Origin of the sequence: Corallococcus sp. RDP092CA (genome assembly GCF_041903675.1) — a bacterium.
In the GTDB taxonomy this organism is placed as follows: domain Bacteria; phylum Myxococcota; class Myxococcia; order Myxococcales; family Myxococcaceae; genus Corallococcus.
Map to the genome: position 1 here is coordinate 170,311 of NZ_JAYESI010000006.1, position 110,891 is coordinate 281,201.

The following is a 110,891-nucleotide window of genomic DNA, read 5'->3' on the forward strand; positions in this document are numbered from 1 at the left end:
GTGCAAGGGGCACGCGGACCTCATCGACGCGGTGGGGATGCTGCGCGCGAAGGGCATCGACGCGCGGCTGTCCATCGCGGGCGAGGACGAGGCGGGCGGCACCACGTACCGCAAGGTGCTGGAGGCGAAGCTCGCGCAGGACGGGCTCACGGACGCGGTGACGCTGCTGGGCGCGGTGAGCGAGGACGTGGTGAAGGACGGCCTCCAGCGCTCGCACATCTTCGCGCTGGCGAGCCTCCAGGAGCCGCTGGGCGTGGCCATCATGGAGGCCATGGCGATGCGCGCGCCGGTGGTGGTGACGGGCGCGGGCGGCGTGAAGGAGCTGGTGGACGACGGCGTGGACGGCGTGCTGGTGCCGCCGCGGGCGCCCGCGGTGCTGGCGGAGAAGCTGGAGGAGCTGGCGCGCGACCCGGCGGAGGCGGCGCGGCTGGGCGAGGCCGGCCGCCGCAAGGTGGAGGAGCAGTTCAGCAGCGAGCGCAGCGCGGACATGCTCGCGCGGATGCTGGGCGCGCGGGCGGCGTAGCCCTCAGCGCACGGCCTTCCAGAAGAACAGGGCGGTGGCGCGCTTGTTCCGCTTGTCGCCCTGCCCGAAGTACGCGGTCGCCGAGTGCACGAAGTCGGCTCGGTAGACGATGAGGCGGTTGAAGACGTTCTCCACCTCCACGTCCTCCACCCACGCGTTGGCGGGCAGCTTCGTCACGCCGAAGGCCTGGGTGAGGTTGACGCAGCCGGGAGGGCAGGTGTTGCCGCCCAGCCCGCCGCCGGGCATGCGCAGCCGGTAGAAGGACGTGCCCACGCGCTTCACGGGCGGCTGGGGGTGCAGGTAGATGACGCCCGCGAAGTCGCACAGCGCCAGCGAGTCCACGTGGGGCTTCGCGGTGGACTCCTTCTCCCCCACGAGCTGCACGTGGTTGTGGGACAGCGCGCCCTGCGCGGGGGCCTCCTGCTTGAGGGCGCGCACGCCGGCCTGCTCGCAGATCCACCTCTCCACGGGGGCCAGCTCCTCCGGCGTGAGCGCGTGGGGGGCGCGGATGCCGGGCCAGATTTCAGGCCGCCACGGGGCGCCCATCGTCCAGTCCTCGCGGGCCAGGTTGCGCTCGTAGACCTCCAGCGCGTTGGGCAGCACGTTGTCCTTGATCCAGTAGTCCCGTCCCAGCTTCGGCTTCCGGTAGGGGAGCACGTCGCGAACGGCCGCCTCCGGGCGTCGTGGTGGAATCATGAGCGATGGCCGCCTTCCTGCCTCGCGGCGGAGTCCGGGCCCGCACGGGATGCGAGGAGGCGGATCCGGTCGTCGGGGCGTCGCCCATGTGAGCAAGAACCCGGCCCTGTTGTCACGCGCGCTCGGAGCCTCCGGCCGGGGCGTCCTGCCCCATCCGGTGGCCGCGCGAGGCGCGCTGGGGCGTTTTGCCCCACGGCCCCGGTGAAACATGTTTCAGGCCTGCCGCGCCGGAAGCGGGGGGCGTTGAGCGCTCCTTCGGGCCCGGTCAATTGAACCGGAGGCCCTTCTTCGTGCGGCCCCGTCCGGGATGACGACTGCTGATCATCCCGGCGCGCTTCTGTCGGAAACCCCCGGGCGCATGCCCCCGAGGGACATCCGAAAGACAGACACTGGATGCATTCGTGACAGCCGCGGTGGAAAACGCCAGGTGGGATAGGATTTCCAGACACTCTTAGGAATTCGTGGATAGTTTGCTCTGTCCGGTTTGAAAGCGCTTGTCATCATGGGCCGCACGGAAACGGAGCTCGGGGGGCACTTCCATGGCTGACAAAGAGATGCAGACGTTCGCGGCGCTGGTCATCCAATTCCGTTCAGGGCTGTTGAAGCACGCCCAGCGCATCCTGGGGAACGCGGCGGACGCGGAGGACCTGGTGCAGCACGCGCTGGACGAGGCGTGGAAGGAGCGGCTGCACCTCCAGGGGCCGGAGGCCTTCCGGGCCTGGACGGGGCGGGTCATCAACACGCGGGCCATCAGCCTGCTGCGCCACCACCGCGCGGAGCAGCGCAAGGCGGTGAACGCGGGCTGGGTGACGGTGCTCGCGGACGACCCGGAGGCGAGCGACAGCGGCGAGCTCTGGACCTTCATCCAGGAGAAGGACCTGCGCGAGGCGGTGGAGCGCCTGCCGCCGCAGCAGCGGGAGGTGTTCCACCTGCGCGCGCAGGGCCGCTCCTACGTGAGCATCGGCGCCCAGGTGGGCCGCTCCACGGGCACGGTGGGCTGGTGGCTCCACCAGGTGCGCGAACAGCTGCGCGAGCGGCTCCAGCCCATCGCGGAGGAGCGCCGGCTCTCCGTGGGCACGTGGCACTGACGCCCATGGATCAGCGCTGCGGCTCGACCCGGGCGTTGTTGCCCGTGCGCGCTGGTGGCAACGACGGTCCCGTGGCCTTCTCCCCTGGGAAGGGCAGGGGCGTAGCCTCCGCGCGCAGCAGCGGCAGGCCGTGCTGCTGGGCCTGGAGGAACGTCACCAGCTTCTCGCGCACCAGGCAGCGCAGGTCCCACGCCTTGCCCGAGTCAGAGCAGCTCACCAGCGCGCGCAGCTTCATGGTCCGCTCGCTCAGGTCCGTCACCTGGAGCCCCTGGGCCTTGCCGTCCCACAGCCCCTGCGACTCGTGCTCCAGGATGCGCTTGAGCTCCGCGCGCACTGCGGCCACGTCCGTGCGGAAGTCCACGTAGAGCTCCGCCGTGCCGAGGATGTCCGGCGACACCTTGCTCCAGTTCTGGAACGGCTTCTCCAGGAACTGCGTGATGGGGATGACCAGCCGGCGCAGGTCCCACACCTTCACGACGACGTAGGTGAGGGTGATCTCCTCGATCCACCCCCACTCGTTCTCGATGATGACCGTGTCGCCGATGCGCATGGGCTGCGTGATGGACAGCTGGATGCCCGCCAGCAGCGTGGACAGCGACTTCTGCGCCGCGAGGCCAATGGCCAGGCCCGCGATGCCCGCGGACGCCAGCAGGGACACGCCCACGTTGCGCACCGCCTCGAACTGGAGCAGCAGCAGCGACGCGGCCACCAGCACCACCGCCACCTCCACCACGCGCCGCAGGATGGCCAGCTGCGTGCGCAGCCCGCGCACCCGCGCCACGTCCGTGCCCTCCGGCGACTTCGCGACCTTCTCCTCCACGAACCGTGCCGCCCGGCTGAGGAAGCGCAGCGCGAACAGCGCCACCGCCACGATGATGACCGAGCGCGCCCCCAGGTCCACCGCCCCCTGCGCCGGCGGCGGCAGCTTCAAGAGCCGCGCGCCCGCCGCCGACAGCATGCCCGCCAGCACGTAGCGGATGCTCCCCTTCCCCGCCTCGAGCAGCTCGTCATCCCAGCCGGACTTCGTCAGCCCCGCGGCCCGGGCGCCCACGCGCAACGTCACCGCCTCCACCAGCCGGCCCAGGGCCCAGGCCCCCACCAGCACCAGCGCCAGCCCCAGCCACTGCCACGTCTCCAGCACCCACAGCGGGCGCGTGAAGAACACCGGCGGCAGCATCTCCAGCAGCGGCGACCCGTGCTCCGCGAACAGCGCGTCGATGGCGCCCACCGTGTCCGCGCTGAAGACCCACACCGGGCCCCCGGCCGCCTCCACCCGCTCCAGCACGATGTCCTGGGGGCCGCGCGCCGTGGCCACCTGGCCCAGCACCTCGCGGCGGGCGCGCTCCCCAGGCCCCGCCGGCTCCTTGCCGATGCGCGCGAAGTCCAGCCACAGCGTCCGGTCCAGCACCACCACCAGCCGCCGCGCCAGCTTCAGCCCCTCCTCCGCCTGCGTCGCCGGCGGCAGCCTCGACAGGTCCAGGTAGTGCGGCGCCCGCGCCGCGTCCCGGGCATGCGCCGCGTCCAGGAACCCCGCCGCGGTCGCCGCGGGCGTGCTCCGGTCCACCTCCGCCGGAGGCGGCGGCAGCCCCTCGTTCAGCGCGAAGGCCCCCACCGGCCCCAACAGCAGAAACACCCACAGCCACGGCGGCACGAAACGACGCACGGCACTCTCCCATTCGCTGTATGATTGGAGGGCAAACAATCATCTGGAGTCAGGCCTGTCCAGAGGGGATGACGCGGACCGCCAAGGGCCGGACGCGGTGCGGACGGGCGGGGAGGCGCCGGTCCAGGCGCGTCACGTCGTGAGGGCGGGCCAGGCACCTCCTTGTCTTGTCCATGTCCCTTGTCCATGTCCGCTCCGGCGCTGCGGTTCAAGGACCGCAGCGCCGCGCTGTCCGGCATCGGCCGGGCGCTGGAGCACCTGCCCGCCGCCGAGGCCCCCGAGCTTCGTATCCGGGCGGGGTAGGCTTTGAATTCTGGTTTTATTGCTTAGGCCGTGTTATTTGCTTTCCCGGTTCCCCTCGTGGGGGCGGTGAAACGGGATGCGCGGACGGAATGCGTGGAGCGTGGCCGTGGCGCTGCTGGTGGGCTGCGCCGGCACGTCCTACTTCCAGAGCGGCCGGGAGACCCTCTTCGGCCAGCGGGGCGAGCGGGTCTGGGTCAAGGGCCCGTGGCCCGCCGTGCGCCCCTCCTCGGATGTGGACGAGGTCATCGACCAGCTCTGCCCGGCGGTGATGGCGCTGGACCGGGCCCGGGAGCGGGACTACGGCCAGGAGTACTGCGGGCTCATCTACTCGCTGGGCGGCGGGGAGTACTACGCGAGCTGGCCCTCGCCGCTGGGGCGCACGACGCTGGTGGGCGCGGACCTGCACCGCAAGAGCTGCAGCGTGCCCAGCGCCGTGCGGGATGACCGGGGCCTGCCCTCCACGCTGGCGGACTTCCACAGCCACCCCTGGTTCCCCTCCGGCATGTCCCAGGAGGACCGCTGGGGTCAGTCACAACGCTGGACCCTGCGCATCCAATTTGATGCAGGATGCACCGTGACCAAGCTGATCCCCTACAAGGGCGAGCACCGCCCGGGAGAGGTCTATTTGCGGCAGGGCAAGGCGTGGAAGCTCATCGGGTACATCCATGAAGCGGACAAGGACACGGGCTTCATCACGCCCGTGGAGGACTAGATGGGGCGCCAGGGTTCGTCATCGCGGCGGGTGTTCGTGAAGCGCGGGCTCGCGGCGCTGCTGGTGTTGCCCCTCTGCGGCTGCGCCCTCTTCGCGCGGCCGATGCGCCCGCCCCGCGCCTCCGACGAGGAGGCGGCCCGCTTCCAGTTCCCGCTGGACCTGCCCGCGGAGGGGCGGGCGCGGACGCCCGCCCTGGTCGCGGCGGCGACGCAGCTGGCGATGGATGACTTCCGCCCGCTGGACCTGAAGCCGCACAAGGGCGCGACCGCGGACGAGCTGTGCCTCTACCGGCGGGACTCCTTCGACGTGTGGACGGCGCCCGGCCCGGAGGGCGTGATGTTCGTGCGCTTCGTGCCCCGGCAGGACGCGTGCAACGCCGAGGGGCCCGTGACGGACGCGAGCGCCACGTACGCCATCGACACGCGCCAGTGGCGCATCCTCGCCATCCAGCGCTAGGCCGGCGTGGCGCCCGGGGGCGGGGCCTCCTCCGGCGCCGCGCGCGTCAGGCCCAGCACCTTCTCCCGCTGCGGCCACGGCCACGCGCCGGTGACCATGGCCAGCTTGCCCGCGAGCACCGAGCACACCGCGACCTGGAACGTGCAGATGTACGAGATGATGCCCATGTCTCCGAACACCTGGTTCAGGTAGGACGCCACCACGCCCACGATGACCAGGCACGCGGTCCGGTGCTCCGCCGCGTACGCGCGATGGTACGAGCGCGCCGACAGGTACACCGTCACCACCAGGTACATCCACACGCCCGTGAACCCGAACCACCCGCCGAAGGCCAGGAGGCCCAGGAGCGAGTTGTGCGGGTGGAAGCGGTACGTGGGGAACACGAACGCGATGTTGGGCAGCGGGTAGGGCTCCAGGAACTCGTGCCCGTAGCCCGTGCCGAACACGGGGTTGGTGTTCCACGTGGCGATGAGGTTGAGGTTCTCGATGTCGCGGTAGTCCAGCTCTCCTTCGGCGTGCTGCCCCTCGATGATGGAGCGGAAGGTCTGCACCGGCTTGAACACGCCGCTGTTGGAGCTCCACCCCGCCAGCATGTAGACGACCAGGAGCGGCGCGCACGCGATGAGCCCGCGCGTGACCAGCTTCTTCAGCGGCGTCCACGGGTTGAACAGGTACGCCGCGGCCAGGCCGCCCACGAGGCTCACGTACGCGAGCCGGCGGTCGTTGAAGAACATCCCGATGAACACCAGGAGGATGATGAGGAGGCCCCGGATGGCGTGGCCGGACCTGGGCCGCTCCAGCCACCGCGCGATGCACACGGTGATGGCGAAGATGAACGTCATCGAGTCCGAGTGGCAGGTCGTGTACTCCACCTCCAGGTGCTGGGCCGGCACGATGGCGAGCGCGAAGTACGTGCTCACCGCGGACTTGGTGAGCGCCGCCGCGATGATGGTCTTCGCCACCAGGGGCCAGTCCTCCGGCCCGCGCAGGCTGTAGTGGTACATCATCCCCACCAGCGGGAGCACCGCCGCCTGGTGCCACTGCCAGAGCGAGTTCTTGATGTCCCCGCCCCGCGCGATGCCCCACACCTCCATCCACATGATGGAGAAGAACGACAGCGCCAGCACCACCACCAGCGGCCGGGGGATGGGCACCACCGGCGGGTCGATCTTCGACTTCGTGGCCCGCCGGTAGATGCCCAGCGCGATGGACCCCACGATGAGCCCGTCGATGAGCGGGAAGCGCAGGGCGCCAATGCCCACCAGCTCATGCATCTGGGTGAAGAGCAGCTTGCCCAGCGGGAAGAGCGGCGACGGCCAGAACATCGACTGGGGGCGCTCCGGCGTGTAGTCCACCGCGAGCACCAGGTAGAGCACCGTGATGCTCAGGTAGCGCAGCGGGACCTTCAGGATGACCCACACCGCGGTGACGGCCAGCACGGGCGCCAGGGTGACAATGGGGTCACCGTTACCCACGGCGGCCGCGCCCAGGGTGACGGCGCCCAGGCCCACGACCATGACGATGTACTGGAGCCAGGCGGCGGGCGAGGGTTGGAAGGCCATTCGAGCGAGGGGGGAGGCTATATCCCGGGCCCGGCTTGGGATAGATGCGGAGGGCGTATGGCTGGCACCCGACCCCGCGTCCTCTTGATTGCTGAGCTGTGCAACCCGGATTGGGTGAGCGTTCCCCTGGAGGGCTGGTCCCTGGCCCGCGCGCTCGCCGAGGTGGCGGACGTGCACCTGGTCACCCAGGTCCGCAACCGCGAGAACATCCTCAAGCAGGGGCTGGTGGAGGGGAAGGACTTCACCGCGCTGGACTCCACGCCGGTGGAGCGCCCGCTGGAGAAGGTGGGCGAGCTGCTCCGGGGCAGGGCGGGCGTCGGCTGGACCACGGCGACGGCGCTGAGCGTGCTGCCGTACTACTACTTCGAGGAGCTGCTCTGGCGGCGCTTCGGGGACCGCATCCGCGCGAGGGAGTTCGACGTGGTGCACCGCTACACGCCCATCAGCCCCACGACGCCCAGCACGCTGGCGGCGCGGTGCGCGGACGCGGGCGTGCCCTTCGTCATGGGCCCCATGAACGGCGGCCTGCCGTGGCCCAAGGGCTTCGGGGACGCGCGCCTGCGCGAGCGCGAGTGGCTGAGCTACGTGCGGGACGTCTACAAGCTGATGCCCTTCTACCAGTCGACGCGGAAGCACGCGGCGGCGCTGATGATGGGCTCGCGGGCGACGCGGGCGCAGCTGGCGCGGGAGTATCAGGACAAGGTGGTCTACATCCCGGAGAACGCCATCGACGTGCGGCGCTTCGGGGCCGCGAAGGCGGCGCCGCCGAAGCCGGGCGAGCCGCTGCGGGTGGCGTTCGTGGGGCGCTTCGTGCCGTACAAGGGCATGGCGATGCTCATCGACGCGGCGGCGCCGCTGGTGCGCGAGGGCAAGGTGCAGGTGGAGCTCATCGGCGACGGCGCGGAGATGGAGAACCTGCGCGCGCAGGTGGCGCGGGGCGGCCTGGAGCGCGGCGTGACGTTCGCGGGCTGGGTGAAGCACCAGGAGCTGCAGGGCCGCCTGTCGAAGAACCACCTCTTCGGCTTCCCGAGCGTGCGCGAGTTCGGCGGCGCGGTGGTGGCGGAGGCGATGGCGCTGGGGCTGGTGCCCATCGTGATGGACTACGGCGGGCCGGGGGAGATCGTCAGCCCGTCCACGGGCTTCGCCATCCCCATGGGCACGCCGCAGGAGATCGTCGAGCGCGTGCGCGGCGTCCTGGAGAGGCTGGTCGCGGATCCGTCGGTGATTGGGCCCATGGGGGAGCGCGCGAGGACGCGCATCTTCAAGCACTTCACGTGGAAGGCGAAGGCGGAGCAGGTGCTGGAGGTGTATCGCTGGGTGTCCGGCGAGCGCGGCCAGCCGGACTTCGGCATGCCGCTGGCGGACTGAGGGCCGCGACGGGCGCCTCCCCGCGTCGGCGCGGCGTCCGCCCCGGGCGTCGCCGCGCCGTCACCGCCGCTCCGCCTCGCGCGTGGTGCGCACCCACTCGCCGCGCTTCTCCGCGCCGGGGCCGCGCACCATCAGCCACACCTTCCACACCACGTAGAGGGGCGCCCACGCCAGGTCCAGCAGCCCGCGCGCGCCCACGCCGGACACCCACCAGCCGCGCAGCACGTACAGCGCCAGCGACGTCAGGCTGAACGCCGCCAGCGCGGACGCCGCCACCGCCGTGCCGCCGGACAGCCACGCCACCCCGGCCGCCAGCGCCGCGCCCGCCAGCGTCGCCAGCACCAGCTGGCTCAGCGGCGGCACCAGCACGTCCATGGCCAGGTCCAGCAGGAGCCCGCTCTTCTGCTTCAGCGCGTCGTCGAGCAGCGGCCACCCGTGCAGCCTGCGCATCTGCGCGCGGCCCCCCTCCCAGCGCTGGCGCTGCGAGCGGCTCTGCTTCTCCGCCGTGACCATCTCGCCCAGCACCTCCGCCTCCCAGGCGTAGTGCACGCGGTGCCCCGCGCGCGCCAGGCGGATGCCGTACTCCAGGTCCTCCACCACGCTGAACGCGTCGTGCGGCACCTGCTTCAGCACCGCGTGCGTGAAGCACATGCCGTTGCCGCGCAGGCCGCAGGACACGCCCAGCCGCTCGCGCCCCATGGAGCGCACGCGGTGGAACATCCCCAGCGCGATGGTCATCAGCCGCGTGCGCCACGACGCCGTGGGGTTCATCACGCCGTAGTGCGCCTGCACGCCGTGCGCCCCGTCCTCCAGCCGCCGGGAGAAGGCGTGCAGCAGGTTCGCGGACACCACCGTGTCCGCGTCCACCACCACCACCGCGTCCGCGAAGCCGTCGCGCTGGCTGTGCTCGAAGGCGTGCGCCAGCGCGTAGCCCTTGCCGCGCTTCTCCGCGTCCCGGCGCTCCAGCACCGTGGCGCCCGCCTCCCGGGCCTTCTGGGCCGTCGCGTCGGAGCAGTTGTCCGCCACCACGAGGATGCGCCGCAGGTGCGCCGGGTAGTCCACCGCGGACAGGTTCGCCACCGTCCGGGCAATGCCCAGCTCCTCGTTGTGCGAGGGGATGATGACGTCGAACTTCCGCACCGCCGGCGCCGGCGGCGCTGGCGCCGCCTTGCGCCCCGACAGCAGCGTCAGGAGCAGCAGGTAGCCGCAGCCCCCCACCACCGGCAGCAGTCCCACGCACAGCGCCACGTCCACCCAGGTCCAGACCGTCAAGACAGTGTCACCCCCGCGCTCGCGCCGTCTCCAGGGACCGCCGAGCGCACGAACCTTCAGCGCCGTTCCAGCTCCGCCAGCACCGGCAACTTGAGCAGCCGCTCGACCTGCCACCGCTCCAGGACGCGGCGGCGCAGGATGTCCAGCGCCACCGCCGCGAACACCGCCAGCGCCACCCCGCCCACCACGCCCGCGATGGCGATGAGCTTCGGGTTCGGCTTGGACGGCTTCTCCGGGAAGAGCGCCGGCAACAGCACGCTGTAGCGGTGCTTCATGGACGCCTTGGAGATCTCCAGCTCCGTCTGCGCCTGGTCCAGCCGGCGCAGCTTCTCCTGGTGCCGCATCACCACCATGCGCATCCGGTCCGTGGCCACCGCCACCTCCGGATCATCCGGCGTGCCCAGCATCGCGCCCGCCAGCGGCCCGCCCAGGCCCGCCAGGCTCGTGCCCTCCGTGGGCGAGTCCACGTCCGTGCCGCCCATGCGCAGGTACTCCTGGATGAGCGACTGCTCCTCGGTGCGCAGCGCCGTCAGCTGCGGCGAGTCCGCCTGCATCGCGGCCACGCGCTGCTCCAGGTCGACGATGACCGGGTGCTGCGGGGAGAAGACGACGCGCTGCTCGGCCAGCTGCGCGCGCAGCTCCGTGAGGCGGCGGGCGCGGAACTCCTCCACGTCGCGGATGGCGCGGCGCTTGGTCTGCACCAGGAACTTCAGCTGCGCGAGCGCGTGGTCCGTCTGGAGCAGCGCCTGCCGCGCGCTGGCCTGCTTGGGGTCCGCCTCCTTCTTCTTGCGGCGTGCCTCCGCCTGCTTCACCGCGCGCTCCAGGTCCGCGATGGCCTGCTTGATGTTCGCGGCCTCGTTGGCCACCTGGCCCTGGAGGATGTTCACGGACTCGGCGATGGCGCTCATCTCCGACTCGTGGCGCATGTCCAGGAAGTTCTGGGACGCGGCCTCCACGATGTTGAAGGCCATCTGCGGATCGCTCCAGTCCACCCCGATGGTGACCGTGCCGCTGCCGCCCTCCGCCATCACGTTGAGGCTGGTCTCCAGCATCGCGATGAGCGCCTCCTCCTTCTCCTCGTCCGTCAAGGGCGGCGGCGCCTTCTTCAGGTACTGCTCCTTCAGGCGGCTGAGCGGCGACCGCATGTGGTCCCAGTACTCGATGAGCTTCGCGTTCTTCACCACGGACTTCAGGTTGCCGCGGCTGAGCACCATCTCCCACGCGGCGCGCGTGGGCTGATCCGCCTCCACGGGGATGGAGCGGCCCGGGTTCACCAGCGAGGAGATGATGAGGTTGCGGTACGTCAGCATCCGCGTCTCGACGTGGTACTTGCGCGGCATCAGCTTCGCCGCCGCGGACCCCAGGCCGGCCATCACCGCGACGATGCACAGGCCCAGGAACCAGTGCCGGAAGATGGCCCTGCGCACGAAGCCCAGCCCGTCGAAGAGGAAGCCCCAGTCGATGAGGTCCGCCGGCGCGTTCGTCTCCTCGCGCTCGGGGACGTACGGCGGCGGGGCCGGGCGCGGCGCGCGAGGGGCGGGCGTGGTCACGCGCTGCTCCGGGGCGCCGCGGCCTTGAGCACCTGGCGCACGCGCTTCTCCAGCTCCTCGGGCGTGAAGGGCTTGCCCAGGTAGCCGTTGGCGCCGGCCTCCTCCGCGTAGGCCTTGTCCTCCGGCAGGTTGCGCGCGCTCACCATCAGCACCGGCACGTGCGCGATGGCGGGCGTGCGGCGGATGTGCTCACAGACGTCGTAGCCGGACACGTCCGGCAACGTCAGGTCCAGGCACACGAGGTCCGGCTTGTGCTCGCCGCTCGTCAGGTACTCCATGGCGGCCTTGCCGTTGGGCTGCTCCACCACGTTCTTCACGCCCATCTGCTCGAGCATGTCACGCAGCATGACGCGGAACATCGGAGAGTCCTCCACGAGGAGGACGGTGAGCTGTTGGAGCTCCATCACGTCTGACGCCTTTCCTTCCCTCACCCGAACCCGTACCTGGGCACGAGGACGAGCACGCCATATGCGTACGCCATGTTGAAGAGGGCCACCCACAGGATGGCCTTCTTCATCCCCCGCCAGGGATGCGGATCGCGCGCCGCCGCGCCGGGCAGCGCGATGGTGGCGACCAGGACTGACAGGAGGATGAGCTTCGCCATGGCGGGAGCCTCAGAGGATACCTGTTTTCTGGACGGTGAGGCCCAGCGTCGCGGACCACACCGTGCGGGCCGCCTCCACGTCGGGCGAGCGAGTCCAGGCCGCGCGGGTGTCCACTTCCAGCGTCACCCATCGGTTGAACGTCCAACCCGCGCCCACCCCGCCCACCACCTGCCGGTCCCCCACCGCGCCGCCCACCGCGAAGGCGCCGCCCCCCGTCCCGGAGAACCGGAAGCGCGGGCTCAGCGCCCAGGTGCCGTTCAACGTCAGGTCGGCCCTCGGGTAGACGAGCCCCGTCAGCCGGTCCACGAAGGGCGTCACCCGCGCGGCGAGCCGCCCGTTGAAGTCCGCCGTCCGCGACGGCACCCGGTGGGACACCGCCAGCGTCAGGTCCGGGAGCAGCTCCAGGCGCCGCGGCGGCTCCTCCGCGGGAGCCTCCCCGACCTGGAGGGTCCCCACTCGCCGCCCACCTGACGGGGCGCCCGCCGGCATTTCGGGGGCGCCCGCGGGCGCCTCCTCCGTGGCGCGCACGGAGTACGCCACGCCCGCGCCCACGCCCGCCTCCAGCGACGTGCGCCGGTCCAGCTGGTGCGTCCAGGCGCCGGTGAACGTCGTCACGGTGGCGCGCGCGCCGGTGGAGAAGCGCGAGTCCGTGTAGCCCAGCGTGGTGGACAGGGTGTGCCGGGGCGCGGGGGAGTTCCCCAGGGAGAGCTGCGCGCGCGGGCCGTACTGGAAGGGCACCGCCTCCTTCGCTGTGTCGTCCAGGCCGCCGCTGGCGGAGAAGCCCAGGCTGCCCGAGAGCCGCCAGCCCGGGCCCAGCCACACCGTCTCCGCGGCCAGCGTCGTCAGCGAGGACAGGAAGAACACCGTGTCCACGCCCTCCGGCAGCGGCTGGATGGGGACGTCCGTGAGGGGCGGCGTGTCCCCGGGCACCGTCGGGTCGTCGCCCACGCCGCCGCCCAGGGGCAGGTTGGTGAAGAGGTTCACCTGGCCCAGCACGAACTCCTGGGTGCCGTGCAGGGTGAGGCCGCGCGAGGGACGCCAGTCCCCCAGCAGCCGCCCCACGTGCTGCACCTCCGTGCGCGGGTTCGTGGTGGCTTCCCGGAAGGAGATGCGCGGCGCGTACTCCACCTGCGCCACCGCGCTGCCGTCGTCGTACTTGAGGCCCAGCGTGGGGACGAGGTCCATGTCCGCCGCCACCGGGGAGACGGCGTCGCCCGTGGCCTGCGCGTCCATGGAGCGCGCGCGGGTGTCCAGGCGGGCCGCGGCGCCGTACGTCACGGAGGCGGAGGCCACCTCCAGCCACAGGCTCGCGAGGGCCGCGTCCAGCACGGGCTACTCCACCACCACCACGTCGCCAGGGCGCAGGCGGAAGGCGGCCGCGCGGCCCTCGCCCCGGATGATGTCCTCGTAGCGCACGCGGATGCGCGTGGGCTGCTCCGCCTGCGGGTCGTCCCGGCGCAGCACGAAGATGCGGTCGCGGTGGGCGTAGTCGGTGAAGCTGCCCGCGGCGCCCAGCGCCTGGAGCAGCGTCGCGCCCGGGTCCAGCACGTGCGCGCCCACGTTGGCCACCTCGCCCAGCATCGTCACGGACATGGGGCGCGCCTCCTCCAGCGACACCGTGACGACGGGGTGGTTGATGAAGTCCTTGAGCCGCGTCTGGATCTGCTGCGCCAGCAGGGCGGGCGTGTGGCCGGCGGCCTCCACGTCGTCCAGGAAGGTGAGGCTGATGTTGCCGTCCTCGCGCACCCTGGCGCGCGTGGTGAGCGCCTCCTGGCCAAACACCTTCACGTTGAGCACGTCGCCGGGGACGATGCGGTAGGCCTCGTCCGACGCGACGGGCTTCTCCTGGTACTCATCCACCCAGGTGTACCGGCCCAGGCCGGCGCACGCGGGGGCCAGCAGGAGCAGCCCGGCGCACGCGAGCGCGCGGGAGACGGGGCCGCGGAATCGGGACGGGCGGATGGGCATGGCGCTCGAGGCTCCTCACGCGGCGGGGGCGGCCGGCACGGCCACCTCGGCACCATTACCACCGCGCTGCTTCGCCATGCGCACCACCTGCATCAGCTCGGCGGGACGCACGGCGCGGGTGCCCAGCACGCCCGCCACGTACGTGGCGGCCGTCAGGCCCAGCCGGGGCCACGCCTGCACGCCCGCCCCGGACAGCACCCGGTCCAGCACCCCGCAGGCGACGCACACCGCGGCCGTCTTCGCCACCATGAGGAGCGAACGCCGGTCGAAGGAGTTCCTTCCCATGCGGCTGAGGAACAGCACCGTGACGATGACCTCCGTCAGGAACATGGACAGCGCCGTGGCGGTGGCGCCGCCGGACGCGCCGATGCGCCCGTACAGCCAGGGGATGAGCGCCAGGTTGAGCAGCGGGTTCACCACCGCGCCCAGGGTGGCCGCCAGCGTCACCCACCACTCCTTGTTGGACATGGTGAGCCAGATGCTGCTGACCATGGTGACGTAGGCCATCACGAAGATGGGGGACAGCACGCGCAGGGGCAGCGCCGCGGGCTCGAAGCCGGGGCCGCACATCAGGCGCACCCACAGGTCCGCGCCCAGCACCATGGCCATCATCACCGGCACGGTGAACGCCAGCACGCCCTCCAGCGAGCGGCGCGTCAGCTGCGACAGCTCCTCCGGGGAGCGGGCCGCCGCGCGCGACATCATGGGCATCAGCACCCAGCCGAAGATGGGCGAGATGAGGAACGTGAGCCCCGCGATGCTGAACGCGCCGCCGTACCAGCCCACCTCCTCCTTCGACGCGAGCTTGCCCAGGAGCGACATGTCCGTGCGCCCGTTGCACGCCAGCGCCGCCGCGGTGAGGAAGAACGGCAGGCACGCCTTCATCACCTTCTTCGTCGCCGCGAGGTCGATGCGGAACTTCAGCCCCAGGTGCTCCTTCGCCAGCTTCCAGCTGATGACGAGCTTCACCGCCTCCGACAGCACCATGGGCACGGCCAGCCACTGGAGGCCCACGCCGAACGCCGCCATCAGCGCCAGGCCGCCGCCCCACACGACCTTGGTGATGACGTTGGACACGGACAGGCCCGCGACCTTGCCCTTGGAGTGCAGCAGCGCGGCCATGGACGCGTTGATGACGATGAGCGACTGGGCCACCGCGAACCACTGCACCAGGTGCTGCACCTCCGGGGGCTCGCCGGTGTGGTGGAGCACCAGCGCCAGCGCCACCATGAGGATGAGCGTCATCCCCAGCCGCAGCAGCATCGTGGTGCCGAAGAAGTCGCTCGCGTGCTCCGGGCGGACGGGGACCTCCTTGCGGATGTACGTCTCCAGGCCCAGGTTCGTGGCCACGAAGAACGTGGCGGCGAACGCCTCCGACCAGTTGAAGTAGCCGAACGCCTCCGGCCCCAGGTAGCGCGGCATCAGCGCGCGGATGCCCAGCGCGATGGCGTACGTCACCATCAGCGAGCCGCCGAGCTGCAGGGTGCTGCGCACCGCGCCGCGCACTTCGTTCGCACGGGCGCCGTCGTCGACTTCAGCGGAAGGGGAGGTCGGACTGTTCACGGACATGGAAGACGCGGCCTTCAGGGCTGCTGCGGACCAGGGGGGGAAGGCCCACCCCATGGAAAGACGAACGGGCCCGGCGCGTCAACGCCGGGCCCGGAATGACACCCCGGTCGCTAGCTCGCTCCGCGACCGGTGATGACCACCGGCACCGTCTGGAGGAGCAGCCGCAGGTCGCCGGTGAGGCTCCAGTGGTCGATGTACTGCATGTCCAGGTACATCCACTGCTCGAAGGAGATCTGGTTGCGGCCGGACACCTGCCAGATGCAGGTGAGCCCCGGGCGCACGGACAGGCGGCGGCGCTGCCACGTCTCGTACTTCGCCACCTCGCTGGGCACCGGCGGGCGCGGGCCCACGATGCTCATCTCGCCGCGCAGCACGTTGAGGAACTGGGGCAGCTCGTCGATGGAGAACTTGCGGATGAACCGGCCGATGCCGGTGATGCGCGGGTCGTTCTTCATCTTGAAGACGGGGCCGGTCTGCTCGTTCTGCGCGGCCAGCCGCTCCTTGAGCTCCTCCGCGTTCACCACCATGGAGCGGAACTTCAGCATGTAGAACGGCTTGCCGTGCTGCCCGGTGCGCAGCTGCTTGAAGAAGATGGGGCCGCGCGAGGTGAGCTTGATGGCCACCGCCACCACCGCGAACAGCGGCAGGAGCGCCCACAGCGCCACCGCGGACACCGCGATGTCGAACAGGCGCTTCATGGCCATCTGGTGCGGCTTGGGCGCCACCGCGGCGAAGTGCAGGTAGCCGTCCGACACCGCGCGGGACTCCACCGGGCGGGCGCGGTCCAGGCGGAACGAGTGCGCCGGCAGCGCGAACGGCACGCCGAAGCGCTCCGCCAGCTTGATGGCCGCCTGCATGGACTCGCCCTGCTTGAGGGTGTTGCCCGCGATGTAGACCTCGCTGACGGGCAGCGTGCGCAGGAGGCGCTCCAACTCGTCCGCCGGCCCCAGCACCTCCGCCGGCAGGCTGTCGCCGGAGGCGTGGTCCTCCGGGAAGCGCACGTAGCCCAGGATCTTGTGGCGGCCGCGCTGGAGCAGGTCCTCGCCCGTGTAGCGGCCCATGGCGCCGGTGCCCACGATGAGCACCTCCTCCGTGGGGGCCTCCTGCGAGGCCACCTGGCGGAACACGCCCAGGCGCAGGATCAGCGCCACCGGCCAGAAGATGAAGAGCAGCGGCGCCAGCCCCACGTGGGCCGCCGTGGGCATCGCCAGCTCCAGCACCGCCTGGATGGTGACCACCGCCAGCGTGGTGACGGACACCAGCGCCACGTGGTCCAGCTTGCTGCGCTCGGCGAAGCGCGAGTCGTACAGGCACAGCGCCGTGCCCGTGATGAGCCACACCAGCACCGCCGTCACCACCATGCTGGGCAGCTCCCAGCTCATGGGGAACGTCAGCCCCCCGCGCGTCCACGCGGAGCCCAGCAGGACCCCCACCATCAGCACCACGTCCACGGTGAGGTTCAGCTTCGCCGCGAAGCCAGGGGCCAGGCGCGGCGGATCGGTGACCTCGGCAGAGGCCAGCCCGCCCGTCGCCCCGGAAGCATTCACCTCGGCGCTTGCAGTCGCACTGCTCATCGTGTCCACCCCCCTCTGCCCGCTGTTCGGGTTTCGCAGAGGTTACCGTCTAGGCTAGAAAAGTTTAATCAGGAGGAAATGCAGATTGCCAAATAGTGCGTCGCGGCGCAACCACTGCTCAGCAAGAAAGACATGACTTCATGTGAAAACTGGATGGCTTCCACGTGCCATCCCCTCGCGTGCCCGCATGCCAGGACATTGTAATCTGACCGGGACACTGGATTCTCCAGTGGACCTGGGTGCATCGGACTGGCGGGTGAATGCATGTACGATGCCGGTCTGACAGTGGGAGGCCTGCCCCGCTATCGGGACGCGTCATGGCGGAGGTCATGAGGAAATCCCGTGGGTTGGGGTTGGGGCTCCAGGCGTTCTGTCGCGGTGTAGACGTTGCACCGCCCGTTCCTTGAGAACGCGGCGAGCGTCACGCCAGCACGCAGGGCCAGGTCGATGGCCAGGGAGCTGGCGGCGGACACGCTGACGACCACGGGGATGCGGGCGCGGGCGGCCTTCTGGACGATCTCGAAGCTGGCGCGGCCGCTGACGGCGAGGATCGCGGGGGCCGTGGGGAAGGGTGGGAGGGGCAGCCGGCGCGGGGCGCGCACGGCGCCGGCCAGGACGAGGGCGCCCACGGCCTTGTCCACGGCGTTGTGGCGGCCCACGTCCTCATGTGCGGCGAGCAACTCGCCGTTCGCGTCCAGCACGGCGGCGGCGTGGACGCCGCCGGTCCGCTCGAAGGCGTGCTGGATGGCGCGCAGGCGTTCGGTGGCGCGGGCCACGGTGCGGGCGGAGAGGACGGGGCCGGGGGGGACGGGGGCGCAGGTGGCCAGCAGGTCGTCCACGCTCCGGCGGCCGCACACGCCGCAGGCGGAGGTGGTGAGGGTGCCGCGGCGGGTGGTCTCCACGCGCTCCAGGTCGAGCCGGGCGCCTGCGGCGGGGACGACCTCCAGCGCGTTGCCGTAGCCCTCCTCGCCGGGGTGGCCGCAGTGGAAGAGGCTGCCCAGGTCGTCGCCGTCCTCCAGGATGCCTTCGGCGAAGAGGAAGCCCACCGCGAGCTCGCGATCATGGCCGGGGGTCCGCATGGTGGTGGCCACGGGGTCGCCATTCACGCGGATCTCCAGGGGCTCCTCCACGGCCACGTGGTCGTCCTCGGTCGCACGGAGCGTGTCGCCGTCGAAGCGGCGCACGGCGCGGTGGGTGACGCCGCGCGGCTCCGGGAGCGGGGGCTCCGCGGGGGGGCTCGAGGCGCGGACGTCCGGCCGCGTGGCGGTCTCGCCCAGCCACCGGGTGAGGAGGTCCGCGACGGCGCGCGCGGTGGCCGGCACGCGCGGGCGCGAGGCCACTGCGGGCGGGAGCTCGGGGGCGTCCGTGACCACGGCGAGCACGTCCGGGCGGGAGGCCGCGAGCGGCGCCTCCAGGCCCTCGCGCCACACCTCCAGCTTCGGGAGGGGGCCGTCCTTCCAGCCCTCCACGAGCACCAGGTCCACGCGGTCCGCGTCGCGCGCGAGGAGGGCGGGGGACAGGGGCCGCCGGGTGGTGAGCTGCGTGCCGTCCGGCGTGGCGAAGCCGGTGAGCACGGCGCCCGCGGCGTCCAGGCGCGCGGTGTCGCTGCCCGGGCGGTGGAGCGGGTGCGCCTCCGACGAGTGCTTCACGCAGGCCACGCGCAGGCCGCGCGAGGCCAGCTCCGGCAGCAGGCGCTCCAGGAGCGTCGTCTTGCCCGCCGTGGAGTGGCCGATGAGGGCGAGCGCGGGGGGCGACGTCACGCGGCCTCCACGGGGAGGAAGTCCGGCGCGTCGAAGTGCTGCACGTCCACGGGCTCGCCCCGGGCGAAGTCGGCGCGGCCGGCGGGGAGCACGGCCCAGCCCCGGGCCGCGACGTTCTGGAGGATCTGTCCGGCGCCCTGGGGGCGCAGGCGCGCCCACGGCTCGGCGCCGGGCTCGCCCGGCTCGAGCGCCGCGACGGTGACCAGGTAGGTGAGGCCGGCCTGCTTGTGGCGGGGCTCGGAGAGGCGGGCGCGGGTGACGCGGCGCTGCTCGAGGACGCCCTGGTGCTTGAACAGGAGGGGCCGCGCGAGCTGGTCGAACGCGACGGTGGCGGCGCCGGGGTTGCCGGGCAGGACGACGACGGCGGTGGCGCCCAGGCGGGCCACGGCCACGGGCTTGCCGGGCTTGAGCGCGACGCCGTCCACGAGGAAGCGCGCGCCCAGGCGGGTGAGGACGCGCTTCACGCAGTCCCTGTCGCCCACGGACGCGCCGCCGGTGGTGATGAGCACGTCGACCTGGGGCGCCAGCGCCTCCAGCCGCGCGAGCAGCTCCGCCTCGTCGTCGCGCGAGCGGGCCAGGTGGGTGACGTCCGCGCCGGCCTCGCGGGCCAGGGCGGCCACGAGGAGGCGGTTGCTCTCGAAGACCTGGTGGGGCTGGGCGGGCTGGCCGGGAGGGACCAGCTCGTCCCCGGTGGCGACGACGGCGACGCGCGGCGCGGGGCGCACGAGCGCGGTGGCCTCGCCCAGCGACGCGAGCACGCCGAGCACGGTGGCGTCCACGCGCTGGCCGGCGGGGAACAGGGGCGCGCCGGGCCTCACCTCTTCCCCGGCGCGGCGCAGGTCGTGGCCAGGGGGGACGGTGACGAAGATGTCCACGTGGGAGCCGTCGTCGGTGGGGCGCGCGGCCTCCTGGCGGACGACGGCGTCGGCGCCGGGGGAGAGGGGCGCGCCGGTGAAGACGCGCGCGGCCTCGCCGGGCTGGAGGGGGTGGCGCGGGAGGTGGCCGGCGTAGACGGTGTCGACGATGCGCAGGCGCGCGGGCCGGTCGCGGTTGGCGCCCCGGGTCTCCTCGGCGCGCACGGCCCACCCGTCCATGGCGGAGTTGTCGCAGCCGGGCAGCGCGCGTGACGCGGCGACGCCCGCGGCGAGGAAGCGGCCATGGGCTTCCAGCAGCGGAAGGCGAGCGGGGGCCGCGGGCGCGATGGCGTCGAGCGCGGTCCGTCGCGCGGCGGGGAGGGGAATCAGCGGCATGCGAGGGGGAGGGGGTGATGGACTCTACGACGGGCCGCGTGTGCCTTGTCCACGGGGGGCGTGGGGGAGGTGGTCGCTCTCTCCCCCTGGGGCCAGGCGAAGGTCAGGCAGTGAAGCGTTTTCCGAGCGAATGAGAGGAATGTAGGGTCGGCGGACATGGACGGATCCGCGACCTTTCCCGACGTGACGCTGGCCATCCTGGCAGGGGGGCAGGGGACCCGGCTGGGGGGCGTGGCCAAGGGGCTGCTGCGCGTGGGCGGGCTCACAACCCTGGAACGGCTGCGGGCGTTCGGGTCGCATTTCGCGGACAGCTTGCTGGTGGCGAACGCTCCGGAGCCCTACGCGCGCTTCGGGCTCCGCACGGTGGTGGACGTCGTGAAGGGGAAGGGCGCCCCGGGAGGGGTCCATGCGGCCCTGGGGGCGGCCCGCACGGAGTGGGTGTTCGCGGTGGCCTGCGACATGCCGTTCGTGACGGAGGCCGCGGCGCGGGTGGTGCTGGACGCGCGGGGGGCGGACGTGGACGCGGTGTGCATCGAGCACGATGGACGGTGGGAGCCGTTGTTCGCGGCGTACCGCACGGAGCGGGTGACGCGGTGGGGGGAGGCGCTGGCGGAGGACCCGTCCCTGCGGCGGGTGCTGCTGGGGCTCCGCACGCGGCTCCTGCCCGTGGACGCGCTGCGCGCGGTGGATCCGGAGCTGCGCGCGCTGGCGAACGTGAACACGCCGGAGGACTTGGTCCGCTATGGGGTCGCGCTGCCGGGGCGGTGAGCCCCGTCACGGCTCCGGCTGCGTCACCATGAACCGCGCGTAGGGCATGTCCTTCCGGGGCGCCGCGCCCTGGCCCAGCACGGGCAGCGGGAAGCTCAGCGGCTTCCCATCCGAAGCCTCCGTGTTCCCCTCCACCTGGGCCGCGCCCAGCCCCTGCCGCTGTCCCTGGAACGTGGCCTGCGGATTCCGCGCGGACGCCTTGCCCGCCTGGATGACGGCGTAACGCGCGGCCACCGCGCCCACCGTGGTCAGCATGTCCGCCGCCACCTGCTTCCACCTCGCCCGCCCCGGCAGCACGTCCACCCCCAGCCCCGCCAGGGAGCACGCCCGCGACAGCGCCCACAGCGCGCCCGACGCGCCCGCGCGCAGGGGCCTCCCCACCTCCAGCACCTGCCGCGCCTCCAGCTCCACGGCCTCGCGCGTGAACAGCTCCGCCACCTTGCCCGCGACGCGGAAGCGGCGCAGCACGCGCTCCTCCGCGTCCGTGTGCGGGAGCAGGGACAGCAGGCTCCCGGCGCTCGCCGTCGCGGAGGCCATGAAGAACAGCGGCAGCGTGCGCCCCACCTGCTGCCACAGCGGCACCGCCGTGTTGCTCACCAGCACCGCCGTGTACCCCGCGAGCGGCAGGCCCATCACCGCGCCCACCGTGCCCGCCGCACGCCCCAGGAGGCCCAGGGCCCCGGGCCTCCGCCGCAGCAGCAGCGCCGCGGAGTTCACCGCGCCCGAGCCCGCCAGCACCCACGACCCCATGCTCATGGGCGACGTGGGCCGGAACACGCGCAGCATGTTCAGGAAGCGCGACGGCCGGCCCAGGTCGTGGATCAACAGCCCCGCGCTCACGAGGTCCCCCGCCACGGCCACCGCGTGACAGCGCCCCGCCAGCCGCTCCAGCCTCCGGCCTCCCAGGTGCTCCAGCGTCACCCCGAGCACGCTCGACGCGCCCGCCACCCCGCCCACGTAGAAGTACGCCGGGACCGTCCAGATCCACAGCGGCTCCTTCAACACCGGCAGGCCGTAGTAGCTCGGCGCCCGCGCGCTGTCCGGCCCCGACCGCGAGGGCACCGTGGGCAGCACGTCCACCCCCCGCCGCGCCGGCTCCGGATCCTTCACCTCCTGGAGGGCGCCCTCGCCCTCCAGGATGCCCGCGCGCGCGTCGATGTTCCGCCCGTCCGCCTTGCGCTGGAGCTGGTCCAGCAGCGTGTCGTCGCTCATCCGCGCCCCTCCCGCCCGCGCGCCACCGCGCCCACCGCCACCGCCAGCATGCCCACCGCGCCCATCGCGACCGAGGCCCACGACCGCGCCGCCTTCTTCGTCGGCGCCACCGGGTCGGGCGGCAGGTTGTAGACCTCCGGCCTGTCCAGGAGCAGGAAGAAGGCGTTGAGGCCCCCCGTGCCCGGCTGGCTCTCCGCGTCCTTCCCATACAGGTACGCGTCCGTCATGCCCCGCTGGTGCAGGTCGCGCACCCGCGACTCCGCCCTCGCGTGCAGCGCGTCCAGGTCGCCGTACTGGATGGACGCCGTGGGACACGCCTTCGCGCACGCGGGCGTCATGTCGTCGCCGATGCGGTCGTAGCAGAGCGTGCACTTCCACGCGCGGCCGTCGTCCTCGCGCCGGTCAATCACGCCGAACGGACACGCGGACACGCAGTAGCCGCAGCCGTTGCACACGTCCGGCTGCACGTAGACCGTGTCGAACTCCGTGCGCACGATGGCGCCCGTGGGACACGCCTCCAGGCACCCCGCGCGCTGGCAGTGCTTGCACACGTCCGACATCATCAGCCACGAGAAGTCCCCCGCGCCCGACGTCTGCCCCTGGAGGGGCACCGGCCGCTCCACGAACGCCACGTGCCGCCACGTGGACGCGCCCAGGTGCGCCGTGTGGTCGTAGGACATCCCCGTGAAGTGGAAGCCGTCGTCCGGGAGCTGGTTCCACTGCTTGCACGCGACCTCGCACGCCTTGCAGCCGATGCAGAGCGTCGTGTCGGTGAAGAACCCCTTGCGGCTGCCCATGCGCCTATCCCTTCCCCTCGGGCTCCTGCGACTCCGAGTGGTCCGTGTCCCCGGGCGGCGTCACGTCGCGCGGCACCTCCGGCACCGTCAGCGGAGGCGGCGCCGCTCCCGCCGCGGCCCGCGCTCCCGAGCGCAGCCGCCCCGCCCGCAGGTCCGCCGTGAACGCCTTCGACTCCTGGATGTCCACGTTCTGATCCGCGACGAAGGACGTCAGCTCGTTGGCGCCCTCGCCGCGCACGCGCCCCGTGACGCCCCAGTGGTACGGCAGGCCAACCTGGTGCACCTGACGCCCCTTCACCTTCAGCGGGCGGATGCGCTCCGTCACGAGCGCCCGGCACTCCAGGTCCCCTCGCGCCGTGGCCAGCGTGCACCAGTCCCCGTTCTTCAACCCCTTCTCCCGCGCCAGCTCCGGGGAGATTTCACAGAACATCTCCGGTTGCAGCTCGCTCAGCCAGGACAGCCAGCGCGACATGCCGCCCGCGGTGTGGTGCTCGGTGAGCCGGTACGTCGTGACCAGGTACGGATAGCGGGGGTCGCCCCAGGCCCGGTGATAGGGGTTGTCCTTGCGCCTCCACTCCTCGCGCGTGGGGCTGCACTGCTGCGCGTAGAGCGGGTTGGGCAGCACCGACTCCATGGGCTCGTAGTGCGTGGGCAGCGGCCCGTCCATCAACCCGCTGGGCGCGAAGAGCCACCCCTTGCCGTCCGCCTGGAGGAGGAACGGATCATTGCCCGCGAGGGTCGCGAGCCCCGTCGCGCCCTCGGGCGGCCGGTACTCCGGCGGCAGGTCCGCGATGAAGTCCGGCACGTCCTCGCCCAGCCACTGCTTCTGGCCGGCGTCCCACCACACGTAGCGCTTGCGCTCGCTCCAGGGCCTGCCGTCCACGTCCGCCGACGCGCGGTTGTAGAGGATGCGCCGGTTGGACGGCCACGCCCAGCCCCACTCGGGCGCCACCCACGTCTGCTCCTGCCCCGGCTTGCGCCGCGCGGTCTGGTTGACGCCGTCCTTGAAGCAGCCCGAGTAGATCCAACAGCCGCACGCCGTGGAGCCGTCGTCCTTCAACGCCGTGAAGCCGTCCACCGGCTCCCCGTCCGCCACCGTGTAGCCGTTGATCTCCCGCAGCACCGCCTCCGCGGAGGGCTCCGCGTGCGGCCCGTGCGTGGGGTAGTCCCACGTCAGGTCCAGCAGCGGCGCGTCCTTCGGGTCCGTGGAGCCCGCGTACAGCTCCCGCAGCTTGCGCCCCAGGTGGTAGGTGAAGTGCAGCTCGCTGCGCGCGTCCCCCGCCGGCTCCACCGCCTTGTGATGCCATTGCAGCAGGCGCTGCGTGTTGGTGAAGGTGCCGTCCTTCTCCGTGTGCGCGGCGGCCGGGAAGAAGAACACCTCCGTTGGGATGTCCTCCGGCCGCACCTGCCCGGCCTGCACCTCCGGCGCCGTGCGCCAGAACTCCGCCGTCTCGATGAGGGTGAAGTCGCGCACCACCAGCCAGTCCAGGTGGCGCAGCCCCTTGCGCTGGAGCGCCCCGTTCATGCTGCCCACGGCGGGGTTCTCCCCCATGACGAAGTAGCCCTGGAGCTTCCCGTCCGCCATGTCCGCCACCGTCTGCATGTGCGAGTGGTTGCCCGTCAGCCGGGGCAGGTGCGCGAACAGGTAGTCGTTGTCCCGCGTGGCCCTGTCCCCGAACCACGCCTTGAGCAGCGACACCGCGTACTTGGGGAACTCCGTCCACCAGCCGCTGCCGGACTTGTTGTCGCGGAGGTACTGCTCCAGCGAGTCCCCGCCGCGGGCGCGCGGCATGGGCAGGTAGCCCGGCAGCAGGTTGTAGAGCGTGGGGATGTCCGTGGAGCCCTGGATGGACGCGTGCCCGCGCAGGGCGAGGATGCCGCCACCGGGCCGGCCGATGTTGCCCAGGAGCAGCTGGAGGATGGCCGCCGTGCGGATGTACTGCACGCCCACCGAGTGCTGCGTCCAGCCCACGGCGTAGCAGAACGCGCTGGTGCGCTCCGGGTTGGAGTTGTCACAGAGCGTCCGCGCGACCTCCAGGAGCAGCGCCTCGTCCACGCCGCACACCTGGGACACCACCTTCGGCGTGTAGCGGGAGAAGTGCCGCTTCAGGAGCTGGAACACGCACCGGGGATGCTGGAGCGTCTCGTCGCGGTGCTCGTCGTGGAGGTCCACGCGGTGGTCGTGCCCGCCGCCGCCCGCGCCGGGCTCGTCCGTCAGCTCCTTGTGGCCGGCCGCCGGCACCACGCCCGCCACGCCCTGGTACTGCCAGGTGTGGGGGTCATAGCGGTTGCCCTGCGGCTGGTAGCCGCTGAAGAGCCCCTCCAGGTCCTCCGTGTCCAGGAAGCCCTCGCGGATGAGCGTGGCCGCGTTGGTGTACTGCACCACGTAGTCGCGGAAGTACCGCTCGTGCTCCAGCACGTAGTGGATGAGCCCGCCCAGGAACGCGATGTCCGAGCCCACGCGGATGGGCGCGTAGAGGTCCGCCACCGCGCTGGTGCGCGTGTAGCGCGGGTCCACGTGGATGACCTTCGCGCCCCGGGCCTTCGCCTCCATCACCCACTGGAAGCCCACCGGATGGCACTCGGCCATGTTGGACCCCTGGATGATGATGCAGTCCGAGTGCTGCAGGTCCTGCTGGAACGTCGTGGCGCCGCCGCGGCCGAACGTGATGCCCAGACCGGGCACCGTGGACGCGTGTCATATTCGAGCCTGGTTCTCCACCTGCACGACGCCCAGCGCGCTGAAGAGCTTCTTGAGGAGGTAGTTCTCCTCGTTGTCCAGCGTCGCCCCGCCCAGGTGCGCCATCCCCAGCGTCCGGTTCACCCGCTGGCCCTTCGCGTCCGTCAGCTCGAACGTCGCGTCGCGCGTGCGCTTCACGCGCTCGGCCACCTTGTCCAGGGCCTCCTCCAGCGGGAGCGGCTCCCACTCCGTGCCGCCGGGGCGGCGGTAGAGGACCTGCTGCACGCGCTGCGTCCCCGTGACCAGCTGGAAGGTGGCGGCCCCCTTGGGACACAGCCGGCCGCGCGAGATGGGGGAGTGCGGGTCGCCCTCGATGTCGAGGATGCGACCGTCGCGCACGTGCACCTCCTGCCCGCAGCCCACCGCGCAGTACGGGCAGATGGACTTCACCACCCGGTCCGCGGACTTCGTGCGCGGCGCGAGCGCGCGGCTCCGCGCCGACATCGCCGTGTCGCCCAGCGCCCGGCTGTCTCCCCGGGCGAGCTGCCGCAGCACCGGCCAGCCCTTCATCAGGTCGCGGAACTTCAAGGCTGCTCCTCTCCATGGCCCGACAGGACGCGCACGTGGAACCGCGCCCCCAAGATGGGGATGCACCCGGGAGCGGACCAGTGCCGCCAGGCCCGGATCCACGTCCACGAGCGGACGCGAGGGCGGCCGGGCAGGCACGGCGCCGCGCGCCCGGCGGATCCGCCGCGGGACGGGGTGCGCCGCTTCCCTGCGTCATCCGGGGAAGGCCAGGAAGGACCTCACACGTCGTGAAACATGTGTCGCGGCGCGCGCCGTGGGCCATCGAGGACTCGCGATGGAGCGGGACCTGTGGAATCCTCGCGCCCCGTCAGGTCCCCGCCTGGTCCACTTCCCCCCCTCATTCAAAGGACGACGCTGATGCCGGCTGGCACGCTGAATCTCCCCGAGGACATCGCCCGTGACCTGGAGGCTCGCCTGGCCATGACGACGCCGGAGGACACGAGCCGGGGGCTGTTCTTCCTGGGGGTGTTGGACGCGGTGAGGTTCCTGGGGGGCGCGGACGCGGTGAAGCGCTGTCTGGAGCAGGTGGACGAGACCGCGGACTTCATCCCCATGCAGACCTATCCGTTCCCGCGCTTCCTGAAGCTGTCCTACGTGGCGGCGGAGCAGCTGGCGCCGCTCGTGGGCGGCCATGAGGCCGCGCAGCGCCAGATTGGCACGCAGGCGATGCTGGACTTCCTCAACTCCATGTTCGCGCGCGACTTCGTGCAGCAGGCGGGCGGCGATCCGAAGCGGCTCTTGGAGCTGATGCACTCGGGCTACCGCACGGCGCTCAACTTCGGCGAGCGCACCGTGGAGTGGACGGGGCCCACGTCGGGCCGGGTCATCATGAAGCGCTCGCTGATGCCGGTTCCCTACAACGAGGGCATCCTCCAGTCCGCGCTGGAGGTGACGGGCGTGCAGGACGTGCAGGTGCGCGGCGAGGCCCAGTCGCTGGCGGAGGCCGTCTACGACGTCTCCTGGTCGTCGTGAGGCGCGCGCGGCCCCGGCCTCCCCCGTGAGGGCGGGGGGCCCCGGCGCGCGTCAGGCCAGCGCGTGGCGCACGAGGCGGTAGGTGCCCTCCGCGGTGGTGCCGTAGACGAGGTGGGCGGCCAGCGCGCTCAGGTGCGACTTCGCCGGCACCTGCCGGGGCGGCGGCGAGAGGCGCAGGAGCGGCACCGCCAGCTCGTCACCGAGCAGGAAGAGGCCCAGGCCGAAGCCCACGCCGAACAGCTTCCCGGCCAGCGGGACGCGGTCATGCAGCGCGCCGTGCACGGCGCCCCAGAGCGTGCCGTAGCCCCAGTGCACCCCGTTGCCGGCCCGCTTCTTCTGGTCCCCCTCCAGGTGCAGGCCCGCGCCTTCCGCCGCCTTTCGCGCGGCCACCTCCGTGGCGGGCTCCTGCTGGGGCTGCCGGGCGCCGTCCTGCTCCTGCGGCTCGCCCCGCCTCGCGAGGAGCGCCTGGGCCTGGTTCATGGCGAAGGTGCCCAGCGCGCCGCCCACGGCGCCCATGAGGACGTCCTGGAGGAGCGAGCGCTTCTCGGGGCGGAAGGGGCGGAGTCGGCTCCAGCGGATCATGGTCGTTCCTTTCGACGGCGGGGGGCCTTGCGCGTGAGGGCTTCAGGAGAGGGCGGGGCGGAGGACCTCCAGGTCCTGGCGCAGCTGCTCCCCCGTCTCCGCCAGCGGGTGCCGGGGGAACCGCCGCGCGCCCTGCCAGGCCAGCGTGGCGCCCGCGCCCCCCAGGCCCAGCCCCAGCAGCAGCGCGCCGCGCGCCGACGCCAGCCGCAGGCCCAGGGCCACCGCCAGCAGCAGGGAGCCGCCCAGCGCGAGCAGCGCCCCGGTGCCCAGCAGGGCGGACGCCTGGAGCGCCTGGCGCGCGTCGCGGTGCAGCTCGTCCTTGGCCAGCTCCACCTCCGCCTGCGCCAGGCGTCGGCTCTGGTCGATGGCCCTCGACACCAGCTGCTGGGGCGATTCATCCGTCACTGGGGTGTGGTCCGGCATGGCGTGCTCCCGTGTCCCTAGAGGGTGGGGCGGCCCGGGGGCGGGTGCACCCCCGGGCGGGGAGGGCCGGTGCGCGCCCTGTCACTGGCCCGGCGGGCGGCCGGGCGGCCGGGCGGGCGGGGGGCGCGAAGTGGATTCCGGGGGCTTGCCTCGTGCGAAGCCCGGCCGGAAGGCCCACCTCACGGCGAGGAGGGGTGAAAGCGCATGGCGCATCACGAGGACTTGAGGGGACAGGTGGCCATCGTCACGGGCGCATCCAGCGGCGTGGGCTGGCAGTCCGCGGTGCGGCTGGCGGAGGCCGGCGTGCGGCTGTGCGTCACCGCGCGGCGCCAGTCGGCGCTGGAGCGGCTGCGCGTGGAGGTGCTCCAGCGCGGCGGCGAGTGCCTGGTGAGCGAGGGCGACGTCACGGTGGCCGAGGACGTGGAGCGCGTGGTGCGCGAGTGCGTGGCGCACTACGGCCGCGTGGACCTCCTGGTGAACGTGGCCGCGGTGCAGTCCTACGGCTACTTCGACCAGCTCCCCTGGGAGCACATCACGCGCGTGTTCGACGTGTCGTGCTTCGGCTACTTCCGCTTCGCGCGCGCGGTGCTGCCGCACTTCCGCGAGCAGGGCCACGGCCACCTGCTCAACGTGCAGTCCATGCTGGCGGCGGGGGCCGCGCCGCTGTTGTCCGCGTACGCGTCCGCGAAGCACGCGACGCTGGGGTGGGCGCAGGCGCTGGAGCTGGAGCTGGCGGGCACGGGCATCCACGTGTCCAACGTGCTGGTGCCGTCCGTGGCCACGCCCATGTTCGACCACGCGCCCACCATGCTGGGCCGGAGGCCCGTGCCGGTGCCGCCCACCTACGACGTGGACCTGGTGGCCCGCGCGGTGGTGCGGCTGGCGAAGCGGCCGGGCCGCACGTCGGTGCCGGCGTTCCTCCAGGGGCGGTTGATGCTGTGGCTCAACGGCGTGGCGCCGTCGGTGGGCAAGGCGCTGCTCTCCCGCTTCGGCGCGCGGCTGCAGACGACGGCCGCGCCGCTGGACCGGCCCGAGGGCAACCTCTTCACCCCGGTGGTGGAGGGCGTGGGCCCCCGCGGCAGCGTGCCACCGACGCCCGCGTGGAAGCGCTTCACCGCGACGCTGGGGCTGGCGGCGCTGACGGGCGGCGTGGTGGGGGGCGCCGTGCTGGGCGCGCGCGGCCTGCTGCGCGCGGCGCGCTGAGGCGGGGCGCGATCAGGAACCGGCGCCGCCGGGGCCGCTGTGCGTCGCGAGGCGCCGCGAGCAGGAGTTTCTCCGATCGCGGCGCTGATGGTGTCGTTTCAACGAAGTGTCGGGTGGGTCCGAAAACATCCTCGCGTTGTGGCGGGCTTTGGCTAGAAGGGGCCCCGCATGCGCTCCGGGAAGGGTCGGCCGGGCGTGAACGTGAGGAGAAACCTCGATGCGTGGAAACAGCAAGTGGACGGGTCTTGCGGTTGCGGCGGGTCTCGCGGTGTCGTCGCAGGCGATGGCGGCCGAGGAGCCGAACCTGAACGCGAACCCGGGCCGGGCGTCTGACTTCGGCCAGGAAGGTCAGATGGTCATCAGCCAGGACCTCAACGGCTTCCTGGGCTACAACACCGCCTCCGAAGTGTTCCTGATCCGCGTGGAGCCGTCCGCGGACTACTTCCTCCACCAGAACCTGTCGGTGGGCGCGTCCGCGCTGGTGGCCTTCGGCTTCGGCGACAGCACCGTCGTGGGCCTGGGCGTGCTGGGCCGCGTGGGCTACCACCTGCCGCTCGCCGACCGCGTGTCGCTCTGGCCCAAGGCGGGCTTCGGCGTGCAGTTCGCCCACGTGCCGGGCGCCAGCGACGTGAACTTCGTCCTGGACTTCAACGCCCCCGTCCTCTTCCACCTCACGCCGCACTTCTTCATCGGCGCGGGCCCGCAGGTGCGCGCGCTCATCAGCCAGGACGTGGGCAGCCTGGGCTCGGAGCAGGGCTACTTCTCCGGCAACGACGTGACGCTGGGCATCACCACCACGGTCGGCGGCTACTTCTAGCCTCGGGCCTTTCCTGACACCCCGGGCCGCGTGCCCGGGTGTCGGGGAATGCAGGACCTGTGACGTAGGCGATGTCGCGTTGACGTCACGGGTTGGATGTGTTGGGTTGGAGGATGCCATGTCCGTGCTCCCGTTCGCCACCCGGTTGCCCGCGTTCGCCCCCTTGCATCCGCTGGGGAGGGGCCCGCTGGGCGAGTGGGTGTCCCTGGTGTGGCCGCTGGAGCAGGACGTGGCGGGCGCGGGCCCGCTGGTGGTGAAGACGTTCCTCCTGGCGTCGGGGCTGGCGCCGGAGACGCGGCGTCCGCTGGAGGAGGCGCTGGCGCTGGCGCTGCCGCTGCGGCACCCGGGCATCGCGCGGCTCCATGGCTTCCAGGTGGACGCGCGCGACACGCTGACGGTGGTGTCGGACTACATCCCGGGCTGCTCGCTGGCCACGGCGCGCCGGCGCGTGCTGGGGCGGGGCGGGCGGCCGTCGGAGGCGTTCGTGTGTCACGTGGGCGTGGAGGTGGCGGGGGCGCTGCGGGCCGCGCATGGCGCGCGCGTGGTGCACGGGGACCTGCATGCGCACCGCATCCGCGTGGGGCCTCGGGGCGAGGTGACGCTGACGGACTTCGGGCTCCGGTCCGCGCGTCCGCTGCTGCGCCGGTTCACGTCGCCGTCGCGGCCGGACGTGGTGGAGCTGCCGGTCCGGGAGGACGGGGTGGGCTCGCCGGTGGAGGCGCGGGAGGACTCGCGCGCGCTGGGGCGGGTGCTGTTGGAGCTGGCCTCCGGGAGCGTCGTGGTGCCGGGGGACGCGGCCGGGGTGGACGCGGCGCTCGGGGGCGTGTCGCCCGCGCTGCGGGAGGTGCTGCGCCAGGCGCTGCTGGGTGAGCGCGAGGCGGACTCCGCCGCGTGGCTCCAGGCGGCGCTGCGCGACTGCATGGCGCGCGGGGCGGCGTGCCATGGGCGGGAGGCGGTGGTGCGGGAGCTGGCGGCGTTGCCGGGCGCCGGGCCGCTGTCGCCCGTGGACGTGTACGTGGGGGCGGCCTCGGTGATGACGGCCTCCGCGTCCGCGCGCGGGCGCACGCTGCCGTCCTGAGCCTCGCGCCGGGGCCCACCGCCGCGCATCGAGGTGCTCCGTGAGCCACCGGGCATCATGCTCGCGCGCTGCTCCAGTGGAGGGCCCGCGTGTGGACTGGCCAACGTCGCGCGTCTGGTGCGTGTGAAACGCGACGGGGCGTGAACGGGAGGCTGGTGGCCGCGTGAGGCCGCGCCCACAGTCCCGCCCGCCTCCGCCAGTGCAGCCGCGGAGGCCTCCACGCTGGATGGGGGGAGGGGCATGGCTCCGTTGTTCCGCCCGGGAACCGACTCGGTGCTGCGGGTGATCATCGCCCTGGCCCTGGGTCTGCCCGCGGCGTCGCTGGCGGGCCTGTTGCTCCTCGCGCGCAACCCGCTGGGGCGGGGCTCGTTCTCGCCCCGCGAGCAGCCACTCCCGTTCGACCACCGCCACCACGTCGGCGACGAGGGCATCCCGTGCGGCTACTGCCATGAGGGCGCGTGGCGCTCGCCAGCCGCGGGCGTGCCGCCCACGCAGCGCTGCCTGGGGTGCCACGCGCAGGTGTGGAACGAGAGCGCCCGGCTGGAGCCGGTGCGCGCCAGCGGCTTCGACGACACGGCGATTCCGTGGAACCGGGTGCACGCGCTGCCGGACTACGTCTGGTTCAGCCATCAGGTCCACGTGAACAAGGGCGTGGGCTGCGTCACCTGCCACGGGCGCGTGGACACCATGCCGGCGGTGCAGCAGGTGGCGCCGCTCACCATGGGCTGGTGCCTGGGCTGTCACCGCGACCCGACGCCGTGGCTGCGCCCGCTGTCCGAGGTCGCGAACCTCACGTGGCGTCCCCCCGGAGCGCCGCGGGAGACGGGCCGCGCGGTGCAGGCCGCGCTCGACGTGAACCCGAGGACGGATTGCAACACATGCCACTTCTGACCGACCCCTCACGGCCGGAGGCCCCTGACTCGCCCGCGGCGGACGGGACGGAGCCCGTGCGCGCGTGGCGGAGCCTGGAGGAGTGGCAGGCGGGAGGGCCCGGTCCCGAGGCCGTGTCGCGTGAGCACCCGCCGGGCGCGCGGGTCCCACCCGAGGGCGTGGCGCGGCGCACCTTCCTGCAACTGGCGGCCGCGTCGCTGGCGGCGGCGGGCTTCAGCGGGTGCTTCCGGCAGCCGCCGGAGAAGATCCTCCCGTACTCGACGCCGCCCGAGGGCCTGACGCCGGGGGTGCCGCTGCACTTCGCCACGGGGCTGGAGTGGAGCGGGCGCACGGTGGGCCTGGTGGTGGCGAGCCACGAGGGGCGGCCCACGAAGGTGGAGGGCAATCCGTTGCACCCGGCGAGCCTGGGCGCGGCGGGCCTCTTCGAGCAGGCGGCGCTGCTGGGGCTCTACGACCCGGCGAGGGCGAAGACCGCGCGGCTGCGAGGCGCGGAGGCCGCGTGGAGCACCGTGAGGGACGCGCTGCGCGAGCAGGCCGAGCGCCAGGACGGCGGCGCGGGGCTGCGCTTCCTGGTGGAGCCCACGGGCAGCCCGCTGGTGCAGGCGCTGTACGCGCGCATCCAGGAGCGCTTCCCGGCCGCGCGGATCATCCCCTGGGGCGTGGCCCTGGCGGACGGGCGCCGCGAGGGCACGCGGCGGGCCTACGGCCGCGCGCTGGACGTGGTGCACGACGTGGGGCGCGAGGTGGTGGTGGCGGTGGACGACGACTTCCTCGCGCCCCCACACCCTGGAAGCCTGCGCGCGGCGCGGGACTTCGTGAGCGCGCGCAAGCCGGAGGCGATGAACCGGCTGTGGGTCGCGGAGAGCACGCTGACCCTCACCGGCGGCTTCGCCGACGAGCGGCTCCGGATGCGGCCGTCGCAGGGCGCCGCGCTGCTGCTCGCGCTGGCGGCGGAGGTGGGCCGGGGGCTGCGCGGGATTGCCCCCGTGAACCCCTCGCGCGGGGTCACGCCGGCGCTGGCCTCGGGGCTCGCGGGGCTGAGCGCTCCGCCCGCCGCGCTGACGGACGCGCAGCGCGCCTGGGTGCGCGGCGCCGCGCGGGACCTGCTCCTGCACCGGGGACGGGGCCGGGTCACGGTGGGCGCGCGCCAGCCGCCGCCGGTGCATGCGCTGGCGCTCGCGCTGGACGAGGCGCTGGGCAACACGCCCCGGCTGCTCGAACCCGTGGCGCTCCCCGAGGCGGACCCGGAGGCGCCCAGCGCGCTCCTGGCGGAGCTGCTCGATGGACAGGTGGACACGCTGATCATCACGGCGTGGAACCCGGTCTGGACGTCGATGGTGGACGCGGACCTCGCGCGCCACCTGGAGCGCGTCCCCTTCCGCCTGTACCACGGCCTCCACGAGGACGAGACGGCGGCCCGCTGCCCCACCTTCGTCCCCGCGACGCACGCCTTCGAGTCCTGGCGCGATGGCCGCGCGCCGGACGGCACCGCGTCGATCTCACAGCCGCTCATCGCGCCCCTGTTCCCCGGCGCCGTGTCGGAGGTGGAGCTCCTGTCCGTCTTCGCGGGCCTGGACTCACGGAGCCCCTACGAGCTGCTCAAGTCCCTGTGGCGCGAGCGCTCGGGCGCGCCGGCGGACTTCGAGGCGCGCTGGGAGACGTGGCTCGCGGACGGCGTCATTCCGGAGACCCGGGCGGCGCCCGCCCAGGCCGTGCTGAACGAGGCCGGGGTGCTGCGCGACGCGCGGGAGGTCGCGGGGCGGGAGTCCCTCCGAAGCCTCGGGGATGCGCCGGACCGCCGGGCCGCCGCCCGCGCGAGCCACCCGCTGGAGACCCCCGCGGGCCTGGAGCTGGCCCTGGTGCTGGACTCGCGGCTGTACGACGGCCGCTTCGCGGGCAACGCCTGGCTCCAGGAGCTGCCCGACCCGGTGACGAAGCTCACCTGGGACAACGCGGCGCTGCTCTCCCCCGCCACCGCGCGGGCGCTGAAGCTGGAGAAGGGCGACGTGGCCCGCCTGGAGTCGCTGGGCCAGGCGGTGGAGGTGCCCGTGCTGGTGCTGCCCGGCCAGCCGGACGACACGGTGACGCTGGCGCTGGGCCACGGCCGCGAGCGCGTGGGCCCGGTGGGCCAGGGCGTGGGCGTCAACGCGTACACGCTGCGGTCCAGGTCCATGCCGTGGGGCGGGACCCTCACGCGCCTCACCCGCACGGGCCGCCACCACGCGCTGGCGCTCACGCAGGAGCACTGGAGCATGGAGGGGCGCGACCTGGCGCTCCAGTTCACGCAGGCGGCCTTCCGCGCGAAGCCCCAGGCGCTCGGGTTCCTCCAGGAGCACCAGGAGCGGCTCTATCCACCCGACGCGCTGCCGAGGAGCGACCGCCACCAGTGGGCCATGGCCATCGACCTGCATCGGTGCACGGGGTGCAGCGCGTGCATGGTGGCGTGCCAGGCGGAGAACAACGTGCCGGTGGTGGGGCGCGACGGCGTGCGCAAGAGCCGGGAGATGCACTGGCTGCGCATCGACCGCTACTTCCTCGGTGACCCGGACGACCCGGGCTTCATCTCCCAGCCCGTGGCGTGCGTGCACTGCGAGGCCGCGCCCTGCGAGTACGTGTGCCCGGTGAACGCCACCGTCCACTCGGACGAGGGCCTCAACCAGATGGTCTACAACCGCTGCATCGGCACGCGGTACTGCTCCAACAACTGCCCCTACAAGGTCCGCCGCTTCAACTACCTGGAGTACCAGCGGCGAGACCCCCTCGCGAGGCTGCGCCAGAACCCGGACGTGACGGTGCGCTCGCGCGGGGTGATGGAGAAGTGCACGTACTGCGTGCAGCGCATCGAGCGGGCCCGCGCCGTCGCGCGCGCGGCGCACCGGGACGTGCGCGACGGCGAGGTCCGCACCGCCTGCCAGCAGGCCTGTCCCACGGAGGCCATCACCTTCGGGGACCTGCTCGCCCCGGAGTCGCGCGTGCGCCGCGAGCACGAGGACCCGCGGCACTACAGGCTGCTCAACACGCTGGGCACCCAGCCGCGCACGGTGCACCTGGTGCGCCTGAAGAACCCGGCGCCGAGGGGAGGCGCATGAGCACGGCCGACCCGCAGGTGCCCGCGCCCGGGGACCCGCTCACCGAGCACCCGCTCCTGGAGGGGCGCCACTCCGACCGCGCCTACAGCGAGTCGCTGCTCGCCTTCGTGCACCGCCCCGCGGGCCGGACCTGGCGGATGCTGCTGGCGCTGGGGCTGGCCGGGACCGCGCTGCTGGGGGTGGCGATCGGCGTCACGCTCGCGGTGGGCGTGGGGACGTGGGGCAACAACATCCCGGTGGCGTGGGCGTTCGGCATCACGAACTTCGTGTGGTGGATCGGCATCGGCCACGCGGGGACGTTGATCAGCGCCATCCTGCTGCTGTTCCAGGAGAAGTGGCGCGGGTCCATCAACCGCTTCGCGGAGGCCATGACGCTCTTCGCGGTGACGTGCGCGGGGCTCTTCCCGCTGCTGCACCTGGGGCGGCCGTGGAAGTTCTACTGGCTGGTGCCGTATCCGAGCAGCCTGCGGGCGTGGCCGCAGTTCCGCTCGCCGCTGACGTGGGACATCGCGGCGGTGGGCACGTACCTCACGGTGTCGCTGCTGTTCTGGTTCGTGGGGCTGCTCCCGGACCTGGCCACGGCGCGCGACACGGCGCGGACGCCCCGCGCGCGCTTCTGGTACGGGCTGGCGAGCCTGGGGTGGCGGGGCTCGGCGAGGCACTGGCGGCAGTGGCGCACGGGCTACCTGCTGCTGGCGGGGCTGGCCACGCCGCTGGTGGTGAGCGTGCACACCATCGTGTCCTTCGACTTCGCGGTGTCGCAGCTGCCGGGCTGGCACACGACCCTCTTCCCGCCGTACTTCGTCGCGGGCGCGGTGTTCAGCGGCTTCGCGCTGGTGCTCACGCTGCTGATTCCGGCGCGCAAGGCATTGGGCCTCGAGCACGTGGTGACGCCGCTGCACCTGGACAACATGGCGAAGGTGCTGCTGGCCACGGGGTGGATGGTGACCTACGGCTACCTCCAGGAGCACTTCTTCGCCTGGTTCAGCGGGAACCCCTTCGAGCTGCACGCCACGGAGGCGGAGCTCCTCGGGCCGTACGCGCCGCTCTTCTGGATGCAGGTCTTCTGCAACGTGTTGGTGCCGCAGCTGTTCTGGTCCTCCCGGCTGCGCACGAACGTGGGGGTGCTGTGGGTGGCGGCGCTGCTCATCAACGTGGGGATGTGGACGGAGCGCTTCCTCATCGTGGTGGCGTCGCTGAGCATGGACTTCCTGCCGTCGTCCTGGGCTGCGTACCGGCCCACGTGGGTGGACTGGAGCCTGCTGGGCGGCTCGGTGGCGTTCTTCGGCACGGCGTTCCTGCTGTTCCTGAAGTACGTGCCGGCCGTGTCCGTGAGCGAGATGAAGGAGCTCCAGCGCGAGGTGGACGCGTCGCTCCGCTTCCGGCGCGAAGAGGGCACGCGGCCAGGCGGTGCGCCATGAGCCGCCGCTGGGTGCTGGGAGAGTTCGCGTCCAGCGACGCGCTGGTGGCCGCGCTGAGGGACCTGCGGGCGAGGGGCTTCGAGCAGCTGGACGCGCACACGCCGTTCCCGGTGGAGGAGACGTTCGAGGCGCTGGGGCTGAAGCGCTCGCGGCTGCCGCTGCTGACCCTGGGGGCGGGCCTGGGCGGGGCGGTGTTCGCGTACCTGACGCAGTGGTTCACGAACGCGGTGGACTCTCCGCTGGACGTGGGGGGCCGGCCGCTGCACAGCGCGCCCACGAACCTGCCCATCACGTTCGAGCTGGGCGTGCTGAGCGCGGCGCTGACGGTGTTCGGCGCGCTGATGGTGCTGTTCGGCTTCCCGCACGTGACGCACCCGGTGTTCGACGTGGAGTCCTTCCGCAGCGCGTCCGTGGACGGCTTCTGGGCGAGCGTGGCGGTGGACGGCGAGGACGCGCCGAAGGTGGAGGCGGCGCTGCGCGAGCTGGGGGCGCGGCAGGTGTCGGTGGTGGAGGAGGGCGCGCGATGAGGCGCTGGGCGCTCCTGGTGCTGCTGGGCGGGGTGGCCGCGTGCGACGACACGGACCCCATGGCGTCGCAGCCGCGGGCCGGGGCCTTCGCGCCGAGCGGGTTCTTCGATGATGGCCGCGCCATGCGGCCCCTGGTGCCGGGGACGGTGGCGCAGGAGTGGCACAGGCCGGAGGACCCGGCGTTGAAGCAGGGCCTCACGGCGGAGGGGCGCTGGCTTCCGGCCGTGCCGATGCCGCTCACCCGGGCGCTGCTGGAGGAGGGGCGCGCGACCTATGAGACCTGGTGCGCGGTGTGCCACGGGCTGACGGGCGACGGGGACGCCATCGTGGCCCGGAAGATGCCGCAGCGCCGGCCGCCCGGGCTGTTCGTGCCGCACGACCACGCGGAGCAGGTGGTCTACGGCGTCGCGGAGGGCGAAGCCCCGTACACGGGAGCGCAGGCCGTGACCGCGCGGGTGGGGCCGGAGGCGTTCCCGCTGCCCCGGAGGGTGGATGAGGAAGGCGCCGTCAGGGACACGGCCGACGGGGGGCGGCCCGGAGCGCCGGGGCGCGGGGTGACGGTCAGCGACGCGGACGCGGCCCTGGCGCGGCGGCACGCGCTCGTGGGGCCGCGAGGCATCGCGATGGAGGGGCGGCTCAACGAGCGCTCCACGACGGGAGACCTGCCGCACCCGCCGGGCTTCTACTTCGCGGTCATCTCCCACGGCTTCGGCGTGATGCCCGCGTACGGCCCGCAGCTCACGCCGCGTGAACGCTGGGCCGTGGTCGCGTACCTGCGCGCCCTGGGCCGCAGCCAGCGCGCGCCGCTCACCGCCGCGCCGCCCGCCGTCCAGGCGCGGCTGCGCCAGGAGGTCCTCCCGCGATGACGCCTCCCGTGCTCCCACGCTTCGAGGGTGGACGGCGCGCGCGGGTCATCAGCGCGGCGCTCGGCGTCGCGGGCCTCGCGGCCACCGCCGTCGGCGCCTTCCTCGACGTGCGCCAGGCCCTGGCGGGGTACCTCTTCGGGTTCATCTACTGGCTGGGGCTGAGCCTGGGGGCGCTGCTGCTGCTCGCCGCCTTCCACGCGTCGAAGGCGCGCTGGCCCGTGGTGCTGCGCCGCGCGCTGGAGGTCACGGCCGCCGTCGCGCCGCTGTTCCTCCTGCTCTTCGTGCCCCTCGCGCTGGGGATGCGGCACCTGTTCCCGTGGGTCGAGCCCTCCGCGGACCTGGGCGCGCACACGCGGCAGGTGCTCGACCACCGGCGGCTCTACAACAACGTGCCCTTCTTCCTGGTGCGCGCGGCGCTGTACTTCCTCACCTGGGGCGTCGTGGGGGCCCTCCTGTACCGCTGGTCCGTGCGGCAGGACGGCACGGGCGACGTGCGCTGGACGCTGTGGCAGCGGCGGCTGGGCGGGGGCTCGCTGCCCGCGCTGGGCCTCACGTTCTCCTTCATGACGCTGGACTGGATGATGTCGCTGGAGGCGACGTGGCAGTCCACCGTCTACGCCGTCTACGTCTTCGCTGGCGCCTTCGTGGGCGGGCTCGCCCTGATGATCGTCGCGGGCGCGGCCACGCGCGGCACCCGGCACTTCGGCAGCCTGCTGTCCCCCGGCCACTACCACCGGCTGGGCACGCTGCTGTTCGCCTTCGTCTGCTTCTGGGCCTACATCGCCTATTCGCAGCTCATGCTCATCTGGGTCGCCGGCCTGCCCGAGGAGGTGAGCTGGTACCGCGTCCGCCTGGAGGACGGCTGGGGCGCGCTGTCGCTCGTGCTGCTGCTGGGCCACTTCGTCATCCCCTTCGGGCTCCTCTTGTCGCGCGCGCTCAAGGCGCGCCCCCGGGGGCTGGCGGCCGTGGCGCTGTGGATGCTCCTGATGCATGCCGTGGACGTGGCGTGGCTGCTGTTCCCCTCGCTCTTCCCGGAGTCCGTCGTCATCCCGTGGACGGCGCTCACCGCGTGGGTGGGCGTGGGCGGGCTGTCCGTGGCGGTGGCCCTCTGGCTCTCGCGCGGCGCCTATCCCGTGCCCGTGGCGGATCCCTACCTCGTCCACTCGCTCCAGGTGCGCCCGCCATGAGCGAGCCCCGCCCACCGCCCCCGGAGCTGGAGCGGCTGCCCACCGCGTGGCTGGTGCGCGTCGGCGCCGTGGCGCTGGCGCTGCTCGCGGCGGCCAGCGTCGCGGCGTGGGCGCTGTGGGTCCGCTGGCGCCCTGGCACCGAGCGCCCCCTCCCCGTGCCCGCGAGCACCGCGCAGGTCGGCATGCTGGAGCAGCCCCCCTTCTCGCTGGACCGGCGCGCGGACGCGCTGAAGGCCCGGCAGCGCGAGCGGCTGGAGGGCTACGGCTGGGTGGACGTGGACGCGGGCGTCATCCACCAGCCCATCGACGCGGCCATGCGGCAGCTGCTCTCCGGGTCCGAGGGGGGCGCGCGATGAACGAGCTGCTGCGCCGCCTGTTCTTCCTCCCGGAGCAGGGCTCCACCTTCGCCGTGAAGGTGGACCACCTGCACTTCGTCCTGCTCCTCACCACGCTCGCGGTGGCGGTGGGCATTGGCGCCGTCGGCCTCTCCTTCCTCGTGCGCTACCACCGGCGCACGGCGTCGGACCCCACGCCGCGCGTGGTGGCGGCCCCGTGGATGGAGGGGCTGTTCATCGGCGTGCCGCTGTCGCTGTTCCTGCTCTGGTTCGTCCTGGGCTTCAAGCAGTTCGTCTGGGTGATGAGCCCGCCCCAGGACTCGCTGGACGTGTACGTCACCGGCAAGCAGTGGATGTGGAAGTTCACCTATCCCGGCGGCCCCAGCGCCATCGACACGCTGGTGGTGCCCGCGGGCCGGCCCGTGCGGCTGCTGCTCACCTCGCGCGACGTCATCCACTCCTTCTACGTGCCGGACTTCCGCATGAAGCGCGACGCGGTGCCCGGCCGCTACACCGACCTCTGGTTCGAGGCGCCGAGGCCCGGCCGCCATCAGGTGCTGTGCGCGGAGTACTGCGGGCTGGACCACTCGGTGATGCGCGGCGAGGTGCTGGTGCTGCCGCCCGCGGACTTCGAGGCGTGGCGGGACGCGCAGCGCCGCAACCTCCCCGTGGCCGCGCTGCCCGGCGCCCGCACCCCGGAGCCCATGGCCGTCCGGGGAGAGCGCGTCGCCGCCGCGCAGGGCTGCCTGCAATGCCACACGGTGACGGGCGCGCCGCACATCGGCCCCACGTGGCTGGGGTTGTATGGCCGGAGGGAGCCGCTGGAGGGCGGCGGCGCCGTGCTCGCGGACGAGGCGTACCTCACCGAGTCCATGATGGATCCGCTGGCGAAGGTGGTGGCCGGCTACGCGCCCGTGATGCCGGGCTACCACGGCCGGCTGAGCGCGGAGGACACCGGCGCGCTCGTGGAGTTCATCAAGTCCCTGCGTCCCATGCGCCCGGGTGTCACCGCGGCCGAGGAGCCCGTCTATGTCCCCACCGGCCGCTGAGTCCTACCTGACGGACGGGCGCACCCTGTGGTCGTGGCTCACGACGCATGACCACAAGCGCATCGGGGTGATGTTCCTCGGGCTGACGCTCTTCTTCTTCTTCGTGGGCGGCCTGTTCGCGCTGGCGCTGCGCATCGAGCTGCTCACGCCCGGCCGCACCCTCATGGGGCACCTGGCGTACAACCGGATGTTCACGCTCCACGGCGTCACCATGGTGTGGCTGTTCATGATCCCGGCCATCCCGTCCGCCTTCGGCAACTTCCTGGTGCCGCTGATGATTGGCGCCAGGGACGTGGCCTTCCCCCGGCTCAACCTGGCGTCCGTGTACCTCTACGTGCTGGGCGCCAGCGTCGCGCTGTGGGGCATGTTCGAGGGCGGCGCGGACACGGGCTGGACCTTCTACACGCCCTACAGCACCACCACGGGCACGGCGGTGCTGCCGGTGCTGGTGGGCGTGTTCATCATCGGGTTCTCCACCATCCTCACCGGGCTCAACTTCATCGCCACGGTGCACACGCTGCGCGCGCCGGGCCTCACGTGGATGAAGGTGCCGCTGTTCGTCTGGGCCGTCTACGGCACGTCCATCATCCAGGTGCTGGCCACGCCGGTGCTGGGCATGGTGCTGCTGCTGGTGGCGCTGGAGCGGGTGGTGGGCGTGGGCATCTTCGACCCCGCGCGCGGGGGCGATCCGATCCTCTTCCAGCACCTGTTCTGGTTCTACAGCCACCCGGCCGTCTACATCATGGTGCTGCCGTCCATGGGCGTCATCAGCGAGGCGGTGTCCGCCTTCAGCCGCAAGAACGCCTTCAGCTACCGGATGATCGTGTACTCCACGCTGGGCATCGCGTTCGTGGGGTTCTTCACCTGGGGCCACCACATGTTCGCGTCCGGCCAGTCCACCTTCGGCTCCGGCGCGTTCGGCGCCATGTCGATGCTGGTGGCCATCTTCACGGCCATCAAGATCTTCTCCTGGCTGGGCACGCTCTACAGGGGCTCCATCGCCATGGAGTCGCCGCTCCTCTACACGCTGGGGTTCATGTTCTTCCTCTTCTTCGGGGGGATGATTGGCGTGGCGTACGCGACCACGTCGCTGAACCTGCACTGGCACGACACGTACTCGGTGGTGGCGCACTTCCACTTCATCATGGTGGGGGCGACGGTGATGGCGTTCCTGGCGGCGCTGCACTACTGGTTCCCGAAGATGTTCGGGAGGCGCTTCCCCGCGAAGCTGGCCAACGGCGCGGCGGTGCTGATCATCTTCGGCTTCATCGCCACGTTCGTGCCGCAGTTCCTCCTGGGGAACCTGGGGATGCCCCGGCGGTACGCGGACTACCCGCCGCACTTCCAGCCGCTGCACGTGGCGTCCACGGCGGGCGCGTCCCTGCTGGCGTTCGGGTTCGTGGTCATCGCGGGGTACCTGGCGTGGAGCCTCCGCTACGGCGCGGTCGCGGGAGACAACCCCTGGGGCAGCGAGGGCTTCGAGTGGCGGAGCGCGTCTCCGCCGCCCACGCACAACTTCACCACGACGCCCGAGTACCCCCGGGGACCGCACGAGTACGCGCGGGAGGAGGTGCCGCATGCCGCCTGAGGCCGTGACGGAGCACTGGGGTTCCGAGGACGCGCGCAAGCAGGCGTCGCACCTGGGCATGTGGGTCTTCATCGCGACGGAGGTGCTGCTGTTCGCGGGGCTGTTCACGGCCTATGGCGTGTATCGCTCGGTGTACCCGGAGGCGTTCCGCGCCGCGCAGCTCGAGATGGAGGTGGGGCTGGGCACGCTGAACACGTTCGTGCTGGTGACGAGCAGCATCGTGGTGGCGCTCGCGGTGCACGCGGTGCGGGAGGACCGGCCGGGGCTGGGCGGGGCGCTGCTGCTGGCGGCGGCGCTGCTGGGCGTGGTGTTCCTGGGGGTGAAGGGCGTGGAGTACGCGCACCACGTGGCGGACGGCGGGCTGCCCGGGGAGGCGTACCGGTTCACGGAGGTGCCGCGCGTGGGCGCGGGCCTCTTCTTCACGCTGTACTACCTGCTGACGGGCTTCCACGCGCTGCACGTGACGGTGGGCGTGAGCGTGCTGACGGTGCTGGGCGTGCGGTCCGCGGCGGGGGCGTTCGGCGCGACGTACGCCACGCCGGTGGAGCTGGGCGGGATGTACTGGCACCTGGTGGATGTCATCTGGCTGTTCGTCTATCCCATCCTGTACCTGTCATGAGGAGCGGGCCCGTGGCCGAGGACGCGGTGGAGAAGCCGGGGCGCCAGCTGGGGGTGGGCGGCGTGCTGGTCGTGGGCGGGGTGCTGCTCGCGCTGACGGCGCTGACGTACGGGCTGCACACGCTGCCTCACGGCGCGTGGTCGCTGCCGGTGGCGCTGCTCATCGCGGGGGCGAAGGGGCTCTTGATCGCCCTGTTCTACATGCACCTGCGCGAGCAGCGGACGAGCAACGGGCTGGTGCTGGTGACGTCGGTGGTGTTCGTGGCGGTGCTGCTGACGGTGTGCGTGCTGGAGACGCGCACGCGCTTCCGGCCCGCCATTCCGCCGGGGCCCTTCCCGGTGGAGGCCCTGCCGGGGGCGCTGGAGGACCCGAGGAGCGCGAGGCCGCCAGAGCCCGCGGGCCCCCGGGAGCCGTGAGCGCGTCAGGGCGGCGCGGCCCTCGCGCGCTGGAGCTGACGGCGCAGCCGGTCCGCGCGGGTGAAGACGGCGCGCGCGGCGGGCACCGTGCCGAGCGCGGCGCCGAACGCGAGGTGCAGGAGGAACAGCAGCGCGGAGGGGGCCTCGCGCGAGAGCGGCGGCGACGCGAAGGGAATCATCAGCCAGGTCATCACCGCCCACAGGCCCAGGCCGTAGAGCACGCCCAGGCAGAGCGCCGCGACGGCGGTCCCCCGGCGCGGCAGCAGCAGCGCGAAGCCCGTGGCCAGGCCGCCCGCCAGGGTGAAGTGGACGAGCAGGCCCAGCAGCACCGGCACGACTCCGTGGGCCGCGCCCCCGCGGAAGAACAGCCCCGCCACGAGGAGCGCCGGCTTCCAGGGCTCGCCGCGCAGCGCGCCCGAGAACGCGAAGGCGAGCACCGCCATCGCGAAGGCGCCCAGCGTTCCCGCGAGCGCGCCGGGGAGGACGACATCGCGCACGGGGTTCCACGGCGCCACCGCGAGGTCCACGGCCCGGATCCGCTGCTGCTTGCGCATGTCCATCCTCCCGTTCGCGACCCGGAGGAGCCCTGAGCTTCAGCGCCCCGGGGCCGCTCCGGCCTCAACCTGGGGACGCATGTCCGCGCGCGGGAGGCGCGGCCCCCGCCGCGAAGGTGGGCGGTGCCCACGGAGCGTCCGCTGGACGTCCCGGAGGGCGGGCATGCGAGAGGCCGCGCGCGCCGGTGGCGTTGCCGGTGTGGCGTTGATGGCGGCGGGGCTGGCCGCCTGGAGGGTGTGGCGGGCATCGCACAGAGGGGCATGGGTCCGGGCGGAGCCATGGACGGCCCCTGGGGGGAGGCCGCTAGGCTCCTGGCTGTGATTGCTTCCGTCCGCTTCGAGCACTTCCGGTGCCTGCATCGCGTGCAGCTCGCCTTGGAGCCAATGACCGTCCTGGTGGGGCCGTCCGCATCGGGGAAGACCTCGGTGCTGGAGGGGCTCCAGCACCAGCTGGCCTATGAGCCGTCGGACTTCTGGCGGCGGGACGAGTCGCGCCCGCTGTCCATCGAGTGGACCTACGCGCACGGCGACCGCACGTGCGTGGAGTATCCGTTCAGCGTGATGGACACGCTGCCCGGCCAGGGCCACTCCACGCAGCAGCTGTCGTTGAGCCTGGAGGCGCTGCGCGGGGGCGGCTCGTCCGCGAAGGCGACGTGGCTGGAGCGCAAGGGCGGCAACCTCGCGAGCGTCTTCGCGGCGCTGCCCATGGCCACGCGCGAGGTGATTTCGCGGGAGCTGGCGAAGCGCGTGCCGTCGCTGTCGGAGGTGGACGTGGCGCGAGACCTGGAGGACCGCTCCTTCCGGCTGCGCTTCCGCGACCGCTGGAGCCCGGACGTGTGGTTCGGCCCCGACTACGTGTCGGACGGGGTGCTGTGGCTGCTCGCGTTCCTGGTGCTGCCCTACCAGCGCCCGCTGCCGGAGCTGCTCACGCTGGACGAGCCGGAGCGCGCCCTGCACCCGGGGCTGGTGCGAGAGGTGCTGGAGCTGCTGCGCGCCATGACGCGCGGCGAGTCCACGGGGGGCCAGCCGGTGCAGGTGGTGCTGGCCACGCACTCGCCGGACCTGCTGGAGCACGTGCGCCCGGAGGAGGTGCGCCTGCTGTCGCGAGACCCCGCGGACGGCTCCGCGCGCGTGCAGCCCGTGCCCGCCACCGCGCTCCACTGGCGGCGCGAGTGCCGGGAGCTGCTGGACTCGCTGTAGCCCCGGGCCCTGGCGCGGGCCGGGCTGTGTCCACCAGCGCACGGCCCCTGCTCCTCGAGTGACCGCGGGGTGACGCTCCGCGCGCGGGGCTGACGGTTGTGTGCCTGCGTCGGCGGGCCACTCCTAACGTGGGCCTCTCCGCCCATGCCCCTCCTCCTGCCCCTCCTCCTGGCCCTGGCGTGCGCGCCGCTCGCCTATGTCGCGGGCCGGTGGCGTCCGGGCGCCGCGGCCTGGATGGGCGCGCTGGGGGCGCTCGCCGCGCTGGGGGCGCTGGTCCATGAATGGACGACGCAGGCGCCCACGCGCCTCGTGCTCCCCTGGGCCCCCGCCTGGGGCCTGTCCCTGGAGCTCACCCGCGACGGCCTGTCCGGCCTCTATGCCGCGCTGGCGCTCGGCATCGGCGCGCTCGTGGTCCTGTACTCGCGCGCGTACATGCCGCACCACCTGGCCGAGGAGCGCCGGCCCCCGGGCGACGAGGTCCGCTTCCAGGGGCTCCTCCTCGCGTTCATGGCCGCCATGGTGCTGCTGGTCACCGTGGATGACCTGCTGCTGCTCTTCGTGGCGCTGGACCTCACCACCATCATCTCCTACCTGCTCATCGGCTTCGACCGAGAGGACCCCGAGTCGCGCGCCGCCGCGCTCCTGTCGCTGGTGCTCACCGGCGCCACCTCCATCGTCTTCTTCGCCGGCGCCCTCACGCTGGGCCTCCAGTACGACACCTTCTCCCTGCCGCTCGTCATCGAGCGCGCCGCGCACCACCCCGCGTCCACCGGCGCGCTCGTGTGCCTGGCCGTGGGCGCGCTGGGCAAGAGCGCGCAGGTGCCGTTCCACTTCTGGCTCCCGCGCGCCATGGCCGCGCCCACGCCCGTGTCCTCGTACCTGCACTCGGCAGCCATGGTGGCCGCGGGCGTCTTCCTCCTCCAGCGCCTCTACCCCCTGTTCGCCCCGGCCACGGCCGTGCGCGACGGCCTGCTCGCCATCGGCTTCCTGTCCCTGGGCATGGGCAGCCTCATGGCCCTGGTGGCGGATCCGTTCAAGCGCGTGCTCGCGTACTCCACCATCGCGCAGTACGGCTACGCGCTGGTGCTGGTGGCGCTGGGCTCCGAGGGCGCGCCGCTCTACGTCGCCGCCCACGCCCCCTGCAAGGCCGCCCTGTTCCTCACCGCGGGCGCCGTCACCCAGGTCACCGGGAAGAAGAAGCTGTCGGAGGTCGGGGGCCTGCGCCACTCGCTCCCCGTGCTCGCGGGCGCCAGCGCCGTCGCGGCGGCGGGGCTCGCCGCGGTGCCCTTCACCGAGGGCTTCTTCAAGGACGAGGTCTTCTTCCACGCGCTCGTCCAGCGGGGCCCCGCGTTCATGGCGGCCGGGCTCGTGGGCGCGGGCATGACGCTCGCGTACACGCTGCGCCTGTGGTGGGGCCTCTTCGGCGGCCCGCGCCGCGCCGCGCCCGCCGCGCCCGCGCTGCTCGTGGCGCCCGTCGTCGTGCTCGCCGCGGGCATCCTCCTGGGCGGCGTGGTGCCGGGGCTCCTGGTGCCGCCCGCGCGCGCCGCCGCCGCCGCGATGCTCGGCAGGCCCTCCACGCTGGAGCTGGCGTACCACCTCGACGCGCGCGCGGAGAACCTGCTCGCCGCGGGGGCCTGGGCCCTGGGCGCGCTGCTCTTCGCCACGCGCCGCGCGTGGACGCCCGCGCTCTCCCGCGCGCTGGAGGTCGCGTCCCACGCGGGCGCCGAGCGCGGCTACCGCCTGCTCCTGTACCAGCTGGACCGCCTGTCCACGTGGCTGCACGAGCGGGAGGTGCGCGACCTGCGCGACCGCGTGGCGTCCGTGCTGGTGCCTACGGGGCTGCTGGGCCTGGCGGTGCTGGGCGTGACGCCGCTGCGCGACCGCTTCCACGTGGGCACGGTGGGCGGGGCGGACGTGACGCTGGTGATGGCGCTCGCCTTCGCGTCCGCCGCCGCGCTGGCCACGCTGCGCGCGAAGGGACACCTGGTGCTGGTGCTGCTCATCTCCTGCGTGGGCTTCAGCCTGGCCATGGTGTTCGCCTTCGCCGCCGCCCCCGACGTGGCCCTCACCTCCGTGCTGGTGGAGACCACCTTCACGCTGCTCTTCGCGGGCCTCCTGGCCCTGCTCCCCAGCGCCCGCCTCCAGCGCGCCCAGGACGAGGCGCAGAACCCGCGCGGCCGCGACCGGCTGGCGGCGGCGGTCGCGGGCGCGAGCGCCTTCCTCCTGAGCTGGAGCGCCCTGTCCCACCTCCAGGCCGAGCGCGTGGGGGCGCGCACGGTGCAGCTGGCGGACGCCGCGCACTCCCCCAACGTCGTCGCCGCGGTGCTCACGGACTTCCGCGGCCTGGACACCGTGGGGGAGATGAGCGTGGTGGTGGCGGCGCTGCTGGGCGTCACCAGCCTCCTGAGCCTGAAGGGGAGGCGCTGACGCGATGATCTCCTTCGTCCCACCCCTGTCGCGCCTGCTGCTGTGGCCGTCGCTGATCATCGCGCTGTCGCTCTGGCTGAAGGGCGGCGCGGCGGCGGGCGGCGGCTTCCCGGCCGGGGCGCTCGCGGGGCTCGCGGTGCTGTTGCAGTACGTGACGGCGGGCCGCGACCAGGCCCGGCGCTACGCGGCGGTGCGGTACGCGGCGCCGCTGGCGGGCGTGGGGCTGCTGCTCGTGGTGGGCACCGCGTTCCTGCCCGTGCTCGCGGGCTACGCGCCCATGAGCCTCTTCCCCCGCCCGGAGCAGCCGGAGGTGGGCGTGGGGGGCCTCCACCTGCACACCGCGCTCATCTTCGAGGGAGGGCTGATGCTCATCGTCTTCGGGCTGGTGGTCACCGTCATCGACCGCTTCACCCTGCGCACCGGCGCGGAGGAGGGGGCCGGGCCATGACCCTCATCGCGTCCCTGGTGGTGGGCCTGCTGTTCGCCTGCGGCGTGCGCATGGTGCTGGAGCGCGAGCTGGTGCGCGTGGCGTGCGGCACGGTGCTCATCACCAACTCCAGCATCCTGCTCATCGTCGCGGGCTCCTTCCCGGAGCGGGGCGAGGCGCTGGACGTGCGGCCCGGCTGGCCGGTGACGGACCCGGTGCTCCAGTCGCTGGCGCTCACGGCCATCGTCATCGGCTTCGCGGTGTCCGCGCTGCTGCTCACGCTGGTGCACCGCACGCAGCGGGCGCACGGCTCGCTGCGCACGGACCGGCTGGTGGAGGCGGAGCTCCAGCGCGTGCACGCCGTGGAGCAGGAGGAGGGCCGCTGATGCCGCTCTGGGGACCGCTGCTCCTGCCGTGGGTGCTGGGCGCGGTGCTGGCGTTCCTGGACGGGCGCCGCGCGTGGGTGGCGTGGCTGGCCATCGCGGGGCTCGCGGGCACCCTGGGCTGCACGGTGTGGCTGCTGCCCCAGGCCTGGAGCGCCCAGGCCCCCCAGTTCGTCACGGGGGACTGGCCGGTGGGCGTGGGCATCCGCCTGCGCGCGGATCAGCTCTCCATCGTGTTCGCGCTGGTGTCCACGGCGGTGCTGCTGGGCACGCTCGTGTACGAGCACGTGGCCGGCGGCATCACGTCGCGCAGCTTCCCCGCGCTGGTGGTCTTCATGGGCGCGGGGCTCACGGGGGTGTTCTTCACCTCGGACGCGTTCAACTTCTACGTCTTCTTCGAGCTGGCGATGACGGCCGCGTTCGGGCTGGCGTCCTACGGCGAGCAGCCCCGGAACCTGCGCGCCGCGTTCACCTTCGTGGTGGTGAACCTGATGGGGTCCACGCTGTTCCTCACGGCGGTGGTGATGCTGTACCTGACCACCGGCACCCTGGACATGCTGTCCATCATCGCGTGGGGCCAGGCGGGGCCGCCGTTCGCGCTGCTCGTGCCGGGGACGCTGCTCCTGTGCGCGTTCGGGGTGAAGCTGGGCTTCTTCCCGTTCCACTTCTGGGCGCCGGCGGTCTACCGCGACGCGGGCCCCACGGTGGCGGCGCTGCTCGCCGGGGCGCTGGCGAACATCGGCAGCTATGGGCTGCTGCGCTTCGGCGCGGACGTGCTGCCGCAGGTGCTGGCGCAGTCCCGGCCGCTGCTGGAGATATTGGGCGCGGCGAGCATCCTCTACGGCTCCGTGCTGGCGCTCTCCCGGCGGGACACGCGCGAGGTGCTGGCCTACGCGTCCATCACGCAGGCGGGGCTCATCATCACCGCGCTCGGCCTGGGGGGCCACGAGGGCCTGTGCGCGGCGGTGGCGCTGGCGCTGGCGGGCTCCGTGGACAAGACGGCGCTGTTCCTGGCGCAGGACCGGGGCGGCGAGCGGGCCCGCCGGGCCTACTCGGTGGCGGCCTTCAGCACGGCGGGCGTGCCGCCCACCGCGGGCTTCTGGTCCAAGGCGTGGCTGCTGCGCGCGGCGCTGGAGCAGGGGCACGTGGCGCTCGCGGGGCTGGTGGTCCTGGCGAGCGCCCTGTCGCTCCTGGCCCTCTTCCGCGCCTACCAGCGCGAGCGGTGGCTCAGGGAGGGCGCGGCCCTGCACCGGGGCACGGGCGCGGTGGTGTACGCGCTGTCCCTGGCGCTCATCGCCGTGGGCCTCTGGCCGGAGCCGCTGCTGCGCGCGGGGCTCGACGCCGTCCAGGGCCTGGGGACGGTGCCATGAGCCTCCGCCTCCTCGCGCACACGCTGTCCTTGGCGCTGCTGTACGCGCTGATGGTGGGCAGCTTCCACCCGGTGGACCTCGCGCTGGGCGCCGCGCTGGCCCTGGGCGTGATGCGCCTGTTCCCCGCGGTGGGCCTGCCCCGGGGCCCGAGCGCGCGCGAGCACTGGCGGCGCGCGCTGCACCTGCCGCGCTTCGGCTGGGCCCTGGCCGTGCTGGTGACGCGGAGCTGCTTCCACGTCCTCACGGTCATCTTCGGCCCCGCGGACCGCGCGAGCCACGCGGGCGTGGTGGACGTCCCCATGGGCGAGCGCACCGCGCGCGGCGTGCAGGTGTCCTCGTGGGCGATGTCCCTGTCCCCGGGCACGGTGCTGCTGGAGCTGGACTGGGAGCGGCGCGTGATGCGCATGCACGCGCTGGACGCCTCGGAGCCCGCCAGGCTCGTCCAGCAGCAGGACGACTTCTATCGGCGCTACCAGCGCGCGGTGTTCCCGTAGGGAGGCGGCCGGCGATGCACGAGACCTTCTTCACCCTGGCCATCGTGTGGATGGTGGGCCTCCTGGGCACGCTGGTGCTGCTGGCCTCGCGCCAGCGCTCCGCCGCGGACGTGCTCATGTCCGTGGACACGCTCGGCCTGGTCATCTGCGCGGTGCTGGCGCTGTACGGCGCCACGCGCGGCGAGGCCGGCTACCTGGACGCGGCCCTGGTGCTGGCCCTGCTCTCCTACGTGCAGACCGTGGCCGGCGCCCGCTACCTGCACCACGGCCGCGCCTTCCACGACGAGGAGGACGCCCGGCGATGACGGCCGCCCTCCTCCAGTGGGTGGCCGACGGCCTGGTGGCGCTGGGCCTGCTCTTCATCACCGCCGCCATCATCGGTATGTACCGCCTGCCGTCGGTGCTCACGCGCGTGCACGCGGCGGGCGCGGTGCCCTTCGGCGGGGCGCTGGTCATCATCGGCGCCACGCTGGCGACGGCGGACGGCTGGCTGCTCGCCCGGGGGCTGCTCGTCGCCGCGTTCCTGATGCTCACCATCCCCAGCTCCGCCCACGCCATCGCGTGGCTGGCGGAGAAGCGGCCGGAGCTCGCCCACGACAAGGCCCGGCGCGGCCGGCCTGGAGCGGAGGCTCGGGCGCCGGAGCCTCCCGGCCCCCGCTAGCCGCCCGCACGCGGGCCCGCTCACGGACGGGCGGAACGGGCACCCGGCCGCCTCCGGACTCCCGGGACCCTGGCGGTCACCAGCTTGATGCGCGAGGGACCTCCACCCCCCTGCCCGGGAGCCTCGCGCATGAGCGCCACTGTCAGCGACTATCTCATCTACCGCCTCATCCAGTGGGGGGTGCGCCGCATCTACGGCTACCCGGGCGACGGCATCAACGGCGTGATGGGCGCGCTGGGGCGCACCTCGGAGATGAGGTTCGTGCAGGTCCGCCACGAGGAGATGGCCGCCTTCGCCGCCTGCGCGCACGCGAAGTTCACCGGCGACGTGGGCGTGTGCATGGCCACCTCCGGCCCGGGCGCCGTCCACCTGCTCAACGGCCTCTACGACGCGAAGCTGGACCACCAGCCCGTGGTGGCCATCGTGGGCCAGCAGGCGCGCACGGCCCTGGGCGGCCACTACCAGCAGGAGGTGGACCTCACCACCCTCTTCAAGGACGTGGCCAGCGAGTACGTCACCATGGTGACCGCGCCCTCCGCCATCCGGCACGCGCTGGACCGCGCCGTGCGCATCGCCCGGTGCGAGCGCACCGTGACGTGTCTGGTGTTGCCCAATGACTTGCAGGAGCAGCCCTACGAACCGCCCCCGCGCAAGCACGGCACCGTGCACTCCAGCGTGGGCTACGCCTCCCCGCGCGTGCTCCCCCAGGACGCGGACCTGCGCCGCGCCGCGGACGTCCTCAACGCCGGCAAGCGGGTGGCGATGCTGGTGGGCGCGGGCGCCCTCAACGCGGCGGATGAGGTGCTGGAGGTCGCGGACCGGCTGGGCGCGGGCGTGGCCAAGGCGCTGCTGGGCAAGGCGGTGCTGCCGGACGCGCTGCCCTTCGTGACGGGCTCCATCGGCCTGCTGGGCACGAAGCCGAGCTGGGACCTGATGCAGGAGTGCGACACGCTGCTGATGGTGGGGACCCGCTTCCCCTACGCGGAGTTCCTCCCGCCCGAGGGCCAGGCGCGCGGCGTCCAGATCGACCTGGACGGCCGGATGCTCTCCATCCGCTACCCCATGGAGGTGGGGCTCGTCGGCGACGCGAGGGAGACGCTGCGCGCGCTGCTCCCCCAGCTCGAGCGCAAGGAGGACCGCGGCTGGCGCGAGGGGGTGGAGAGGGGCGTGGCGCGCTGGTGGAAGGTGCTGGAGGCGCGCGCCATGGACGACGCGAACCCCCTCAACCCGCAGCGCGTGTTCTGGGAGCTGTCTCCGAAGCTGCCGGAGGGGGTCATCCTCACGGCGGACTCGGGCAGCTCCACCAGCTGGTTCGCGCGCGACCTGAAGGTGCGCAAGGGGATGATGGCCTCGCTGTCCGGCAACCTGGCCACCATGGGCTGCGGCATGCCCTACGCGCTGGGCGCGAAGTTCGCGTTCCCGCACCGGCCGGTGCTCGCGGTGGTGGGCGACGGCGCCATGCAGATGAATGGCAACGCGGAGCTCATCACCGTGGCGAAGTACTGGAGGGAGTGGAAGGACCCGCGCCTCATCGTCCTGGTGCTCAACAACCGCGACCTGAACCAGGTGACGTGGGAGCAGCGCGTGATGGAGGGCGACCCGAAGTACGCCGCGTCCCAGGACCTGCCGGACTTCCCCTACGCGAAGTACGCCGAGTCCCTGGGCCTCAGGGGCCTCCGCGTGGACCGGCCGGACCGGCTCGCCGCCGCGTGGGATGACGCGCTGGCCTCCGACCGGCCCGTGGTCTTCGAGGCCTATACGGATCCGGACGTGCCGCCCCTGCCGCCGCACATCACCGTGGAGCAGGCGAAGATGTTCGCCTCCGCCGTCGTGAAGGGCGACGTGGACGCGGGCGGCTTCCTCAAGCAGTCCATGAAGGAGATGGTGGAGACCCTGCTCCCCCACAAGGGCAACAGGTCCTGACGCGGGGCCCTCACGCGTCCTGGCGCAGGGCCTCGGCGGGGGAGACGCGCGTGGCGGCGCGCGCGGGCAGCCCGCTCGCCGCCAGCGCCGTGAGGAGCAGCAGCGCGGGGGCTCCCACGAAGATGACCGGGTCCAGGGGCGTGACGCCAAAGAGCATCGCGGAGAGCGCCCGGGCCAGCAGCCCGGCGCAGGCCAGGCCCACGGCGAGCCCCAGCCCCGTGAGCCGCAGCCCCTGCGCCATGACCAGCCGGAGCAGCCCCCGCGGCGTCGCGCCCAGCGCGCTCCGGATGCCCAGCTCGCGCGTCCGCTGCGTCACCCAGAAGGCCAGCAGCCCATACAACCCCACCGAGGCCAGGACCGCGCCCAGCAGCGCGAACGCCGTCAGCAGCCCGCCAATCACGCGCACCCGCTCGGAGCTGGCCTCCACCACGCGGTCCAGCGGGCGGACGTCGAGCAGCCGCAGGTTCGGATCCGCCGCGCGGACCTCCTCGCGCAGCAGCGCCAGCAGCCGGGGCGCGGGCAGCGAGGACCTCACCGCCAGGTGCAGGCTCTTGCGCAGGTCCTGCCCCAGCGGGACGTAGAGGTCTCCCGTCGGGGCCACGGAGACGCGCTCCATGGGCACGTCCCCGACGACGCCGATGACCTCCCGGGGCGCGGCGTCCCTGTCCAGCTGGAGCCGGGCGCCCACGGGGTCCCGGCCCGGCAGCTGCCGGCGCGCGAAGGCCTCGCTGACCACCACCACGGGGGGACGGCCCGCCGTGTCCCCGTCCCCCATGAGGCGGCCCCGCTTCAGGGGGATGCCCATCGCCCGGAAGGCGCCCGCGCTGGCGGGCACGTACCCGGCCCGGGGCGGGGTCCCGGAGGGCGGCGGCGCCCCCGCGACCTGGAAGCCCACGTTCTCGCGCCAGACCTCGCCGGTGAGGGGAAGGGCCCCCGTGAGGCCCGCCGCGTCCACGCCGGCCAGCGCCTCCAGCCGCGCGGTGAGCGCCCGGGCCACGAGCGCGGCCTGGGCCTCGTCCGGGAACTTCTCCACCGGGAAGAACACCTCCGCCACCGTGACCCGCCGGGGCTCGAAGCCCAGCGGCACGGCCTGGAGCTTCCACAGCGTGCGGAGCATGAGGCCCGACCCCACCAGCGGCACCAGCGCCAGGGCGAGCTGCGCGACGACCAGCGCCGAGCGCGTCCAGCCCAACGACGTCGCGCCTCGCCCCGCGCGCGTCATCGGCGCGAGCGCGGCCCGCGCCTCCCCGCGCGACGCGTGGAGCGCCGGCAGCAGCCCCACCAGCACCGCCGTCACCAGGGACACGCTCGCCGTGAGGCCGAGCATGAAGGGCTCGAGCCCCGGCCCTGACTCCAGCGAGGCCGGGACGAAGGTCTGGAGCAGCCCCTGCCCCCAGAGCGCGAGCAGCAGCCCGCCCACGCCGCCGAACAGGGCCCGGACCCCGCTCTCCACGAACACCTGCCGGACCAGCTGCCACCGGGTCGCGCCCAGCGCGATGCGCACCGCCAGCTCATGCATCCGCGCGCTGCCCCGCGCGAGCAGCAGGTTCGTGAGGTTCGCGCACCCCAGCAGCAACAGCAGCACCGCGACGCCCGTCACGACCTGGAGCTGGGAGCGGGACTGCTCGACGAGGTACGCATGGAGGGGCTCCACCAGCACGCCCACCCGGGGCTCGCCCGGGACGGCGCCGGCCTCCAGCGTGCGCGGGAGCAGCTCCGCGCGGGCCTGCTCCACGGACACGCCCGGGCGCAGCCGTCCCACGACGCGCAGCACGTTTCCCCTGTCCCGGGAGGCCTCCAGCGCGAGGGGCTTCCACGCCTCCACCTCCGGCTCGAAGTGGAAGGACTCCGGCAGCACGCCCACGATGACGTGGGGCACGTCGTCCAGCAGGAGGTGCTGGCCCAGCGCGGCGGGGTCCGCGCCGTACAGGCGCCGCCACAGCGCGTGCGTCAGCACGACCGCGTGGTCGCGGCCGGGGACCTCCTCCTCCGGCTCCCAGAACCTCCCCAGCGCGGGCCGGACCCCCAGCATGGACATCAGCCCGGCGGAGCCCCGGCCCACGCTCAGCCGGCCCTCCAGCCCCGCTCCGCCCAGGAGCTGCTTCTCCACGCGGACGCCTTCGATGTCGGAGAAGCTCCGGGTCCCCTCCCGCCACGCGCGCCACACCGGAGCGCTCACCCGGGTGCGGTCCTTGTGGGGGCCCGCCCCCGCCCCCGGCGTCGTCGCCTGGAAGAGGCGCACCAGCTGCTCCGCCTCCGGGTACGGCAGGGGCTGCCAGAGCACCGGATACACGACGCTGAAGACCGCCGTGGTCGCGCCGATGGTGAGCGCGAGCGTCGCCACGACGACCGCGGTGAAGAGCTTCTCCCGGGCCATCGAGCGCAACGCGCGCCGGACTTCGAGCAAGGGCATGGACCTGTCAGGGGTGGGGGATGAGCACGCGCGTGAAGCAACGAGGATGCCACGCACGGCCTTCCCCTGCCGGGCGGCTCACGTCACCCCGGCGCCTGACCGGAGGTGGGAACGGCCGTCCCACTTCTGGGAACCGCCTGCCTCGTGAGCCAGCGCATCGTCGCCTCGGTGACCACGCCGAACAGGGCCGTCTGCGCGAACAGCCAGGCGTGCTCCGCGCGCGTCCAGGTGCTCTCCGCGGCCGTCGCCTGGAAGAGGGGGAACGCCATCCGCTCGAACCCCAGCACGCCCCCTCCCAGCAGCGCCCCGCTGGCGACGAGGGGCCACCCCGGCAGGCGCCTCCGCGCCAGGCCCCAGCCCATCCCCAGCAGGGGGCCATAGCCCGCGCGCAGCGCGAAGGCCCAGTCCGCCGCCTCGCGCCGGGACAGCTTCCGTCCGAGCAGCCGGCTCAGCACGTGCCGCGCGATGTTTCGCGCGGAGTAGGGCGGCGGGTGGCCCAGCGAGGCATTGCGCACGGCGACCAGCACGCCCAGGGCGCCGGTGCCCACGGCCCCGGCGACATACGCCGCGGCGTATGGATTCCTCATGGCCTATCCCTTCATCAGGTTGCGCATCACGAACCACAGGTTGGCCGGGCGCTCCGCCAGCCGGCGCATGAAATAGGGATACCAGTGCTTCCCATACGGGACATAGACACGCACCGGGTGGCCCGCCTTCGCCAGCTGCTCCTGGAGGTCGCGCCGGATGCCATACAGCATCTGGAATTCGAAGGCGCCCTTGGGCAGCTGCTGGCGCGCGGCGTACGCCAGCGTGGCGTCAATCATCCGCTCATCATGCGTGGCGATGCCGTGATACACGCCGCTGTCCAGGAGGATGCGCATGCAGCGCACGTAGCTCGCGTCCACGTCCTGCTTGTCCGGGAAGGCCACGTCGGGACCCTCCAGGTAGGCCCCCTTGCACAGCCGGACGCGGACGCGCTCCGCGCACAGGGCCTTCGCGTCCTCCTCCGTGCGCCGCAAGTAGCTCTGGAGCACCGCGCCCACGTGCCGCTCGCCGAACTCCGAGTGCAAGCTCCGCACGATGTCCAGGGTCGCCTGCGTGACGGCGCTCTCCTCCATGTCCACGCGCACGAACGAGTCCCGCGCCGTCGCGTCCGCGACCACCGCCCGCGCGTTCTGGAGCGCCAGGCTCCGGTCGAACAACAGCCCGCACTGCGTGAGCTTCAGCGACACGCTGGCCTTCACGCCCACCTGGTCGATGCGCGCCAGCAGCCGCAGGTACTGTTTCACCTCGTCGCGCGCCTCCTGGGGCGAGCGCACCGCTTCGTTGAGGTGGTCGAAGCTGGCCATCAACCCCTTCGCCGTGAGGGCGCGCGCCGCGTCCACCGCCTCCTCCAGCGTCTCCCCCGCGATGAAGCGCGCCGCCAGCTGGCGAAAGGGTTTGAGCCGCGTGGCCACGTCCTTGAGGTTGGACTGACGCGACAGGAACAGCAGCGCGGAGCGGGACAGGTGATCCGAGGCCGTGGTCATGTGGATGCGCTCCCCCGCCGCTAGAGATGACGCCTGCTCAGTCCGGGTGCCGCGCGAGGAAGTCGGACACGCTCGCGTTGAACGCTTCCGGGTGGCTCATGTACGGCAGGTGACTGGCTGTCTCCAGGAACTCCAGCCGGGCGCCCGGCACGTGCGCCGCCACGTCGCGCGCGGCGGCCGGGGGCACCAGCAGGTCGCGCCCGCCCTCGATGATGAGCGTGGGCACGCGCAGCTCCCGCAGCCGGTGCAGGAAGTCCGCGGCCAGGATGTCGCGCAGCCGCCGCATCAGCTCCAGCGACGACAGGCGGCGGGCCTCGCGCACGATCTCGGCCCGCCCCTCCGGCGGCAGCCACCGGCCCCCCAGCACGCGCGCCGCCGTGGGCGCGAACACATACGCCAGCGGCCGGGGCGCCCGCACCAGCGTGGACAGCGTCAACGCCAGCCGCCGCACCCGGCGCACGCTGGCCACCGGCGACACCAGCACCAGCGCCTTCACCCGCTGGGGGTGCTCCAACGCATACGCGATGGACAGCAGGCTGCCGTAGGACGACCCCAGCAACGCGAAGCGCTCCGGCAGCCCCGCCTCCGGGTGGTTGAGCACGGACAGGTTCCACTGGAGCGGCGTATGGGTCGCGGGCGTCTTCAGGGGCGGCGTCCACAACAGGAGGTTCCACGCCTGCGCCAATGGCTCCATGGGCGCGAAGGACCGGCCACTGGCCCCCAGCCCCGGAAGACAGACCACCGTGCGTGATACATCCCTGTTGCCCTGGGGAAAGGTGAACAGCCGCACCGGCGTGCCCCGGACGAGCCGCTCCTCGCAGTCCAGCCGCTCATAGCCGCGCTGGATGTCTTCCACGTCCGGCACCAGCGGCGGCACGCGGTCCGTCCGGGATGCGACGGTGGGAGCATCAAGCATGGCAGGCCCTCAACAGCAGGCGCCGGACGCTGGCGGCCACGCGGTCGCGGAAGGCCCGCACGCGCGACTCCGGCGCGCCCGACGGCGGCGGTTCATGCGGTTCACCCACGGCGAAGGTCAACTGGACCGGCAGCGGCAGGGGCCCCAATCCCATCACCAACGGCATGCGATATTTGTCCTCCGCGGCCAGGCGCACACACCACCGGTCCTCGTCCGGAGGCCAGAAGAAGGTGTCATCCACCCCGAAGCCGGCGAAGGGCACCACCGGCACCCCGGCCTGCATGGCCAACCGGACGAAGCCCAGCGCGCGCTCCCACCGCAGGCGGTAGCGGCCCTGACTGCGTTTGAAGGTCTCCCGCGCGCCGCCCGGATAACAGACGACGAGCTGGCCCTCCTGGAGCGCGCGGAGCGCGTTCTCCGGCGTCCCCTCCACCCCGCCCAGCCAGGGCAGCACCGTGCGCACGAGGGGAATCTTGAAGAACCCCCGCTCCGCCAGCCCCCGCGGATAGCGCCCCGTGGCCTGGTGCAGGAGGTGGAAGAAGGCGGGGGTCTCGTATCCCCAGACACCGTGATTGCCCACGAGCAGCAGCGGGCCCTGTCTGTGCAGATGTTCAGCTCCCATCAGTCGGGCGCGGTGGTAGCGCGCGGACAGGGCGGCGCCGCCCTCCGCGAAACGGAACACCGCCTGCCGGACGCTGACGAGTGGGTTTGCCACGGTGGAGGCAAGATGCAGCCGCCCCTGGCCGGGGGCACCCTGGCGCCAGGCGGCCGGGCAGGGGCTCCACCGCCGCCGTCACCGGAGAAGGGCATGCACGCCAGCAGGCTGCCTTTCAGGGCGGAAGGAGGGGTGCGGTTGTCCGCTCTCGGGGCCGTGTCGATGCTTGGGGACATGGCCGGCCCTTTCGACATCCTCCTGCAACAACACCGCGAGCTGGAGGAGCTGCTGGAGCGGCTGGCCTCGGAGCAGGACGCGGAGGAGCTGGCGTCCGGTCAGGAGTCCCTGGCCCGCCTGCTGAGACTGCACTCCCGCCTGGAGGAGCGCTGCATCCAGCCGCTCCTGACGCGCGTGGAGGGCCGCGCGCGCGCCCGCGAGGAGGCCGAGGACCACCTCACCCTGCGGGAGCTGATGGAGGAATTGCAGGAGCTGACGCCGCGCGGCGCCGACTGGCAGGCGCGCCTCTTCACGCTGTCGGACCAGGTCGTGGCGCACGTGCAGGCCACCGAGCATGGGGTGCTCCCCCGCCTGTCCGCGTCCCTCGACTCGGATGAACTGGAGGAACTGGGACACGACCTCGCACTGACGTGCGAGGAGCTGCTGGAGCGCTCGCAACACCCCCCTGCTCCCAGTCGCGGAGCGGTGTTGGAACCCCTGCATTGGGACGCGTGAGAGGTGGCTGAAAGCGCCGCCGAGGCCTATTTCCCGGGCCTTTCCCGCCTGCTGATACGCAGTGGCGTCACAACTTTTTATCGCTTCCTTCGACAAATGCCTTTCTGGAAGGTATTGGTAGTCCGGCGTGCCGGTTCACGCCAAGGCAATGCTCCCCCCTTAAACCGAGGATTGTTCGAAATGTCAGTTGACAAGGCGTTCCGCGAGATGATTCGCAACGAGATTGAAGTCCAGCTCAAGCCCCTGCGCGACGTGGTGTCTCGTCTGGAGTCGGGCACGGCGGACCTGGATGCGCTGCGCAGCGTGGCCGAGCGGCTGGCGCCCCTGGCGCAGGTGGTGGGGCCCCTCTTCGGCGCGAGCGCGCCCGCGGCGGGCAAGGCGGGGCGTCGTCCCGCGGGTCGTCCGGCCCGCGTGGTGAGCGCGCCGGTGGCGGCGGGCGGCAAGCGCCGGGGCCGCAAGCCGGCGGCGGTGGATGGCGGCGCCCGTGAGTGCGCCATCAAGGGCTGCGGCAAGCCCAGCCGCACCAAGGGCTACTGCGCCGCGCACTACCAGAAGCTGCGCATGCTGGAGAAGACCAACCGCCGTCCGGCGGAGTGGGCGGACTACGCCAACCCCAACAGCGTGGAGGACATCAAGCTGCCGCGTGGCCGCGCCGCCTCCAAGGCGCTGGCGGAAGCCGCTCAGCGGAACGCCTGAGTTCTCCGCAGTCGCAGTCGCAGTCAGTGGCCCCGGCCCGGGCAGAGGTGGACCGCGTTCTTCCGTCGGGAAGCACGTGGCTGGATTGACCGCGCGGAGGATGTGCTTGCGCCGCGAGGGGGTTGGTGTGCATGAGTGCCCGGGCCATGAACAAACGCGACCTGGAGCCTGGAATCGTCACGGACCTCGCGGGACGGACGACCTATGGCGATTACCTGCAACTGGACCGCCTCCTGTCCGCGCAGGTCCCCCGCTCGCAGCCGCCGCATCACGACGAGCTGCTGTTCATCGTCCAGCACCAGACGAGCGAGCTGTGGATGAAGCTGCTCATCCATGAGCTGTCCGCCTGCATCCGCTACATCCAGGCGGACCGGCTGGAGCCGTCCTTCAAGATCTTCGCGCGCGTCGCGCACATCCAGCGGATGCTCTTCGAGCAGTGGAGCGTGCTGGAGACGCTCACGCCCAACGAGTACCTGGAGTTCCGCGACACGCTGGGCCACGCGTCCGGCTTCCAGAGCTTCCAGTACCGGGCGCTGGAGTTCCTTTTGGGCAACAAGGATGAGGCGGCGCTGGGGCCCTTCCGGCACGTGCAGGGCGTGCACGCGGAGCTGGAGCGCCTGCTGGAGTCGCCGGGCATCTACGACGAGTTCCTGCGCCACCTGGCGCGCATGGGCCACGACATCCCCAGAAGCCACGTGGAGCGCGACTGGCGTCAGCCGTATGAGAAGAGCGCCCAGGTGATGGAGGTGTTCCGTCGCATCTACGAGGACACCGAGAAGCACTGGGACGCGTATGAGATGTGCGAGAAGCTGGTGGACACGGAGGAGCGGTTCCAGCTCTGGCGCTACCGTCACATGATGACGGTGATGCGCATCATCGGCTTCAAGCAGGGCACGGGCGGCTCGTCGGGCGTGGGCTTCCTGCGCAAGGCGCTGGACCTGCGCTTCTTCCCGGAGCTGTGGGACGTGCGCACCGCGCTGACGCCGCCCGCGAAGCCCCGGGGCCCCTGAGGCCCCTTCGTCGTGCCCGCTTGTGTCCCCGCATGCTCCGCGGGCCGGCGGGGGCGGGGTGCCCGCCGGGGCGCGGGCTCCCTAGCTTGGGAGAGGCCAAACCCTCTCAACGCGCGAAGGAGCGGACATGGGTGAGCACGACAGCCCCCGGAAGGAACCGCAGCTTCCGGAAGACGAACAGGAGAACAAGCGTCAGGCGGGAGACCGCCCCATCCCCACGCCCGGCCACATCGGCAACCTGCCTGACAACGGCCCCGGCCCGGGTGGCATTGGAGTCAAGCTGCCCGAGGGCGGCGGTGACTGAGTGAAACATTCGGAAATGTTTCAGGCCGGGGGCTTCCGGGGCTCCCGGCCGCCGGGGTACATGCGTCAGACGGGCATGAGAGTGTCCGGGCATGGTCCTACCTGATAGGTTCCTCGTCCCAGAGATGACCCGAAAGCCCGCCACCTACGCCGACCTGGAAGCGCTCCCCTCGAACCAAGTGGGGGAGCTCGTGAACGGGGAGCTGCACGTGAGCCCCCGGCCGGCGGCGCGGCATGCGCTCGCGGCGTCGCATCTGGGCGGAGAGCTTCATGGTCCCTTCGACCGGGGCCGGGGTGGACCCGGAGGTTGGATCCTCCTCACCGAGCCGGAGCTGCATCTGGGAAGGGACGTCCTGGTGCCGGACCTCGCGGGTTGGCGCCGGGAGCGGATGCCCCGGGTGCCCGATGTCGTGGGCTTCACCCTGGCGCCGGACTGGCTGTGCGAGGTGCTGTCCCCCTCCACGTCGCGGCTGGACCGGTTCCGGAAGCTGCCCGTCTATGCCCGGGAGGGCGTCAGGCACGTCTGGTTGGTGGATCCACTCCAGTACACGCTGGAGGTCTTCCGGCTGGAGGGCAGCCACTACCTGCTGGTGGGGACCCATGAGGACGCGGAGACCGTCCACGCGGAGCCATTCGAGGCGCTCGCGCTGGAACTTCGCGTCTTGTGGGAGGACCTCGCGGAGTAGGCTTCGCGGCACCATGTCCGTGTCCGCCGGAGTGACGCTGCTCTTCGAACAGGCCCACATCCTCTGCTACCGCACGTTCGACATCGCGGAGGAGATAGACCTGGAGCGCGCGCGCAGGGCGCTGACGGAGGACTCGCGCCGGCTGAAGCTGTCGCGCGAGAACAGCCAGTACATCCAACTGCCCAACCCGCCCGTGGCCTATGAGCTGGGCCGCAGGCCGCTCGCGCTGCGCGGCGGCCCCGTCACGGTGGACGTCACCGCGCGCCTGTTCGACCACGGCGCCGCGTCCATCATCCTGCGCGTGCCCGTCGCGTTTGGCACCACCTGGGAGGCGCTCACCCAGGTCGCGGACGAGCTCTATGACAGCGAGGCGCTGGAGGACCTGGCGCGGGAGCTGGTGGAGGGCGTGCGCCGCACCATCGCCGCCGCCGTGCAGGGGCCGCACCTCTGGGAGCAGAGCGAGAGCTACACCGTCATCTTCGCCGAGCGCATCCAGGGCCACCCGTCCGCGGAGGAGCTGTTCCAGAGCGCGGACATCGCGCGGCTGCTCCTGGGGGAGAGCACCGCCGCGGCGCTCGCGCCACGCGAGCGCGAGGCCGTCACCCAGGTGCGCTTCAGCTACACCTCCCATGACCTGGTCGTCGTGGACTGGAACAGCGCGTTCGTCTACGAGCCGTCCGGCTCGCGCGACATCCCGGACCTGTTGGAGATCGCCAACGCGCAGCTCCTGGAGTTCCGCTACTACGACGAGCGGCTGGACAAGCACATCGCGCGCATCCACGACGAGGTGCAGGCGCGCAAGCCCGGCTGGCTCGCGCTGTTCCGCAGCCCGTACCGCAACCTCGCGCGCGAGACGCTGGGCACGCTCGTGGACCTCAACGAGTTCGTGGAGCGGGTGGAGAACAGCCTGAAGATCATCGGCGACTTCTACCTGGCCAAGGTCTACGAGGGCGCCGTGCGCCGCCTGCGCATCCCCGCGTGGCAGGCCTCCGTCACGCGCAAGCAACAGCTGCTCGCGCAGACCTATGGCCTGCTCAAGGGCGAGGTCGACATCGACCGGTCGCACATCCTGGAGGTGATGATCGTCGCGCTGATCATCCTGGAGATCGTCCTCGCCGTCGGCCGCGTGGTCTCCCCCTGACGGGGGCGTCTTCCAGGAAATGAGAGCCTGACGGAACTTCCGCGCCGGTCCGTCCGATACCTCCTGTTCAAGAGTCCCTTCGACGACGGGAGCGGCACATGGCGGTCAACGGCTCGGGCAACCCACCGGTCTCCAACTCCAGCGCGGCGGACGCGGCACGCCGGGCGGCGGAGGCCGCGGCGAAGGCGGCCGCCGAGGCGGCGCGCAAGGCGGCGGAGGCGGCGGCCAGGGCGGCCGCCAGGGCGGCCGCCAACACCGTGAAGCACGCCACCCCGGGCACCTCGGGCTTCGACGCGGCGAAGGCGGACGCGCGCAAGCCCCGGCTGGACGCGGGCGCGGCGCCCGCCACGTCGCTGCTGACCGAGGACACCCGCGACGGCAGCGTCAACTGCCTGGACCTCGCGGCGGACTGGGTGGAGACGGCCAGCCCCCAGCTGCGCGCGCGCAGTGAGCTGGTGTTCCTGAAGGACGCGCGCCCCGGCGCGGAAGGACGGACGGGGCACGTGGTGGTGCGCCAGGGCGAGCGCGTCTTCGACCCCGCCACCCAGCAGGGCTACGCGTCGCTGGCGGACTACCAGCGCGCGCAGCCGCAGTACCAGCCGGTGGGCTCGCTGCCCGCGACGCAGGCGGCGCGCATCTTCTCCACGCCCCCAGGCTCCCCGGAGCGCCAGGCCGCGCTCGCGCAGGCGAAGGTGGCGCCCTCGCTCCAGGAGATGCTGGTGGCGGACGCGCCCGTGGAGGGCGCCGGCACGTCCGCCACGGCGGCCACCGGAGCGCGCGCGCTGAACCCGGAGTCCGTGGCCCAGGCGCAGGCCTGCTACGAGCAGCTCCAGCAGGCCCACTCCCTGGGCCAGCCCTACCAGGCCGCGGAGATGTTGAAGGCGCACGCGGACGACCCGGACTTCCAGGCCGCCTTCATCGGCCTGCTGGCCGAGGGCGGCTCGGACAGCGTGCTGCAGAACGTGGTCACGGGCATGGAGGGGCTCTTCATCAACACCAACGGCGAGTTCCGGGGCACCGAGGAGCAGCGCCAGGCGTTGATCCACGGCCTCCAGGCGGCGCTCGACGCGGGCACGCTCACCCAGGCGGACCTCCAGGCGATGAGCCAGGCCTCGCCGTATGTCTGGGAGCCGGTGCTGGCGGCGCTGGACGTGACGCCCGCCCAGCGGCCGGAGGGCGCGGACGCGGCGCTCGCCGCGGTGGAGGGCGCCACCTCCGACTACGAGAAGGCGCTGGAGGAGGCCCGGAAGAAGGACGAGTGGCTGGCCCAGCAGCTCGCGGGCCTGGGCGACACGCTCACCCCCGAGCAGAAGCAGGCGTACATCGACGCGTTCCGCAACGACCCGGAGAACAAGGGCGTCTACGACCAGTTGGAGGCGGCGGGGGAGAAGCTCGCCCAGGTCGTGAAGGACAACGCCGCCGTGCTGGAGGCCGCCGCGTACGCGAACCCCGAGAAGGACGGGGCCGTGCTGCGCAAGGGGCTGGAGCTGCTCGCGGACTCGCCCCACGCGGCCGTGGCCGTGGAGCTGGGCGCCAGGTACCTGGCGGACCCCACGAGCCCCATGGGCCAGCTGGCCGCGGGCTGGGGCGAGGACTTCGCGAAGAAGATCCTCGAGACGGGCGTCCCCAACGCGGCCTCGCAGCTGCTGGCGACGCAGGACCCGGACGCGGCGCTGGCGCAGCTGGAGGCGCTGCTCGACCCGCTGAAGAAGGCGGGCGGGGCGGGGGCCTCCGCGTTCGCGGACATCAAGGACGGCCTGGAGGCCATCAAGCTGGCGCGGGCGGGCAACTTCGACCGGCTCCAGCAGCTCGCGGGCAAGTGGGACAAGGCCAGCCCGCTCCTCAGGGGCCTGACGGTGGCGGGCATCGCCTTCGGCGCGGTGGGGGCCATCCAGGCGGGGAGGGAGGGCGACTTCCTGGGGGTGGTGAAGAACCTGGCGAGCGCGGGCGAGAGCGGCGCGCGGCTCACCGCCAGCGTCCTCCAGTCCATGGCCCTCGCGGGGAACGTGGCGCAGGGCGCGTCCTTCGCGGCGAAGCTGGCGCCGGCGCTGGGGCTGGTGGCCAACGCGGCGTCGCTGGGGCTGCACCTCAACCAGTTCGTGCAGGACAACAACCCGGGCTACCTCGTGGCCGCGCTGGGCGACGCGGTGAGCGCGCTGGGCAGCGCGCTGGAGCTGACGCCGGCGGCGCCCGTGGGCCTGCTCATCAACGGCATCGGCGCGGCCATCACCGTCATCGGCGAGCTGACCGCGGGCATCTTCGAGGCCGGCAAGCTGGACGACGCGCGCAAGAAGTACCTGGAGGCCATCGGCGTCGACCCCGCGCTCAGCGCGACGCTGCGCGACGCGGACGGCGAGCGCATCCAGGAGCTCACGCAGGAGCTGGGCATCCCGCCGGAGGACGTGCAGCGGCTGGCCCAGCAGTACCCGTGGCTGCTCACCGAGGGCACGCACAACGGCCTGAGCCTGGACGCCACGGTGAAGATGCTCCAGGCCTACGGCATCTCGGGCCACGAGGCCTACGCGCTCCTGTCCACCATGGGCGCCGGCAACGCGGACCCCGAGCACAGCACCCTCGTGGTGCTGATGAACCTGGCGCGCGAGGCGAGCTGGGCGCAGACGCCGGAGGACTTCGACCGCATCCTCGACACCCTGAAGCAGACGCTCCCGGAGCACGCGTCCACCCTCGACGCGCTGCTCAGGGCCGGGCAGGAGCACCGCGCGGGGTAGGGCGCGCGCCGGACCGTCCGAAGGGAGGAGGCCGCCGTCGGATTGTGGGACGTGGGGCGGCGGGGCCGCGCGTGAGGGGTTCGCGGGGGGCGGGGTTGCGCTACGCTCCACCGCTGGGCGTGTGACGGAGGCTGCCGCGTGAGTGCATCGAGTCCCCTCTTCGGTGATCTGCTGCTCAAGCTGGGCGTCGTCACGCCGGGGCAGGTGCAGGAGGCGCTCGCGCTGCAGGCCCTCACCGGCCAGCGCGTGGGGGAGGCGCTCATCTCCCTGGGCTACGTGTCGCGCGAGCAGATTCAGGACGCGTTGGGAGAGGCCCTGGGCTTGAACCACGAGAAGGGGCCCGCGCAGCCCCCCCTGGGCGAGCTGCTGGTGGGGCTCAAGTACGTGTCGCTCGCGCAGCTGGATGAGGCCCTGGCGCGGCAGCGGCGCGACGGGCGGCGGCTGGGGGAGATCCTCGTCGAGCTGGGCCACTGCACGTACAAGCAGATCTACGAAGCGCTGGGCGTGCAGAACCGCATCGTCGGCCGGCAGGACCTGCCGCGCCCCACGACGGAGGGCCGCCGCCGCGTGGTGGTGGTGGACGACAGCCCCCTGGCGTGCGCGTTCGTGCAGGAGGGGCTGGTGGCGCTGGGCTACGAGGTCCTCTGCTTCCAGGACCCCTACGAGGCGCTGGAGGGCCTGGGGCGGCTACAGCCGGCCATCGTGCTGAGCGACCTGGAGATGCCGGGGCTGGACGGCGTGGAGCTGTGCCGGCGGCTGAAGGAGGGCCCGCGCAGCGCCATCCCCGTCATCATGCTCACCGCCAACGACCGCGAGGCGGAGCGCGTGCGCGGCCTGCGCGCGGGCGCGGACGACTACGTGAACAAGTCCGCGTCCCTGGACGAGCTGGCGGCGCGCATCGAGAGCGTGGTGCGCCGCACGGACGAGACGGAGCGCATGCGCCGGCTGTTCGCGCGCTACACGTCCGACGCGGTGGTGGAGGAGATCCTCAAGAGCGCGGACGCGGCGGTGCTCGCCGGCGAGAAGCGCGAGGTGACCGTGCTGTTCGCGGACATCCGCAACTTCACCGGCCTGGCGGAGAGCCTCCCGCCCGAGCAGGTGGTGGCGGTGCTTAACCAGGTGCTGGGCCGGCTGTCGGACGCGGTGCTCACCTGCGGCGGCACGCTGGACAAGTTCCTGGGCGACGGGCTGATGGCCGTCTTCGGCGCGCCGGTGGGCCGCCCGGACGACGCGCTCCGGGGCCTCCAGTGCGCGAAGATGATGATGGAGGCCGTGGCGGAGCTGCGCGCCGTGGCGGAGGCCGAGTGGGTGGCCCTCGGCCGCGAGGGCCGGCCCCTGGTGCTGGAGCTGGGCGTGGGGCTGAACTCGGGCGTGGTGGTGTCCGGCAACATCGGCGGCGCGATGCGGGCCGAGTACACCTGCATCGGCGACGCGGTGAACGTGGCCGCGCGGCTGTGCGCGCTGGCCGGGCCGGGGGAGATCCTGGTGGGCGAGCGCACGCGCGAGCTGGTGGACGCCAACGAGAACGCCTTCGAGGACCTGCCGCCGGTGCGCTTGAAGGGCAAGCAGCAGCCGGTGCCGCTTTACCGCGCCCTCTGACGCGATAGGGTGGGCGGGCCATGGCCGCCACCTCCCCGTCCGCCGCCTCCGACAGGTCCCGCCGCTCGCCGCTGCCCTGGGTGGCGGTGGTGTTCGGGCTGGCGCTCGTCGTGGCCCTGGTGCTCACCGCCTTCCGCCACCGCGACCCCGAGCAGGCCCAGCGCATCCACGCGGACTTCACCCTCATCCTGGGCGCGCTGGAGCGCTACCGGGCGGACCACGGGGGCCAGCTGCCGGAGGAGGGGAGCCTGGACGCGCTGCTGGTGCCCCGGTACCTCCCCAAGGTGCCCCGGGACCCCTGGGGCCGGCCGTACCAGTACGCGAGCAGCGCGCAGGGCGTGTTCCTGTCCACCTTCGGCCGCGAGAACCAGCGCGGCGGCAGCGGCGAGAACCAGGACCACACCAACCACGACGGCCACCAGCAGCTGCTGCGCTGAGGGCCCGGGCGCCGGGACGCCCCACCCTGGGGGGCAGGCAGGCCGGCGTGCGCGCCCGCACGCCACCGCGCGCCCGGCGTGCGCATCCTTCGCGGGAGGGGAGGCTCCCGCGGGCATCGCCTCTCTCCGGGGGGCGCCGCCATGGCCATCATCTGCGCAACCAACCTGTCCGCCGACGCCGCGCACGCGGCCACCGTCGCGGCGACGCTCGCCGGCCGGCTGGGAGAGCCCCTGTGGCTCCTGGGGGTGGATGACGAGGTCCCGGACGCGGAGGCCCCGGACGCCCTGTCCACGGCGGAAGGCGGGCTGGCCGCGGAGGCCGCGCGCCTGCGGACGCTCGTGGGCTCGGTGGCGCCGCGCATGCAGCGGCGCGCCTCCGTGGAGACGCTGCTGGGAGAAGAGGAGTGCCGCGCCGCCCGGCTGGTGGTGGTGGCCGCGGAGGGCTGGCGCACCTCCCCCTGGCGCAAGGCGTCCCTGGCGGAGCGCCTGGCCCGCCATGGCTGCGCCCCGGTGCTGGCCGTGCGCCGCGACACGGCGCTCCTGGACTGGGCCCGGGGCCGGCGCCGGCTCCTGGTGATGGTGGGGGTGGACCCCCGCTCCGCCACGTCCGACGCGGCCATCACCTTCCTGCGGGAGCTGCGGCGCGTGGGCGGGTGCGACGTGCTGGCCACCTTCGTGTGCTCGCCCCTGGAGGAGCGCGAGCGGCTGGGCATCCACACCCCCGTGCACGTGGAGCGGCTGGACTCGCGCGAGCGCACCATGGAGGGCCTGGAGCCGCTGGTGGAGCGCGTGCTCCATCGCGAGGTGCGCGAGCGCCTGGGCGACCTGGAGGGAGAGGGCCGCGTGGAGGTGGTGCTGGAGCCCGGCTACGGCCGCCCGGCGGACCACCTGCTGCACGTGGCCCACGCGCGCAGCGCGGAGCTGACGGTGGTGGGCATGCACCTGCGCGGCGGCGTGCAGCGGCTGTGGCACGGCTCCGTGTCGGAGGGCGTGCTGCGCCACGCGGAGCGCTCCGTGGCGTGCATCCCGCCCCGCGCCCGCGAGCCGCGCCGCCTCCCGCCGCCCCGGAGCGCGCTGGTGCCGGTGGACTTCACCCCCGCGTCCGGCCAGGCCATCGCGCAGGCGTGCGCGCTGGTGGGCCCGGGCGGCCGCGTGCACCTGCTGCACGTGCACCGGCTCCGGGGCCGCGAGCGGGGCCCCCGGGACTTCCACGGCGTGCTCCCGGAGCCCGACGGCGAGCGGGACCCGGTGCTCCAGCGGCTCTGGGCGCAGGTGCCCCGGGACGCGGTCGCCCGGGCGGTGCACTGGAGCGTGGAGGGCGTCAGCGGGGACGACGTCACCGTCGCCATCTGCCAGGCCACGGAGCGCGAGGGCGTGGACCTGGTGTGCGTGGGCACGTCCCCCCGGCGCGAGCCCGTCCCGGACGCGCTGGAGGAGGCCGTGGCGCGCGAGCTGGTGCTGCGCTGCCGCCGCCCCGTGCTGGTGGTGCCCGCCGCGTGACCCGGGAACGGGCGTCCAGTGAGGGGGCTCCTCGCGGCGCGGGTCCCTGGTTTTTCCCGCACGTGAGGGATTGAACAGGCGACCCGGGAGGGCGTTAGACTTTGGGAGGACCCGCTTTCCCAGAAGGGTAGGGCATCCCGTGGCTCTTCGCGGTTATCGAGAAGAGGACCTCGTCTCCAACCGTGCATCGCTGCTCATCCACGGAGGCACCGAGGACGAGCGCAGGGCCTGGGCGGAGGAAGCCGCGCGCAACTTCAGCGTCCCGCTCACGGAGGTGCGTCAGGCTCCGGAGCTCGCGGGCGCGCTCCAGCAGCCCAACGGCGTGGTGTTCATCCCGGACGTGGCGAAGCTGCCGCTGGACGCCCAGGGGCTCATCCTGCGCTGCCTGCAGATGCAGGAGGAGCGGCCCAAGGTGGTGGTGGGCGTGTCAGGCGCGGCGATGGCCGCCCTCACCCGGGGCACGCTGCGCGAGGACCTGCACTACCGCCTGCACCAGGCGCAGGTGGACCTCCAGACGGACGGCCTGCGGGACGCGCTCAGGCGCCGCTGGGCCCGCCAGGCGGAGCAGCTGGCCGCGCGCGCCGCGGCGCAGAAGGCCGCCGAGGAGCAGGAGCGCGCCGCCGCCATCGCGCGCCGCCCCGGCTCCGTCACCCGCATCCTGCCCAAGCGCAAGGCGCCGGCCACCGCCCGCAAGGGCACGGCCCGCAACGCGGTCCGCTGAGCGCCTCCGGGCTCCCGTCACCGGGACGTGACCCCCTCCCCCCCTCCGGCCTTCCGGCCGGGCGCGGGGGAGGTGCGGCTCGCGGCCGGGGGGCTTTCAGGGGGGGCGGAGGGCCATCCGGGGGGGGAATGGGTACTACTGGAAAGATGGGCTAGAGTTGTTCCCAGCCGTCTTTCCTCTCCTCTCCGGAGCGAAATCACATGTCTCAGCAAGCCCCTGGCAAGAAGCGTGGTCTGTCCCGTCCCGTGGAAGTCGTGCGCGCGGAGCTCCTCAAGGACCCCGAGACGAAGCGCATCGCCGACGCGGTGGGGATGAAGCTGGAGGACTACGTCGAGCTGGTGCTCGAGTACGCGCAGGACAAGGACAAGGAGCCCATGCTCAACGTCGTCTCCGACGAGGAGCTGAAGGCGAACGGCTTCCCCGTGCACACGGTGGAGGAGGTCGGTGAGTTCCTGGTCGCGGGCGCCAAGGGTGAGCTGCCCGGCCAGGGCAACCCGTTCGCCAAGTCCGAGTTCGAGGCCAGCAAGGGCGGCGCCGGCAAGCCGAGCCTGAACCCCACGGCCGAGACCCCCCAGGCGCCCCAGGACGAGGCGAAGCGACAGGAGCTGATGGACCAGCTGAAGAAGGGCGGCGGCGGAACCCGCGGCTGAGGTCACCCGGAATCCCCGTGAAATTGATCGGAAATTCGGCGGAAACATTTTCCTCCTCCATCCGAGAATCCTTTTGCAGCTTCACTTCGGCACACACTCTCCAAACCAGATTTAAGCAGGGGGTCACACCATGGGCGGCATCGGCAAGGTTGTCAGCAGCGTCGCGAAGACGGTCTCCAACATCGCGGGCGGCGTCGCCAACATCGCGGGCAAGGCGCTGAACTTCGTGCAGAACCCCGTGGGCGCCCTGGCCGGCGGTCTGAAGGGCATCGCGGGCGGCCTCCTGGACAAGCTCCCGTTCGGTCTGGGCAAGCTGGCGAAGCCGTTCGTGGAGAAGTTCATCGACTCCGGCGCGTCCCTGCTCTCCAAGGGGCCCCTGGCCGGTCTGTCCCAGCTGACCAAGTTCGCCCCCACCGTGAAGTCCATCGCGGACATCGCGGGCGTGGTGAAGGAGGGTGCGGACAAGGTCGGCGCGCTGGCCTCCCAGCCCGCGCAGCAGAACGTGCAGAACCTGTTCGCCCACGCCCAGGCGGCGCTCATCAACTGAGTTCCCCGCTGAAGCTGGCGTGACTCAGGCACGAGGGCCGGTTTCCACCGCGAGGTGGGGCCGGCCCTTCGGCTTTGCGGGCCAACGCCGCGCGGCGCCACCCGGGGCCGGTCCCCCGTCCGTCATGGGCGGGGCGCCGGCCCTTCGCCTTTGCGGGCGTCGAGCCCGGGCTGGAACCCGCTCGGCGGCCGGGTGCGATGAGACCCGTTGAGGCACACCCGGAGTGCGGGCGCGATCAGGAAGCGGGGGCTTCAGCCCTCTTCGCGGGTGATGCGGAAGGCGTCGGTCTCCAGCTTCGCGGTCGCCTCGGGGTCCGCGCTGTCGTAGTAGCCGCGGATCTCCCCGGTGCCGTCCACCAGCACGAAGTGGGTGCCGTGGAAGATGGAGAGCAGGTCGTCCTCGGCGGCGCCGGGCTCGCGGCCCATGCTGATCTTGAAGCCCTGGACGATGGTGTCCTTGAGGGTGCCGTAGTCGCCGGTGAGGAAGCTCCAGCGGGTGAAGTCCGCCTTGTACTTCGCCCCGTACTCGGCCAGCCGCTCCGGGGTGTCGTAGGCCGGATCCACGGAGAAGGACACCAGCTGGAGATCCGTCCCCAGCGCCGCGGTGTGCTCCTGCACGCGCGCCATCTTCTGCGTGAAGACGGGGCAGACGGTGGGGCAGCGGGTGAAGATGAAGTTGGCGATGAACGGGTGGCCGCGGAGCTGCTTCAGCCCGAAGGGCTGTCCGTCCTGCCGCGTGAAGGTGAAGTCCGGCAGGGCGCCCAGCCTGGGCGGCGGCGCGGAGCGGCCCTGCGCCAGGTCGTGGATCGCCACCCCCATGAAGCCGAGCGACGCCACGGCGATGCCCGCCCAGACCCAGGAGCGGCGGAGGGGACGGGAGCGGGGAGCGGACGGGGAGTTGGGCGATTCGACGGACATGGGTCGGCACGTACGGCATCGGCGGGGGGCGCACAAGCGCCGGGCAGGCCGGGGTAGGGGCTGGCCGCATGCGAGGCATGAGGGAGAGTGGCCGCTCTGGCGCGGACGGGGTGCTCCTTGAGGGGACGCGGGGTGCGTGCTAGCCCGGAGGCCATGTCCCAGGCCCTCTCCCAGCCCCCGCGTGGACGCGCTTCGCCGGGCGGGTGGGGAGGCTTCCGGTCGCGCTCCCTGCGGTTCGGGCTCGGGCTCCTGGGGGGGCTGGCGCCGGCGGCGGCGCTGGCGTGCCCCTCGTGCACGGCCCGGGCGCCGGAGTCTCCGGGCGGGGCGGGCGAGCTGCTGCTGGCGCTGATGCTGGTGCCCTTCGCGCTGGTGGGCGTGGGGCTCTGGGCGGCCTGGCGGGCGGGGCGCGAGGAGCGGGCTTCGGCCCCCGTGGAACAGGAGCATCCGTGATGGCGGAGTCCCCCGCGGTGTCCCCGTCCTCCGTGAGCGACGTCGCGCCGCCGGATGCGCAGGCGCCCCTGGCGGTGCCCTCCGCGCGCGGCGCGTGGAGCCTGGCGCCGCCGGAGAACGCGAGCGCGACGGGCGACCGCATCGACGCGCTCCTCGCCACCAGCCATGGCTTCGACGTGGCGCTGGCGGCGGTGATGCTCGGCTGGATGTTGCTGGCGGTGGCGCGCTTCCGGGGGGCTCGGAAGGTGGCGCCGGATGGGGGCACGCGGCGCTCGCGGGCGTGGGTGCTGGGATTGGCGGTGGGCGTGTTCGGCGTGGTGGACGGGACGCTGTTCCTGGGCTCCCAGGGCTACCTGAACGACGTGCTCTGGAACTTCCGCGTCCCCTCGGAGGATCCGCGCACGGTGCGGATTGAAATCAACGCGCACCAGTGGTCATGGGAGGCGCGGTACGCGGGCGCGGACGGCGCGTTCGGCACGAAGGACGACGTGGTGACGTGGAACGACCTGCGCGTGCCGGCGGGCGTGCCCGTCTGGGTGCAGCTCGTCTCCACGGACGTGGTGCACGGGTTCTCGCTGCCGGCCTTCCGCGTGAAGCTGGACGCCATTCCGGGCCGCGTGAACCAGACCTGGTTCCAGGCCGCGCGCGAGGGCGCGTGGGAGGCCGCGTGCTACCAGCACTGCGGCACCAGCCACTACCGGATGCGCGGCATGCTGACGGCGCTGTCTGCGGAGGCCTACGCGGCGTGGCTGCACGAGGCGAGCCTCAAGGCGGCGCAGGGCTACGACCCGGACGACACGGCGGCCCACTGGGGCTGGGTGTGGAGGACGCCATGAAGGCGGGGGCGTTCTTGCGGTCGCTCTGGACGACGGACCCCCAGCGCGTGGCGCGGCAGTACCTGTGGGGCGGGTTCCTGTTCCTGCTGGTGGGCGGCCTGCTGGCCATGCTCATCCGCTTCCAGTGGGCGTGGCCGGGGCAGCCGGTGCCGGGGCTCGGGTGGGTGCTGCCCGAGTCGAAGGGCGCGCTGACGCCCCCCACGTACACGGCCGTGTTCACGATGCACGGCCTGCTGATGATCTTCTTCGCGGTGACGCCGCTGCTCTTCGGGGCGCTGGGGCACTTCGTGCTGCCGCTGGCCATCGGGTCGAAGCGGATGGCGTTCCCCCGGCTGTCGCCGCTCGGCTTCTGGGCCTACGCGGCGGGCGGCGCGCTGATGCTGGCGTCGTTCGGGGTGCGGCTGGGGCCGGCGAGCGCGGGGTGGACGTCCTATCCGCCGCTGGCGACGCCCGCGTTCACGCCGGGGCTGGGGCAGACGCTGGTGACGGTGGCGGTGCTGTGCGTGGGCGTGTCCGCGTTCCTGTACGGGCTCAACTTCGTCGTCACGGTGGTGCGCTGCCGGGCGCCGGGGATGACGTGGGGGCGGCTGCCGCTGGTGGTGTGGGGGCTGTTCTACGGCGCGGTGCTCAACGTGCTGTTCGTGCCGGTGCTGGCGGCGGCCACGGGGCTGCTGTTGTTGGACCGGGTGGCGGGCACGCAGTTCTTCATCGCGGGCGCGGCGGCGGTGGGCGGGGGCGGCGACCCGGTGGTGTACCAGCACCTGTTCTGGCTGTTCGGCCACCCGGAGGTCTACATCCTCATCCTGCCCGCGTGGGGCATGGTGGGGGACTTCGTGGCGTTCTTCAGCCGCAAGCCCGCGCACGGCTACCGGCTGACGGCGGGGGCCATGGGCGCGGTGACGGCGCTGAGCGGCGCGGTGTACGCGCACCACCTGTTCACCAGCGGGATGGCGCCGGTGCTGGGGCGCACGTTCATGGTGCTGACGCTGCTCATCTCCCTGCCCGCCCAGGTGATGTTCCTCAACTGGCTGATGACGCTGTGGCGGGGCAGCGTGCGGCTCACGTCGCCGATGCTCGCGGCGCTGGCGACGATGGTCGTCTTCGGCCTGGGCGGCATCACCGGGCTGGCGCTGGGCGCGGTGGCGACGGACGTGCCGCTGCACGGGACGATGTGGGTGGTGGGCCACTTCCACCTGACGATGGGCGCGGCCAGCTTCCTCGCGGTGTTCGCGGGGCTCTACTTCTGGTTCCCCCGCCTGTACGGGCGCGCGCTGGATGAGCGGCTGGCGAAGGCGCACGTGCTCCTGAGCGCGGTGCTGTTCATCGCCGTGTTCGGCGGCCAGCTGCTGGCGGGCTACGCGGGGCAGCTGCGGCGGCTCTATGACCCGTACCAGTACACGTTCCTCGCGCACCTGCTCACGTTGAACCGGTGGACCAGCTGGGCGGCGTTCGCGCTGGGCGCGGCGCAGCTGGTGTTCGTGGTGAACCTGGTGCGGACGCTTGGGTGGGGCCGGGCCGCGGAGCCGAACCCGTGGCGCGTGGGCACCCTGGAGTGGATGGACGCGGGCCCTGGCGCCGTGGTGCTGCGCGGGCCGCACGCGCTGTCGCAGCCGGAGGTCCAGGCGCAACTGGGGCGCGACTGGATTGGCCAAGCGGAGCCGCTCCCCTCGGAGGTGGCGGTGACGGAGCCGGCGGCGACGCCGGTGCCCGGGGTGGAGGGCGCTGTCTAGCGGTGCTCCCAGAGGTCCACGCCGCTGGCGTCACCCTCGGGGAAGCGGCGGACGAAGCGCCGCCGGAACCAGGGGCGGCTCTCCGGCGTGAGCTGCCAGGTGCCCCGCTGGCCGAGGATGACGAAGCGGCAGGCGTCCAGCATGACGCGCAGGGCCTGCTGGGCCTCGGGGGCGGAGAGGGCCTCGGCGGTGTCCTCGAAGCGGTCGCCGGTGCTCATGGCGTCCTGGAGCATGGTGGCGTAGCCATCCACGATGGGCGTGGCGCCCATGGGGAGCCGGCCCGCCGCGAGCGCCCAGCCGGGCTCGAAGGAGTAGAGGCACGCCTTGGGCGGCACGTCGGTGCGGAGGTGCTTCGCGAGCGCCACGACGTCCGGCGCCTGCTGTCGGGCACTCTCGAGGACGTGCCTCGCGCCGGGCAGGAATGCGGCGGCGAGCGCGAGCCCGGCCACGGCCCGGGAGGTCGCGCGGCCCCAGCGGGTGCTGAAGGCGTGGAGCACGGAGGCGCCCAGGCCCGCGAGCACGGCCTCCGACGCGGCGAGGTGCGCGTTGTCCTGGCTCCAGTAGGTCCGCGACGCGAGGCGCAGGGCCACGGTGAGGACGAACGCGCAGGCGAAGAAGCGCGCGGCGGGGCGGTGCTCCGGCGCGGCGCGGAGGGCGCGCACGCACGCGGCGCCCAGGCCGACGAGGGCGAGGAGGACCTCGCCCCACCGGCGCTCGTGGAAGATGTCGCGCAGGCGCAGCCAGCGGTCCGGCTCACCGTCCGGCGGGCGCGCGACCTGGAAGGTGATGACGTCGCGGAGGAACTCGGAAGGGGCGAGCGCGGCCAGGGGGCCCACGACGACGGCGAAGGTGGCGCACGCGACGAGCACCGGCAGGAGCGCGTGGCGCCAGGACTCCCTCCCCGGGCGCGAGAGCAGCGCGGGGACGAGCCACAGGCCACCCGGGAGCTTCACGGAGAGGGCGAGCCCCAGGAGCACGCCCGCGCCGATGCGGCGTGCTCGGGAGTGGGGGACGGGGGCGAGCCAGAGGCTCGCGAAGCCCAGGCACAGGAGGTTGAGCAGGGGCTCGAGGAAGGTGCCGCGCTCGGCGAGGGCGGCCTCCGGATGCGCGGCATACGCGAGCGCGGCCACGCAGCCGGCGAGCGGACCCCAGGCGCGCCAGGCGACCCGCCCCGCGAGGAACGCGCACGCGGCGCCCACGGCGGCGACGGCGTAGCGGGTGATGCCGTAGGCGGTGGCCGCGTCGAGCCCCAGCGTGAGCGCGGCGCCAGGAGCCCAGAGCAGGAGGCTGCCGGGCGGGTGGACGAAGATGAAGTCGCGGTAGGGCAGGTCCCCGCGCAGCAGGAGCGACGCGGCGGAGAAGGAGACGCCCTCGCCGTAGTCCACGGGGTAGCCCAGGGCGCCCGAGCGATGGAAGAACGCCAGCGCGCGCAGCGCCCAGGCCCCCAGCGCCACGATGATCAACGGCCACAGGTCCGCGGCCCGCGAGGTACGCGCGGGGATGGAGGGGGACGGCGCTGCGAGCGGAGTGGGCGCGGGTCGCATCGGGCGTGAGCGCCGGAGGCTACTCCCGAGCGGCCCCTCCGCACGCGGGGTTCTTGCGTCGGGGGCGCACGCGCGAGCGAGGGACGCGGAAGGTGCGGAGCCCGGAGGCGCGTGGGCACGGTCCGGAGCGGCTTCGTGCGTCGCACCGCGCCTCGCGCCGATGCCCGTTCCCGCGCGCGGGTGCGATGGGTGGACGTGATTCGGTCAATGGGCGCCGCTCCGAGGGACGGGGGGCCGCCCGGCTTCCTGGTGCTCCCCGCCGGGCCCAGGCATGCGAGAGTCCCGCACCGTGAGCACGAATGAACCCGCCGGGACCCTGGCCTCCCCGTCCCCCCAGCGCGACGAAGCGAACCTCTGGTTCGGAGCCGTCATCGCGCACGGCGCGGCCACGATGCTCTTCTGCGCGGTGGCCTTCACCGCGGGCTTCTACCGGCTGCGAGGCTTCTGGCCGCCCGCGTCCGCGCGTCCCGGAGTCCTCGTCCCCGCGCTGGCGGGTGGGCTCCTCGTCGTCGGGGCCGTGCTGCTGCACGCCGCGCTCGGGCGCGGCGCGGAGCCGCGTCGGAGCCGCTTCACGTTGCTGGGCGTGCTGGGCACCGGCGCGGGGTTCCTCGCCGCGCAGGCGGCCTGGCTGCACGTGCTGTTCTGGTACCGTGACCTCCGCGTCCCCGACAGCGGCGTCTTCGCCTCCGCGCTGTATGGCCTGTCGGCGGTGCAGGCCGCGCACCTCGCGGTCGTGCTCGTGGGGGTGCTGCGCGCGGGCCTCCGCGTCCTGCGTGGCCTGGAGGCGCGGGGGCCGCTGCGGCGCGCGCTGCCCGGCTGGTGGTGTTCGACGGCGATGTACGGCGTCCTCTTCGCGGTGGTCTACCTCCCATGAAGCCCACTTCCCGCTTCTCGCTCCGCATGTTCGCCGTGCTCGCGCTGGGGGCGCTCGCTCCCGCGTGCCGCAAGGAGACGCCCACCTTCGAGCCCCTGAAGCTCGCGGACGGCACGACCCTCCCGGCCGCGACGCTGGCGCGCGGCTACGACGTCTACACGCACTACTGCCTGTCCTGTCACGGCGAGAAGGGCGACGGGCAGGGCCCGGCGGGCGCTGGCATGCGGCCCCCCCCGCGCAACTTCCGCCAGGGGCTCTACAAGTTCGGCGGCGTGGCCGCGGGCGAGCTGCCCACCGACGACGCGCTCAAGCGCACCCTGCGCCGGGGCCTGCACGGCACGCCCATGTTCGCGTGGGACGTGCCTCCGGCGGACGTGGACGCCGTGGTGCAGTACCTCAAGACCTTCAGCCCGCGCTGGACGCAGGAGCCCCCCGGCGCGGCCATCGCCCTGTCCGAGGACCCCTGGAAGGGCCGTGAGGCCGAGGCCGTGGAGCGCGGCCGCACCGTCTACCACGTGGCCGGCAAGGGCAACGCGGGCTGCGCCAGCTGTCACGTCGCGTACCTGCCCCGCGCGGAGCTCGCCGCGCTCACGGAGCGCGTCACCGGACGCAAGGTGAACCTGGCGAACGTGGACCCGTACACGGCGCTGCCTCGGGACTCGGACTACTCGCTCACCGTGGACGCGAAGGGCGAAGCCACGCAGTTGGCCAAGGTGCTGCCGCCGGACTTCCTCTTCCACCGGCTGCGCACCGTGTGGCCGCAGGGCACGCGCGTGGAGGGCCAGCCGTACTCGGCGCAGGCCCAGCGCGAGGACCTCTACCGCGTCATGGCCGCGGGCGTCGGCGGCGCCGCCATGCCGTCGTGGAAGGGCGCCATCCCGGAGGAGAACCTCTGGGCGCTCACGTACTACGTGCAGAGCCTCGTCGTGATGCACGACACCTCCGCGGCCCGCGACCTTCAGCAACGGTTGCGTGACTCGAAGGCGCAGGAATAACGGATAGATTCAACAACCTGAAAAGTAGGTATTCCTGGGAAACTAATTCCCGGGCGTCGCGAAAATCCGGGCACTGATTTACCTCTTTTCCCGGAGTTTTAACCGTGACGACCTATTCCGTTCGCAGCGGCGACACGTTGAGCGGGCTCGCGCAGCGCTTCAACACGTCGGTGTCTTCGCTCCAGAAGACGAACCACATCGCCAACGCGAACCTCATCCGGGTGGGGCAGCGGCTGACGGTTCCGGACCGGTTCGAGGCGGCGCCGTCGAAGGCGGGCAGCTACACGGTGCGCAGCGGGGACACGCTGAGCGGCATCGCGGGGCGGCACGGCACGACGGTGGGGGCGCTGGCGCAGGCGAACCACATCGCGAACCCGAACAAGATCTACGTGGGCCAGAAGCTGACGATCCCGGGGGCGGGCGGAGGCTCGGCGCCGGTGACGTCGAAGCCGCCGTCGTCCGGGGGCGCTTCGTACACGGTGCGCAGCGGGGACACGCTGAGCGGCATCGCGGGGCGGTATGGCACGACGGTGGGGGCGCTGGCGCAGGCGAACCACATCGCGAACCCGAACAAGATCTACGTCGGGCAGAAGCTGACGATCCCGGGCCGCACGGGGGGGACGGGCGGGACGTCGAAGCCGCCTCCGTCGACGGAGGGCGTGGGTGGGACGCCGGGCACGTCGGGCGGGAAGGGTGGGGTGACGGTGGCGCAGCTGCGGCGGATCATGCCGAACCTGTCGCAGGCGAAGGCGGAGCAGTACCTGCCGCACCTGAACAAGGCGATGGCGGAGGCGAACATCAACACGCCCCGGCGCAAGGAGATGTTCCTGGCGCAGCTGGCGCATGAGAGCGGCGAGCTGCGCTACATGGAGGAGATCGCCTCCGGCGCGGCGTACGAGGGCCGCAAGGACCTGGGCAACACGCAGCCGGGTGACGGCAGGCGCTACAAGGGCCGGGGGCCCATCCAGCTCACGGGGCGCGCGAACTACCGGGCGGCGGGCAAGGCGCTGGGCATCGACCTGGAAGGGCACCCGGAGCGCGCGAAGGACCCGGACGTCGCGTTCCGCATCGCGGGTTGGTACTGGAGCTCGCGCAACCTGAACAGCTACGCGGACGCGGGCAACTTCCGCGAGGTCACCCGCCGCATCAACGGCGGCTACAACGGCCTCGCGAGCCGCGAGATGTACTACCGCCGCGCGCAGGACGTGCTGGGCTGAGCTTGCGCGACTGTTGAACACGGGGACTCCGGGCCTGATGGGACCGGGGTCCTTTGTCATTCCTGGGGGACGTGGGGTGGGGATGGGCGTTCGCGCGCTGGGGCCGGTGAAGTAGGGTGGTGGCGATGCTGGAATCCATCCACCTCAAGAACTTCAAGAGCTTTGTGGACGCGGAGGTGAAGCTCGCTCCGGTGACGGTGCTCGTGGGGGCGAATGCCTCTGGAAAGAGCAACCTGTTGGATGCGCTACGGCTGGTTCAGCGGCTGGAGTTGGGGTGGACGCTGACCGAAGTCCTCCAGGGACGTCGGGAGGCAGGGCGGGAAGTGGCTCCAGCGCTGCGCGGCGGAAGCCTGGGCCTCGCGCGCTCAGCGGACGTTCCTGTCGATTTGACGCTTCGTTGGAGTTCGGGGAGCGACGGCTCACTGATCCACAGTATGGGGATCGAAGTTCGGGGCGACCCCTCATTTCATTGGGAGCGGTTGGAGCTGAGTGTCGCTTCACAGCAGCACGCCATTGAATCAGTACCCGTCAAGGGACTGCCCCCCATGATTTCGCACGTCGATGGGAGGATTCATATTGAAGCCAATCAGAGCATTTATCGCGAAGCTCGGAATCGCCTCGGCACGACCTATGCTCGTAGCTTGCTGGATTTGCCGACGCTAAATAGCGCTCTCTTTCTAGAGGTGATTCCAGCGCGGATGCGTGGCTATTCACCGCAGCAGGATATTGATCTGGGCGCTGAAGGGGAGAACATCTCGTCCGTACTCTGGTCACTCAGCCTGCGTCATCCGGACACGCAGCAGGAATGGGTTGATTGGCTCGCTGAGCTATGCGGTCCAGAGGTCGTTGGACTCAATTTCATCACGACCGATCTGGGCGACGTGATGTTTGCCCTCGTGGAGAAGGACGGGACCCGGACTCCCGCGCGGAGCTTGTCGGACGGGACGCTGCGCTTCCTGGGAACGCTGGTTGCATTGAGGACCGTGCGGGAGGGCAGCATCGTGATTCTGGAAGAGCCCGAGACCGGCCTGCATCCTCAGCGCATCCATCTGCTCGTGGAGTTCATCGAGGCGGTTGCCCGCGAACGCAAGCTCCAGGTCATCCTGACCACGCATTCGCCACAGGTGCTGATGGCGCTCTCGCCTGAGGCGTTGAAGAGCACGGTGCTGTGCGCGCGCTCGCCGGGCCAACCGGGCACGGTGTTGCGCCGCCTGGGTGACCTTCCTCACTTCGAGGAAGTATCGAAGCTCTCCAACATCGATCACCTGTTCACCACGGGCTGGTTGGAGCGCGCATTGTGAAGGTCCTCGTCATTCCCGAGGACCCCACGCGCGACCAGTACATCCTCAAGCCCATCGTCGAGGCCCTCTTCGCGGACCTCGGACGAAAAGCTCGCGTCGATGTCCTGAAGGATCCTCATCTACGGGGAACCTCCGAAGCACTCGCGCAGAAGATGGTTGGACGCATCGTCGCTGAGAACCCGATGGAGGACCTGTTCCTCCTGATAGTGGATCGGGACGGCGACCGGTGGAACAACACCCATCAAGCCGCCGCACGCGAAGCGGATCATCCGAACCGGGTCATCGCCTGCCTCGCCGTTGAGGAGGTCGAGGTGTGGATGCTCGCCCTGCACCGTGAAGAACTCGGTGTCGCCTGGGCCGAGGTTCGCGAACACACGGACCCCAAGGAACACTACGCAGACCCCTTCCTGCGTCAGAAGGGATGGTTGATGCAGGTGGGCAGTGGCCGCAAACGCGCGATGCAGGGCCTGGGAGCCCAGTGGAAGGCCCTCTTGGACTTCTGCCCGGAACTGAAGGAGCTCCGCGACCGGCTGCGAGCCTGGTTGGAACGCACTCCCGTCTGAATGCGTCCACGCCCAGGGATGCGAGGTCCGAAAGGCGGATCCTGCCCGACCCGAAGCCCCTGATTCCGGGCACCTGACCATGGCGCACCGGCTGCACCGGCGCGGGCTCCTCCTTCCTCGGAGCGAGCCTGATGTCCCGAATCGATGCGCCCGGTAGCAGCCCCCTGCCTCCCGACCCCACGCTTCCCGAACCCGATGCACCCGCGCCCGACCTCCGCGTGGGCACGACCGCGTCCCGCAGGACCTCCGTCAGCGAGAGCAGTGCCTCCGCGCCCGCTCGCAACGAGCTGCGGCCCTATGACGGTCCTTCGGCTCCTCCCACCGCGCCCCGTGTCCCCACGCACGCGGAAGGTCCCGCCGTGTCCGCTCGCGAGCTCGCGGCGCTGGGCGGCCGGCTGCGCGCCCCCTCCGCTCCCGTCCCCGAGGACCGCTATGCCTCGGTCCGCGCGCACCTGACGCGCGGCCTGTCCAACCCCTTCCTCACCGACAGCGACGTGAAGGCCGCGCACGCTGCGCTTGGCGCCGTGCCTCGCGACGCGTACCTCGCCACGCTGGAGCGCATGGACCGCGATGGGCTGCTCTCCACCTACGTGTCCCGGATGGACGCTCCGTCGCGCCAGGCCTTCCTCGAACAGGCCGCGTCGAAGGGCGTCCTCTCGCGTCGCCCGGGCGGCACGGAGGGACCGCTCGGCATGCCTGGACGACCGGAGACCTTCGTCAATGATCCGAAGCTGCCCGCCGCCCTGCGCGACGCCGTGAACGCCCACGCCACCGACATGGGCCGCGCCACCGTCGTCGCCTACGACGCGTACCTGGCCTGTTACGGCGACGCCGTGGCCCAGGCCGGCAGCCTCCAGGCCCTTCGCGCGCTGGGACCTCCGCGGCCGCTGGACCTTCGCGAAACCTCGCTCGGCCTCTCCTGGTCCGACCCCCAGCGGGAACGCTACGAGTCGGAATGGAAGGCCGGCCTGGGACGCCCCCGACACTCGCTCGTCCAGGCGTATGAGGCCGTCACCGCCCGCGCCCAGGTCCTCTCCGGCCAGCGGCCCGCCGGCGCCTTCGTCTCCGCCGAAGTGAGCGCGTCCCTGGAACTGCTCCACTTCAAGAGCGAGACCCATGTCTCCGCGCGCGGCACCACCGACCGCGAGACGCAGGCGGGCGTCGCCACCAAGGCTGGACCCCTGGGCCTGGAGGTGATGACGGACGCGCACGGCAAGACGGAGGCGCAGCTCCAGGTGGAGCTGGGCATCGCCAGCGTCAGCCGCGACTCGGAAGGCAAGGTCGAGCTGTCCCTGGGCGCGGGCTCGCACGCCCGCGCCCAGGCGAGCCTCAACCCGCGCACCGCGGAGTTCGGCGGCGGCGTCTCCCTCGAGGTCTCCGACAAGGCCAGCCAGGGCCACGCCACCCTCAAGCTGGGCTACGGCCTGCGCGGCCTCACCCCCGAGCGCGCCGCGCTGGCCGTCCGCGGTGACGTCCCCGGCCTCTTCAGCCGCCCCCAGGACCTGGACCCCGGCGTGTCCTGGGACGCCCTGCCCGCCGAGCGCCGGGCCCTCTATGAACGCCAGGGCTGGACGCGCGAGGAGTGGGCCCAGGCCGCCCGGCGCTGAGCACCCGCACGTTCGCGAGCCGCCGCTGCGCCACCCCATCAACTGGCGGGTCGCGCGGTGGACGGCGGGGTCAGGACCTGGGCCGGGGCGCTCTCGGCGCTGGCGGCTTCTCCGGATCATCTTCCGGACGCAGGGCGATGGCGGTCCACATCGCCAGGTGCCAAGGGACGAAGAGCAGGGCCATGCCACTCGTGAACACGGCGGCCGGGAGGGCGAGGAGGATCCACCCCACCGTCGCCACCCACAGCAGCGCCGAGCCGACGCTCTGCATGTCCCGCGACCGGGAGTGGTGGCCCATCAGGGCGCACACGGTGGCGAGCACGAGGCCCGCGCCGGCGCCCAGCAGCACCTCGGCCGCCGCCGGCATCCGGAAGTAGTCGAGGAGGAACCACAGCGCCACCAGGCCGCCGGACTGGTACAGCAGGCTCACCACCGCCAGCGTGATGTTCCCCCCGCTCAGCCCCGGCTTCCTCCCCCCCTCGCGCTCCGTCTCCAGCAGGTCGGGCGGCAGCTCCATCGCGTACGGATAGCCCAGGGCGAGCAGGGCCTCCTTCGCCGCGTGCCGCACCTTCATCCCGCCCGAGCCCGCGTAGTCCCCCACCGGGTTGCTCCGGTCCAGGAGCCCCAGCAGCAGATCCGCCCGCTCGCGCAGCGGTTCGTCCGGCGCGGGCGGACGGCCCAGGCCCACGATGAGCGCGTCGATGTCCGCGCGCACCATCCCCGGTGACCGCACCTCCTCCAGCAGGAGCGTCAGCGGCGGGAACGCCTCCGCCGCGATGGGCTCGGGGACGTCGGCGGGCGCCTCGTCGGTGGCGGAGGACGACGGCGCGGAACGGAGGGCTTGCTGGGGCATGGGTGCTCCTGGCGGACAGTCATCCTCCGGCGGAAGCGCGGGAGCAAGGGGGGCCCTCCTGTCCTCGGGTGCCATGAGGAGACAGTGTCCGTGGGACCGCCTCCGGACGCGTCAGCGCAGCACCTTCTCCACCACCACGACGTCGTGCCACGCGCCGTCCACCCGCGCGTGCTTCGCGTGGGTGCCCACCGGGGTGAATCCCAGGCGTTCGAACATCTCCCGGGGGTGCGCGGTCCGGGACCTGGGGGGGCGCTTGTGGAGGCCCCGCTCCTCAGGTCACCCCGCGCGATGCCCCACAGCGCCACCAGCGAGGGGAACAGCACCAGGAAGGCCACGATGCCGTAGCCCTTGGAGAGCAGCGCCCCGAAGTCCCACGGCGTCACGTCCGCGAGCGGCATCGCCCGGCGCACCTGGTACAGCGCGCCCAGCGCGACGAAGACGGCGGTGCCCCAGCCGGGCGGCGAGTCCACCCCGGGCGCGGGGGCCGCCCCCGCCGGCGCACCCTCGGCCTCCTCCGTCACGGGAGGGGCCAGGGCCAGCAGGGCTGCCTCGGCCTCCTGCCAGGACTGTCTCCTCGGAGTGGAGGCGGGCTCGGGGCGGTGGGCTTCCTGGGGCATGACGGCGTCCCTCTTCCATCAGCGGCCGCCCGGGGGCAAGGGGGTGGGGCCTCCGACCGCGGGACGAGGGAGCGGCCTCCGCCGGCAGGCCGCGTCCCCCTCGCGTGCGCACCCTTCCCGCACATCCCCTTTCGCGATGAGCGAGGACTTCCGATGGAACGAGCGCAGCGGTTCGTGGATGCACTGCTGAAACTGGAGGCGGACGGCGACGTCGAGCCGATGGTCGCCCTCTTCACCGACGACGCGCAGGTCAGCAACGTCGCCTCCCCCCACGTCTTCTCCGGCGTCGACGGCGCCCGCCGCTTCTGGACCGAATACAAGGCCACCCTGGGCCAGGTGAAGTCCACCTTCCGCAACACGATCGAGTCCGGCGACCGCGTGGCCCTGGAGTGGGAGACGCAGGGCACCGCGCGCAGCGGCGCCGCCATCGCCTACGAGGGCGTGTCCATCATCGAGTGGGACGGCGACCGGGTCCGCCGCTTCTACGCCTACTTCGATCCGCACGCCCTGGGCCAGGAGCTCGCGCACGGCACCGCGCCCCGGTCGGAGGTGCCTTCGACGACGCCGGCCTGACAATCACCACGCCGCGCGCGACTTCCGGCGGCCCCTGGGGTTCTTATGGCTGCATCCACCCAGGGGTATGCCGACATCGTGAGGTTCACCCGGACCCGGTGTGCACCGCAGTGCACCGGAGCTGAGAGCCGGGGTAGCCTGGGAAGGCATGGCCCCCCATTCTCTCGACGGGCCGCGTTGTCCTCCCGGGAACCCCATGATGACCCGCGTCATTTCTCCCCTCCTGGCCGTCATGCTCCTGGCGGCCTCCCCCGCTGGCGCGGCCCTCGCGCCGGACGCCCCCGTGATGGTCGCCGCGGCGAAGCGCAAGCCCGCGAAGGCGAAGCGCAAGCCCGCCACGCCGCCGCCCCCGCGGGAGACCGCGCCCGCGGCCCCGGTGACGCCGGACGTCGCGCCGCCCGTGTCCGCCACGCCGTCGTCCGGTTCGACGGAGGCTCCCGCGACGCAGGACTCCAGCGGCGCCCCGTCGTCCGAGCCCAGCCTGGACTTCGACCTGCTCACGCCGGAGGCGGAGGCGTCCAAGGGCCTGTTGGATCCGGACCTGCAGAAGGACCTGGAGACGCGCCGCACGATGCTCAAGCTGCACCAGGGGCTGGGGCTGGCCATGGCGGGCGGCCTCACCGCGGCCACGGTGCTGGGGCAGATCCAGTTCAGCCGTTCATTCACGGGCGGCGGAGATGACCGCTCGCTGCTCGCCTGGCACCGGGGCGTCGTCATCGGCACGTCGCTGCTGTTCGCCACCGTGGGCACGCTGGGCGTGCTGGCGCCGGACCCGGTGGAGCGCCCGTTCCAGTGGGACACGGTGACGTTCCACAAGATCTTCATGAGCCTGGCCACCGCCGGGATGATCGCCCAGGCCGTGCTCGGCATCCTCGCGACCCACAGCTACGGCGAGATCACCGAGCCGAAGTACGCCACCGCGCATCAGATCGTGGGCTATGCCACGCTGGGCTGCGTCGCCGCGGGCATCGTCACGCTCACTTTCTGACCCCATCCCCCTTGTCGTGAATGTCTCCGTGCGCCGGCCGTTGTGCGGAGGCAAGACGTAGCCCCCTCTGGAGGACGCCGTGATTGCTCGACGACTCGTTCTGTCCGCTGCCCTGCTGCTCGCGCTGCCCGCCGCCGCGCAGAACGCGAAGCTGTTCTCGGTGAAGAAGGACGCCAGCTCCCTCACCTACAAGCTCATCCACAAGATGCACACCGTGTCCGGCAAGGCGCCTCCCAGCGAGGGCAAGGCCGTGCTGAAGCCGGACGGCACCCTCCAGGTGGCCGTGCGCGCGCAGGTGAAGGACTTCGACTCGCAGAACTCCAACCGCGACACGCACATGCTGGAGGTGACGGAGGCCTCCAAGTTCCCGCTGGTGGAGGTGAAGGCCGTGGGCACCGGCGTGAAGCCGCCCGCCTCCTTCCCGGGCACCGTGCCGGTGACCCTCAAGGGCAAGCTCACCTTCCACGGCGTGACGAAGGACGTCGAGATCCCCATGACGGTGAAGTTCGACTCCGCCACGCAGGTGACGGCGGACGGCTCCTTCAAGATCAGCCTGGAGGGCTACAACATCGAACGGCCCACGCTGCTGCTCGTGAAGGTGGATGACGAGCTGGTGCTGGAGCCGCACCTCGTCTTCACGGAGGGCACGTGAGCTCGTCGCGTCGCGACTTCTTCAAGAAGCTGTTGGGCACGGGCGTGGTGGTGGCGGGCCTGCCCCCCGCATGTGCGCCGAACATCGACCCGGCGCCGGTGCTGGACGTGCCCATGCCCGGCACGGACGGCATCGTGGCCCTGGTGGTGCAGCGCTACCCGGACCTGTCCCGCGAGGGCGGCGCGCTGACGCTGCGCTTCCCGAGGGAGTCCGGGCAGGAGAACCTGCTGGTGGTGCACCCCACGGCGGACACCTACGCGGTGCTGTCCGCCACGTGCACCCACGTGGGCTGCCCCATGGGCTTCGACGGCCAGGAGGCCGTGTGCCCCTGTCACCTGTCGAAGTTCGACATCACGACGGGCAAGGTGACGCAGGAGCCCGCCACGGTGCCGCTCAAGACGTACGTGTGCACGTACAACGCGGGCACGCAGGTGCTGAGCATCAACATCCTGGCCGGTGACGCCGCCTTCCCCGCCGTGGACAACGACGGCAAGGTGACGCTGACCTTCGCCCAGTTCCCGGACCTCCAGAACGCGGGCGGCATGGTGAGCGGGACGCCCAACGGCTACGGCAAGCGCATCTACGTCTTCAAGCTGGAGGACGGGACCTACTCCGCCGTGGACTCCGTCTGCACGCACCAGGGCTGCGAGGTGGGCTTCGATGCGGGCCTCGACGAGCTGCTCTGCCCGTGCCACGCGTCCATCTTCAGCAAGACGGGCGTGGTCGAGCCTGGGGGCGCGGCGACGGTGAACCTCAAGACGTTCACCGTGACGGCCGACGCGACCGGCGTGGTGGTGGGCATCGCCTGAAGCACGGACGCAACGGACGGGAGGTCGTCCACGCCTCCCGTCCCGTGGCGCTGGCCGTCAGCGCAGCCGGCTCCAGAACGAGCGCCGCGAGGAGATGCGCTCCAGCGCCTCCTGTAGCTCCTCGTCCTGATCCGCGCGGCTGGCGATGTCCCCCAGCGCGATGATGCCCACGAGCCGGTCGTCGGGCTCCACCACGGGGATGCGGCGGACCTGGCGGCGGCCCATCAGCTCGATGACGCCGTGCAGGTCCTCCTCCGGCAGCACCGCCTCCAGGTCCTCCGTCATCACGTCCGCGGCGCGCAGGCCGTCCACGGCGCGCGAGCCGGTGAAGGCGCGCAGCGCCAGGTCGCGGTCCGTCACGAGCCCCAGCAGCCGCCCCTCGCCGTCCACGATGGGCACCACGCCGCAGTCCTCGTCGCGCATGAGCTGCGCCACCTCGCGCAGGGCGCTGTCGCGGCGCGCGGTGCGCACCTGCCGGGTCATGATGTCGCGCGCGGTGAGCGGCTCGCGCTTCCAGCGGCGGCGGGAGGCGCCGGGCGCGGGGGACGGGTCGCGGGCCGAGGCCCGGAGCCTCGGATCCAGGGGGAAGGTCTCCCCGCTTCGCGGGGGCAGCTGTTCGCGCGGGCCCGGGTCCTCGCGCCACGCCGGCGCGCCGCGGGCCTGGCGGTCGCGCAGGAGGGGCTCCTCGCCGCCGTAGCCGGTGCGGTCCCACTCGCGGTAGTCGGCGCGCTGGGGCCGCATCTCCAGGACCGTGTCCTCGCCCTGGGTGCGCCGGGGGCCGGCGCCGTTGGCATAGCGCACGTCCCGGTCGTCGCGGCCGTAGGGGCCGGTGGTGCCGCCGTCGCGCTCACCCTCGCGGTCCGCGCGCCAGGTGCCCGTGTCGTCCACGTCCGTGCGCACGCGGCCCAGGCGCCACGCGGCGGCGCGGTGGAAGCGCCCCTGGCGGTCCGCGGGCCGCTCGTCGCGTCCGGGCGTCCAGCCGCTCACGTCGGCCTCCGCGCGCTCGCGCGAGCCCGGCGGCGCCACGTCCGGCGGGCGGTGCGTGGCCATGGCGTCGGTGGGAGGCGTGGAGATGTCCGCGCGCCCCAGGTCATGCCTGCCGTTTCCGTTGCTGTAGTCCTTGGTGCCCATGTGCGTCGCAAGCCTCCTCGACTTGCGAACATGGGAAGCGGGCCCGGACGCGCAAAGCTCCGGCCGGCCAGGTGCGGCGCCGCCTGCCCGTCCGCCCTGGACTCCGGTGCGACGCCCCGGACGTCAGGCGACGGTGAGCGCGTCGCCCAGGTGCACCAGGCCCCGGAAGTCCTCCAGGTCCGCGCCCGCGTCCGGCGCGGCGATGGCCAGCGCGCCCCGGGGCAGCCCCTCGGCCAGCCTCGCCAGCAGCGAGCGGTGGGCCTTCGCGCGCGCGTCCTCCACGCCCGCCAGGTGCTCCAGCGCGACGACGGCGTCCGCGTCCGCGGTGTTGTTCGCGTGCGGCTTCAGCGCGGCGGCGGGGGCCAGGCCGTCGTCGCGCGCCCAGCTGCGGTTGAGCACGTAGCCCGCGAAGGGCAGCCCCTTCGCCTGGAGCGCCTGCTGGAAGAAGGTGGCCTCGCGCAGCGCGGCGGCCTCCGGCGACGTGACGAGCAGGAACGCCGCGTCCTTCGACGACAGGTGCTCGCGCAGCCGGTCCGCGTGCACGCGGATGCCGGCGAACAGCCCGCCGAAGGCGCCGACGAACGTGCGCATCTCCTGCGCGAAGCCGCCGCCGAAGATGCCGTCCAGCACGCGGCCCACCAGCGCCTGCGCGCCCTGCCACAGGCGGCCGGTGCGGCCCGCGTCCGGGCCGAAGAGGGAGATGATCCGCTCGTCCAGGAAGCGCGACAGCCGGCCCGGCGCATCCAGGAAGTCCAGCGCGTGGCGGCTGGGGGGCGTGTCCAGGACGATGAGGTCGTAGTGGCCCTCCGCGAGGAAGCCGTCCAGCGCCTCCGCGGCGGCGTATTCCTGCACGCCCGCGACCAGCTCCGACAGGAAGCGGTACAGGCGGTGCTCCAGGACGGCGCGCGCGGCGCTCTCCGTGGCGGACAGCCGGCGCACCATGCGCTCGAAGACGATGCGCGGCTCCAGCATCCACACGTCCAGCCGGCCCTCGCCGCGCGGGCCGTCCGCGTACAGGCGCTCCGGAGGCACGGGGGTGGGCTCCGCGCCGTTCTCCTTCAGCCCCATGGCCTCCGCCAGCCGCCGCGCCGGGTCGATGGTGAGCACCAGCACCTTGCGCCCCGCGCGCGCCGCGGCCACGCCCAGCGCCGCCGCCGTCGTCGTCTTGCCCACGCCGCCCGCGCCGCACAGCACGAGGATCCGCTTGTCGCGCAGCAGTCCGTCCAGGTTCATGGCGTGGCCTCCTGGCCGCGGTGGAGCGCGGCCCCTTCGAGTGTGGACCCCAGCAGCTCCGCCAGCCGCTCCACCAGCGCCGCGCCCGTCAGCGCCAGCTCCGGCAGCCCCCAGTGCGGCACGCCCACGCCCGCCGCCAGCCGCTGGCGGGCCAGCCGCGCGCGCTCCAGCCGCTCCAGCGCCCGCTGTCCCTGGTGCGGCCCGTGCGTCTCCAGCAGCCGCTCCAGCGCCGCGCGCGACTCCGGCGTGAAGGGGTCCTCCGGCATGCGGTTGAGCACCGCGGCGGACAGGGGCAGCCCCACGGCCTTCAGCTCGCCCACCAGCGCCAGCGTCTCGCTCACGGGCAGCGGCTCCGGCAGGGTGGTGAGCACCACGCCCGTGCGCGCCGGGTCCTGGAGCAGGTCCAGCCCCTCGCGCACCGCGCGCCCCACGGGCCCGCCCGGCATCAGCGACAGGATGCTCCGGGGCAGCGTGGCCAGCGCCAGCGCGTGGCCGGTGGCGGGCAGGTCCACCACGGTGAGCGGGTGCACCCAGCGGTCGTCCGCGTGCTTGCGGCGCAAGAGGGAGAGCAGCTGGAACATCAGCCCCATCTCCTTGAGCGCGGGGCCCGCCTCCAGGAAGCGCCGCAGCGCCTTGGAGCGCAGCGCGGCCTCCGCCAGCCACTTCAGGGGCAGGGTCTCCTCCAGGAACAGCCGGTGTCCCTCCTGGGCGGACAGGCGCACGAAGGACAGGTTCGGCCCCGCCGGCACCACGCGCGGCCCGGCCTCGCTCGCGCCCACCAGCCCCGCGAGCGCGGACGGGCCCCCCTCGTCCGGGGACAGCTCCGCCAGCAGCACCGGCTGGCCCGAGCGCGCCGCCGCCACCGCCAGCGCCGCGGAGAGCGTCGTCTTGCCCACGCCGCCCTTGCCCGACACGAGCACGGCGCGTCGCCTCCACAAGGAATCCAACACCACGCTCCCATCCCCCGCGCCAGCGGCGCGACGCTTCACGGTGAGCAAGGAAGCGCGTCCCGACAACCGCCCGGGAATGCGCCCAGGGACGACCGTCCGTCTGGCCGCCCGCACCACGAGCATAGCGGCTTTCCAGGCCCACCCCGGCCCCCCGCGCGCCGCGCTGACCCTGCCGTGACACAGGCGGAGCCGCGCCACCCGTGCGGGGACGGCATGACGCGACGTGCGGGCGCGCGGAGAATGACCCGGCCCGGCAGGACACGCGGCGTGCGTGACGCGACGACCCAGCGGGTCGTGCCCACGGACAAGGCCCGGAAAGAAGGAGTCACGGACTGGTGACGTCCCCCGGGATTTGGGTACCCTCAGGCCCCTCTGCGTGGGAGAGGGCATGGCGGTGCTTCGGGAGTGGGTCTTCGGGACACAGCACGTCTCGCTGGAGTCCTCCGACATCCTCTGGGCGAAGGTTCAGGGCACGTTTTCAGAGGAGGACGTGCGGGCGCTGGTGGGCGTGTTCCGCGAGCTGGGGGCGGGCCCCGACAGGCCCCTCTACTTCGTCGTGGACCTGCGCGACAGCGGCCCCGAGGGGCTGGCGGTCGCGCCGCGCAAGTACCTGGCCGAGCACATGCGCCCCAACTGGTTCCACGCGGTCGTCTTCTTCGGCGCCAGGCGCACGCACCGCGCGGTGCTGCAGGCGCTCGTGGTGGCGCTCCAGTTCGTCGACGACACGAAGTTGGAGGCGGAGTTCGTGGACACGGAGGCCCAGGCCCGCGCGTGGCTCGCGGCCCACCGGCGCCGTCAGGAAGCCGCTGGCGCGCTGAAGGGGCACGGCTGAGCGGCGGGGGCGCCGGACGTCAGTGGACGGCCCAGCGCTCGGCGATCTCCTCGCACGCGAGCACCACGTCGCCCAGCCGGCGGATGTGCGCGCGCGGCGCGACGAACAGCGAGCCCGCGAACACGTCCACCACGGCCATCAGCCGGTGGTCCGCCGGGCCCAGCCGGCACAGGTGCTGCTCCGCGAAGCGCTGGAGCAGCGTGCCGATGTACTGCCCGCTCCGCTCGTCCAGCGGGTGCGTCTTGGAGAAGTAGAGCTTCATCAGCCCCACGCGCGGGTTGCCCTGCTTGTCCAGCCGCTGCACCACCACCTCCGGGCGCACGCTGATGGTGACGCCGGCCATCTCCAGCACGGGCGGCTCCGCGCCCACCGCGCTGATGATGGCGTCGTCCAGGTCCAGCCACGGCACCAGGTCCGCGAAGCGCTCCAGCGCCTCCGAGCACAGCTGCATGCGCTGCGCCTCGAACTCCGTCTGCGGCACCGCGCAGGCGAAGCGGCGCTGCGCCTCCCGGAGCACGCTCAGGTCCAGCCCCCGGCAGAGGAAGTCCGTGATGGCCTGCGACGCCTCCGGATAGCGCAGGTACTGGGCCTCCGGCGGGTGCTTCTGGTCGTGGATGATGCGCTTGCGGCGGGCGGGCGTGGCCACCAGGTATTCGCCCAGCTTGTTCACCGAGACGCGCGGCAGTTCACGGGTTTCCGTCATGGTGTTCCCCCTCTGGAAGGCTGTCGGAATGGGTACACAGTACAGAGGGGGTCTGACATCCAATGGACAGGGATTCCTTGTACGAAAGGGCAGGGTCGCGTCCTGGCACTTCCCTGGGGTGGAGGGGTTGGGCGTAGGGTCTCCCCAGCAGCCGGGGGGAGGACCTCATGGAACGACAGATTCGCGAGTGGACGTGTGGCGCGCACCGGATCCGCATGACGGCGCCGGACGTGTTGCACACGAAGTACACGGGCATCGTGGGGTTGCAGGACGCGAAGTGGGCGCTGCGCGTCTACGAGGAGATGGCGGCGCAGGGGCCGTTCTACCTGGTGGCGGAGGTGCCGGGGTCGGAGCTGCCCGCCGAGTCTCGCAAGTTCCTGGCCAACAACGTGCGCGCGGAGTGGATGCGCTCGGTGGTGTACGTGGGGTCCGACCTGTCACAGCGCGTGGTGGGCAAGGCCATGTCCGTGGCCATGCTGCTCACCGGCCACGCGGCCAGCTTCGACACGGTCTTCGTGGACACGATGGCGCAGGCCGAGGCGTGGGTGGACGCGCACCGCCTGGATCACGCGCCGCGCCGCGTGGGCTGAGCGCCGTCTGGGGTTGACGAAGGGCCAGGCCAGGGCGGGTGCCCGGGTCCTGGCCCTCCGTGTTCGGGGCGCTCGCCGCGAGAGCCTGCCCGACGGTCGGACCGGCTCGCTCAGGGCATGCGGTCCGGGTGGCCGTAGCGGTACACGTCGGACACCGGGTTGGTGCCGGCGTCGCTGCGGGGGCCGTCGCCGTCCGGCATGTCGTCGAGCGAGGCCCCCGGCGCGCGCTCGCGCGGGTCGTACAGGTGCAGGCCGCTGGCGTCGCGGCGGCGCGGGTCGCCGTCGTCCGTGTCGTCCTCGGCGCGGAGGTGGATGCCCTTCTCGTCGGCCTCGGTCAGCTCGCCGTGGGGCTTGCGCTCTTCGTCCTCCTCCTCGGAGCGGGGGCGCCGGGGCTCCTGCTCCTCGCGAGGCGTGGCGGGCGCGGAGCCCTGGCCTTCGCGCTGGGGCTCGCCGCCCTGTCGCGGGTCCGTCGGACGGCCGTAGAAATCCTCGGCGGGCTGCATGGGGACGGGGTGCTTGTCGTGGGTGGCCATGAAGGATTCCCTCCGTCGGAAGAGGTTCTTCATCGCCCCCGGTGTTCGGCAACCTGCTCCGGAGGCACCCGCAAGGGGCTGGAGGGCAGGCAGCCAGGCATCAGGGCCCTCCCGTGCGCGGCGTCAGGGCGACATGCGGGGGATTCCCCCGGCGAGCGCGGGTGCCGCGTCATCGCCGAGCGTGCGCGCGCGGTCGTCGCCGGGCTGGGGCGCCCCATGTCTGGGCTTGCGGTGGCCGGAGTCGCCCTCCTCCCCTTCACGCGAGCTTCGCCAGGCACTGCAATGCCTTGCGGCACGCCCCAGGCCCGGGAAGGACAGACATGGACCCCTGGCGGCACCCCGTTGGTCCCGGGGGCCTCGGGGGGCGCGGGGCCCAGGGGGCCGGGCCTGGCGGGGGCTCACACCGGCTGGTGGCCGTCGTCGTCATCGTCGAAGTCTTCTCCCGGCACCTCTTCATCCGGTCCGGCCAGCTCGTCCAGGTCCTCCACGGGCAGGAGGTCGTCGCTCAGGTCCGGCGTCACCTCGTCGCCGGGGATGAACGGGGGTGGTCCCTCCGCGCCTGCGGACTCGGACGTCATCGCGGCCTCCTCGGCGGTCAGCTCCTCCGGGTGCAGCCCGCCCTCCAGCAGCTCCGCCTGGTTGCGCCGGCCGGTGGCCTCCCTCGCGGCCTCCGCCACCTCCTCCGCCAGGGCCTGTCGCCCGTACGCGGGCGCGTGCTCCCGCAGCCACTCCCGCAGCGCCGAGGCCAGCTCCGCCGCCGTGCCGAAGCGGTCCGCCGGGGCCTGGCGCAGCGCCCGGACCACCACCGCGCGCAGGCCCTCCGGCACGTCGCTCGCCAGCTGCTCCACCTCCTCCGGCCCCACCCGCGCCATGCGGGCCGCCACCTCCGTCAGCGGCATCCACGTGGGCCCCTGCGCCTGCACCAGCGGCGGGTCCGGCGGGGGCGGGAGCGCCACGTCGTCTCCCTGCGCCAGCGGATGCGTCCCCGTCAGCACCTCCAGCAGCACCAGCCCCAGCGAGAAGAGGTCGCTGCGCGCGTCCACGGGCTCGCGCCGCAGCGCCTCCGGCGAGGCGTACGCCACGTCCCCCTTCACCAGCGGGCGGCTGGTGATCTCCCGCCCCGGCAGCGTGGAGTACGCGGCGGTGAAGTTCGTGAGCTTCACCTCGCCGTGCACCCCCAGGCGCAGGTTTCGGGGGCTCACGTCCCGGTGCACGATGCCCAGCGGCCGGTTCCACTCGTCCCGCAGCGTGTGCGCGTGGTGCAGCGCCTCCGCCACCTCGGAGACCACCCACGCCCCGAAGGCCGGGGACATGGGCTTGCGCCGCATGGCCACCAGGTTCAGCACCGTGTCCAGCGACCGGCCCTCCACGTACTCCATCACCACGTGCGGGACGCCCCGGTAGGCCTTCAGGTGGTAGACCTTCGCGATGCCCGGGTGGTTGAGCCGGTACGTCAGCTCCACCTCCTCCACCAGCCGCCGCCGCTCCACGAAGCCAGACGGGTTGCGCAGCCGCTTGATGACCACCGGGCCGCCCAGCCCGCCCCGGTAGCGCCTGCGCGCCAGCATCAGCAGCTCCCCCGTGGAGCGCACCTCCAGCTTGCGCACGAACTCGAAGGCCGTGCCTCCCACCGTGAACAGCACGCGCGGCCGGCGGGGCATGCCGGGGAGCTCCTCCGTCGTCGTATCGGGCGTCTTCATGTCCAGCTTTCCTACCTCCAGGGTCGAGCGGTCATCGCTCCACCCCGCAGGTAGCACAAACCCTGTCGTGGGGAAAACCTCAAGGGTCGTGTTGATAGAGATGGACCCAGTGGGTTCATTCGCCCCGGCGCAATCCCAGACGCCGGAGCCACCGCTCCCACCGCCGCCGCCACGCCCGCCGCCGGGCCACCCACCAGGGCAGGGGCGGGGGCAGGGGCGCGGCCAGCCCCAGCGACGGTCCGGGCGGCGTGGACGCGCTGGAGTGGGGCGCCGCGCCGGGGATGCGCCGCTCCCTGGCGCGGGCCCAGCGGCGCAGCTCGCGGGCCTCCTCGTCGCCGTCGAAGTACGTGTCGGACTCCTCCGTGACGGCGTCGTGGAGCGGCGGCGCGGCGAACAGCGGCGTGTCCCAGCTGTCCGGGGCGCGCTCCAGCGCGGTGCTCAGGTCTGCATAGAGGTCCGCGCCCATCTGGTAGCGCTGGCTGGCGTCCTGGCGCAGCAGCCGGTCGCAGATGTCATTGAGGGCGCGGGGTACGCGCGGGTTGAGCGCCCTCGCGGAGCGCCCCTTGATGGCCTGGATGCCGTCCAGCAGCGCCGCGGCCGGCAGGTCCGGGGGATAGGGGAAGTCCCCCGTGAGCACCTGGAAGAGCGTGAGCCCCAGCGAGTAGAGGTCGTCGGTGGGCTGGTACTCGTAGCGGGACATGCCCTTGGGGTTGTTCAGCCAGTAGCGCAGGAGCTCCGGGCTGCGGTAGCTGGGCGTGCCCGGCGGCGGCCGCCCGTCCGTGATGGCCGGCGCGCAGGCGTGGTCGCTGGAGCCGAAGTCCACCAGCACCGGCCGCGCGTCCGACGCGCGCACGATGATGTTGCTGCCCTTGATGTCGCGGTGGCGCACGCCCGCGCGGTGGATGAAGTCCAGGGTCAGCGCCAGCTCCGCGAACAGCCGCGCCACCTGCCGCGCCGTCGGCCGCGCCTCCATCGCCCAGTCCGACAGCGTGGGACCCTCCACGTAGTCCATGACCAGGAAGAGGTAGCCGGTGCGCGGGTGCGGCCAGCGGTGATAGCCGCGCAGCGCCACCACGTTGGGGTGGGTCATGCGGTGCAGCACGCTCACCTCCTTGAGCGTGCGCGCGTCCACCTGCGAGCCGTCCTCGGCGTCCTGCGGCCCCTGGAGCGCGAACTTCAGCGCCACGTGGGAGCCCCCGGTCTCCGCCAGGAACACGGTGCCGTAGCCCCCCGTGGCTAGGCGCCGCAGGAGCCGGAAGCTGCCCACCACCTCCTGCGGCTGAAGGAGCAGCGGATGTCCTCCTTCCAGGCTCATGGCGCCGCCCCTCCCGGGCCTTGGGGCGGCTCGAAGCGGGGCTCGAAGTGGACTGGATGTGGAGCGTTCAATCGTAGAGATGAAATGTGGTTGGGAGGGTGCATACGGAAAAGGACGTATTGAACCTGGCAGGTCAATAGCATGGCGGCTGCCCCTTGGGGTAGTGTTGGTGCCGTGTCAGGTAGGCCGCCGGAGACCTGACTTCATGGGAGACACGTCCGGCCAGGAGCGGTGAGCGGCAATGAACGAGGAGCTGGCCATCATGGTGGGCACCGCGGCGCGGGCGGCCCGCGAGCGGCAGGGCCTGACCCAGGGCGACGTCGCCAGCCAGGTGGGCATCGCCATGGAGGTCTACAGCCGCATGGAGCGCGGACGGGTGCTGCCCAGCTCCACCACCCTGCGCAGGCTGTGCATGGTGTTGCGCATCCGCGCGGACACGCTCCTGGGATTGGACGGGCCCTCGCCGCCGGAGGAGGCGCGCACGCTGGCCCTGGCGGACCGCGAGGAGGATCCGCCCGCCCTGCGCCGGCTGGTGCGCGCGCTGCGGCCCCTGGATGAAGAGGCCTTGAAGGCCATAGGCCTCATCATCCAGGGCGCGCTCACGCTGCGCGACCGCTGAGGCCCGGGCGGCGGTCCCAGGCTTGACGCCCCGAAAACTTGCGCGCCGGGGGAGAGGTGCAAGGTTTTGGGGGTGCCCCGCTCGGTGAATGGAAAACTGAACACGGTGTTTGGCGCCGCCGCTCGCGATGCGCGGCTGCGGTTGGGACTCACGCAGGCGGACGTGGCGGACCGCGTGGGCATCGCCATGGAGGTCTACAGCCGCATGGAGCGCGGCAAGATGCTGCCCCGGGCGCGCAACCTGCGGCGGCTGTGCGACGTGCTGGCCGTGTCCGCGGACACGCTCCTGGGCGTCAAGCCCGGCTCCGCGCCCGTGTCCCCCCGGGCCACGCCGGGCCAGGAGGACGCGCCGGAGCTGCGCCGGCTGGTGCGCGCGCTGCGCGAGCTGGAGCCCGGCCAGCTCAAGGCCGTGGCGCGCGTGGTGCGCACGGTGGTGTCCGTCATGCCCCCGAAGCCCGCTGCCGGGGCCTCGCCCACCCCTTCGCCGGGCGTCCGGAAGAAGCCTGCCGCGCCCGTCCGGAAGCGCCGCGCGGGTTAGCGCGGCGTCATGGGCAGACGGCCCCTCCCGGACCGCGACCGGGGGGCTTGCCTGCCTTTCGGACCCGGGGGCCATGCCTCCGGGCGGGCCCCGCTCCCCAATGGCAGACAGGTGGTGGGCCGCACGGGGGCACGTCATGCTTCCTCCCCCCCGACGCCCGCGGGCGGGCCGCGGCGCCTCCAGGCGCTGCGTTCGCTGGGGCTGCTGGACACGCCCGCCCACGAGCGCTTCGGGCGCATCGTGCGCACGGCGGAGGCGCGGTCGGGGGACGTGGCGAGCCCTTCCGCGCGGGCCCTCACGGCTCCGCCAGCACCAGCAGCCCGCGCGACAGGTCCACGACGTCCCCGTACCCGTCGCCCGGCACGCGGACGCCGATGGCCCCCTGGTAGAGGCTGTCGGTGCTGCGCGGGAGCCCTCACGGCCGGGCGCGACAGTGGCCGGACGAAGGTGCAGCCTCCTTCGGAGGAGGCCGGATAGGCTGGCCGGAACGTCATGCCCCTCACGCGTCTGGACATCGCGGGATACCGCTCCGTGCGTCAGCTCCACCTGGAGCTGGGGCCGGTGACCGTGGTGGTGGGCCCCAACGGCAGCGGCAAGACGAACCTGTACCGCGCGCTGTACCTGCTCGCCGCGGCGGCGGAAGGAAGGCTCGCGCGCACGCTGGCGGAGGAGGGCGGCACCCCGAGCGTGATGTGGGCGGGCCCCCGCGACCCGAAGCGGCCGGTGCGGCTGCGCGTGACGGTGGACCTGGACGACCTCACCTACGAGCTGCAATGCGGTGTGGTCCCCGTCGCGCCCGGGCTGCCTCCCCCGACGATGTTCACCCTGGACCCAGAGGTGAAGGAGGAGCACCTCTGGGCGCACTCCGGCGGCCGGCGGCTGGTGTTGATGGAGCGCAAGGACCGCACGGCCTTCATCCGCGACGCGGACGGCAAGCGCATCACGTTCCCCACGGAGCTGTGGGGCGCGGAGTCGGTGATGGATCAGCTCGCCGAGCCCCACCGCTTCCCCAGACTGGGCGAGGTCCAGCGCGCGCTGAGCGCGTGGCGCTTCTACCATCACTTCCGCACGGACCCGGACGCGCCGCCCCGGCACCCGCAGGTGGGCGTGCGCACGCCGGTGCTCGCGTCGGACGGGCGAGACCTCGCGGCGGCGCTCCAGACCCTCCAGGAGATTGGCGACGCCCGCGCCCTGGAGCAGGGCATCGACGACGCCTTCCCCGGAGCGAGGCTGGAGGTGCGCGCGGAGGACGGCCGCTTCAGCCTCTTCCTGCACCTGCCCGGCCTGTCGAGGCCCATGGCCGCGCCGGAGCTGTCGGACGGGACGCTGCGCTACCTGTGCCTGCTGGCGGCGCTGCTCAGCCCCAGGCCGCCGCCGTTCCTCGCGCTGAACGAGCCGGAGACCAGCCTGCACCCGGACCTGCTGGAGCCCCTGGGCAGGCTCATCGTGCGCGCCTCGGAGGACAGCCAGGTCTGGGTGACGACGCACGCGGAGGGCCTCGCGCGAGTCATCGCGGACAGGACCGGCGCGTCGCCCGTGCACCTGGAGAAGGCGCAGGGCGCGACGACGGTGAGGCGCGGCGGGGACGACGAATGACCCCCGGCCTCTACCTCACGCACAAGCCCGTGGGCGCCACCAGCTTCGCCACCGTCCGCGCCTTCCAGGAGGAGGCCCAGGCGACGCGGCCCGGCCGCCGCACGGCGCTGTGCCACGGCGGCACGTTGGATCCGTTCGCGGAGGGGCTGCTGCTGATGCTGGTGGGCCCGGCCACGCACCTCTTCGAACACCTGCACGCCGCGCCCAAGGTCTACGAGGCCCGGGTGGAGTGGGGCGCGGAGACGGACACCGGAGACCTGCACGGCCGCCCCGCCCCCTCGGGTGGCGCGACCGCCCTCACGCCCGCGCGCCTCGAAGAAGCGCTGCGCCCCTTCCTCGGGTGGACGGAGCAGGTGCCCCCCGCCACCAGCGCGAAGAAGCTCGGCGGCGAGCCCGCCTACCGCAAGGCCCACCGGGGCGAGGTCGTGGACCTGCCCCCCTCGCGCGTGTACCTGCACACCGCGCGCTGGCTGTCGCACGACCTGCCCCGCGCCAGCGTCCTGGAGCTCACCTGCCGGGGCGGCTACTACGTCCGCTCCCTGGCCCGGGACCTGGGGCGGGCGCTCGGCTGCGGCGCGCACCTCTCCGCGCTGAAGCGCACGGCCATCGGCCCCTGGAAGGACCCCGGCCCCGGCGCGCGCGTCGAGCTGCACGGCCGCGACCTGCTCCCCTGGACCTCCTCGCGAGCGCTCACCGACCAGGACGTGGGCGCGCTGCGCCAGGGCCAGGCCATTTCGGCCACGCCGCTCCAGCCCCCGGACTGGCGCCTGCCCCCCGGCTACCCGGAGCCCCCGGGCCCGGTGCGCGGCTTCCATCAAGGGAAGCTGACCTTCCTGCTCACCCCCAGGGACGGAGCCCTCTGGCCCGAGACAGCGCTGCGCGGTGGCGTCTAGAACAGGCGGCCCATGGCCCCTCCCGACCTGAAGACCGTCGCGCTCACCCCGGAGCGCTGGCCCGACCTCGAGAAGCTCTTTGGACCCAACGGCGCCTGCGGCGGCTGCTGGTGCATGTTTTGGCGCATCCCGGAGGGCGAGCGCTACGACGACGTGCGAGGCCCCGAAGCCCGACGCCGCTTCCAGGCCCTCGTCGCCAGCGGAGAGGCGAAGGGCATCCTCGCCTACGCGGACGGCGAACCGGTGGGCTGGGCCACCTTCGGTCCACGCCGCTCCTTCTCGCGCCTGGACCGGGCCCCCAGCCTCACCTGTGACGACGCGGACGCCGTCACCTCCGTGCCCTGCTTCTTCATCCACCGGCGCTGGCGCAACCAGGGCGTGGCCACCGCGCTGCTCGCCGCCGTGGAGGCCGCGGTGCGTCGCGACGGCCCCGCCACCCTCGAAGGCTATCCAGTGAAGCCGCCCAGGGGCTCGGCGCGAATCAGCAACGCCATGGCCTACACGGGCACGCTCCCGTTCTTCCTCAAGCGGGGCTACGTCCACGTCGCGGACCGCCCCGCCGGCAAGCAGCGCGTGCGCAAGGCGCTCAAGCCCGCGCGCCGGAGGTGATGCCTTTCGTCACCACCCCGGGGGGCGGGGGGATGATGACTGTCATCACCGCTGGTGACTGTTGTCACCACCCCGGTCTTCGCGTCATCGCCGCGTAACTTCTTGGAATCCTTCAGGGTGTGCTGGCTCGGGGGGCTGGCACGACGCGAGCAATAGGTCCCGGCATGACCGCTTCCGCAAAGGAAGCCGCTCCACCCGGAGATCAAAAATGACCATCGCCAAGTCCACCTCCACCGCCGTCGCCCACGCCCTCAACAGCAAGCCGGCCCTCGGCAACAAGGAGCTCGCCGTCCTGCGCGGCACCGCGTCCCCGGCGAAGCAGGCGGCGGAGGTGAAGGCCACCCTCAACACCATGAAGTCGCAGATGGAGAGCCTGAAGGCGCAGCTGCATGACCTCCAGTCCCGTCACTCGCACCTCGGTGACCGCTTCTCCGAGCACGGCCACGGCTGCCGGGGCCCGCGCGACAACTGGCAGCCCAAGGACCTGGGCGCCCTGGTGGAGATGAACAAGCTGAACCAGACCTCCGGCCCCATCAGCGCCGAGAAGTTCGCGGACAGCATCGAGGCCGCCGTCGGGGACCTGGACGGCCAGGCCGCCTCCGGTGAGTACCGCGCCGTCGCGGACTGGGCCGCCAACAACCGCGAGCGCCTCACCCCGGAGGCCCGCCAAGTGATGGACATCTACAGCAAGTACGCGGCGCTCTCCCAGGCGCGCGGCGAGTCCGGCATCTCCCAGGGCGACTTCAAGAAGATGCTCGCGGAGATGCGCGACGTGGGGGACGCCAGCGCGAAGAAGGCGCTCGCCAACCTGGACAGCAAGACCCACGGCGGCGCGGTGTCGGGCCAGGACCTGGCCCGCGCCATCAAGGCCGGCACCGCGGACCACGACGGCCAGGCCGCCGGCGCGGAGCTGAAGGAGTTCGAGAAGTGGGCCGCCAGGAACGAGCGCCGCCTGTCCCCGGAGGCCAAGGAGGTCCTGGACGTCTACCGCAAGCACACCCGGGCCGCTCAGGCCCAGGGCCGCTCCGGCCTCACCGACGCGGAGACCGCCGCCATGAACAAGGAGCTGCGCCAGGTGGGCGCCGGTGACGTGAGCGCCCGCAAGGCCACGGAGGCGCTCGACAAGCAGCGCGGCCCCATCTCCGGCGAGGACCTCACCAAGGCCATCAAGGACGGCATCTCCGACACGGACGGCCACTCCTCCACCTCCGAGCTGAAGGAGTTCGAGAAGTGGGCCGCCAGGAACGAGGGCCGCCTCACGCCCGAGGCCAAGGAGGTCCTGGAGACCTACCAGCAGGCCGCGAAGAAGGCGGGCCCGGAGGGCATGACCCAGAAGGAGGCGGACGCCATGTTCAAGAAGATGGAGGGCTTCAAGACCTTCCACGACAGCTCCATGCGCGACGCGCTGGAGGGCCTGGACGCCAGGCAGGGGAAGATCTCCGGCAGCGACCTGACCGCCGCCATCGAGAAGGGCGCGGGCGACCTGGACGGCCAGGCGGCCGGCACCGAGTTCACCGACACGATGAAGTGGGCGCGGATGAACTACGACCGCCTCACGCCGGAGGCGAAGAAGGTGGTGGACACCTACGAGAAGTACGCCACCCGCGCGCAGGCCCAGGGCTCCACGGGCATCGACCAGCAGGACTTCAAGAAGATGATCAACGAGATGAAGTTCGTCAGCAACCCGCGCCCCACGCGCCCCGTGTTCTACGCGGCCTGAGGTGAGGTGGGGGGAGTTGGGGGGCGAGGTGCCCCGGACCTTCGGGGGAGGGTCCGGGGCACCTCTTTTTTCTACAGGCGCGTCAGTGCTTCTTCGCCTTGGCGATGGTGGCGTGCGCCTCCTTCACCACGTTCTCCACGGTGAAGCCGAACTTCTGCTGGAGCGCCTTGATGGGGGCGGAGGCGCCGAAGCTGCGCATGCCGATGACGCTGCCCGTGTGGCCCACCCACCGCTCCCAGCCGAACGCCGCGCCCTTCTCCACCGCGACGCGCGCCCTCACGCTCGGGGGCAGCACGCGGTCCTGGTACTCCTGGGGCTGCTGCTCGAACAGCTCCCACGAAGGCATGCTCACCACGCGCGCCTTCACGCCCTCGGCCTGGAGCTTCTCCGCGGCCTCCACCACCAGCGCCACCTCCGTGCCCGTGCCGATGAGGATGACGTCCGGCGCGCCGCCCTCCGCCTCCAGCAGCGTGTACGCGCCCTGGGCCACGCCGGACGCGGGCGCGAACTTCGTGCGGTCCAGCGTGGGCACCGGCTGACGCGACAGCACGAGCACCACCGGGTGGTGCTGCTGCTTCGCGATGTAGCGCCACGCCTCCGTCACCTCGTTGGCGTCGCCGGGGCGCAGCACGATGTTGCCCGGCACCGCGCGCAGGGACATCAGCTGCTCCACCGGCTGGTGCGTGGGGCCGTCCTCGCCCAGGCCAATGGAGTCGTGCGTGAAGATGTGGATGGACGGAATCTCCATCAGGGCCGACAGGCGCATGGCCGGGCGCTCGTAGTCACTGAAGATGAGGAACGTGGCGCCGTAGCCGCGCACGTGGCTCAGGTTGAGGCCGTTGACGATGGAGCCCATCACGTGCTCGCGCACGCCGAAGTGGATGTTGCGCCCCGCGTACTCGCCCGGCTTGATGGACGTGGACGCGGAGATGTACGTCTTCGTGGACGGGTTCAGGTCCGCGGAGCCGCCCACCAGCCACGGGTAGTGCTTCGCCAGCGCGTTGAGCACCTTGCCGCCGGACTCGCGCGTGGCCATGCCCTTCGCGTCCGCGGGGAACACCGGCAGCTCCTGGTCCCAGCCCTCGGGCAGCTCGCGCTTGAGCAGCGCGTCCAGCTCGCGCGCCAGCTCCGGGTGCTGCTGGCGGTAGTCCGCCAGGGACTTCTCCCACGCGGCGTGCAGCGCCTTGCCGCGAGCCCCCAGGCGCTCCTGGAAGCGCTCGCGCACGCCGTCCGGGACCAGGAACTGCGCGTCCTCGGGCCAGCCGTAGGCCCTCTTGGTGGCCTTGATCTCCTCCGCGCCCAGCGGCTCGCCGTGGGCGCTGGCGGAGCCCTGCTTCTTGGGCGAGCCGTAGCCGATGAACGAGTTGACGATGATGAGCGTGGGCTTGCCGCGCTCCTCCTTGAAGGACCGGTAGGCCTTGGACAGCGCGTCCAGGTCGTTGGCGTCGGTGACCTTGAGCACGCGCCAGCCGTAGCCCTCGAAGCGGCGGCCCACGTCCTCGGTGAAGGCCAGGTCGGTGCTGCCGTCGATGGAGATGTGGTTGCTGTCGTAGATCCAGCACAGGTTGGGCAACTGGAGGTGGCCCGCGAGCGACGCGGCCTCGGACGCCACGCCCTCCATCATGTCGCCGTCGCCGCAGAGGGCGTAGACGTCATGGGTGAACAGGTCGAAGCCGGGCTTGTTGAAGTGGCTGCCCAGCCACTTGCTGGCGATGGCCATGCCCACGCTGGTGGAGACGCCCGCCCCCAGGGGGCCGGTGGTGGTCTCCACGCCGGTGGTCCAGTGGTACTCCGGGTGGCCCGGCGTGGCGGAGTCCAACTGGCGGAAGCTGCGGATGTCGTCCAGGGACACGGCCGGCACGTCGGTGACCCGGGCGTCCTTCACGCGCTTCACGCCGGCCAGGTGCAGCAGGCTGTAGAGCAGCATGGACGCGTGGCCATTGGACAGGATGAAGCGGTCGCGGTCCGGCCAGTTGGGCGTGGCCGGGTCGTATCTCAGCTCCTGCTGCCACAGCTGGTAGGCCACGGGCGCCAGCGCCATGGGCGCGCCCGGGTGGCCGGAATGGGCCTTCTCCACCGCGTCCATGGACAGCGTGCGGATGGTGTTGATTGCCTGGGTATCGATTTTCTCGGTCGTCATGCGGCCTCCCGCGCAGGACTGCGTCGCGGGCGCACCATGCCGTAACTGGGGCCGCCGCGCCGCACGAAACACGCCCCTCCGTCGGCGGGCGCACCGACGGGCGGACAGGGGGCCTCACGCAATCCATTTGCGGGAATTACCGCCGCGCCGTCGCGCCCCGGGGCGTCCTTCCGCGGGTGAGGTGGTTCACCGCCTCACCCAGCCCCTCCACGGTGAGGGCGAACATGGGGAACACGTTGGCGATGACCGCGATGCTCCCCGAGCGCCACGACCCGCGAGGCTCCGGGTTGAGCCACACGTTGCGCTCGAAGTGCTGCGCCAGCTGCATCAGCCACGTCAGGCCCTCCAGGCCCTCCTGCCGGTACTGGCCGTTCGCGTCCGTGCGGATGCCCAGCTCATACGGGGCCATGGACGCGTCGCCCACCATCACCAGCTTGTGATGCCTCCCCACCTGCGCGGTGAGCTCCGGCACGGTGATGCCGCCCGTCAGCTGCGGCGTGGCGTACAGCTTCCCGTAGACGCAGTTGTGGAAGTAGTAGGTGCGCAGCTCCTTGAAGTGCGTGGCCTGGCTGGCGACGCTGAACAGCCGGCTCACCAGGTGCGCGTACGGGTCCATGGACCCGCCCACGTCCATGCACAGCACCACGCGCGTGTTGGGCCGGCGCGGCGGGCGCGTCACCACCTCCAGCTCGCCCGCGTTCCTCGCGGTGGCGGCGATGCTCTCGTCCACGTCCAGCTCCTCCGCCGCGCCCTCGCGCGCGAAGGCCCGCAGCTTGCGCAGCGCCACCGCCAGCTGCCGCGTGTCCAGCACCAGGTCGTCGCGGTAGCCCGCGTACTTGCGCGCCCCCGCCTGCCACAGCGCCTGGCCCTGCCGGCCGCCCGCGCCGCCAACGCGCACGCCCTGCCGGGCCAGGCCGCTGTTGCCAAAGGCAGACGCGCCGCCCGTGCCCACCCAGCGCGTGCCGCCGTCGTGGCGCTCGGTCTGCTCCTTCAGCCGCTGCTCCAGCTGCCGCCGCAGCTCCTCCGGGTCGCACTGCTCCAGGAGCGCCAGCTCCTCCGGGCTCAGGTCGGTGCGCTCCTTCGCCTCCTCCAGCCAGGACAGGAGCTCCTCGGTGAGCTTCAGCGCGTCGGACGCCACGCCCTGGAAGTGCGCGAGGAACGCCTGGTCAAAGGCATCCAGCTGCGCCTCCGAGTGCACCAGGAGCGCGCGCGCCACGTGGTAGAACCCATCCAGGCTGCTGTCGTGCAGCCCGGCCTTCAGCGCCCCGGCCAGGGCGAGCGCCTCCTGCGCGCCCACCTTCACCCCGCGCCTTCGCAGCTCATAGAAGAACGGCAGGAACATGGCGTGCTCTCCGTGGGCGCCTCAGGCGCGCGTCCGCCGGCCGCGTCCGAAGGCTTCCGCCACCGCCACCAGGTCCTGCTCCTTCTTGAGCAGCGCGCCCAGGAACGGCAGCTGCTCCTCCAGCTTCAGCTCCATCACGCCGTTGGCCTTGAGCACCGAGATCCAGTCGATGAGCTCGCTGGTGGAGGGCCGCTTGCGAAGCCGCGTCATCGCGCGCAGCTCGTAGAAGACCTTCAGCGCCTGGTCCGCCAGCGAGGCGTCCAGCCCCGGGTGGTGCACGTCCACGATGCGCTGCATGAGGTCGCGGTCCGGGAAGTCGATGAAGTGGAACACGCACCGGCGCAGGAACGCGTCAGGCAATTCCTTCTCATTGTTGCTGGTGATGAGCACCACGGGGCGGTGCTTCGCCGCCACCTCGTCGTTCGTCTCGGAGATGCGGAAGCGCATCCGGTCCAGCTCGTGGAGCAGGTCGTTGGGGAACTCCAGGTCCGCCTTGTCCACCTCGTCGATGAGCAGCACCACCCGCTCCGGCGAAGCGAACGCCTCGCCCAGCGGCCCCAGGCGGATGTATCTCCGGATGTCTCGCACGTCCCCGTCCCCGAAGCGCGAGTCATACAGCCGCTGCACGGTGTCGTAGACATACAAACCATCCTGCGCGCGCGTGGTGCTCTTCACGTGCCAGGTGAGCAGCTTCAATCCCAGTCCCTGGGCAATCGCTTCCGCCAGGAGCGTCTTGCCGGTGCCGGGCTCGCCCTTGACCAGCAGGGGCCGCTGGAGGGTCAGGGCGCAGTTGACGGCGGCCTGCAGGCCCTCGCTCGTGAGGTAGGAGTCAGTGCCGCGAAAGCGAATGGGAGGGGGAGCCGGGCTCATGATGGGTTCCTTTAACATCCCGGGGAATGTTTCCATCCCTCGACAGGCGGATGGGTGTATATCCTGCCCCACATGGCCCCACTTTCCCTTGAGACCGAACTGCGCGACATGGTTCGTCGCGAGTTGCAACTGCAACTGGCTCCCGTTCAGAAGGCCGTCGCCCGGATGGCCCATGGGTTGGATGCATTGGACGACCTGCGGGAGATGATTGAGCGGCTGGCGCCGCTCTCCAGCCGTCTGGGGGCCGTGGCGGGCGTGCGCACGCCTACGCTGGCGCCGGAGCCGGTCCGCCGCCGTCCGGGCCGCCCGCCGAAGGCCGCCCCCGCCGCGAAGGGACCGGCCGCGAGGGCCGCCTCCGCCGCGAAGGCGTCGTCTGCGAAGGCCGTCCCCGCCGCGAAGGCGTCCACCGCGAAGGCGTCCACCGCGAAGTCCCCAGGCCGTCCGGCCTCGCGCGCCGCCGAGCAGGGCCAGGCCTGCGCCGTCATCGGTTGCAAGCGCCAGAGCCGCTCCAAGGGCTACTGCTCGGCGCACTACCAGAAGCTGCGCCTGCTCATCCGCACGGGTCGCCGCCCGGAGACGTGGGTGGATGGCGCGAAGCCGCAGTCGGTCCAGGACGTCACGCTCCCGCGCGGTCGCGCGGGCAGCCAGGCGCTGAAGGAGGCCGCGAAGCCGGCCGCGCCCGCGGCGCCGCCCAAGCCCAAGGCGTGGGTGCGCAAGAAGGGCTCCAACAACATGACGTCGCTGTCCTCCTGACCGGGGGACGTCGCCGCGTGACGGGGCGCCCCGGGCGGCCCGCCATGCGCCCGACACGCGCTGCTTCCTTCGATTGACATGCGGGCCGTGGCGGTGTGAATCCCGGCCCCATGAGCGAGCAATATCCAGTCACCGTCGCGGTCCGCCGTCCCGACGGTTCGGTGGAGCAGGTCCGGGTGGGAACGGCGTACAGGAACGACGACGGCTTCACGCTGCAACTGGGTGAGCTGTCCATGAGCGCCACGCCCGTCGCGGCGCCGTCCCCGGCGTATCGCCGCCCCGCGTCCCCGGGCGCGCCGGCCGGCGGTGGTGGCGACGGCATGCTCCTGCCCAACTACGGCCGCAGCAAGGGCGCCCCCGTCTACGGCGCCAGCCTCCAGGACCTGGAGTTCTACGCCAACGGCGCGCGCCGCTCCCTGGCGGACCCCAGCAAGTCGCGCTGGCACGACAAGGAGCGCCAGCTCCTGGCCGCCATCGAGGCGGAGATCGCCCGGCAGCGCGGCGAGGGCGGCGGTGGCGAGCCCCCCGCGCGCGGCGGAGGCCGGGGCGGCGGTGGCTACGGCTACGGCAATCCGCCGGACGACGGCGACATCCCGCCCCCCGGCGACGACGACAACATCCCCTTCTGAGCGGAGCCGCGGACCCCGCGACCCTGAAAATCGGTCGCGGGCGATCCACCCGGCGTCGTCCCGCTCAAGAGAAGGGGAGCCCGGCGCGGCTTTGCGGGAAATCCGATTTTCGGCGCCCTGCGTAGTGGGGGCCGAGCCCGGTGCGACCTGCTGGAAATGGGGGGAGGCGCCGCGGGCTTGCTGTTCCGTCCACCGCCCGCCCGGTCGGGGGCGGCGGACCCTTGCCGGCGCGGGTCGTCGACAGGATTGCTCAATGCCAGACACCATGTGTGTCTTTGGTGTTACCAGGAGTGAATTGACACATCGCGTGTATTTCAATTCACGTCGGTGGCTTCATCTTTGAAGCATTTCGCATCCCGCTGATTTTCCAGGTATCCAAGACGATTCTGTCCTCACCTGTACTTCACGGATGACGTGTCCAGGAACTGGAACTCCGTCTTTCCAAAGACTTAGGAAGTGGCCTGGAACATGCTCTGTCCTCGTCTGCCGGGGAATCCATCCCGTCCGGCAAGGCTGTGAAATCGCGAGGCCATGGAAATGACCGAACGGGTGTGCGTGGTGGGAGCAGGTTCGTTCGTCCCCGCGAGGACCATCTCCAACGAGCGGATCGCGAAGGCGATCCCCGGTTGGTCGGCGGCCCGCATCGAAGAGAAGATTGGCATCAAGGAGCGCCGGTTCCTCTGGGACTTCGACGACGAGACGGGCCGCGCCATCCCCCCGCCGGACGACGTGCTGGGGCGCCTCTATCCCGCGACGAACACGGACATGTGCGAGGTGTCGCTGCGCCAGGCCCTCTCGCGCGGCGGCGTGGATCCGAAGGAGCTGGACGCGCTCTTCGTGGTGACGTGCACGCCGGACGCGCCGCACTTCAACCACGACGCCATGGCGCTGCACGAGCGGCTGGGCCTGCGCGAGGACGCCTTCGCGCTGGTGGTGGACGACGGCTGCGGCGGCACGCCCTACGTGCTGGACCTGGTGCGCAAGATGATGGACGGCGGCCGCTTCCGCACGGTGGCGGTGGTGGCCTCGGCGTTCACGTCCCCGCTGCTCAACCGGGAGGTCTACACGGACGAGCTGCCGCCCACGCCGGGCCGCCCCAAGGCCCTCAACGCCTACCTGTCCATGTATGTCTTCGGGGACGGGGCGGGCGCGGTGGTGCTGCGCAGGCAGGAGGGGCCGGAGGACGGCCCGGGCATCCTCTCCTCGTTCTCCGGCAACGCGTACGCGGAGCTGGTGGCGCGCCGGGGCGGCGGCATGCTGAAGCTGCCCTACCAGCCAGGTCGCACGCGCCCGGCCGACCTGGCCTTCGTGGTGGATGGCTTCAAGGTCGCGCGCAGCTACCCGGAGTACATGCAGAAGTGCCTGGACGCGGTGCTCACGCCCGCGCTGCGCGCGCAGGTGAAGCGCTACTACTTCCACCAGCCCAACAAGCGGGTGATGGACGCGTTCGTGAGCCGCGCGGGCCTGCCGCAGGAGTCCGTGGCCTGCAACGTGGACCGGATTGGCAATACGTCCGCGGCCGGGATGTTGATTCTCCTGGCGGACGACCTGGAGCAGGGTCGTGTTTCACTCGGCAGTGGTGAGCTGGTGGTGGTGGCGGCTGTCGGTGCCAACGTTCATTATGGGGCCCAGCTCGTGCGCCTGTAGCGCGCACGGGTGTTCATCTCCTCCCCCCCGGAGATTCCCCCCTCTATGAGCGAGCAGCGCAAGGAAGTCACGACCCTGGAGCCGGCCATCGCCCAGGACCTCGAGAAGCGTCTGGCCCTGACGACGCCCGACGACACGGCCCGAGGCATGTTCTTCAACGGCGCCCTGAACGCGGTGCGCATCCTGGGCGGCGACGCCGCGGTGGAGAAGTGCCTGGCGGCGGTGTCTGAGAAGAAGTTCGTGGACTTCTTCAACTACCCGGTGTCGGGCTTCCTGAAGCTGTCCTTCACGGGAGCGCAGCTGATGGGGCCGCAGCTGGGCGGCTTCGACGCGATGTTGCGCAAGATGGGCACGCAGGCCACCACGGACTTCCTGTCCTCGGCGGCGGGCAAGACGCTGCTGCTGCTCGCGGGGGACAGCCCCAAGCGCCTGGTGTCGAACCTGCCCACGGGCTACCGCGCGGCGGTGAGCTACGGCGAGCGCAGCGTGGACTGGAGCGGCGACCGCGCGGGCCGGCTGGTGATGAAGCGGGACTTCATGCCGCCCGCGTACCACGAGGGCGTGCTCCAGGCGGTCATCGAGGCGCTGGGCGCCCGGGGCGTCCAGGTGAAGGGCCGGCAGACGGGCCCGGTGGACACGGAGTACGCCCTGTCCTGGCAGTGACCGGAGCGCGGTCCCCGAGGTCCTTGAAAGGGGATGGGTTTGTGAACATGGCTCACGGACAGGCGGGGGGCTCGGTGCGGCTGCGGTCCGGCGCGGAGTGGGTGTATGCCTTTCGCTCGCAGGAGGACGCCGCGACGCCACCGGATGAAGCGGTGTGCGCGGCGGCGCCCTTCGCGCCCACCGTGAAGCTGGGCGCGGGCCTCTACGTGCCCGCGGGCGACGGCGGCTACGAAAGGGTGGGCTCGGCCACGGCCTGCTTCCGGCTGACGGACCGGGCCTTCACCCCGGGCACGCAGGTGCCGTTCCACGCGCGCTTCCTCCTGCCGGCGGGGGCCTTCACCGCGCAGGGCGAGTGCGTGCTCGTGAGCAACGACCAGCCCCAGGCGGGCGTGGTGCTCGCGGGAGGCGCGCTCAAGCTGGTGGAGGTCCCGCCGGGCTTCGTGGGCGGCGTGATGACGAACCTGAGCGTGTTCAACCCGCTCAAGCTGCCCGGCTTCGCCACGGGCTCGCACTACACGCTCTACACCTTCCGGAAGGAAGGCGCGGGAGCCGCCACGCCCTGAAGCGTGGACCTGGGTGCCGGCCCCTCTCCCGGCACCCCAGGGTGAACAGGGATGTCGGGGTTGCCTG

The 110,891-nt window shown here is 72.5% G+C and carries 106 protein-coding genes (1 of these 106 running past the window's edge); 69 read left to right on the forward strand and 37 right to left on the reverse strand.

What is annotated here, in order from left to right; genetic code table 11:
• Positions 1-523: the 3' portion of an exopolysaccharide biosynthesis GT4 family glycosyltransferase EpsE gene (gene epsE / locus U8525_RS09635; protein WP_374264003.1), read on the forward strand. It extends 704 nt beyond the left edge of the window; the window shows 523 of its 1,227 coding nt (coding positions 705-1,227); the start codon falls outside the window, past its left edge; the stop codon is at positions 521-523.
• A 3-nt stretch (positions 524-526) separates the two neighbouring features.
• On the opposite strand, the gene U8525_RS09640 is transcribed toward epsE, so the two are convergent.
• A complete protein-coding gene (locus U8525_RS09640; RefSeq protein ID WP_374264005.1) occupies positions 527-1,219 on the reverse strand; it encodes a hypothetical protein in 693 nt (230 codons plus the stop codon).
• A gap of 539 nt (positions 1,220-1,758) precedes the next feature.
• Between U8525_RS09640 and U8525_RS09645 the strand changes: the two genes are divergently transcribed.
• Positions 1,759-2,307 carry an RNA polymerase sigma factor gene (locus U8525_RS09645; RefSeq protein ID WP_374264007.1) on the forward strand — a complete coding sequence of 183 codons (549 nt, stop codon included), beginning with the start codon at positions 1,759-1,761 and terminating at the stop codon, positions 2,305-2,307.
• Between the two features lie 10 nt (positions 2,308-2,317).
• Here the strand turns inward: U8525_RS09645 and U8525_RS09650 are convergent, their stop codons facing one another.
• Positions 2,318-3,970, reverse strand: a complete 1,653-nt coding sequence (locus U8525_RS09650; RefSeq protein WP_374264009.1) for a mechanosensitive ion channel family protein — start codon at positions 3,968-3,970, stop codon at positions 2,318-2,320.
• 379 nt (positions 3,971-4,349) lie between these two features.
• Between U8525_RS09650 and U8525_RS09655 the strand changes: the two genes are divergently transcribed.
• Positions 4,350-4,985 carry a hypothetical protein gene (locus U8525_RS09655; RefSeq protein WP_374264011.1) on the forward strand — a complete coding sequence of 212 codons (636 nt, stop codon included), beginning with the start codon at positions 4,350-4,352 and terminating at the stop codon, positions 4,983-4,985.
• Positions 4,986-5,441, forward strand: coding sequence for a hypothetical protein (locus tag U8525_RS09660; RefSeq protein ID WP_374264013.1), 456 nt, complete (start codon positions 4,986-4,988; stop codon positions 5,439-5,441).
• On the opposite strand, the gene wzy is transcribed toward U8525_RS09660, so the two are convergent.
• Positions 5,438-7,003, reverse strand: a complete 1,566-nt coding sequence (gene wzy, locus U8525_RS09665) for an exopolysaccharide repeat unit polymerase (RefSeq protein WP_374264015.1) — start codon at positions 7,001-7,003, stop codon at positions 5,438-5,440. The genes U8525_RS09660 and wzy overlap by 4 nt on opposite strands.
• Before the next feature lie 57 nt (positions 7,004-7,060).
• Between wzy and epsH the strand changes: the two genes are divergently transcribed.
• Positions 7,061-8,371 (forward strand): exopolysaccharide biosynthesis glycosyltransferase EpsH, encoded by a 1,311-nt coding sequence (gene epsH, locus U8525_RS09670; RefSeq protein WP_374264017.1) that lies wholly within the window; start codon positions 7,061-7,063, stop codon positions 8,369-8,371.
• Between the two features lie 60 nt (positions 8,372-8,431).
• On the opposite strand, the gene epsU is transcribed toward epsH, so the two are convergent.
• The 10 genes from epsU to glp all read right to left on the reverse strand — a co-directional run bounded on the left by epsU (position 8,432) and on the right by glp (position 19,919).
• Positions 8,432-9,643, reverse strand: coding sequence for an exopolysaccharide biosynthesis GT2 family glycosyltransferase EpsU (gene epsU / locus U8525_RS09675; RefSeq protein ID WP_374264019.1), 1,212 nt, complete (start codon positions 9,641-9,643; stop codon positions 8,432-8,434).
• Positions 9,644-9,699: 56 nt separating this feature from the next.
• Positions 9,700-11,193, reverse strand: a complete 1,494-nt coding sequence (epsV, locus tag U8525_RS09680; RefSeq protein WP_374264021.1) for a PCP family exopolysaccharide biosynthesis protein EpsV — start codon at positions 11,191-11,193, stop codon at positions 9,700-9,702.
• Positions 11,190-11,597 (reverse strand): exopolysaccharide biosynthesis response regulator EpsW, encoded by a 408-nt coding sequence (gene epsW / locus U8525_RS09685; RefSeq protein ID WP_374264224.1) that lies wholly within the window; start codon positions 11,595-11,597, stop codon positions 11,190-11,192. Before epsW ends, epsV begins: the two co-directional genes overlap by 4 nt.
• 23 nt (positions 11,598-11,620) lie before the next feature.
• Complete coding sequence (locus U8525_RS09690) at positions 11,621-11,797, reverse strand: hypothetical protein (RefSeq protein ID WP_374264023.1); 177 nt, start codon at positions 11,795-11,797, stop codon at positions 11,621-11,623.
• A gap of 10 nt (positions 11,798-11,807) precedes the next feature.
• Positions 11,808-13,127, reverse strand: a complete 1,320-nt coding sequence (epsX, locus tag U8525_RS09695; protein WP_374264025.1) for an exopolysaccharide export protein EpsX — start codon at positions 13,125-13,127, stop codon at positions 11,808-11,810.
• Between the two features lie 3 nt (positions 13,128-13,130).
• Complete coding sequence (epsY, locus tag U8525_RS09700) at positions 13,131-13,766, reverse strand: exopolysaccharide export protein EpsY (protein WP_374264026.1); 636 nt, start codon at positions 13,764-13,766, stop codon at positions 13,131-13,133.
• 15 nt (positions 13,767-13,781) lie between these two features.
• Positions 13,782-15,335 carry an exopolysaccharide biosynthesis flippase gene (gene wzx, locus U8525_RS09705; protein WP_374264028.1) on the reverse strand — a complete coding sequence of 518 codons (1,554 nt, stop codon included), beginning with the start codon at positions 15,333-15,335 and terminating at the stop codon, positions 13,782-13,784.
• A gap of 110 nt (positions 15,336-15,445) precedes the next feature.
• On the reverse strand, positions 15,446-16,918 hold the full coding sequence (gene epsZ, locus U8525_RS09710; RefSeq protein ID WP_374264030.1) for an exopolysaccharide biosynthesis polyisoprenyl-phosphate hexose-1-phosphate transferase EpsZ: 1,473 nt from the start codon (positions 16,916-16,918) through the stop codon (positions 15,446-15,448).
• 293 nt (positions 16,919-17,211) lie between these two features.
• On the reverse strand, positions 17,212-18,669 hold the full coding sequence (gene fdhD, locus U8525_RS09715) for a formate dehydrogenase accessory sulfurtransferase FdhD (protein ID WP_374264032.1): 1,458 nt from the start codon (positions 18,667-18,669) through the stop codon (positions 17,212-17,214).
• Positions 18,666-19,919 (reverse strand): gephyrin-like molybdotransferase Glp, encoded by a 1,254-nt coding sequence (gene glp / locus U8525_RS09720; protein WP_374264034.1) that lies wholly within the window; start codon positions 19,917-19,919, stop codon positions 18,666-18,668. Before glp ends, fdhD begins: the two co-directional genes overlap by 4 nt.
• 156 nt (positions 19,920-20,075) lie before the next feature.
• Between glp and U8525_RS09725 the strand changes: the two genes are divergently transcribed.
• On the forward strand, positions 20,076-20,687 hold the full coding sequence (locus U8525_RS09725) for a molybdenum cofactor guanylyltransferase (RefSeq protein ID WP_374264036.1): 612 nt from the start codon (positions 20,076-20,078) through the stop codon (positions 20,685-20,687).
• Between the two features lie 6 nt (positions 20,688-20,693).
• Here U8525_RS09725 and nrfD (U8525_RS09730) read toward each other — a convergent pair whose 3' ends face one another.
• The 3 genes from nrfD (U8525_RS09730) to fdh are packed head-to-tail and all read right to left on the reverse strand — an operon-like array spanning position 20,694 to position 25,946.
• Positions 20,694-21,899, reverse strand: coding sequence for an NrfD/PsrC family molybdoenzyme membrane anchor subunit (gene nrfD / locus U8525_RS09730; protein ID WP_374264038.1), 1,206 nt, complete (start codon positions 21,897-21,899; stop codon positions 20,694-20,696).
• The gene (locus tag U8525_RS09735; protein WP_374264040.1) at positions 21,896-22,696 is read right to left on the reverse strand and encodes a 4Fe-4S dicluster domain-containing protein; all 801 of its coding nucleotides are present in this window, start codon (positions 22,694-22,696) and stop codon (positions 21,896-21,898) included. The genes nrfD (U8525_RS09730) and U8525_RS09735 overlap by 4 nt, the downstream gene beginning before the upstream one ends.
• 4 nt (positions 22,697-22,700) lie before the next feature.
• Positions 22,701-25,946 carry a formate dehydrogenase gene (fdh, locus tag U8525_RS09740; protein ID WP_374264226.1) on the reverse strand — a complete coding sequence of 1,082 codons (3,246 nt, stop codon included), beginning with the start codon at positions 25,944-25,946 and terminating at the stop codon, positions 22,701-22,703.
• A gap of 375 nt (positions 25,947-26,321) precedes the next feature.
• Between fdh and U8525_RS09745 the strand changes: the two genes are divergently transcribed.
• Positions 26,322-26,936, forward strand: a complete 615-nt coding sequence (locus tag U8525_RS09745) for a DUF2378 family protein (protein ID WP_374264042.1) — start codon at positions 26,322-26,324, stop codon at positions 26,934-26,936.
• Positions 26,937-26,987: 51 nt separating this feature from the next.
• Here U8525_RS09745 and U8525_RS09750 read toward each other — a convergent pair whose 3' ends face one another.
• Positions 26,988-27,518, reverse strand: a complete 531-nt coding sequence (locus U8525_RS09750; protein WP_374264044.1) for a DUF1440 domain-containing protein — start codon at positions 27,516-27,518, stop codon at positions 26,988-26,990.
• 42 nt (positions 27,519-27,560) lie between these two features.
• Positions 27,561-27,941, reverse strand: a complete 381-nt coding sequence (locus U8525_RS09755) for a phage holin family protein (protein WP_374264046.1) — start codon at positions 27,939-27,941, stop codon at positions 27,561-27,563.
• A 204-nt stretch (positions 27,942-28,145) separates the two neighbouring features.
• Between U8525_RS09755 and U8525_RS09760 the strand changes: the two genes are divergently transcribed.
• The 14 genes from U8525_RS09760 to U8525_RS09825 all read left to right on the forward strand — a co-directional run bounded on the left by U8525_RS09760 (position 28,146) and on the right by U8525_RS09825 (position 43,027).
• Entirely contained in the window at positions 28,146-29,144 is a 999-nt protein-coding gene (locus tag U8525_RS09760; RefSeq protein ID WP_374264048.1) for an SDR family NAD(P)-dependent oxidoreductase, read from the forward strand.
• A gap of 217 nt (positions 29,145-29,361) precedes the next feature.
• A complete protein-coding gene (locus tag U8525_RS09765) occupies positions 29,362-29,961 on the forward strand; it encodes an outer membrane beta-barrel protein (RefSeq protein WP_374264051.1) in 600 nt (199 codons plus the stop codon).
• A gap of 118 nt (positions 29,962-30,079) precedes the next feature.
• Positions 30,080-31,039 carry a protein kinase gene (locus U8525_RS09770; RefSeq protein ID WP_374264053.1) on the forward strand — a complete coding sequence of 320 codons (960 nt, stop codon included), beginning with the start codon at positions 30,080-30,082 and terminating at the stop codon, positions 31,037-31,039.
• A gap of 240 nt (positions 31,040-31,279) precedes the next feature.
• The gene (locus tag U8525_RS09775; protein WP_374264055.1) at positions 31,280-31,930 is read left to right on the forward strand and encodes a cytochrome c3 family protein; all 651 of its coding nucleotides are present in this window, start codon (positions 31,280-31,282) and stop codon (positions 31,928-31,930) included.
• Entirely contained in the window at positions 31,918-35,019 is a 3,102-nt protein-coding gene (locus tag U8525_RS09780) for a TAT-variant-translocated molybdopterin oxidoreductase (RefSeq protein ID WP_374264058.1), read from the forward strand. Before U8525_RS09775 ends, U8525_RS09780 begins: the two co-directional genes overlap by 13 nt.
• The gene (nrfD, locus tag U8525_RS09785) at positions 35,016-36,440 is read left to right on the forward strand and encodes an NrfD/PsrC family molybdoenzyme membrane anchor subunit (RefSeq protein ID WP_374264060.1); all 1,425 of its coding nucleotides are present in this window, start codon (positions 35,016-35,018) and stop codon (positions 36,438-36,440) included. The genes U8525_RS09780 and nrfD (U8525_RS09785) overlap by 4 nt, the downstream gene beginning before the upstream one ends.
• Positions 36,437-36,967, forward strand: a complete 531-nt coding sequence (locus tag U8525_RS09790) for a DUF3341 domain-containing protein (protein ID WP_374264062.1) — start codon at positions 36,437-36,439, stop codon at positions 36,965-36,967. The genes nrfD (U8525_RS09785) and U8525_RS09790 overlap by 4 nt, the downstream gene beginning before the upstream one ends.
• A complete protein-coding gene (locus U8525_RS09795; protein WP_374264064.1) occupies positions 36,964-37,833 on the forward strand; it encodes a c-type cytochrome in 870 nt (289 codons plus the stop codon). The genes U8525_RS09790 and U8525_RS09795 overlap by 4 nt, the downstream gene beginning before the upstream one ends.
• Positions 37,830-39,020, forward strand: coding sequence for a hypothetical protein (locus tag U8525_RS09800; protein WP_374264066.1), 1,191 nt, complete (start codon positions 37,830-37,832; stop codon positions 39,018-39,020). Before U8525_RS09795 ends, U8525_RS09800 begins: the two co-directional genes overlap by 4 nt.
• Entirely contained in the window at positions 39,017-39,376 is a 360-nt protein-coding gene (locus tag U8525_RS09805; RefSeq protein ID WP_374264068.1) for a hypothetical protein, read from the forward strand. Before U8525_RS09800 ends, U8525_RS09805 begins: the two co-directional genes overlap by 4 nt.
• A complete protein-coding gene (coxB, locus tag U8525_RS09810) occupies positions 39,373-40,404 on the forward strand; it encodes a cytochrome c oxidase subunit II (protein ID WP_374264070.1) in 1,032 nt (343 codons plus the stop codon). Before U8525_RS09805 ends, coxB begins: the two co-directional genes overlap by 4 nt.
• The gene (locus tag U8525_RS09815; RefSeq protein WP_374264072.1) at positions 40,385-41,992 is read left to right on the forward strand and encodes a cbb3-type cytochrome c oxidase subunit I; all 1,608 of its coding nucleotides are present in this window, start codon (positions 40,385-40,387) and stop codon (positions 41,990-41,992) included. Before coxB ends, U8525_RS09815 begins: the two co-directional genes overlap by 20 nt.
• The gene (locus tag U8525_RS09820; RefSeq protein WP_374264075.1) at positions 41,982-42,611 is read left to right on the forward strand and encodes a cytochrome c oxidase subunit 3 family protein; all 630 of its coding nucleotides are present in this window, start codon (positions 41,982-41,984) and stop codon (positions 42,609-42,611) included. Before U8525_RS09815 ends, U8525_RS09820 begins: the two co-directional genes overlap by 11 nt.
• An 11-nt stretch (positions 42,612-42,622) precedes the next feature.
• Positions 42,623-43,027 carry a cytochrome C oxidase subunit IV family protein gene (locus U8525_RS09825; protein WP_374264077.1) on the forward strand — a complete coding sequence of 135 codons (405 nt, stop codon included), beginning with the start codon at positions 42,623-42,625 and terminating at the stop codon, positions 43,025-43,027.
• 5 nt (positions 43,028-43,032) lie between these two features.
• Here U8525_RS09825 and U8525_RS09830 read toward each other — a convergent pair whose 3' ends face one another.
• The gene (locus U8525_RS09830) at positions 43,033-43,581 is read right to left on the reverse strand and encodes a hypothetical protein (RefSeq protein ID WP_374264079.1); all 549 of its coding nucleotides are present in this window, start codon (positions 43,579-43,581) and stop codon (positions 43,033-43,035) included.
• 384 nt (positions 43,582-43,965) lie between these two features.
• Here U8525_RS09830 and U8525_RS09835 point away from each other — a divergent pair, with 384 nt between their 5' ends.
• The 9 genes from U8525_RS09835 to U8525_RS09875 all read left to right on the forward strand — a co-directional run bounded on the left by U8525_RS09835 (position 43,966) and on the right by U8525_RS09875 (position 52,466).
• Positions 43,966-44,781, forward strand: a complete 816-nt coding sequence (locus U8525_RS09835; RefSeq protein ID WP_374264081.1) for an AAA family ATPase — start codon at positions 43,966-43,968, stop codon at positions 44,779-44,781.
• Between the two features lie 144 nt (positions 44,782-44,925).
• Positions 44,926-47,208, forward strand: coding sequence for a hydrogen gas-evolving membrane-bound hydrogenase subunit E (mbhE, locus tag U8525_RS09840; protein ID WP_374264083.1), 2,283 nt, complete (start codon positions 44,926-44,928; stop codon positions 47,206-47,208).
• A 4-nt stretch (positions 47,209-47,212) separates the two neighbouring features.
• Positions 47,213-47,656 (forward strand): MnhB domain-containing protein, encoded by a 444-nt coding sequence (locus tag U8525_RS09845; RefSeq protein ID WP_374264085.1) that lies wholly within the window; start codon positions 47,213-47,215, stop codon positions 47,654-47,656.
• On the forward strand, positions 47,653-48,021 hold the full coding sequence (locus U8525_RS09850; protein ID WP_374264087.1) for a sodium:proton antiporter: 369 nt from the start codon (positions 47,653-47,655) through the stop codon (positions 48,019-48,021). The genes U8525_RS09845 and U8525_RS09850 overlap by 4 nt, the downstream gene beginning before the upstream one ends.
• Positions 48,021-49,388 (forward strand): complex I subunit 5 family protein, encoded by a 1,368-nt coding sequence (locus U8525_RS09855; protein WP_374264089.1) that lies wholly within the window; start codon positions 48,021-48,023, stop codon positions 49,386-49,388. Before U8525_RS09850 ends, U8525_RS09855 begins: the two co-directional genes overlap by 1 nt.
• Positions 49,385-49,882: a Na+/H+ antiporter subunit E gene (locus tag U8525_RS09860; RefSeq protein WP_374264091.1), complete on the forward strand. Its 498-nt coding sequence runs from the start codon at positions 49,385-49,387 to the stop codon at positions 49,880-49,882. Before U8525_RS09855 ends, U8525_RS09860 begins: the two co-directional genes overlap by 4 nt.
• Positions 49,883-49,896: 14 nt before the next feature.
• On the forward strand, positions 49,897-50,187 hold the full coding sequence (locus U8525_RS09865) for a monovalent cation/H+ antiporter complex subunit F (protein WP_374264093.1): 291 nt from the start codon (positions 49,897-49,899) through the stop codon (positions 50,185-50,187).
• Entirely contained in the window at positions 50,184-50,543 is a 360-nt protein-coding gene (locus tag U8525_RS09870; RefSeq protein WP_374264094.1) for a cation:proton antiporter, read from the forward strand. Before U8525_RS09865 ends, U8525_RS09870 begins: the two co-directional genes overlap by 4 nt.
• A gap of 129 nt (positions 50,544-50,672) precedes the next feature.
• A complete protein-coding gene (locus U8525_RS09875) occupies positions 50,673-52,466 on the forward strand; it encodes a thiamine pyrophosphate-requiring protein (RefSeq protein WP_374264096.1) in 1,794 nt (597 codons plus the stop codon).
• A gap of 10 nt (positions 52,467-52,476) precedes the next feature.
• Here U8525_RS09875 and U8525_RS09880 read toward each other — a convergent pair whose 3' ends face one another.
• The 5 genes from U8525_RS09880 to U8525_RS09900 all read right to left on the reverse strand — a co-directional run bounded on the left by U8525_RS09880 (position 52,477) and on the right by U8525_RS09900 (position 58,039).
• Entirely contained in the window at positions 52,477-54,879 is a 2,403-nt protein-coding gene (locus tag U8525_RS09880) for an ABC transporter permease (protein ID WP_374264098.1), read from the reverse strand.
• 83 nt (positions 54,880-54,962) lie between these two features.
• Positions 54,963-55,466: a hypothetical protein gene (locus tag U8525_RS09885; RefSeq protein ID WP_374264100.1), complete on the reverse strand. Its 504-nt coding sequence runs from the start codon at positions 55,464-55,466 to the stop codon at positions 54,963-54,965.
• 3 nt (positions 55,467-55,469) lie between these two features.
• Complete coding sequence (locus tag U8525_RS09890; protein WP_374264102.1) at positions 55,470-56,408, reverse strand: proline dehydrogenase family protein; 939 nt, start codon at positions 56,406-56,408, stop codon at positions 55,470-55,472.
• A 37-nt stretch (positions 56,409-56,445) separates the two neighbouring features.
• Entirely contained in the window at positions 56,446-57,324 is an 879-nt protein-coding gene (locus U8525_RS09895; protein WP_374264104.1) for an alpha/beta fold hydrolase, read from the reverse strand.
• Positions 57,317-58,039 carry a lysophospholipid acyltransferase family protein gene (locus U8525_RS09900; protein WP_374264106.1) on the reverse strand — a complete coding sequence of 241 codons (723 nt, stop codon included), beginning with the start codon at positions 58,037-58,039 and terminating at the stop codon, positions 57,317-57,319. Before U8525_RS09900 ends, U8525_RS09895 begins: the two co-directional genes overlap by 8 nt.
• Before the next feature lie 174 nt (positions 58,040-58,213).
• Here U8525_RS09900 and U8525_RS09905 point away from each other — a divergent pair, with 174 nt between their 5' ends.
• The 13 genes from U8525_RS09905 to U8525_RS09965 all read left to right on the forward strand — a co-directional run bounded on the left by U8525_RS09905 (position 58,214) and on the right by U8525_RS09965 (position 70,730).
• Positions 58,214-58,711, forward strand: a complete 498-nt coding sequence (locus U8525_RS09905) for a hemerythrin domain-containing protein (protein ID WP_374264108.1) — start codon at positions 58,214-58,216, stop codon at positions 58,709-58,711.
• Positions 58,712-58,891: 180 nt separating this feature from the next.
• The gene (locus U8525_RS09910) at positions 58,892-59,407 is read left to right on the forward strand and encodes a cell wall protein (protein ID WP_374264110.1); all 516 of its coding nucleotides are present in this window, start codon (positions 58,892-58,894) and stop codon (positions 59,405-59,407) included.
• 146 nt (positions 59,408-59,553) lie between these two features.
• A complete protein-coding gene (locus U8525_RS09915; RefSeq protein ID WP_374264112.1) occupies positions 59,554-60,417 on the forward strand; it encodes a tryptophan 2,3-dioxygenase in 864 nt (287 codons plus the stop codon).
• A 127-nt stretch (positions 60,418-60,544) separates the two neighbouring features.
• On the forward strand, positions 60,545-60,721 hold the full coding sequence (locus tag U8525_RS09920) for a hypothetical protein (RefSeq protein WP_374264114.1): 177 nt from the start codon (positions 60,545-60,547) through the stop codon (positions 60,719-60,721).
• Between the two features lie 124 nt (positions 60,722-60,845).
• A complete protein-coding gene (locus tag U8525_RS09925) occupies positions 60,846-61,406 on the forward strand; it encodes a Uma2 family endonuclease (protein ID WP_374264116.1) in 561 nt (186 codons plus the stop codon).
• Positions 61,407-61,419: 13 nt separating this feature from the next.
• Positions 61,420-62,547 carry a hypothetical protein gene (locus U8525_RS09930; protein ID WP_374264118.1) on the forward strand — a complete coding sequence of 376 codons (1,128 nt, stop codon included), beginning with the start codon at positions 61,420-61,422 and terminating at the stop codon, positions 62,545-62,547.
• A gap of 98 nt (positions 62,548-62,645) precedes the next feature.
• Complete coding sequence (locus tag U8525_RS09935) at positions 62,646-65,276, forward strand: hypothetical protein (RefSeq protein ID WP_374264120.1); 2,631 nt, start codon at positions 62,646-62,648, stop codon at positions 65,274-65,276.
• A 138-nt stretch (positions 65,277-65,414) separates the two neighbouring features.
• Entirely contained in the window at positions 65,415-66,875 is a 1,461-nt protein-coding gene (locus U8525_RS09940) for a response regulator (RefSeq protein WP_374264122.1), read from the forward strand.
• Between the two features lie 20 nt (positions 66,876-66,895).
• On the forward strand, positions 66,896-67,312 hold the full coding sequence (locus U8525_RS09945) for a type II secretion system protein GspG (RefSeq protein ID WP_374264124.1): 417 nt from the start codon (positions 66,896-66,898) through the stop codon (positions 67,310-67,312).
• Positions 67,313-67,453: 141 nt separating this feature from the next.
• Positions 67,454-68,812, forward strand: a complete 1,359-nt coding sequence (locus U8525_RS09950; RefSeq protein WP_374264126.1) for a universal stress protein — start codon at positions 67,454-67,456, stop codon at positions 68,810-68,812.
• A gap of 139 nt (positions 68,813-68,951) precedes the next feature.
• Complete coding sequence (locus U8525_RS09955; protein ID WP_374264128.1) at positions 68,952-69,533, forward strand: Fis family transcriptional regulator; 582 nt, start codon at positions 68,952-68,954, stop codon at positions 69,531-69,533.
• Between the two features lie 200 nt (positions 69,534-69,733).
• The gene (locus U8525_RS09960) at positions 69,734-70,183 is read left to right on the forward strand and encodes a hypothetical protein (protein ID WP_374264130.1); all 450 of its coding nucleotides are present in this window, start codon (positions 69,734-69,736) and stop codon (positions 70,181-70,183) included.
• 130 nt (positions 70,184-70,313) lie between these two features.
• Positions 70,314-70,730 carry a hypothetical protein gene (locus tag U8525_RS09965; protein WP_374264132.1) on the forward strand — a complete coding sequence of 139 codons (417 nt, stop codon included), beginning with the start codon at positions 70,314-70,316 and terminating at the stop codon, positions 70,728-70,730.
• Between the two features lie 251 nt (positions 70,731-70,981).
• Here U8525_RS09965 and U8525_RS09970 read toward each other — a convergent pair whose 3' ends face one another.
• Positions 70,982-71,647 (reverse strand): SCO family protein, encoded by a 666-nt coding sequence (locus U8525_RS09970; RefSeq protein ID WP_374264134.1) that lies wholly within the window; start codon positions 71,645-71,647, stop codon positions 70,982-70,984.
• 153 nt (positions 71,648-71,800) lie between these two features.
• Between U8525_RS09970 and U8525_RS09975 the strand changes: the two genes are divergently transcribed.
• The 3 genes from U8525_RS09975 to U8525_RS09985 are packed head-to-tail and all read left to right on the forward strand — an operon-like array spanning position 71,801 to position 74,663.
• Complete coding sequence (locus tag U8525_RS09975; RefSeq protein ID WP_374264136.1) at positions 71,801-72,097, forward strand: hypothetical protein; 297 nt, start codon at positions 71,801-71,803, stop codon at positions 72,095-72,097.
• Entirely contained in the window at positions 72,097-72,933 is an 837-nt protein-coding gene (locus U8525_RS09980) for a cytochrome c oxidase subunit II (protein WP_374264138.1), read from the forward strand. The genes U8525_RS09975 and U8525_RS09980 overlap by 1 nt, the downstream gene beginning before the upstream one ends.
• Positions 72,930-74,663, forward strand: coding sequence for a cbb3-type cytochrome c oxidase subunit I (locus U8525_RS09985; RefSeq protein ID WP_374264140.1), 1,734 nt, complete (start codon positions 72,930-72,932; stop codon positions 74,661-74,663). The genes U8525_RS09980 and U8525_RS09985 overlap by 4 nt, the downstream gene beginning before the upstream one ends.
• Here U8525_RS09985 and U8525_RS09990 read toward each other — a convergent pair.
• Complete coding sequence (locus U8525_RS09990; RefSeq protein ID WP_374264228.1) at positions 74,660-76,117, reverse strand: glycosyltransferase 87 family protein; 1,458 nt, start codon at positions 76,115-76,117, stop codon at positions 74,660-74,662. The genes U8525_RS09985 and U8525_RS09990 overlap by 4 nt on opposite strands.
• 379 nt (positions 76,118-76,496) lie before the next feature.
• Between U8525_RS09990 and U8525_RS09995 the strand changes: the two genes are divergently transcribed.
• From U8525_RS09995 to U8525_RS10020, 6 genes are all read left to right on the forward strand, one after another.
• Positions 76,497-77,081 (forward strand): hypothetical protein, encoded by a 585-nt coding sequence (locus U8525_RS09995; protein WP_374264142.1) that lies wholly within the window; start codon positions 76,497-76,499, stop codon positions 77,079-77,081.
• Positions 77,078-78,076 (forward strand): c-type cytochrome, encoded by a 999-nt coding sequence (locus U8525_RS10000; RefSeq protein WP_374264144.1) that lies wholly within the window; start codon positions 77,078-77,080, stop codon positions 78,074-78,076. Before U8525_RS09995 ends, U8525_RS10000 begins: the two co-directional genes overlap by 4 nt.
• A gap of 104 nt (positions 78,077-78,180) precedes the next feature.
• Positions 78,181-79,293, forward strand: a complete 1,113-nt coding sequence (locus U8525_RS10005) for a LysM peptidoglycan-binding domain-containing protein (protein ID WP_374264146.1) — start codon at positions 78,181-78,183, stop codon at positions 79,291-79,293.
• Positions 79,294-79,418: 125 nt separating this feature from the next.
• Complete coding sequence (locus tag U8525_RS10010; protein WP_374264229.1) at positions 79,419-80,594, forward strand: AAA family ATPase; 1,176 nt, start codon at positions 79,419-79,421, stop codon at positions 80,592-80,594.
• Positions 80,591-81,157 carry a hypothetical protein gene (locus U8525_RS10015; RefSeq protein WP_374264148.1) on the forward strand — a complete coding sequence of 189 codons (567 nt, stop codon included), beginning with the start codon at positions 80,591-80,593 and terminating at the stop codon, positions 81,155-81,157. Before U8525_RS10010 ends, U8525_RS10015 begins: the two co-directional genes overlap by 4 nt.
• Before the next feature lie 131 nt (positions 81,158-81,288).
• On the forward strand, positions 81,289-82,764 hold the full coding sequence (locus tag U8525_RS10020; protein WP_374264150.1) for a hypothetical protein: 1,476 nt from the start codon (positions 81,289-81,291) through the stop codon (positions 82,762-82,764).
• A 70-nt stretch (positions 82,765-82,834) separates the two neighbouring features.
• Here U8525_RS10020 and U8525_RS10025 read toward each other — a convergent pair whose 3' ends face one another.
• Positions 82,835-83,617: a hypothetical protein gene (locus U8525_RS10025; protein WP_374264152.1), complete on the reverse strand. Its 783-nt coding sequence runs from the start codon at positions 83,615-83,617 to the stop codon at positions 82,835-82,837.
• Positions 83,618-84,387: 770 nt separating this feature from the next.
• Here U8525_RS10025 and U8525_RS10030 point away from each other — a divergent pair.
• The 4 genes from U8525_RS10030 to U8525_RS10045 all read left to right on the forward strand — a co-directional run bounded on the left by U8525_RS10030 (position 84,388) and on the right by U8525_RS10045 (position 87,256).
• The gene (locus U8525_RS10030; RefSeq protein ID WP_374264154.1) at positions 84,388-84,807 is read left to right on the forward strand and encodes a nuclear transport factor 2 family protein; all 420 of its coding nucleotides are present in this window, start codon (positions 84,388-84,390) and stop codon (positions 84,805-84,807) included.
• Positions 84,808-85,003: 196 nt separating this feature from the next.
• Positions 85,004-85,795 (forward strand): hypothetical protein, encoded by a 792-nt coding sequence (locus U8525_RS10035; RefSeq protein ID WP_374264156.1) that lies wholly within the window; start codon positions 85,004-85,006, stop codon positions 85,793-85,795.
• Between the two features lie 79 nt (positions 85,796-85,874).
• The gene (locus U8525_RS10040) at positions 85,875-86,447 is read left to right on the forward strand and encodes a YceI family protein (protein WP_374264158.1); all 573 of its coding nucleotides are present in this window, start codon (positions 85,875-85,877) and stop codon (positions 86,445-86,447) included.
• Positions 86,444-87,256: a Rieske 2Fe-2S domain-containing protein gene (locus U8525_RS10045; RefSeq protein ID WP_374264160.1), complete on the forward strand. Its 813-nt coding sequence runs from the start codon at positions 86,444-86,446 to the stop codon at positions 87,254-87,256. Before U8525_RS10040 ends, U8525_RS10045 begins: the two co-directional genes overlap by 4 nt.
• Positions 87,257-87,313: 57 nt before the next feature.
• On the opposite strand, the gene U8525_RS10050 is transcribed toward U8525_RS10045, so the two are convergent.
• The 3 genes from U8525_RS10050 to U8525_RS10060 all read right to left on the reverse strand — a co-directional run bounded on the left by U8525_RS10050 (position 87,314) and on the right by U8525_RS10060 (position 90,570).
• A complete protein-coding gene (locus tag U8525_RS10050; protein ID WP_374264162.1) occupies positions 87,314-88,387 on the reverse strand; it encodes a CBS domain-containing protein in 1,074 nt (357 codons plus the stop codon).
• Positions 88,388-88,510: 123 nt separating this feature from the next.
• Entirely contained in the window at positions 88,511-89,620 is a 1,110-nt protein-coding gene (locus tag U8525_RS10055; RefSeq protein ID WP_374264164.1) for an ArsA family ATPase, read from the reverse strand.
• Positions 89,617-90,570, reverse strand: a complete 954-nt coding sequence (locus U8525_RS10060) for an ArsA family ATPase (RefSeq protein ID WP_374264166.1) — start codon at positions 90,568-90,570, stop codon at positions 89,617-89,619. Before U8525_RS10060 ends, U8525_RS10055 begins: the two co-directional genes overlap by 4 nt.
• A gap of 388 nt (positions 90,571-90,958) precedes the next feature.
• On the opposite strand from U8525_RS10060, the gene U8525_RS10065 reads away from it, so the two are divergent.
• Positions 90,959-91,402 carry an STAS/SEC14 domain-containing protein gene (locus tag U8525_RS10065; protein WP_374264168.1) on the forward strand — a complete coding sequence of 148 codons (444 nt, stop codon included), beginning with the start codon at positions 90,959-90,961 and terminating at the stop codon, positions 91,400-91,402.
• Between the two features lie 19 nt (positions 91,403-91,421).
• Here U8525_RS10065 and U8525_RS10070 read toward each other — a convergent pair whose 3' ends face one another.
• Complete coding sequence (locus U8525_RS10070) at positions 91,422-92,105, reverse strand: hypothetical protein (protein ID WP_374264170.1); 684 nt, start codon at positions 92,103-92,105, stop codon at positions 91,422-91,424.
• Between the two features lie 167 nt (positions 92,106-92,272).
• Here U8525_RS10070 and U8525_RS10075 point away from each other — a divergent pair, with 167 nt between their 5' ends.
• Positions 92,273-92,695, forward strand: coding sequence for an STAS/SEC14 domain-containing protein (locus tag U8525_RS10075; protein ID WP_374264172.1), 423 nt, complete (start codon positions 92,273-92,275; stop codon positions 92,693-92,695).
• 110 nt (positions 92,696-92,805) lie between these two features.
• Here U8525_RS10075 and U8525_RS10080 read toward each other — a convergent pair whose 3' ends face one another.
• The 3 genes from U8525_RS10080 to U8525_RS10090 form a co-directional block, all read right to left on the reverse strand.
• On the reverse strand, positions 92,806-93,228 hold the full coding sequence (locus U8525_RS10080) for a hypothetical protein (protein WP_374264174.1): 423 nt from the start codon (positions 93,226-93,228) through the stop codon (positions 92,806-92,808).
• Between the two features lie 398 nt (positions 93,229-93,626).
• The gene (locus U8525_RS10085; RefSeq protein WP_374264176.1) at positions 93,627-94,928 is read right to left on the reverse strand and encodes a serine/threonine protein kinase; all 1,302 of its coding nucleotides are present in this window, start codon (positions 94,926-94,928) and stop codon (positions 93,627-93,629) included.
• Positions 94,929-95,043: 115 nt separating this feature from the next.
• Complete coding sequence (locus U8525_RS10090; protein WP_374264178.1) at positions 95,044-96,243, reverse strand: serine/threonine-protein kinase; 1,200 nt, start codon at positions 96,241-96,243, stop codon at positions 95,044-95,046.
• A gap of 241 nt (positions 96,244-96,484) precedes the next feature.
• Between U8525_RS10090 and U8525_RS10095 the strand changes: the two genes are divergently transcribed.
• The 6 genes from U8525_RS10095 to U8525_RS10120 all read left to right on the forward strand — a co-directional run bounded on the left by U8525_RS10095 (position 96,485) and on the right by U8525_RS10120 (position 102,217).
• Complete coding sequence (locus U8525_RS10095) at positions 96,485-96,862, forward strand: helix-turn-helix domain-containing protein (RefSeq protein ID WP_374264180.1); 378 nt, start codon at positions 96,485-96,487, stop codon at positions 96,860-96,862.
• An 84-nt stretch (positions 96,863-96,946) separates the two neighbouring features.
• Complete coding sequence (locus tag U8525_RS10100) at positions 96,947-97,399, forward strand: helix-turn-helix domain-containing protein (RefSeq protein WP_374264182.1); 453 nt, start codon at positions 96,947-96,949, stop codon at positions 97,397-97,399.
• 492 nt (positions 97,400-97,891) lie between these two features.
• Positions 97,892-98,995, forward strand: coding sequence for an AAA family ATPase (locus tag U8525_RS10105; RefSeq protein WP_374264184.1), 1,104 nt, complete (start codon positions 97,892-97,894; stop codon positions 98,993-98,995).
• On the forward strand, positions 98,992-99,888 hold the full coding sequence (gene truB, locus U8525_RS10110) for a tRNA pseudouridine(55) synthase TruB (protein WP_374264186.1): 897 nt from the start codon (positions 98,992-98,994) through the stop codon (positions 99,886-99,888). Before U8525_RS10105 ends, truB begins: the two co-directional genes overlap by 4 nt.
• A 12-nt stretch (positions 99,889-99,900) precedes the next feature.
• On the forward strand, positions 99,901-100,497 hold the full coding sequence (locus tag U8525_RS10115) for a GNAT family N-acetyltransferase (RefSeq protein WP_374264188.1): 597 nt from the start codon (positions 99,901-99,903) through the stop codon (positions 100,495-100,497).
• Between the two features lie 208 nt (positions 100,498-100,705).
• Positions 100,706-102,217: a hypothetical protein gene (locus U8525_RS10120; RefSeq protein ID WP_374264190.1), complete on the forward strand. Its 1,512-nt coding sequence runs from the start codon at positions 100,706-100,708 to the stop codon at positions 102,215-102,217.
• An 82-nt stretch (positions 102,218-102,299) separates the two neighbouring features.
• Here the strand turns inward: U8525_RS10120 and tkt are convergent, their stop codons facing one another.
• The 3 genes from tkt to U8525_RS10135 form a co-directional block, all read right to left on the reverse strand.
• Positions 102,300-104,357: a transketolase gene (gene tkt, locus U8525_RS10125; protein ID WP_374264192.1), complete on the reverse strand. Its 2,058-nt coding sequence runs from the start codon at positions 104,355-104,357 to the stop codon at positions 102,300-102,302.
• 136 nt (positions 104,358-104,493) lie between these two features.
• Positions 104,494-105,699, reverse strand: coding sequence for a VWA domain-containing protein (locus U8525_RS10130; RefSeq protein ID WP_374264194.1), 1,206 nt, complete (start codon positions 105,697-105,699; stop codon positions 104,494-104,496).
• 21 nt (positions 105,700-105,720) lie between these two features.
• Entirely contained in the window at positions 105,721-106,548 is an 828-nt protein-coding gene (locus U8525_RS10135; RefSeq protein WP_374264231.1) for an AAA family ATPase, read from the reverse strand.
• A gap of 129 nt (positions 106,549-106,677) precedes the next feature.
• On the opposite strand from U8525_RS10135, the gene U8525_RS10140 reads away from it, so the two are divergent.
• The 5 genes from U8525_RS10140 to U8525_RS10160 all read left to right on the forward strand — a co-directional run bounded on the left by U8525_RS10140 (position 106,678) and on the right by U8525_RS10160 (position 110,824).
• Positions 106,678-107,322 carry a vegetative protein gene (locus tag U8525_RS10140; protein ID WP_374264196.1) on the forward strand — a complete coding sequence of 215 codons (645 nt, stop codon included), beginning with the start codon at positions 106,678-106,680 and terminating at the stop codon, positions 107,320-107,322.
• Positions 107,323-107,432: 110 nt separating this feature from the next.
• Positions 107,433-107,951, forward strand: coding sequence for a hypothetical protein (locus U8525_RS10145; protein ID WP_374264198.1), 519 nt, complete (start codon positions 107,433-107,435; stop codon positions 107,949-107,951).
• Positions 107,952-108,488: 537 nt separating this feature from the next.
• Positions 108,489-109,598 carry a 3-oxoacyl-ACP synthase III family protein gene (locus U8525_RS10150; RefSeq protein ID WP_374264233.1) on the forward strand — a complete coding sequence of 370 codons (1,110 nt, stop codon included), beginning with the start codon at positions 108,489-108,491 and terminating at the stop codon, positions 109,596-109,598.
• A 45-nt stretch (positions 109,599-109,643) separates the two neighbouring features.
• Positions 109,644-110,261, forward strand: a complete 618-nt coding sequence (locus tag U8525_RS10155; protein WP_374264200.1) for a DUF2378 family protein — start codon at positions 109,644-109,646, stop codon at positions 110,259-110,261.
• A gap of 47 nt (positions 110,262-110,308) precedes the next feature.
• The gene (locus U8525_RS10160; protein ID WP_374264202.1) at positions 110,309-110,824 is read left to right on the forward strand and encodes a hypothetical protein; all 516 of its coding nucleotides are present in this window, start codon (positions 110,309-110,311) and stop codon (positions 110,822-110,824) included.
• Positions 110,825-110,891 lie beyond the last annotated feature (67 nt).

Bases quoted from the DNA above. Each gene is read 5' to 3' on its own strand.
- U8525_RS10150 (WP_374264233.1), top strand. From the start codon at position 108,489: ATGACCGAACGGGTGTGCGTGGTGGGAGCAGGTTCGTTCGTCCCCGCG.
- U8525_RS09780 (WP_374264058.1), top strand. From the start codon at position 31,918: ATGCCACTTCTGACCGACCCCTCACGGCCGGAGGCCCCTGACTCGCCC.
- U8525_RS09640 (WP_374264005.1), bottom strand. From the start codon at position 1,219: ATGATTCCACCACGACGCCCGGAGGCGGCCGTTCGCGACGTGCTCCCC.
- U8525_RS10025 (WP_374264152.1), bottom strand. From the start codon at position 83,617: ATGCCCCAGCAAGCCCTCCGTTCCGCGCCGTCGTCCTCCGCCACCGAC.
- U8525_RS10145 (WP_374264198.1), top strand. From the start codon at position 107,433: ATGAGCGAGCAATATCCAGTCACCGTCGCGGTCCGCCGTCCCGACGGT.
- coxB (WP_374264070.1), top strand. From the start codon at position 39,373: ATGAACGAGCTGCTGCGCCGCCTGTTCTTCCTCCCGGAGCAGGGCTCC.
- U8525_RS09795 (WP_374264064.1), top strand. From the start codon at position 36,964: ATGAGGCGCTGGGCGCTCCTGGTGCTGCTGGGCGGGGTGGCCGCGTGC.
- U8525_RS09850 (WP_374264087.1), top strand. From the start codon at position 47,653: ATGACCCTCATCGCGTCCCTGGTGGTGGGCCTGCTGTTCGCCTGCGGC.
- mbhE (WP_374264083.1), top strand. From the start codon at position 44,926: ATGCCCCTCCTCCTGCCCCTCCTCCTGGCCCTGGCGTGCGCGCCGCTC.
- U8525_RS09815 (WP_374264072.1), top strand. From the start codon at position 40,385: ATGTCCCCACCGGCCGCTGAGTCCTACCTGACGGACGGGCGCACCCTG.
- U8525_RS09980 (WP_374264138.1), top strand. From the start codon at position 72,097: ATGGCGGAGTCCCCCGCGGTGTCCCCGTCCTCCGTGAGCGACGTCGCG.
- U8525_RS10035 (WP_374264156.1), top strand. From the start codon at position 85,004: ATGATGACCCGCGTCATTTCTCCCCTCCTGGCCGTCATGCTCCTGGCG.
- wzy (WP_374264015.1), bottom strand. From the start codon at position 7,003: ATGGCCTTCCAACCCTCGCCCGCCGCCTGGCTCCAGTACATCGTCATG.
- U8525_RS09775 (WP_374264055.1), top strand. From the start codon at position 31,280: ATGGCTCCGTTGTTCCGCCCGGGAACCGACTCGGTGCTGCGGGTGATC.
- U8525_RS09935 (WP_374264120.1), top strand. From the start codon at position 62,646: ATGGCGGTCAACGGCTCGGGCAACCCACCGGTCTCCAACTCCAGCGCG.
- U8525_RS10065 (WP_374264168.1), top strand. From the start codon at position 90,959: ATGGCGGTGCTTCGGGAGTGGGTCTTCGGGACACAGCACGTCTCGCTG.
- U8525_RS09805 (WP_374264068.1), top strand. From the start codon at position 39,017: ATGAGCGAGCCCCGCCCACCGCCCCCGGAGCTGGAGCGGCTGCCCACC.
- U8525_RS10050 (WP_374264162.1), bottom strand. From the start codon at position 88,387: ATGGGCACCAAGGACTACAGCAACGGAAACGGCAGGCATGACCTGGGG.
- U8525_RS09920 (WP_374264114.1), top strand. From the start codon at position 60,545: ATGGGTGAGCACGACAGCCCCCGGAAGGAACCGCAGCTTCCGGAAGAC.
- U8525_RS10075 (WP_374264172.1), top strand. From the start codon at position 92,273: ATGGAACGACAGATTCGCGAGTGGACGTGTGGCGCGCACCGGATCCGC.
- U8525_RS09895 (WP_374264104.1), bottom strand. From the start codon at position 57,324: ATGCTTGATGCTCCCACCGTCGCATCCCGGACGGACCGCGTGCCGCCG.
- U8525_RS10095 (WP_374264180.1), top strand. From the start codon at position 96,485: ATGAACGAGGAGCTGGCCATCATGGTGGGCACCGCGGCGCGGGCGGCC.
- U8525_RS09945 (WP_374264124.1), top strand. From the start codon at position 66,896: ATGGCCGCCACCTCCCCGTCCGCCGCCTCCGACAGGTCCCGCCGCTCG.
- U8525_RS10140 (WP_374264196.1), top strand. From the start codon at position 106,678: ATGGTTCGTCGCGAGTTGCAACTGCAACTGGCTCCCGTTCAGAAGGCC.
- U8525_RS09890 (WP_374264102.1), bottom strand. From the start codon at position 56,408: ATGACCACGGCCTCGGATCACCTGTCCCGCTCCGCGCTGCTGTTCCTG.
- U8525_RS09915 (WP_374264112.1), top strand. From the start codon at position 59,554: ATGAACAAACGCGACCTGGAGCCTGGAATCGTCACGGACCTCGCGGGA.
- U8525_RS09655 (WP_374264011.1), top strand. From the start codon at position 4,350: ATGCGCGGACGGAATGCGTGGAGCGTGGCCGTGGCGCTGCTGGTGGGC.
- glp (WP_374264034.1), bottom strand. From the start codon at position 19,919: ATGCCGCTGATTCCCCTCCCCGCCGCGCGACGGACCGCGCTCGACGCC.
- U8525_RS09855 (WP_374264089.1), top strand. From the start codon at position 48,021: ATGCCGCTCTGGGGACCGCTGCTCCTGCCGTGGGTGCTGGGCGCGGTG.
- U8525_RS09865 (WP_374264093.1), top strand. From the start codon at position 49,897: ATGCACGAGACCTTCTTCACCCTGGCCATCGTGTGGATGGTGGGCCTC.
- U8525_RS09745 (WP_374264042.1), top strand. From the start codon at position 26,322: ATGCCGGCTGGCACGCTGAATCTCCCCGAGGACATCGCCCGTGACCTG.
- U8525_RS09690 (WP_374264023.1), bottom strand. From the start codon at position 11,797: ATGGCGAAGCTCATCCTCCTGTCAGTCCTGGTCGCCACCATCGCGCTG.
- U8525_RS10055 (WP_374264164.1), bottom strand. From the start codon at position 89,620: ATGAACCTGGACGGACTGCTGCGCGACAAGCGGATCCTCGTGCTGTGC.
- U8525_RS09910 (WP_374264110.1), top strand. From the start codon at position 58,892: ATGTCAGTTGACAAGGCGTTCCGCGAGATGATTCGCAACGAGATTGAA.
- epsH (WP_374264017.1), top strand. From the start codon at position 7,061: ATGGCTGGCACCCGACCCCGCGTCCTCTTGATTGCTGAGCTGTGCAAC.
- U8525_RS10010 (WP_374264229.1), top strand. From the start codon at position 79,419: ATGCTGGAATCCATCCACCTCAAGAACTTCAAGAGCTTTGTGGACGCG.
- U8525_RS09835 (WP_374264081.1), top strand. From the start codon at position 43,966: ATGACCGTCCTGGTGGGGCCGTCCGCATCGGGGAAGACCTCGGTGCTG.
- U8525_RS09830 (WP_374264079.1), bottom strand. From the start codon at position 43,581: ATGCGCAAGCAGCAGCGGATCCGGGCCGTGGACCTCGCGGTGGCGCCG.
- U8525_RS10155 (WP_374264200.1), top strand. From the start codon at position 109,644: ATGAGCGAGCAGCGCAAGGAAGTCACGACCCTGGAGCCGGCCATCGCC.
- U8525_RS10105 (WP_374264184.1), top strand. From the start codon at position 97,892: ATGCCCCTCACGCGTCTGGACATCGCGGGATACCGCTCCGTGCGTCAG.
- tkt (WP_374264192.1), bottom strand. From the start codon at position 104,357: ATGACGACCGAGAAAATCGATACCCAGGCAATCAACACCATCCGCACG.
- U8525_RS09925 (WP_374264116.1), top strand. From the start codon at position 60,846: ATGACCCGAAAGCCCGCCACCTACGCCGACCTGGAAGCGCTCCCCTCG.
- U8525_RS09735 (WP_374264040.1), bottom strand. From the start codon at position 22,696: ATGGGCAGCCGCAAGGGGTTCTTCACCGACACGACGCTCTGCATCGGC.
- U8525_RS09800 (WP_374264066.1), top strand. From the start codon at position 37,830: ATGACGCCTCCCGTGCTCCCACGCTTCGAGGGTGGACGGCGCGCGCGG.
- U8525_RS10070 (WP_374264170.1), bottom strand. From the start codon at position 92,105: ATGACGGAAACCCGTGAACTGCCGCGCGTCTCGGTGAACAAGCTGGGC.
- U8525_RS10130 (WP_374264194.1), bottom strand. From the start codon at position 105,699: ATGTTCCTGCCGTTCTTCTATGAGCTGCGAAGGCGCGGGGTGAAGGTG.
- U8525_RS09760 (WP_374264048.1), top strand. From the start codon at position 28,146: ATGGCGCATCACGAGGACTTGAGGGGACAGGTGGCCATCGTCACGGGC.
- U8525_RS09970 (WP_374264134.1), bottom strand. From the start codon at position 71,647: ATGTCCGTCGAATCGCCCAACTCCCCGTCCGCTCCCCGCTCCCGTCCC.
- truB (WP_374264186.1), top strand. From the start codon at position 98,992: ATGACCCCCGGCCTCTACCTCACGCACAAGCCCGTGGGCGCCACCAGC.
- U8525_RS10000 (WP_374264144.1), top strand. From the start codon at position 77,078: ATGAAGCCCACTTCCCGCTTCTCGCTCCGCATGTTCGCCGTGCTCGCG.
- U8525_RS10080 (WP_374264174.1), bottom strand. From the start codon at position 93,228: ATGGCCACCCACGACAAGCACCCCGTCCCCATGCAGCCCGCCGAGGAT.
- U8525_RS09975 (WP_374264136.1), top strand. From the start codon at position 71,801: ATGTCCCAGGCCCTCTCCCAGCCCCCGCGTGGACGCGCTTCGCCGGGC.
- U8525_RS09880 (WP_374264098.1), bottom strand. From the start codon at position 54,879: ATGCCCTTGCTCGAAGTCCGGCGCGCGTTGCGCTCGATGGCCCGGGAG.
- U8525_RS09770 (WP_374264053.1), top strand. From the start codon at position 30,080: ATGTCCGTGCTCCCGTTCGCCACCCGGTTGCCCGCGTTCGCCCCCTTG.
- U8525_RS09645 (WP_374264007.1), top strand. From the start codon at position 1,759: ATGGCTGACAAAGAGATGCAGACGTTCGCGGCGCTGGTCATCCAATTC.
- U8525_RS10030 (WP_374264154.1), top strand. From the start codon at position 84,388: ATGGAACGAGCGCAGCGGTTCGTGGATGCACTGCTGAAACTGGAGGCG.
- nrfD (WP_374264038.1), bottom strand. From the start codon at position 21,899: ATGAGCGACGACACGCTGCTGGACCAGCTCCAGCGCAAGGCGGACGGG.
- U8525_RS09750 (WP_374264044.1), bottom strand. From the start codon at position 27,518: ATGATCCGCTGGAGCCGACTCCGCCCCTTCCGCCCCGAGAAGCGCTCG.
- U8525_RS09860 (WP_374264091.1), top strand. From the start codon at position 49,385: ATGAGCCTCCGCCTCCTCGCGCACACGCTGTCCTTGGCGCTGCTGTAC.
- U8525_RS10160 (WP_374264202.1), top strand. From the start codon at position 110,309: ATGGCTCACGGACAGGCGGGGGGCTCGGTGCGGCTGCGGTCCGGCGCG.
- U8525_RS09885 (WP_374264100.1), bottom strand. From the start codon at position 55,466: ATGAGGAATCCATACGCCGCGGCGTATGTCGCCGGGGCCGTGGGCACC.
- U8525_RS10120 (WP_374264190.1), top strand. From the start codon at position 100,706: ATGACCATCGCCAAGTCCACCTCCACCGCCGTCGCCCACGCCCTCAAC.
- U8525_RS10115 (WP_374264188.1), top strand. From the start codon at position 99,901: ATGGCCCCTCCCGACCTGAAGACCGTCGCGCTCACCCCGGAGCGCTGG.
- U8525_RS09985 (WP_374264140.1), top strand. From the start codon at position 72,930: ATGAAGGCGGGGGCGTTCTTGCGGTCGCTCTGGACGACGGACCCCCAG.
- U8525_RS09755 (WP_374264046.1), bottom strand. From the start codon at position 27,941: ATGCCGGACCACACCCCAGTGACGGATGAATCGCCCCAGCAGCTGGTG.
- U8525_RS10020 (WP_374264150.1), top strand. From the start codon at position 81,289: ATGTCCCGAATCGATGCGCCCGGTAGCAGCCCCCTGCCTCCCGACCCC.
- U8525_RS09790 (WP_374264062.1), top strand. From the start codon at position 36,437: ATGAGCCGCCGCTGGGTGCTGGGAGAGTTCGCGTCCAGCGACGCGCTG.
- U8525_RS09930 (WP_374264118.1), top strand. From the start codon at position 61,420: ATGTCCGTGTCCGCCGGAGTGACGCTGCTCTTCGAACAGGCCCACATC.
- U8525_RS09965 (WP_374264132.1), top strand. From the start codon at position 70,314: ATGGGCGGCATCGGCAAGGTTGTCAGCAGCGTCGCGAAGACGGTCTCC.
- U8525_RS09765 (WP_374264051.1), top strand. From the start codon at position 29,362: ATGCGTGGAAACAGCAAGTGGACGGGTCTTGCGGTTGCGGCGGGTCTC.
- U8525_RS10085 (WP_374264176.1), bottom strand. From the start codon at position 94,928: ATGAAGACGCCCGATACGACGACGGAGGAGCTCCCCGGCATGCCCCGC.
- epsW (WP_374264224.1), bottom strand. From the start codon at position 11,597: ATGGAGCTCCAACAGCTCACCGTCCTCCTCGTGGAGGACTCTCCGATG.
- U8525_RS09960 (WP_374264130.1), top strand. From the start codon at position 69,734: ATGTCTCAGCAAGCCCCTGGCAAGAAGCGTGGTCTGTCCCGTCCCGTG.
- epsY (WP_374264026.1), bottom strand. From the start codon at position 13,766: ATGCCCATCCGCCCGTCCCGATTCCGCGGCCCCGTCTCCCGCGCGCTC.
- U8525_RS09660 (WP_374264013.1), top strand. From the start codon at position 4,986: ATGGGGCGCCAGGGTTCGTCATCGCGGCGGGTGTTCGTGAAGCGCGGG.
- U8525_RS10090 (WP_374264178.1), bottom strand. From the start codon at position 96,243: ATGAGCCTGGAAGGAGGACATCCGCTGCTCCTTCAGCCGCAGGAGGTG.
- U8525_RS09875 (WP_374264096.1), top strand. From the start codon at position 50,673: ATGAGCGCCACTGTCAGCGACTATCTCATCTACCGCCTCATCCAGTGG.
- U8525_RS09950 (WP_374264126.1), top strand. From the start codon at position 67,454: ATGGCCATCATCTGCGCAACCAACCTGTCCGCCGACGCCGCGCACGCG.
- wzx (WP_374264028.1), bottom strand. From the start codon at position 15,335: ATGTCCGTGAACAGTCCGACCTCCCCTTCCGCTGAAGTCGACGACGGC.
- U8525_RS09905 (WP_374264108.1), top strand. From the start codon at position 58,214: ATGGCCGGCCCTTTCGACATCCTCCTGCAACAACACCGCGAGCTGGAG.
- U8525_RS09820 (WP_374264075.1), top strand. From the start codon at position 41,982: ATGCCGCCTGAGGCCGTGACGGAGCACTGGGGTTCCGAGGACGCGCGC.
- U8525_RS09845 (WP_374264085.1), top strand. From the start codon at position 47,213: ATGATCTCCTTCGTCCCACCCCTGTCGCGCCTGCTGCTGTGGCCGTCG.
- nrfD (WP_374264060.1), top strand. From the start codon at position 35,016: ATGAGCACGGCCGACCCGCAGGTGCCCGCGCCCGGGGACCCGCTCACC.
- U8525_RS09870 (WP_374264094.1), top strand. From the start codon at position 50,184: ATGACGGCCGCCCTCCTCCAGTGGGTGGCCGACGGCCTGGTGGCGCTG.
- U8525_RS09725 (WP_374264036.1), top strand. From the start codon at position 20,076: ATGGACGGATCCGCGACCTTTCCCGACGTGACGCTGGCCATCCTGGCA.